Annotated in this window: 105 protein-coding genes, 4 tRNA genes, 1 other RNA gene and 1 riboswitch (1 of these 111 running past the window's edge); of the genes, 52 read left to right on the top strand and 58 right to left on the bottom strand. The window is 54.9% G+C overall.

The genetic code is table 11. The features are described 5' to 3' along the window. Together csgA and csgB are read right to left on the bottom strand one after the other, a co-directional pair. On the bottom strand, positions 1-207 hold the start of the coding sequence (gene csgA, locus DD597_RS02535) for a curli major subunit CsgA (protein WP_003858043.1). The gene continues 249 nt to the left of window position 1, outside the view; only the first 207 of its 456 coding nucleotides appear in the window; its start codon is at positions 205-207; its stop codon lies off the left edge, out of view. A gap of 39 nt (positions 208-246) precedes the next feature. Continuing rightward, the gene (gene csgB / locus DD597_RS02530; protein WP_003858046.1) at positions 247-702 is read right to left on the bottom strand and encodes a curli minor subunit CsgB; all 456 of its coding nucleotides are present in this window, start codon (positions 700-702) and stop codon (positions 247-249) included. A 743-nt stretch (positions 703-1,445) separates the two neighbouring features. Between csgB and csgD the strand changes: the two genes are divergently transcribed. Genes csgD through csgG form a run of 4 tightly spaced genes read left to right on the top strand, consistent with a single transcriptional unit; the run spans position 1,446 to position 3,793 of the window. Further along, a complete protein-coding gene (gene csgD, locus DD597_RS02525; protein ID WP_003858049.1) occupies positions 1,446-2,096 on the top strand; it encodes a biofilm master transcriptional regulator CsgD in 651 nt (216 codons plus the stop codon). Between the two features lie 4 nt (positions 2,097-2,100). Further along, positions 2,101-2,490, top strand: a complete 390-nt coding sequence (gene csgE / locus DD597_RS02520; protein ID WP_003858052.1) for a curli production assembly/transport protein CsgE — start codon at positions 2,101-2,103, stop codon at positions 2,488-2,490. 26 nt (positions 2,491-2,516) lie between these two features. Continuing rightward, on the top strand, positions 2,517-2,933 hold the full coding sequence (gene csgF, locus DD597_RS02515) for a curli production assembly/transport protein CsgF (RefSeq protein WP_032608989.1): 417 nt from the start codon (positions 2,517-2,519) through the stop codon (positions 2,931-2,933). Positions 2,934-2,959: 26 nt separating this feature from the next. Further along, a complete protein-coding gene (csgG, locus tag DD597_RS02510; protein WP_003858055.1) occupies positions 2,960-3,793 on the top strand; it encodes a curli production assembly/transport protein CsgG in 834 nt (277 codons plus the stop codon). Positions 3,794-3,835: 42 nt separating this feature from the next. Here the strand turns inward: csgG and DD597_RS02505 are convergent, their stop codons facing one another. The 4 genes from DD597_RS02505 to ghrA form a co-directional block, all read right to left on the bottom strand. Beyond that, positions 3,836-4,318 carry a DUF1097 domain-containing protein gene (locus DD597_RS02505; protein WP_057979956.1) on the bottom strand — a complete coding sequence of 161 codons (483 nt, stop codon included), beginning with the start codon at positions 4,316-4,318 and terminating at the stop codon, positions 3,836-3,838. Between the two features lie 96 nt (positions 4,319-4,414). Further along, positions 4,415-4,969 carry a molecular chaperone gene (locus DD597_RS02500; protein WP_003858059.1) on the bottom strand — a complete coding sequence of 185 codons (555 nt, stop codon included), beginning with the start codon at positions 4,967-4,969 and terminating at the stop codon, positions 4,415-4,417. 19 nt (positions 4,970-4,988) lie between these two features. Then, positions 4,989-5,726: a phosphatase gene (locus DD597_RS02495; protein ID WP_003858061.1), complete on the bottom strand. Its 738-nt coding sequence runs from the start codon at positions 5,724-5,726 to the stop codon at positions 4,989-4,991. An 84-nt stretch (positions 5,727-5,810) separates the two neighbouring features. Beyond that, positions 5,811-6,749, bottom strand: coding sequence for a glyoxylate/hydroxypyruvate reductase GhrA (ghrA, locus tag DD597_RS02490; protein WP_032658002.1), 939 nt, complete (start codon positions 6,747-6,749; stop codon positions 5,811-5,813). 229 nt (positions 6,750-6,978) lie between these two features. Between ghrA and DD597_RS02485 the strand changes: the two genes are divergently transcribed. Further along, positions 6,979-7,066 (top strand) — tRNA-Ser (locus DD597_RS02485). A 42-nt stretch (positions 7,067-7,108) separates the two neighbouring features. Next, positions 7,109-7,246: non-coding RNA, RtT sRNA (locus tag DD597_RS02480), on the top strand. Positions 7,247-7,377: 131 nt separating this feature from the next. Here DD597_RS02480 and DD597_RS02475 read toward each other — a convergent pair. Continuing rightward, positions 7,378-8,283: a LysR family transcriptional regulator gene (locus DD597_RS02475; protein ID WP_017384759.1), complete on the bottom strand. Its 906-nt coding sequence runs from the start codon at positions 8,281-8,283 to the stop codon at positions 7,378-7,380. 109 nt (positions 8,284-8,392) lie between these two features. Between DD597_RS02475 and DD597_RS02470 the strand changes: the two genes are divergently transcribed. The 3 genes from DD597_RS02470 (at position 8,393) to DD597_RS02460 (ending at position 10,176) form a co-directional block, all read left to right on the top strand. Further along, the gene (locus DD597_RS02470) at positions 8,393-9,253 is read left to right on the top strand and encodes a pirin family protein (protein ID WP_129255923.1); all 861 of its coding nucleotides are present in this window, start codon (positions 8,393-8,395) and stop codon (positions 9,251-9,253) included. Positions 9,254-9,273: 20 nt separating this feature from the next. Continuing rightward, entirely contained in the window at positions 9,274-9,951 is a 678-nt protein-coding gene (locus tag DD597_RS02465) for an isochorismatase family protein (protein ID WP_003858068.1), read from the top strand. A gap of 137 nt (positions 9,952-10,088) precedes the next feature. After that, positions 10,089-10,176 (top strand) — tRNA-Ser (locus DD597_RS02460). Between the two features lie 294 nt (positions 10,177-10,470). Here the strand turns inward: DD597_RS02460 and phoH are convergent. The 4 genes from phoH to efeU form a co-directional block, all read right to left on the bottom strand. After that, on the bottom strand, positions 10,471-11,259 hold the full coding sequence (phoH, locus tag DD597_RS02455; RefSeq protein WP_003858070.1) for a phosphate starvation-inducible protein PhoH: 789 nt from the start codon (positions 11,257-11,259) through the stop codon (positions 10,471-10,473). 500 nt (positions 11,260-11,759) lie between these two features. Beyond that, the gene (gene efeB, locus DD597_RS02450; protein ID WP_100397177.1) at positions 11,760-13,043 is read right to left on the bottom strand and encodes an iron uptake transporter deferrochelatase/peroxidase subunit; all 1,284 of its coding nucleotides are present in this window, start codon (positions 13,041-13,043) and stop codon (positions 11,760-11,762) included. A 3-nt stretch (positions 13,044-13,046) separates the two neighbouring features. Continuing rightward, positions 13,047-14,174, bottom strand: a complete 1,128-nt coding sequence (efeO, locus tag DD597_RS02445; protein ID WP_129255922.1) for an iron uptake system protein EfeO — start codon at positions 14,172-14,174, stop codon at positions 13,047-13,049. Between the two features lie 40 nt (positions 14,175-14,214). Beyond that, on the bottom strand, positions 14,215-15,048 hold the full coding sequence (efeU, locus tag DD597_RS02440) for an iron uptake transporter permease EfeU (RefSeq protein ID WP_003858080.1): 834 nt from the start codon (positions 15,046-15,048) through the stop codon (positions 14,215-14,217). Between the two features lie 251 nt (positions 15,049-15,299). On the opposite strand from efeU, the gene DD597_RS02430 reads away from it, so the two are divergent. Beyond that, on the top strand, positions 15,300-16,484 hold the full coding sequence (locus tag DD597_RS02430; protein WP_023315790.1) for a NupC/NupG family nucleoside CNT transporter: 1,185 nt from the start codon (positions 15,300-15,302) through the stop codon (positions 16,482-16,484). 82 nt (positions 16,485-16,566) lie between these two features. Here the strand turns inward: DD597_RS02430 and DD597_RS02425 are convergent, their stop codons facing one another. Then, complete coding sequence (locus DD597_RS02425; RefSeq protein WP_023315789.1) at positions 16,567-16,986, bottom strand: DUF3574 domain-containing protein; 420 nt, start codon at positions 16,984-16,986, stop codon at positions 16,567-16,569. Positions 16,987-17,057: 71 nt separating this feature from the next. Next, positions 17,058-18,566: a sodium/proline symporter PutP gene (gene putP, locus DD597_RS02420; protein ID WP_003858085.1), complete on the bottom strand. Its 1,509-nt coding sequence runs from the start codon at positions 18,564-18,566 to the stop codon at positions 17,058-17,060. 422 nt (positions 18,567-18,988) lie between these two features. Between putP and putA the strand changes: the two genes are divergently transcribed. Both putA and DD597_RS02410 read left to right on the top strand, forming a co-directional pair. Further along, positions 18,989-22,951 (top strand): trifunctional transcriptional regulator/proline dehydrogenase/L-glutamate gamma-semialdehyde dehydrogenase, encoded by a 3,963-nt coding sequence (putA, locus tag DD597_RS02415; protein WP_129255921.1) that lies wholly within the window; start codon positions 18,989-18,991, stop codon positions 22,949-22,951. A gap of 51 nt (positions 22,952-23,002) precedes the next feature. Continuing rightward, positions 23,003-23,398: a lysozyme inhibitor LprI family protein gene (locus tag DD597_RS02410; RefSeq protein ID WP_015570864.1), complete on the top strand. Its 396-nt coding sequence runs from the start codon at positions 23,003-23,005 to the stop codon at positions 23,396-23,398. On the opposite strand, the gene rutR is transcribed toward DD597_RS02410, so the two are convergent. Then, positions 23,395-24,033 (bottom strand): HTH-type transcriptional regulator RutR, encoded by a 639-nt coding sequence (rutR, locus tag DD597_RS02405; RefSeq protein ID WP_032647941.1) that lies wholly within the window; start codon positions 24,031-24,033, stop codon positions 23,395-23,397. The genes DD597_RS02410 and rutR overlap by 4 nt on opposite strands. 352 nt (positions 24,034-24,385) lie before the next feature. Here rutR and DD597_RS25085 point away from each other — a divergent pair, with 352 nt between their 5' ends. Continuing rightward, positions 24,386-24,721, top strand: a complete 336-nt coding sequence (locus DD597_RS25085) for a GNAT family N-acetyltransferase (RefSeq protein ID WP_308464224.1) — start codon at positions 24,386-24,388, stop codon at positions 24,719-24,721. 429 nt (positions 24,722-25,150) lie between these two features. After that, complete coding sequence (locus DD597_RS25285; protein ID WP_214595493.1) at positions 25,151-25,324, top strand: VOC family protein; 174 nt, start codon at positions 25,151-25,153, stop codon at positions 25,322-25,324. 951 nt (positions 25,325-26,275) lie between these two features. Here DD597_RS25285 and DD597_RS02390 read toward each other — a convergent pair. Continuing rightward, positions 26,276-27,016, bottom strand: a complete 741-nt coding sequence (locus DD597_RS02390) for a hypothetical protein (protein ID WP_126524713.1) — start codon at positions 27,014-27,016, stop codon at positions 26,276-26,278. A 620-nt stretch (positions 27,017-27,636) separates the two neighbouring features. Between DD597_RS02390 and DD597_RS02385 the strand changes: the two genes are divergently transcribed. From DD597_RS02385 to rutG, 8 genes are all read left to right on the top strand, one after another. Further along, entirely contained in the window at positions 27,637-28,020 is a 384-nt protein-coding gene (locus tag DD597_RS02385; protein WP_232969549.1) for a hypothetical protein, read from the top strand. A 439-nt stretch (positions 28,021-28,459) separates the two neighbouring features. Continuing rightward, positions 28,460-29,551 carry a pyrimidine utilization protein A gene (gene rutA / locus DD597_RS02380; RefSeq protein WP_022650759.1) on the top strand — a complete coding sequence of 364 codons (1,092 nt, stop codon included), beginning with the start codon at positions 28,460-28,462 and terminating at the stop codon, positions 29,549-29,551. Further along, positions 29,551-30,240, top strand: coding sequence for a pyrimidine utilization protein B (gene rutB / locus DD597_RS02375; RefSeq protein WP_003858095.1), 690 nt, complete (start codon positions 29,551-29,553; stop codon positions 30,238-30,240). The genes rutA and rutB overlap by 1 nt, the downstream gene beginning before the upstream one ends. Positions 30,241-30,251: 11 nt before the next feature. After that, a complete protein-coding gene (rutC, locus tag DD597_RS02370; RefSeq protein ID WP_022650758.1) occupies positions 30,252-30,638 on the top strand; it encodes a pyrimidine utilization protein C in 387 nt (128 codons plus the stop codon). Positions 30,639-30,645: 7 nt separating this feature from the next. After that, entirely contained in the window at positions 30,646-31,446 is an 801-nt protein-coding gene (rutD, locus tag DD597_RS02365) for a pyrimidine utilization protein D (protein ID WP_023296287.1), read from the top strand. Positions 31,447-31,455: 9 nt separating this feature from the next. After that, complete coding sequence (locus DD597_RS02360; protein WP_129255920.1) at positions 31,456-32,046, top strand: malonic semialdehyde reductase; 591 nt, start codon at positions 31,456-31,458, stop codon at positions 32,044-32,046. Positions 32,047-32,059: 13 nt separating this feature from the next. After that, positions 32,060-32,554: an NADH-dependent FMN reductase RutF gene (gene rutF / locus DD597_RS02355; RefSeq protein ID WP_129255919.1), complete on the top strand. Its 495-nt coding sequence runs from the start codon at positions 32,060-32,062 to the stop codon at positions 32,552-32,554. Positions 32,555-32,575: 21 nt separating this feature from the next. Next, positions 32,576-33,898, top strand: coding sequence for a pyrimidine utilization transport protein G (gene rutG / locus DD597_RS02350; RefSeq protein ID WP_129255918.1), 1,323 nt, complete (start codon positions 32,576-32,578; stop codon positions 33,896-33,898). A 58-nt stretch (positions 33,899-33,956) separates the two neighbouring features. Here rutG and DD597_RS02345 read toward each other — a convergent pair whose 3' ends face one another. From DD597_RS02345 to DD597_RS02330, 4 genes are all read right to left on the bottom strand, one after another. After that, on the bottom strand, positions 33,957-34,478 hold the full coding sequence (locus tag DD597_RS02345; protein ID WP_032670168.1) for a GNAT family N-acetyltransferase: 522 nt from the start codon (positions 34,476-34,478) through the stop codon (positions 33,957-33,959). Positions 34,479-34,484: 6 nt separating this feature from the next. Beyond that, the gene (locus tag DD597_RS02340) at positions 34,485-34,754 is read right to left on the bottom strand and encodes a DUF1778 domain-containing protein (RefSeq protein WP_001303459.1); all 270 of its coding nucleotides are present in this window, start codon (positions 34,752-34,754) and stop codon (positions 34,485-34,487) included. Between the two features lie 73 nt (positions 34,755-34,827). Next, positions 34,828-35,733, bottom strand: a complete 906-nt coding sequence (locus tag DD597_RS02335; RefSeq protein WP_129255917.1) for a DMT family transporter — start codon at positions 35,731-35,733, stop codon at positions 34,828-34,830. A 116-nt stretch (positions 35,734-35,849) separates the two neighbouring features. Continuing rightward, complete coding sequence (locus DD597_RS02330; protein WP_001273664.1) at positions 35,850-36,020, bottom strand: general stress protein; 171 nt, start codon at positions 36,018-36,020, stop codon at positions 35,850-35,852. A 391-nt stretch (positions 36,021-36,411) separates the two neighbouring features. Between DD597_RS02330 and wrbA the strand changes: the two genes are divergently transcribed. Together wrbA and DD597_RS02320 are read left to right on the top strand one after the other, a co-directional pair. Then, positions 36,412-37,008, top strand: coding sequence for an NAD(P)H:quinone oxidoreductase (wrbA, locus tag DD597_RS02325; protein ID WP_006809323.1), 597 nt, complete (start codon positions 36,412-36,414; stop codon positions 37,006-37,008). Between the two features lie 18 nt (positions 37,009-37,026). Then, positions 37,027-37,254 (top strand): YccJ family protein, encoded by a 228-nt coding sequence (locus tag DD597_RS02320; protein WP_003858110.1) that lies wholly within the window; start codon positions 37,027-37,029, stop codon positions 37,252-37,254. Positions 37,255-37,286: 32 nt separating this feature from the next. On the opposite strand, the gene agp is transcribed toward DD597_RS02320, so the two are convergent. Both agp and DD597_RS02310 read right to left on the bottom strand, forming a co-directional pair. Next, positions 37,287-38,528, bottom strand: a complete 1,242-nt coding sequence (agp, locus tag DD597_RS02315) for a bifunctional glucose-1-phosphatase/inositol phosphatase (RefSeq protein WP_129255916.1) — start codon at positions 38,526-38,528, stop codon at positions 37,287-37,289. Positions 38,529-38,620: 92 nt separating this feature from the next. Further along, the gene (locus tag DD597_RS02310) at positions 38,621-39,121 is read right to left on the bottom strand and encodes a DedA family protein (RefSeq protein ID WP_003858113.1); all 501 of its coding nucleotides are present in this window, start codon (positions 39,119-39,121) and stop codon (positions 38,621-38,623) included. 158 nt (positions 39,122-39,279) lie between these two features. Then, positions 39,280-39,449, top strand: a riboswitch (M-box (ykoK) riboswitch). 60 nt (positions 39,450-39,509) lie between these two features. On the opposite strand from DD597_RS02310, the gene DD597_RS02305 reads away from it, so the two are divergent. Beyond that, positions 39,510-40,511 (top strand): magnesium transporter, encoded by a 1,002-nt coding sequence (locus DD597_RS02305; protein WP_015570882.1) that lies wholly within the window; start codon positions 39,510-39,512, stop codon positions 40,509-40,511. Between the two features lie 42 nt (positions 40,512-40,553). Here DD597_RS02305 and DD597_RS02300 read toward each other — a convergent pair. Continuing rightward, a tRNA-Ser gene (locus DD597_RS02300) sits at positions 40,554-40,641 on the bottom strand. Positions 40,642-40,894: 253 nt separating this feature from the next. Here DD597_RS02300 and DD597_RS02295 point away from each other — a divergent pair. Then, entirely contained in the window at positions 40,895-41,413 is a 519-nt protein-coding gene (locus DD597_RS02295; protein WP_003858117.1) for a LuxR C-terminal-related transcriptional regulator, read from the top strand. Positions 41,414-41,453: 40 nt separating this feature from the next. Here the strand turns inward: DD597_RS02295 and DD597_RS02290 are convergent, their stop codons facing one another. Continuing rightward, positions 41,454-43,067, bottom strand: coding sequence for a mechanosensitive ion channel family protein (locus DD597_RS02290; RefSeq protein ID WP_032608975.1), 1,614 nt, complete (start codon positions 43,065-43,067; stop codon positions 41,454-41,456). A 173-nt stretch (positions 43,068-43,240) separates the two neighbouring features. Between DD597_RS02290 and DD597_RS02285 the strand changes: the two genes are divergently transcribed. From DD597_RS02285 to DD597_RS02275, 3 genes are read left to right on the top strand one after another with little or no spacing between them, the layout of a single operon-like run. Beyond that, on the top strand, positions 43,241-44,248 hold the full coding sequence (locus DD597_RS02285; protein ID WP_022650752.1) for an ABC transporter substrate-binding protein: 1,008 nt from the start codon (positions 43,241-43,243) through the stop codon (positions 44,246-44,248). Beyond that, entirely contained in the window at positions 44,245-45,276 is a 1,032-nt protein-coding gene (locus tag DD597_RS02280; RefSeq protein WP_022650751.1) for an iron ABC transporter permease, read from the top strand. The genes DD597_RS02285 and DD597_RS02280 overlap by 4 nt, the downstream gene beginning before the upstream one ends. Next, positions 45,273-46,034 (top strand): ABC transporter ATP-binding protein, encoded by a 762-nt coding sequence (locus DD597_RS02275; RefSeq protein ID WP_048208978.1) that lies wholly within the window; start codon positions 45,273-45,275, stop codon positions 46,032-46,034. Before DD597_RS02280 ends, DD597_RS02275 begins: the two co-directional genes overlap by 4 nt. Positions 46,035-46,094: 60 nt before the next feature. On the opposite strand, the gene DD597_RS02270 is transcribed toward DD597_RS02275, so the two are convergent. Then, positions 46,095-46,182: transfer RNA gene (locus DD597_RS02270), tRNA-Ser, on the bottom strand. Positions 46,183-46,326: 144 nt separating this feature from the next. Beyond that, complete coding sequence (locus tag DD597_RS02265; protein WP_047054450.1) at positions 46,327-47,955, bottom strand: ABC transporter substrate-binding protein; 1,629 nt, start codon at positions 47,953-47,955, stop codon at positions 46,327-46,329. Between the two features lie 270 nt (positions 47,956-48,225). Here DD597_RS02265 and yccA point away from each other — a divergent pair, with 270 nt between their 5' ends. After that, on the top strand, positions 48,226-48,885 hold the full coding sequence (gene yccA, locus DD597_RS02255) for an FtsH protease modulator YccA (protein ID WP_003858127.1): 660 nt from the start codon (positions 48,226-48,228) through the stop codon (positions 48,883-48,885). 89 nt (positions 48,886-48,974) lie between these two features. Next, a complete protein-coding gene (gene tusE, locus DD597_RS02250) occupies positions 48,975-49,304 on the top strand; it encodes a sulfurtransferase TusE (RefSeq protein ID WP_032610197.1) in 330 nt (109 codons plus the stop codon). On the opposite strand, the gene yccX is transcribed toward tusE, so the two are convergent. Continuing rightward, positions 49,301-49,582 (bottom strand): acylphosphatase, encoded by a 282-nt coding sequence (gene yccX, locus DD597_RS02245; protein WP_003858131.1) that lies wholly within the window; start codon positions 49,580-49,582, stop codon positions 49,301-49,303. The genes tusE and yccX overlap by 4 nt on opposite strands. A 93-nt stretch (positions 49,583-49,675) precedes the next feature. Here yccX and rlmI point away from each other — a divergent pair, with 93 nt between their 5' ends. Beyond that, positions 49,676-50,866, top strand: a complete 1,191-nt coding sequence (gene rlmI, locus DD597_RS02240; RefSeq protein ID WP_022650747.1) for a 23S rRNA (cytosine(1962)-C(5))-methyltransferase RlmI — start codon at positions 49,676-49,678, stop codon at positions 50,864-50,866. A gap of 60 nt (positions 50,867-50,926) precedes the next feature. After that, positions 50,927-51,244 (top strand): heat shock protein HspQ, encoded by a 318-nt coding sequence (hspQ, locus tag DD597_RS02235; protein ID WP_003858136.1) that lies wholly within the window; start codon positions 50,927-50,929, stop codon positions 51,242-51,244. Positions 51,245-51,276: 32 nt separating this feature from the next. Here the strand turns inward: hspQ and DD597_RS02230 are convergent, their stop codons facing one another. Next, positions 51,277-51,690 (bottom strand): CoA-binding protein, encoded by a 414-nt coding sequence (locus DD597_RS02230; RefSeq protein WP_003858138.1) that lies wholly within the window; start codon positions 51,688-51,690, stop codon positions 51,277-51,279. A gap of 171 nt (positions 51,691-51,861) precedes the next feature. Here DD597_RS02230 and DD597_RS02225 point away from each other — a divergent pair, with 171 nt between their 5' ends. Both DD597_RS02225 and mgsA read left to right on the top strand, forming a co-directional pair. Continuing rightward, positions 51,862-52,524 (top strand): DUF2057 family protein, encoded by a 663-nt coding sequence (locus tag DD597_RS02225; RefSeq protein ID WP_022650746.1) that lies wholly within the window; start codon positions 51,862-51,864, stop codon positions 52,522-52,524. 80 nt (positions 52,525-52,604) lie between these two features. Further along, entirely contained in the window at positions 52,605-53,063 is a 459-nt protein-coding gene (gene mgsA / locus DD597_RS02220; protein ID WP_003858146.1) for a methylglyoxal synthase, read from the top strand. A 53-nt stretch (positions 53,064-53,116) separates the two neighbouring features. Here mgsA and helD read toward each other — a convergent pair whose 3' ends face one another. Beyond that, positions 53,117-55,171 carry a DNA helicase IV gene (helD, locus tag DD597_RS02215; RefSeq protein WP_022650745.1) on the bottom strand — a complete coding sequence of 685 codons (2,055 nt, stop codon included), beginning with the start codon at positions 55,169-55,171 and terminating at the stop codon, positions 53,117-53,119. A gap of 122 nt (positions 55,172-55,293) precedes the next feature. On the opposite strand from helD, the gene DD597_RS02210 reads away from it, so the two are divergent. Together DD597_RS02210 and yccS are read left to right on the top strand one after the other, a co-directional pair. Next, complete coding sequence (locus DD597_RS02210) at positions 55,294-55,740, top strand: YccF domain-containing protein (RefSeq protein WP_003858149.1); 447 nt, start codon at positions 55,294-55,296, stop codon at positions 55,738-55,740. Positions 55,741-55,758: 18 nt separating this feature from the next. Continuing rightward, positions 55,759-57,921 (top strand): YccS family putative transporter, encoded by a 2,163-nt coding sequence (gene yccS / locus DD597_RS02205; protein WP_129255915.1) that lies wholly within the window; start codon positions 55,759-55,761, stop codon positions 57,919-57,921. Here yccS and DD597_RS02200 read toward each other — a convergent pair. Continuing rightward, on the bottom strand, positions 57,878-58,504 hold the full coding sequence (locus DD597_RS02200; protein ID WP_023315767.1) for a TfoX/Sxy family DNA transformation protein: 627 nt from the start codon (positions 58,502-58,504) through the stop codon (positions 57,878-57,880). The genes yccS and DD597_RS02200 overlap by 44 nt on opposite strands. A 217-nt stretch (positions 58,505-58,721) precedes the next feature. On the opposite strand from DD597_RS02200, the gene sulA reads away from it, so the two are divergent. Together sulA and ompA are read left to right on the top strand one after the other, a co-directional pair. Next, entirely contained in the window at positions 58,722-59,231 is a 510-nt protein-coding gene (gene sulA / locus DD597_RS02195; RefSeq protein ID WP_032610196.1) for an SOS-induced cell division inhibitor SulA, read from the top strand. A gap of 356 nt (positions 59,232-59,587) precedes the next feature. Further along, entirely contained in the window at positions 59,588-60,640 is a 1,053-nt protein-coding gene (gene ompA / locus DD597_RS02190) for a porin OmpA (protein ID WP_120783682.1), read from the top strand. A gap of 65 nt (positions 60,641-60,705) precedes the next feature. Here ompA and matP read toward each other — a convergent pair whose 3' ends face one another. After that, positions 60,706-61,158 (bottom strand): macrodomain Ter protein MatP, encoded by a 453-nt coding sequence (gene matP / locus DD597_RS02185; RefSeq protein ID WP_003858158.1) that lies wholly within the window; start codon positions 61,156-61,158, stop codon positions 60,706-60,708. Between the two features lie 186 nt (positions 61,159-61,344). Between matP and DD597_RS02180 the strand changes: the two genes are divergently transcribed. Further along, positions 61,345-63,105, top strand: coding sequence for a Lon protease family protein (locus DD597_RS02180; RefSeq protein ID WP_032608967.1), 1,761 nt, complete (start codon positions 61,345-61,347; stop codon positions 63,103-63,105). Between the two features lie 68 nt (positions 63,106-63,173). Beyond that, positions 63,174-63,692 carry a bifunctional 3-hydroxydecanoyl-ACP dehydratase/trans-2-decenoyl-ACP isomerase gene (gene fabA, locus DD597_RS02175; RefSeq protein WP_000227926.1) on the top strand — a complete coding sequence of 173 codons (519 nt, stop codon included), beginning with the start codon at positions 63,174-63,176 and terminating at the stop codon, positions 63,690-63,692. A 71-nt stretch (positions 63,693-63,763) separates the two neighbouring features. Here the strand turns inward: fabA and rmf are convergent, their stop codons facing one another. The 6 genes from rmf to rlmKL form a co-directional block, all read right to left on the bottom strand. Beyond that, positions 63,764-63,931, bottom strand: coding sequence for a ribosome modulation factor (rmf, locus tag DD597_RS02170; RefSeq protein WP_003858162.1), 168 nt, complete (start codon positions 63,929-63,931; stop codon positions 63,764-63,766). Positions 63,932-64,185: 254 nt separating this feature from the next. Then, positions 64,186-64,752, bottom strand: a complete 567-nt coding sequence (pqiC, locus tag DD597_RS02160) for a membrane integrity-associated transporter subunit PqiC (RefSeq protein ID WP_129255914.1) — start codon at positions 64,750-64,752, stop codon at positions 64,186-64,188. Then, a complete protein-coding gene (gene pqiB, locus DD597_RS02155; protein ID WP_045331471.1) occupies positions 64,749-66,389 on the bottom strand; it encodes an intermembrane transport protein PqiB in 1,641 nt (546 codons plus the stop codon). The genes pqiC and pqiB overlap by 4 nt, the downstream gene beginning before the upstream one ends. A gap of 4 nt (positions 66,390-66,393) precedes the next feature. Further along, positions 66,394-67,647, bottom strand: a complete 1,254-nt coding sequence (gene pqiA, locus DD597_RS02150; protein ID WP_045336731.1) for a membrane integrity-associated transporter subunit PqiA — start codon at positions 67,645-67,647, stop codon at positions 66,394-66,396. Positions 67,648-67,660: 13 nt separating this feature from the next. Next, positions 67,661-69,568, bottom strand: coding sequence for an ABC transporter ATP-binding protein (locus DD597_RS02145; protein ID WP_006809352.1), 1,908 nt, complete (start codon positions 69,566-69,568; stop codon positions 67,661-67,663). A gap of 12 nt (positions 69,569-69,580) precedes the next feature. Next, positions 69,581-71,689: a bifunctional 23S rRNA (guanine(2069)-N(7))-methyltransferase RlmK/23S rRNA (guanine(2445)-N(2))-methyltransferase RlmL gene (gene rlmKL, locus DD597_RS02140; protein ID WP_129255913.1), complete on the bottom strand. Its 2,109-nt coding sequence runs from the start codon at positions 71,687-71,689 to the stop codon at positions 69,581-69,583. A gap of 98 nt (positions 71,690-71,787) precedes the next feature. Here rlmKL and DD597_RS02135 point away from each other — a divergent pair, with 98 nt between their 5' ends. Further along, positions 71,788-72,897, top strand: coding sequence for a YcbX family protein (locus tag DD597_RS02135; protein ID WP_003858174.1), 1,110 nt, complete (start codon positions 71,788-71,790; stop codon positions 72,895-72,897). On the opposite strand, the gene zapC is transcribed toward DD597_RS02135, so the two are convergent. Together zapC and pyrD are read right to left on the bottom strand one after the other, a co-directional pair. Continuing rightward, the gene (zapC, locus tag DD597_RS02130) at positions 72,894-73,436 is read right to left on the bottom strand and encodes a cell division protein ZapC (protein ID WP_022650736.1); all 543 of its coding nucleotides are present in this window, start codon (positions 73,434-73,436) and stop codon (positions 72,894-72,896) included. The genes DD597_RS02135 and zapC overlap by 4 nt on opposite strands. Before the next feature lie 166 nt (positions 73,437-73,602). Beyond that, positions 73,603-74,613: a quinone-dependent dihydroorotate dehydrogenase gene (gene pyrD / locus DD597_RS02125; protein WP_129255912.1), complete on the bottom strand. Its 1,011-nt coding sequence runs from the start codon at positions 74,611-74,613 to the stop codon at positions 73,603-73,605. A 249-nt stretch (positions 74,614-74,862) separates the two neighbouring features. Here pyrD and ssuE point away from each other — a divergent pair, with 249 nt between their 5' ends. The 5 genes from ssuE to ssuB are packed head-to-tail and all read left to right on the top strand — an operon-like array spanning position 74,863 to position 79,103. Continuing rightward, the gene (gene ssuE / locus DD597_RS02120; protein WP_003858180.1) at positions 74,863-75,438 is read left to right on the top strand and encodes an NADPH-dependent FMN reductase; all 576 of its coding nucleotides are present in this window, start codon (positions 74,863-74,865) and stop codon (positions 75,436-75,438) included. Beyond that, complete coding sequence (locus DD597_RS02115) at positions 75,431-76,393, top strand: sulfonate ABC transporter substrate-binding protein (protein ID WP_058663371.1); 963 nt, start codon at positions 75,431-75,433, stop codon at positions 76,391-76,393. The genes ssuE and DD597_RS02115 overlap by 8 nt, the downstream gene beginning before the upstream one ends. After that, on the top strand, positions 76,390-77,535 hold the full coding sequence (gene ssuD / locus DD597_RS02110) for an FMNH2-dependent alkanesulfonate monooxygenase (RefSeq protein WP_017384817.1): 1,146 nt from the start codon (positions 76,390-76,392) through the stop codon (positions 77,533-77,535). Before DD597_RS02115 ends, ssuD begins: the two co-directional genes overlap by 4 nt. Positions 77,536-77,544: 9 nt before the next feature. Next, complete coding sequence (gene ssuC, locus DD597_RS02105; RefSeq protein WP_003858185.1) at positions 77,545-78,336, top strand: aliphatic sulfonate ABC transporter permease SsuC; 792 nt, start codon at positions 77,545-77,547, stop codon at positions 78,334-78,336. Beyond that, positions 78,333-79,103: an aliphatic sulfonates ABC transporter ATP-binding protein gene (gene ssuB, locus DD597_RS02100; RefSeq protein ID WP_003858186.1), complete on the top strand. Its 771-nt coding sequence runs from the start codon at positions 78,333-78,335 to the stop codon at positions 79,101-79,103. Before ssuC ends, ssuB begins: the two co-directional genes overlap by 4 nt. 102 nt (positions 79,104-79,205) lie before the next feature. On the opposite strand, the gene pepN is transcribed toward ssuB, so the two are convergent. Further along, positions 79,206-81,818 carry an aminopeptidase N gene (gene pepN / locus DD597_RS02095; RefSeq protein WP_022650731.1) on the bottom strand — a complete coding sequence of 871 codons (2,613 nt, stop codon included), beginning with the start codon at positions 81,816-81,818 and terminating at the stop codon, positions 79,206-79,208. 254 nt (positions 81,819-82,072) lie between these two features. Between pepN and pncB the strand changes: the two genes are divergently transcribed. The 4 genes from pncB (at position 82,073) to DD597_RS02075 (ending at position 87,884) form a co-directional block, all read left to right on the top strand. Then, the gene (pncB, locus tag DD597_RS02090; protein ID WP_003858188.1) at positions 82,073-83,275 is read left to right on the top strand and encodes a nicotinate phosphoribosyltransferase; all 1,203 of its coding nucleotides are present in this window, start codon (positions 82,073-82,075) and stop codon (positions 83,273-83,275) included. Positions 83,276-83,443: 168 nt separating this feature from the next. Continuing rightward, positions 83,444-84,844 carry an asparagine--tRNA ligase gene (gene asnS / locus DD597_RS02085; protein WP_003858191.1) on the top strand — a complete coding sequence of 467 codons (1,401 nt, stop codon included), beginning with the start codon at positions 83,444-83,446 and terminating at the stop codon, positions 84,842-84,844. A gap of 606 nt (positions 84,845-85,450) precedes the next feature. Beyond that, the gene (ompF, locus tag DD597_RS02080; protein WP_023324410.1) at positions 85,451-86,509 is read left to right on the top strand and encodes a porin OmpF; all 1,059 of its coding nucleotides are present in this window, start codon (positions 85,451-85,453) and stop codon (positions 86,507-86,509) included. Positions 86,510-86,693: 184 nt separating this feature from the next. Next, a complete protein-coding gene (locus tag DD597_RS02075; RefSeq protein ID WP_003858198.1) occupies positions 86,694-87,884 on the top strand; it encodes an amino acid aminotransferase in 1,191 nt (396 codons plus the stop codon). 54 nt (positions 87,885-87,938) lie between these two features. Here DD597_RS02075 and DD597_RS02070 read toward each other — a convergent pair whose 3' ends face one another. The 7 genes from DD597_RS02070 to cmoM form a co-directional block, all read right to left on the bottom strand. After that, a complete protein-coding gene (locus DD597_RS02070; protein ID WP_022650729.1) occupies positions 87,939-88,586 on the bottom strand; it encodes an MBL fold metallo-hydrolase in 648 nt (215 codons plus the stop codon). Between the two features lie 20 nt (positions 88,587-88,606). Next, positions 88,607-89,158: a YcbK family protein gene (locus tag DD597_RS02065; RefSeq protein WP_003858202.1), complete on the bottom strand. Its 552-nt coding sequence runs from the start codon at positions 89,156-89,158 to the stop codon at positions 88,607-88,609. Positions 89,159-89,333: 175 nt separating this feature from the next. Continuing rightward, on the bottom strand, positions 89,334-91,157 hold the full coding sequence (ldtD, locus tag DD597_RS02060) for a L,D-transpeptidase (RefSeq protein WP_003858203.1): 1,824 nt from the start codon (positions 91,155-91,157) through the stop codon (positions 89,334-89,336). A gap of 179 nt (positions 91,158-91,336) precedes the next feature. Next, positions 91,337-95,785, bottom strand: a complete 4,449-nt coding sequence (gene mukB / locus DD597_RS02055; RefSeq protein WP_129255911.1) for a chromosome partition protein MukB — start codon at positions 95,783-95,785, stop codon at positions 91,337-91,339. Then, a complete protein-coding gene (gene mukE / locus DD597_RS02050; RefSeq protein ID WP_003858208.1) occupies positions 95,785-96,489 on the bottom strand; it encodes a chromosome partition protein MukE in 705 nt (234 codons plus the stop codon). The genes mukB and mukE overlap by 1 nt, the downstream gene beginning before the upstream one ends. Next, the gene (gene mukF / locus DD597_RS02045) at positions 96,470-97,792 is read right to left on the bottom strand and encodes a chromosome partition protein MukF (RefSeq protein WP_129255910.1); all 1,323 of its coding nucleotides are present in this window, start codon (positions 97,790-97,792) and stop codon (positions 96,470-96,472) included. Before mukF ends, mukE begins: the two co-directional genes overlap by 20 nt. A gap of 3 nt (positions 97,793-97,795) precedes the next feature. After that, positions 97,796-98,575, bottom strand: a complete 780-nt coding sequence (gene cmoM / locus DD597_RS02040; protein WP_003858212.1) for a tRNA uridine 5-oxyacetic acid(34) methyltransferase CmoM — start codon at positions 98,573-98,575, stop codon at positions 97,796-97,798. A 120-nt stretch (positions 98,576-98,695) separates the two neighbouring features. Here cmoM and elyC point away from each other — a divergent pair, with 120 nt between their 5' ends. After that, a complete protein-coding gene (gene elyC / locus DD597_RS02035; RefSeq protein WP_003858214.1) occupies positions 98,696-99,475 on the top strand; it encodes an envelope biogenesis factor ElyC in 780 nt (259 codons plus the stop codon). Here the strand turns inward: elyC and DD597_RS02030 are convergent. The 12 genes from DD597_RS02030 to serC all read right to left on the bottom strand — a co-directional run bounded on the left by DD597_RS02030 (position 99,452) and on the right by serC (position 113,520). Then, on the bottom strand, positions 99,452-100,345 hold the full coding sequence (locus DD597_RS02030; RefSeq protein ID WP_003858216.1) for a YcbJ family phosphotransferase: 894 nt from the start codon (positions 100,343-100,345) through the stop codon (positions 99,452-99,454). The two genes, elyC and DD597_RS02030, sit on opposite strands and share 24 nt — an antisense overlap. Before the next feature lie 142 nt (positions 100,346-100,487). Then, positions 100,488-101,234, bottom strand: a complete 747-nt coding sequence (kdsB, locus tag DD597_RS02025; protein WP_003858218.1) for a 3-deoxy-manno-octulosonate cytidylyltransferase — start codon at positions 101,232-101,234, stop codon at positions 100,488-100,490. Continuing rightward, complete coding sequence (ycaR, locus tag DD597_RS02020) at positions 101,231-101,413, bottom strand: protein YcaR (RefSeq protein WP_003858220.1); 183 nt, start codon at positions 101,411-101,413, stop codon at positions 101,231-101,233. Before ycaR ends, kdsB begins: the two co-directional genes overlap by 4 nt. Positions 101,414-101,458: 45 nt before the next feature. Next, positions 101,459-102,688, bottom strand: coding sequence for a winged helix-turn-helix domain-containing protein (locus DD597_RS02015; RefSeq protein ID WP_063401718.1), 1,230 nt, complete (start codon positions 102,686-102,688; stop codon positions 101,459-101,461). A 43-nt stretch (positions 102,689-102,731) separates the two neighbouring features. Continuing rightward, positions 102,732-103,709, bottom strand: coding sequence for a tetraacyldisaccharide 4'-kinase (lpxK, locus tag DD597_RS02010; RefSeq protein WP_129255909.1), 978 nt, complete (start codon positions 103,707-103,709; stop codon positions 102,732-102,734). After that, complete coding sequence (gene msbA / locus DD597_RS02005) at positions 103,706-105,454, bottom strand: lipid A ABC transporter ATP-binding protein/permease MsbA (RefSeq protein ID WP_129255908.1); 1,749 nt, start codon at positions 105,452-105,454, stop codon at positions 103,706-103,708. The genes lpxK and msbA overlap by 4 nt, the downstream gene beginning before the upstream one ends. Before the next feature lie 36 nt (positions 105,455-105,490). Then, a complete protein-coding gene (locus tag DD597_RS02000; protein WP_129255907.1) occupies positions 105,491-107,755 on the bottom strand; it encodes a ComEC family protein in 2,265 nt (754 codons plus the stop codon). Positions 107,756-107,967: 212 nt separating this feature from the next. Beyond that, positions 107,968-108,255, bottom strand: a complete 288-nt coding sequence (gene ihfB, locus DD597_RS01995) for an integration host factor subunit beta (RefSeq protein ID WP_003858233.1) — start codon at positions 108,253-108,255, stop codon at positions 107,968-107,970. Between the two features lie 170 nt (positions 108,256-108,425). Next, positions 108,426-110,099 (bottom strand): 30S ribosomal protein S1, encoded by a 1,674-nt coding sequence (rpsA, locus tag DD597_RS01990; RefSeq protein WP_003858235.1) that lies wholly within the window; start codon positions 110,097-110,099, stop codon positions 108,426-108,428. A gap of 111 nt (positions 110,100-110,210) precedes the next feature. Beyond that, positions 110,211-110,894 carry a (d)CMP kinase gene (gene cmk, locus DD597_RS01985; RefSeq protein ID WP_003858236.1) on the bottom strand — a complete coding sequence of 228 codons (684 nt, stop codon included), beginning with the start codon at positions 110,892-110,894 and terminating at the stop codon, positions 110,211-110,213. A 185-nt stretch (positions 110,895-111,079) separates the two neighbouring features. Then, positions 111,080-112,363 (bottom strand): 3-phosphoshikimate 1-carboxyvinyltransferase, encoded by a 1,284-nt coding sequence (gene aroA / locus DD597_RS01980; RefSeq protein WP_003858238.1) that lies wholly within the window; start codon positions 112,361-112,363, stop codon positions 111,080-111,082. Positions 112,364-112,431: 68 nt separating this feature from the next. Beyond that, on the bottom strand, positions 112,432-113,520 hold the full coding sequence (serC, locus tag DD597_RS01975; RefSeq protein WP_023324406.1) for a 3-phosphoserine/phosphohydroxythreonine transaminase: 1,089 nt from the start codon (positions 113,518-113,520) through the stop codon (positions 112,432-112,434). Between the last annotated feature and the right edge of the window lie 77 nt (positions 113,521-113,597).

The following is a 113,597-nucleotide window of genomic DNA, read 5'->3' as shown; positions in this document are numbered from 1 at the left end:
GGTCAATTCAGAATCTCGGGCGTCCGTCTGCAAAGCAAGCGCGGAGTTACCGCCGCCGTACTGGTAAATGCTCAGGGTTGAGTCAGGGCCGTTATTGCCGCCACCCCAGCCACCACCGTGGCCGCCGCCAAATTGTGGTACCGCACCTGCGAAAGCACTGCCAGAAACTACGATTGCTGCAATAACTGCCACTTTGAAAAGTTTCATGGTAAACCCCCATCGGATTGATTAAGGCGTCACACATCGCTAACGTTGAATAACGCGAATAGCCATTTGCGACTGTCTCTGTACTACAACTGCTGTTTTCTGCGTACCATACTGCGTTATATTCGCCCTGTTACCCGAGCCTTTCTGGATAATCATGGCGGTGTTGCCAAAAGCGCCCTGCTTAATACTCGCATCGTTGCCGTTGCCGGTCTGATCGATATAAGCAAGGTTATACGTCCCTGACTGATCAACATTCGCGCGGTTATTCCCGCCCTCCTGAGAAATAACGGACAGCAATTTAGAACCGTCCTGGCGTACATCAGAATTATTTCCTGAACCCTGTTGACCAATAATGGCTGCCTGATTGTATGAAGCTTTACTTAATTCATTTATCGCAAAATTATATTCAGAACTGGCTAAATCTGAATCACCTGCGATTACAAACCCAGGCGCACCCAGTAATGTAAACATCATAAACAACGTTTTGTTTTTCATGCTGTCACCCTGGACCTGGCTATAAAAAAGTATCTCTTGCTCCGTTAACGCGATTCGTTTTGTTAACGCCGCGTTACGGAAAAGAGTATGTCTGCCGAAACATGTTTAATATCTCACCCGTGCGCCTTATTTTTATATTCTCCTTCACCTCAAAGTCGTAAATCTCGCCTGAAACGACGGGATACACGCCTAAAGCAGAAACCAAAAATGTCTTCCTGCGCTTGTACAACAGCGAGACAGACTGTCCAACCTGCACCGGCTTCTTCAGACAAAAAAGACAATGCCCTTTGCCACGCGCGTGACACGAAGCAAGTTTTCTTAAGAAAAAATTCTGGCTTAGGGAAGTCTTATGTTTTTAGCAGAGATCATACTTTATACCGGCTGGCTTAGAATAATACAAAGCCAAATAATTCAACCCATTATAATATACTTTATGGTTTTTAAAATCTGTGCACGTTTATACACATGTACAACTTTCCCCTTATCTTAAAATCTATTAGCCCTGCAATATACACAAATTAATATCTAATTTTACATTCTGTTACACGATTAACACTTGCTTTAAAGTTTGCAATAGCTAGATTGAAAACAGCAGTACGTTATTTGTTTTTAATTTTACCGCCTCCTTTGGAGGAAGGTTTTTTAACTACACACAGCAGTGCCACACCTGTCAGTACCTCTGGTGCCCTTTTCAATAATACGAGGGCAACTGCCGGGTGTCATAAATAACGTGGGGTTTCATCATGTTTAATGAAGTCCATAGCTTACCCGGTCATACATTATTGTTGATCACAAAACCTTCCTTACAAGCGACAGCGTTATTGCAGCATTTAAAGCAATGCCTGTCTCTTAACGGGAAACTGCATAATATTCAACGTTCTTTTGATGATATCGCTTCTGGCAGCATCATTCTTCTCGATATGATGGAAGCGGATAAAAAACTCATTCATTACTGGCAAGATAATTTAAGCAGGAAAAACAATAATATCCGCGTATTGTTATTAAATACGCCTGATGAGTATCCTTTCCGCGAAATTGAGAGCTGGCCGCATATTAACGGCGTGTTTTACGTCACTGAAGAAGAAAACCGTGTCGTGGAGGGTTTGCAGGGCATATTGCGGGGGGAGTGTTATTTCTCGCAGAAACTGGCCAGCTACCTCATTACCCACTCCGGAAATTATCGCTATAACAGTTCGGAATCGGCCCTTCTGACGCACCGTGAGAAAGAGATCCTGAACAAACTGCGTATTGGTGCTTCAAATATTGAAATCGCCCGTTCGTTATTTATCAGCGAAAATACGGTTAAGACGCATCTTTATAATCTTTTCAAAAAGATAGCTGTTAAAAATCGCACGCAGGCGGTGTCGTGGGCAAACGATAACCTCAGGCGTTAATAGCATGAAACGCACCTTAAGTTGGATTGCCGCCGCAGGCATTATGCTTGCTGCCGGAAACCTTCAGGCTGTTGAGGTAGAAGTTCCCGGACTGTTAACCGACCACACCGTCACCTCTGTCGGACACGATTTTTATCGTGCCTTCAGCGATAAGTGGGAAAGCGATTATCCGGGTAACTTAACCATCAACGAACGGCCCAGTGCGCGGTGGGGAAGCTGGATCACAATAACCGCTAATCAGGACGTTATTTACCAGACTTTTTTATTCCCAACGAAAAGAGACTTCGATCAGAACGTCGCTTTCGCGCTGGCACAAACAGAAGAAGCTATTAACCGCCTACAGTTAGACAAAGCCCTTTTGAGCACAGGCGATTTAGCAAAAGATGAGTTCTAACAACGATACCAATTTCGGAGGCTGTAATGCGTCTCGCACACACAGTGATTTCGTTAATGCTCATTGCGCCGTTGAGCTGGGCCGGAAATATGACATTCCAGTTCCGCAACCCTAATTTTGGCGGCAACCCGAATAACGGAGCCTTTATGCTTAACCAGGCTCAGGCTCAAAACTCCTATAAAGACCCCAGCTATGACGATGATTTCGGTATCGAGACCCCGTCAGCCCTGGATAATTTTACTCAGGCCATCCAGTCGCAAATATTAGGTGGCTTATTAACTAACATTAATACCGGAAAACCCGGCCGGATGGTCACCAACGACTTTATCGTCGATATTGCCAATAAAGACGGGCAGCTTCAGTTAAATGTGACAGACCGAAAAACCGGTAAAACGTCGACAATCCAGGTTTCCGGTTTGCAGACCAATTCAACTGATTTCTAAACAACCCCGAAATAAGGACAATTATTATGCAGCGCTTTTTTATTTTAGTTGCAGTGTGCTTATTAAGCGGTTGTTTAACTGCCCCGCCAAAAGAAGCCGCTAAACCCACCCTGATGCCTCGTGCCCAGAGCTATCGGGATCTGACGCATCTGCCGGTCCCAACCGGAAAGATATTCGTCTCGGTGTATAACATTCAGGATGAGACGGGTCAGTTCAAACCGTATCCGGCCAGTAACTTCTCGACAGCCGTACCGCAGAGCGCCACCGCGATGCTGGTTACCGCCCTGAAAGATTCTCGCTGGTTTATCCCGCTGGAACGTCAGGGGCTGCAAAACCTGCTTAACGAACGAAAAATCATTCGTGCCGCGCAGGAGAATGGTACCGTTGGCGTCAATAACCGCATGCCACTACAGTCTCTCACCGCAGCCAATATCATGGTGGAAGGCTCGATTATCGGCTACGAAAGTAACGTGAAATCGGGTGGCGCGGGTGCGCGTTACTTTGGCATCGGGGCCGACACGCAGTATCAGCTGGACCAGATTGCCGTCAACCTGCGCGTGGTTAACGTGAGCACGGGTGAGATATTATCCTCGGTGACCACCAGCAAAACGATTCTCTCTTATGAAGTGCAGGCCGGGGTATTCCGCTTTATCGATTACCAGCGTCTGCTGGAGGGTGAAATTGGCTATACCTCTAACGAGCCGGTCATGCTGTGTCTGATGTCGGCCATCGAAACCGGCGTGATTTTCCTGATTAATGACGGTATCGATCGCGGCTTGTGGGATCTTCAGAATAAAAGTGACGTGAGTAATGCGGTGCTGGTGAAATATCGTGAGATGTCGGTGCCGCCAGAGTCATAATCAGCGGCGCAAAAAAAGGCGAGAATTCCGTCTCGCCTTTTTTTATTTACTTACCGCAGGAACGCTCTGGCTCTTCTCGCGTCGGGCCGCAAGCCAAAGGCCGCTGTTCTTCATGGCGTAGCCAAACAGTAACCCCAGCATGAGCGAAGGGACCACCAGCTTCCAGTCCCCCTGCCCTGCAAAGGTCGCGCAGGCACCCATGAATGTGCCGGGCACAAAGGACAACAGCAGATGTTTTGCCTGAACGCACATCAGGAAGGCCACAATGCCGGTCATGGCGTACCCCAGGATTTCAAGATGCGGCGCCAGCGCGCTGCCTTTCATAATGACCAGCGCCCAGACCACGCCACTCAGTAACGTGCAGCCTGAAATAAAGAGCCCCTTGAGACCACCCTGCGGGCAGGCGAAATAGGCCGTGCAGCCAAGGAAACCAGCCCAGCTCAACAAGCCGAGAGAAACAGCCACCCAACTCCAGAGGCCGGAGAGGATGCCAGTCGTGATTGCAATACAAAGTAATATGTTCATGGTGCGCATCTTAGCAGATGCGCACCATAGAAATGAGATCAGAAGCACATTACGTGCAAGTTGAAATGTATCGTTGCAGGATTTTTGTGATTCAAGTCACTCTTCGTTCTCTTCTTCCAGCTCGTCCCACATAGCAGCGATAGCGTCACGCGTCAGCGGAGCCAGCGTTCTCCAGAATGGCGAAGTGGCGTGGGCTTCCACTTTACCCAGGAAGGTGCCAACCCACGGCAGCAGATACGTTTCGAACAGGGTCTCAATCGCCTCGTTCTCATCATCACCTGCATTATCTTCAATCCAGGAGGCCGCCAGCAGCAGGGTACCGATATGATCGGCAGGCATATCCGTCAGCGGCATGCCGCGTTCTGAAAGAAACGCCCGAACTTCCGCTTCGGTCGCACCTTCCTGCCAGGCAGAACGATACGGCGACACGCGACACTCTTCCCCCACAAACAGCGCGTTGTAATCCGTTGAAATCTGCTGCATATCGCAGCTTTTTTGCAAGCGTTCCAGCAATTCATCCTGTTCCAGCGGCCAGCTCTGCGCCAGTTTACCTTCACGAATCAGGGTAAACAGCGGAACCAGCAGCGGATCCTGCGGCTGGCGGTAATATAAGGTGCCCAGCACGCGGCAAAGGATGGAAAACTCATTCATGTTTTTATTCCGTTATTAATTAAAGATCGGCAAATTCATCAATCGGCGCCATGCCGCGCGACTCAAGGAAGTCGAGCATACGACGCGGCGTGACGTTCAGGATCTGTTCTTCCGGGAAATTCACGTCCCGCAATATTTTCAGGCACTCGCTGAAATCCCCCAGCGTGAAGGCCGTGTGTGAATCAGAGCCCAGCGCCACCATGCCGCCCGCGTCACGCACGGCCGCCGCCACTTCGCGGCAGTTGGCTTCACTGCCCTTACGCGAGTGAACAAAGGAGGAGTTGTTAATCTCCAGCGCCACGCGGTGCTTCGCTGCCGCCTGCGCCACGGCCTGAATATCAATCGGGTATTTCGGATTTCCCGGGTGGCTGATAATGTGCACGTTGCCGCTGGCAATAGTGGCAATCATCGCTGCGGTGTTGGTCTCTTTATCCTGGGGCGCAAAGACCGGCTCATGGAAGCCAGCGAGGATCAGATCTAAAGAGGTCAGCATCGGGCCGGTGCAGTCAATTTCACCGTCGGTATTTTTGATGTTCGCTTCGATGCCGCGCAGTATCCCAATACCGTCCACCAGGCGTGGCCAGATACGCATATTCACAAAATGCCAGTAGTGCGGCGCATCCGCCATATCCGGACCGTGATCGGTTATCGCAAACAGTTTGATGCCTTTCAGCTTCGCCTGAGCGATATAATCATGGAGGTTACTGTAAGCGTGGGTACTGGCGACGGTGTGCATATGCAGGTCAACGGGATACATCTTTCTCTCCTCTGCGGTTTTTCCAAAGGATAGCAGTTATCAGCGGCGAATATTAGCAAAAACCCGGCGAACGCCGGGTTTCTCTCAGTAGCCTCGCTGTCTGTCGACCTGTCCGGTCACCGCGTTGCCCTTCTCTATTTCGCTGATGGTATGCGAGATGTACGCCACGGCCTCCGCCGGTCGCGTCACGGCCGCAATATGGGGCGTCATCGCCACGCGCGGATGTGCCCAGAGCGGGCTATCTTTTGGCAGCGGTTCGCGGCTATACACATCCAGCATTGCGCCTTTCAGTTTACCGCTATCCAGCGCTTTTAGCAGATCGTCTTCCACAACGTGTACCCCGCGCGCCAGGTTCATTAAGTAGCTGTCTTCTGCCAACTGGTTGAGGAGCGTGCCATTGATAATGCCGACCGTTTCCGCCGTATTCGGCAGCAGGTTAATGAGGACGCGAGTCCCTTTCAGGAACGCCGGGAGTTCGTCCGTTCCGGCAAAGCTCTCGACGCCCGGATACTCCTTACGGCTCCGGCTCCAGCAGCGCAGTGGGAAGCCCCACGGTGCGAGCGCTTCGGCGACTTTCGAACCCAGTACACCCGCGCCGAGGATGCCGATGGTGAAATCTTCACGCTGATAATCCGGAAGCGGTTCCCAGTGGGATTGCTGTTTAAACGCCTGATAATCGTCGAAACGGCGGAACCAGTGCAGCACCTGGCTCACGGCATATTCCTGCATCTGCTGCCCCATACCGGTATCTTCCAGACGAAACAGGGGAATATCTTCCGGCAGCATTTCAGGGTGTGCCTTCAGCTTACTGAGAATGGAATCCACCCCCGCACCAAGAGCAAATACCGCCTTCAAACGGCGTCCCTGAAGCATTTCGACCGGGGGATGCCAGACCAGGGCGTAGTCGGCATGTTCATTATCGCCCTGTTTCCATTCGCGAACGCGTGCGCCAGGCAGTGCCGCCGTAAGCGCGTTAATCCAGTAAGCCGTATCAAAAGTGGGGTGATAGAAGATAATATCCATAGTCATTGCCTTTTATTGCACTGTTTTATTTTCATTTTCAACTGGCTTGCCAGCATAACAAATTTATTGCTAAACCGCGTTGCTGATAAAAGAGGCGCATTTCGCACATTTCGGAATCAGGTTGCCTGAAGTTTGTCTAAACACGCTAAATTACTGAAAAAGTGGGTTGACGGCAGTACGGCTTTTCCTTACATTAGCGCCCGTCCCGACAACAACGGGATGACAATATGGTGAGGTGTCCGAGTGGCTGAAGGAGCACGCCTGGAAAGTGTGTATACGGCAACGTATCGGGGGTTCGAATCCCCCCCTCACCGCCATATTCATGATGAGAGCTCGTACGAAAGTACGGGCTTTTTTCTTTTATATTCTCGTAAGGGGGGATGAGAACCCCCGACCGGGGTTCGGCAACTGGCGACAGCCAGTTGGACAGACTGAGAGCGTAGCGAACAGGCTGCCCGAAGGGCGAGCGAAGCGAGTCAATCCCCCCCTCACCGCCATCTTTGAAAAAGAGCTCGCATGAAAATGCGGGCTTTTTTTTCACATGTTGCACGCCTGTGGGGGATTCGAACTTTGCAGCCCCTGCGGTAATTGTGTCGGGTGGCGCTACGCTTACCCGACCTACAAAAAGCTAGTCTTCAACCATCTTTGCATACTCTTCGGTGAGAAAATCCACCAGCGTCCTGACCGATGGCAGCAGGCCGCGCCGGGATGGATACACCGCGTGGATCACTTCCCGTCTGGGTTCCCAGGCATTCAGCACCCGAACAAGTTCACCTGAAGCCAGCTGATCCTTCACCATCAAAATGGGCAGCTGTACCACGCCCACGCCCGCCATCGCCGCCTCCCGCAGCGCCAGCATGTCGGTAGTCACCAGGCGCGGCGTGAAGTGAATTTCTGCCTTTGCGCCCTCCGGCCCGCTCAATTCCCACTTATGCAGGTGCTTGCCCGCCCCCATACTTAACCCCGGCCACTCGCTGAGTTCAGAGGGCATCGCCGGGTTGCCCATCCGTTCAATCAGTGCCGGCCCGGCAACCAGACAGTGTCCCCTGTCCGCCAGCACCCTTAATACCAGATCGCTGTCATCAAACGGGCGCGGACGAACGCGGATCGCCACATCCACCCCCTCCGCCACCAGATCGACCCGGCGGTTGGTGGCTTCGAGCTGAAGGTTGATCCCCGGATAGCGCGCCATAAACCGCGCCAGCATGGGCCCCACGTGAACGTGCAGCAAGGTGACAGGACAGGTGATCCGGACCATACCACGCGGCTCAGCCTGTAAAGCAGCCACCGCCTCCTCCGCAGCTTCAGCCTCCACCAGCATAGCTTTACAGTGCTGATAGAATGTCTGCCCCACCTCCGTCACCGCAAACTGCCGCGTGGTACGTTGTATCAACCGAACACCCAGGCGTTCCTCCAGCTGTGCAATCCGACGACTCAGTTTCGACTTAGGCTGATCGAGCGCCCGACCCGCCGCTGCAAAGCCGCCATGCTCCACCACCTTCACAAACCATACGAAATCATTGAGGTCCTGCATACGCCTCCATTGTTCCATTTAAGGAACAGTGAATGTCATTTTTGCTATCCACCGGGATATTAACCCTGAATATAAGCTAATTCCATCAACAGGACATCAGGAGTTAATCATGAAAAACGTAACAGGCGTGTATACCGCACCTCGTCCGCACTGGGTCGGTGACGGTTTTCCGGTTCGTTCGATGTTTTCTTACCAGACGCATGGCGAGCCCCTGAGCCCGTTCCTGCTGCTGGACTACGCCGGACCGCATACCTTCCCGGCGGATGGCGCGAAACGCGGCGTGGGCGAGCATCCTCATCGCGGTTTTGAAACGGTAACCATCGTCTACTCAGGCGAAGTGGAGCACCGTGATTCAACCGGCAGAGGCGGCGTTATTGGTCCAGGTGACGTGCAGTGGATGACGGCGGGCGCAGGCATTTTGCATGAGGAGTTCCACTCCAGCGCGTTTTCGCAGAAAGGCGGTGAACTGAAAATGATGCAGCTGCGGGTCAACCTGCCCGCCAAAGACAAAATGGCGACGCCTGGCTACCAGAGCATCACTCAGGCGGATATCCCGGTGGTCACCCTGCCGGATAACAGCGGAACATTGCGCGTGATTGCTGGCCGCTTTGGAGAGGTAACCGGCCCGGCGCATACCTTCTCACCGCTGAACGTGTGGGATCTCGCGCTGCATCAGGGTAGCCACCTGACGCTTAATCAGCCCGAAGGCTGGAGCACGGCGCTGGTTGTCGTTGAAGGCAGCGTGACGGTGAACGGCACCACGCCTGCCGGTGAGGCGCAACTGGTCGTGCTGAGCCAGAGCGGTGACAAACTGCATCTCGAAGCCAGCAGCGATGCCAAAGTGCTGCTGATGGCCGGGGAGCCGCTGAATGAACCCATCGTGGGCTATGGCCCGTTTGTGATGAACAGTAAAACCGAAATCGCCGAGGCTATTCGCGATTTTAACTCCGGCCGCTTTGGCCAAATCTAAACGTAATAAAGGAGCGCATTATGTCTACCCCTGCAAACTTCAACGGTGCACGTCCCGTTATTGACGTAAACGATGCCGTTATGCTGCTTATCGATCACCAGAGCGGGCTGTTCCAGACCGTTGGAGACATGCCAATGCCTGAGCTGCGCGCCCGTGCAGCAGCGCTGGCAAAAATCGCCTCGCTGGCGAAGATCCCGGTGATCACCACGGCGTCGGTTCCACAGGGACCGAACGGCCCGCTTATCCCGGAGATCCACGCCAACGCGCCGCACGCACAGTATGTCGCACGCAAGGGTGAGATCAACGCCTGGGATAACCCGGAGTTCGTGGCGGCGGTGAAAGCCACCGGGCGCAAAACGCTGATTATCGCGGGGACGATCACCAGCGTCTGCATGGCCTTCCCGTCCATCAGCGCGGTGGCGGACGGATATAAAGTGTTTGCGGTGATTGATGCCTCCGGCACCTACAGCAAAATGGCGCAGGAGATCACCCTGGCGCGCGTGGTGCAGGCAGGCGTGGTGCCGATGGACACGGCTGCTGTTGCTTCCGAAATTCAGCGCACGTGGAACCGTGAAGATGCGGGTGAATGGGCAGAGGTGTACACACACATCTTCCCTGCCTACCAGCTGCTGATCGAAAGCTACAGCAAAGCGCAGGACGTGGTGAAAAATAGCGAAGTGCTCGATTCGCAGCGTTAACCCTGCGCGCTACGACATAAGCTGATTAAGGCTTAACCGAACAAGCACGAATGCTGAAAATCTGCTTGACCGTTTTAGCGCAACTCCCTATAGTAGCGCCCCGTTGCCCCCCAAGCGGTCAGGCAGCAAAACAATATGGTGAGGTGTCCGAGTGGCTGAAGGAGCACGCCTGGAAAGTGTGTATACGGCAACGTATCGGGGGTTCGAATCCCCCCCTCACCGCCATATTTGAAGAAGAGCTCGCATGAAAATGCGGGCTTTTTTTTCGCATGTTGTACGCCTTTGGGGGGAATGAGAACCCCCGACCGGGGTTCGACAACTGGCGCAGCCAGTTGGACAGACTGAGAACGTAGCGAACAGGCTGCCCGCAGGGCGAGCGCAGCGAGTCAATCCCCCCCGGTGCTATATGCAGCTCGGTGCGGCCTGAGCCCCTCACCCTAACCCTCTCCCCAGGGAAGAGGGGATAAAATGCACAAAAAACAAAGCCCGGTTTCCCGGGCCTTGAACACAACAGCATATTCAATAATACGCTTGTAGCGTGCGCTGGCAGAGCGCCGAGCGGACGCAGTCCTCTTTTGTGAAGCGGACCACCCCTATCATCTCATCTTCCTCAAAACGTGACATGGCATCGCTCAGGCCGGACTTCACGCCCGACGGCAGGTCACACTGGGTAATATCGCCGTTGACGATCACCGTCACGTTCTCCCCGAGGCGCGTTAAAAACATCTTCATTTGCGCAGCGGTCACGTTCTGAGCCTCGTCAAGAATAACGACCGCATTTTCAAATGTACGTCCGCGCATATAGGCGAACGGCGCGATTTCCACCTTGCCAATCTCTGGTCGCAGGCAGTACTGCATAAAGGAAGCGCCCAACCGCTTCACCAGCACGTCATAGACGGGCCTGAAGTACGGGGCAAACTTCTCGGAAATATCGCCGGGCAGGAAGCCCAGATCTTCATCCGCTTGCAGTACCGGACGGGTAACGATGATCCTTTCCACGTCCTTATGAATCAGCGCCTCCGCCGCTTTGGCGGCGCTGATCCAGGTTTTCCCGCATCCGGCTTCCCCGGTTGCAAAGATGAGCTGTTTACTCTCGATAGCATTCAGGTAGTGCGCCTGAGCTTCATTTCGCGCCACAATTGGCGATGCATCGCGGCTGTCCCGCGCCATGCCAATGGATTCTACGCCGCTCATCTGCACAAGCGAGGTGACCGATTCTTCTTCACGCTGTTTATGACTACGTGAATCCCGTCTCAGCACACGTTTTGCTTCGCGACGAGCTTTGATCACTGCTTTCTGTCTTCCCATGGATAGCACCTTGAGTTGTTGGTATTCATCACACGCGCCAGCATCGGCACGATTATGCGCACGAACATCAGAGGGTTGGCTTCCTTGTAAGCCATTGCTTGCATTACCGGATGACGATATACAACGGCTACGCGCACCGTTATGCACGTCGGTAGAAAAAGGTTGTTGAGGTGAAGGAGAGAATTTGGTGGTGAAGAAATCGCTGCCGGAGTCTGAGCCTCCGCGCCGGGTACTGCGGTTGATGTGTTTACCTTGTCCAGTACAGGACGCAACCATTCGCGATCTCCATAGTGAGTTAACATCACTGCCGGGAACTACCGCTGTCTTCTCTTAAGTACATCAGGAATTATCATAAATGCAACATTTATTTTACCTGAATGCAACTTTTCGGACTGCCCCTACATGGAAAATCAGTCTTATATAGAAATATTACAGAAATATAACAATAAGATAGTCTGGGAAAAAAATAATGTCCCCGCGAACTGTCGCGGGGACGATTATCAGGCTTCTATGAGACCCTGAGCGAGCCAGGCGTTCGCGTCACGCGTGCCGGGCAGGGCAAAGAAATAGCCGCCGCCGATGGGCTTAATGTACTCTTCCAGCGCTTCGCCGTTGAGCCGCTTCTGCACGGTGAGGAATCCCTTCTCCAGATCGTGCTGATAGCAGACAAAAAGCAGTCCCATATCAAGCTGCCCGGAGTTGGTCACCCCCAGCGAGTAGCTGTAACCCCTGCGCATCATCAGGCTGGATTGCGTCTCTTTGGTGCGAGGATTGGCGAGGCGAATATGGCTGTCCAGCGCGATGACATCCCCGTTCGGATCGCGGGCGTAGTCGGGTTCATCGTGCTCGAGCTTCATGCCGAGCGGTGCGCCGGTTTGCTTATCGCGGCCGAAGATAGTCTGCTGCTCTTTCAGCGGCGTGCGGTCCCAGAACTCCACGTGAAACTGAATGATACGCACCGCCTGATAGCTGCCGCCCACCGCCCAGGCCGGTTCGCCCTGATCCGCCGTCACCCAGACCACCTTGTTCATCAACGCGGTATTGCTGCTGTCCGGGTTGGCGGTACCGTCTTTGAAGCCCAGCAGGTTGACCGGCGTCTCTTTCCCTTTACTGCGCGCGGCGTGGTCAGAGATAAAACCTTCCCGCTTCCAGCGCACGCTCAGCAGATCCGGGGTGTGCTTGATAATATCGCGCAGGGCGTGGATCACCGTATCCTGGGTATTAGCGCAGATCTGCAACAGCAGATCGCCGTGGCACAGCGCCGCGTCGAGAGAATCATTCGGGAATCGCGTCATTTTTTGCAGCGCTTTCGGCTTCTGCTTCGCCAGACCGTAGCGATCATCAAATAGTGATTCCCCCACCGACACGGTGATGGTCAGATTATCGGGAGCGATAAACGCCCCGAGGATCCCGGAATCCATCGGCGGCAGGCGCGGATTCGGTGTTTCCGGTGCCGGACCGCCGGCGGTGAGGAAGGCAATGCGCGTGGTTAATAGCCTGAACAGACGCTCAAGGTCGGCCTTATCACTCGCCAGCGAATCGAAAGCCACCAGCATCATCGAGGCCTGCTGCGGCGTCAGGATCCCCGCCTGGTGCTCACCATAAAACGGCTGCGTTTCCATACGCGCGTCCGGGGAGAGCGTGCCGGGGGCGCTTTGCGGTTTTGCCGCATGCGCCACCGGACAGCCGCCCGCCAGGGCAAACGCGCCGCCCAGCGCCCCTACCCCTTTTAACAACCGACGTCGGGAAGGTTCCGCCACGTCGTACTCGTCATGCTCGTTCATCGCTTAATCCAGACCCAGTACGCCACGCAGCAGGGAGAGATCTTCCGCCAGCGTCGTAATCGGGCCTTTCAGCGCGTTACGATCAGCATCGGTCAGCTTGTCGTAGGTTTCGAACCCGTCTTTGGTGCGGTATTTCGCCAGGATAGCGTCAACTTTCTTAAAATTGGCATCCACTTTCGCCAGCAGTTCGCCGTTCTCTTTTTGCAACTGTGGCCGCAGCAGATCGACAATTTTCTGTGCGCCGTCGACGTTTGCCTGGAAGTCCCACAGGTCGGTGTGGCTGTAACGATCTTCTTCACCGCTGATTTTGCTGGCGGCTACTTCTTCAATCAGACCCGCTGCGCCACCCACCACTTTCGACGGTGGGAATGCCAGCTCGCTGATGCGTTTTTGCAGCTCCAGCACGTCGCTGTTGAGCTGCTCGGCGTATTTCTCCATCCCCCTGGTGGAGTTATCGCCAAACAGGGCTTTTTCCAGACGGTGGAAGCCGGTGAATTTCGAATCGGCGGCCTTCTGCTCGTAGTCGTCTTCACGGGCGTCAATGCTGCCATCGAGGTCAGAGAACAGCTCGGCAATCGGCTCGATGCGCTCGTAGTGCTGACGTGTAGGCGCATACAGGGATTTCGCTTTTTCGATATCGCCCGCTTTCACCGCGTCGGTAAAGGCTTTGGTGCCTGCCACCAGGTCCGCCGTCTCTTTGGTGACGTAGGCTTTATAGGCGGTAATAGCGTCGCCGAGACTCAGCAGCGCCGTGCCTTTGGCCGCGTCCGCCGTCGCTGCGCCTTTGACGATCAGCTTACCTTTCGGGTTAGTCAGCAGGCCGCAGGTCATGTCATATTCCCCGGGCTGAAGATTTGCGGTCATCTTCTGGCTGAAGCCCGGCGCGATATTCTCGCGCTCTTCCACCACCATCACGCCTTTCAGGATTTCCCACTCCAGCGCCTTCTGGCTGTGGTTCTGAATAATAAACTGGGTTTTACCGCTGTTAACCGTGATGGTCATCGGCTCACACTGTTTATCGTTGACGGTGACTTTGACCTGCGGAATATCTGCTGCCTGAGCGGCGAAGGCAGACACGAACAGCGCGGCGATGCCTGCGCATAACGCACTACGACGGAACTGAATGGCCATGACTCTTCCCTTTAAAAGTATGTTGTAACTAAAACAGCACTTACGGCGCAACGCGCGACGTCTGCGAGCCGGTACGTGGCGGCATAGCGAACAGGATCAGCGCCGGAACCAGATAGATAAAGTACATCGCCACTTCGCTGACGCTCGGCGTTTCCTGGTAGCCGAAGATCCCTTCGAGCAGGGTACCGGTCAGTGAATGGGTCGACAGGACGTTGCTGAGATCGAACGCCACGTCCTGGAAGTGGTTCCACAGGCCCGCTTCGTGGAAGGCGCGGATCGCCCCTGCCGCCAGTCCCGCGGCCACCAGCAGAATAAACAGGCTGGTCCACTTGAAGAACGCGCCCAGGTTAAGACGAATGCCGCCCCAGTAGAGCAGGAAGCCAAGCACAACCGCCGTGGCCAGCCCGAGCATCGCGCCCAGCGGCGGCCAGATGCCCACGTCCTGCTGAAAAGCCGCGAGCAGGAAGAACACGGACTCCAGGCCTTCACGCGCCACGGCGAAAAAGACCATCATGATCAGCGCCCAGCCGTGGTGGTTGCCTTTTTGCAGAGCGTTATCCACCGCCTGCTCAAGCTGTACCTTCACGTTACGGGAAACTTTGCGCATCCAGAACACCATCCAGGTGAGGATCACCACCGCTATTACGGCAACAATGCCTTCAAACAGCTCCTGCTCTTTCTGCGGAAATTCACCGGTGGTTTCGTTGATAAGAATACCCAGCCCCAGGCAGAGCGCCGCGGCAAGGAAAACGCCAACCCACATCACGCCAATCCAGCGTCCGCGCTGGGTACGCTTCAGATAACTGGCGATAAGGCTAACAATCAGGGCCGCTTCAAGGCCTTCACGTAACATAATGAGAAAAGGAACAAACATGCCGACACCTTAAATGTTTATCGCGGTCAACTGATGCAAAGAAAGGTAAATTCTTGTGATAGTGATTATCATTACGGCAACAAGAAAAACAAGCGAAATGTGTTGCGTTTTGATGACCAGATGTAAACGCATTGCGGAGTAATAATTGCCTGAGTAACCGTTGCGTTTATAAGGTATAACGAAAATACCCATTTACGGTTAACCGGGGCTGTGGCTAAATGTCCACCTCGAAAACCAACTGAAAATAAACCATGTTTAAAATTGTCCATTTCCTGCTGGCGCTGGTGATTATTCTTGCGCTTGCCTGGCTGGTGAGTTTCGACCGCCGAAAAGTTCGTATTCGTTTCGTTTTACAGCTGATCGTGATTGAAATTGCGCTGGCGTTCTTTTTCCTGCATGCAGAAAGCGGTCTGTTTATTATTAAATACGTCTCCGGTTTCTTTGAGTCGCTGCTTAAATTCGCTGCCGAAGGGACGAATTTTGTCTTTGGCGGGATGGGTGAAAAAGGGCTGGCGTTTATTTTCCTTGGCGTGCTCTGCCCCATTATTTTTATCTCAGCGTTGATCGGTATTCTTCAGCACTGGCGCATTCTGCCGATCTTTATTCGGGTGATCGGGACGCTGCTGTCAAAACTGAACGGCATGGGCAAGCTGGAATCCTTCAACGCGGTGAGCTCGCTGATCCTCGGTCAGTCGGAAAACTTTATTGCCTACAAGGGCGTACTCGGGGATCTCTCCTCACGTCGTCTGTTTACGATGGCTGCCACGGCTATGTCGACGGTGTCGCTGTCGATTGTCGGGGCCTATATGACCATGCTCGACGCCAAATTTGTCGTCGCGGCGCTGATCCTGAACATGTTCAGCACCTTTATTATTCTTTCGGTCATTAACCCGACCCGCCCGGAAGCGGAGCCGGATATCAAGCTGGAAAAACTGCACGAATCCCAGAGCTTCTTTGAAATGCTGGGCGAGTATATTCTGGCCGGTTTTAAGGTGGCAATGATTATTCTGGCGATGCTGATTGGTTTTATCGCCCTTATTAGCGCCGTTAACGCCCTCTTCTCCAGCATATTTGGCATGAGCTTCCAGCAGATTCTGGGTTATGTGTTTTATCCGCTGGCGTGGCTTATTGGTATTCCGTTGAGCGATGCCTTAAACGCGGGGAGCATTATGGCAACTAAACTGGTGGCGAATGAATTTGTGGCGATGATCGAGCTGCAAAAAATTGCCCATCAAATGTCACCTCGCGGGCTGGGTATTTTGTCCGTGTTCCTGGTGTCGTTCGCTAACTTTGCTTCCATTGGCATTGTGGCGGGGGCAATAAAAGGTCTGAACGAGCAGCAGGGCAACGTGGTGTCGCGGTTTGGTTTGCGTCTGGTGTACGGCGCGACGCTGGTGAGCCTGCTTTCGGCGAGCTTTGCGGGGTTGGTGTTGTAAGTTTTGTGCGGTTAATGCCCGGCGGCGCTTCGCTTGCACGGGCCTACGATACTACAACGGCGGGATTTCCCGCCGTTTTTCATTAAAACTGCACGCACACCGGCTGGTCAACCCGCATCACCGACTCCTGCGCGAAGCGTGACTTATAGATCCCGCGCAACGCTTCAATATTCTTCTCACTCTGCGCATCTTTCCCGTGGATCAGCATCAGCGCCTTGCTCGGCTCGCGCGCCACCTTGCCGTCGTTACCCAGCCACTGACCACGGGCATCAAACACCGTTAAGCCATCGCGAAAACGCGGCGTCACGTCCTGGTCAACAAACTGCTGCCACTCGCTGCCGGTAATCTGCGCCCCTGCCGGGCGATTCAAGCCAAAATAGAGCGTGGTCTGCTGCATCTGGTTATCCGCTTTGCAGGTTTCCACCGGCACGTGCTGCGCGGGTGCGTTACAGCCCGCCAGCATCACGAATGCTGCCACCATTAACCCTGTTTTAATTCTCATTGATGAAGACTCACATAGGTGAAAGGACTATCCCCTCTCCCCACCGGGGAGAGGGTTAGGGTGAGGGGAGATTACTCAGCCTGAAGCTTAGTCGGCGGCGCAGTGTGGTAGTGCGCGTCGGCTTCCGCAAAGCGTTTCTGCATGGAGGCAGACGGTGCTTTACCCAGCAGGCTGAAGACCACGATACCGATGCTGCCGAAGATGAAGCCAGGAATGATTTCGTACAGGCCCAGCCAGGCGAACTGTTTCCAGACGATAACGGTAACCGCACCAATAATCATCCCCGCCAGCGCGCCGTTGCGGGTCATGCGTGACCACATGACGGAGAACAGGACTACCGGCCCAAACGCGGCACCGAAGCCCGCCCACGCGTAGCTCACCAGCCCCAGCACGCGGTTTTCCGGGTTTGCTGCCAGCGCAATCGCCACCAGCGCAACCAGCAGCACCATAAAACGCCCTACCCACACCAGCTCTTTCTGGCTCGCGCCCTTACGCAGGAACGCTTTGTAGAGGTCTTCGGTGATGGCGCTGGAGCACACCAGCAGCTGACAGCTCAGGGTGGACATCACCGCAGCCAGGATCGCGGAGAGCAGAATACCGGCAATCCAAGGGTTAAACAGAATCTGCGCCAGTTCGATGAACACGCGCTCGGCGTTCTGGTTCACCGCGCCCGCCTGCGCCGGGTTGTTGTTAAAGTACGCAATGCCGAAGAAGCCAACCGCGCACGCGCCCGCCAGACACAGAATCATCCACGTCATGCTGATGCGACGCGCGTGAACGATGGTATGGTGAGAATCCGCCGCCATGAAACGCGCCAGAATGTGCGGCTGGCCGAAGTAGCCCAGGCCCCAGCCCATCAGGGAGACGATGGCGACAAAGTTCAGCCCTTTCAGCATATCGACGTTTTCGATGCTCTTCTGCTTGATCACTTCCAGCGATTCGCCAAAGCCGCCGACGGTGAAAATGACAATCACCGGAGTCAGGATCAGGGCGAAGATCATCAGGCTCGCCTGCACGGTGTCGGTCCAGCTTACCGCCAGGAATCCGCCCACGAAGGTATAGAGGATGGTCGCGGCCGCACCGGCCCACAGGGCGGTTTCATAGCTCATGCCGAAAGTACTTTCGAACAGACGCGCGCCCGCCACGATGCCGGAAGCACAGTAGATGGTGAAGAACAGCAGGATCACCACCGCAGAGATAATGCGCAGGATACGGCTGTTATCTTCAAAGCGTCCGGTGAAGTAGTCCGGCAGCGTCAGGGCGTTGTTGTTGGCTTCGGTATGCACACGCAGACGGCCTGCTACCAGCTTCCAGTTGATCCATGCGCCAACGGTCAGGCCGATGGCGATCCAGCTTTCGGAGATACCGGAGATGAAAATCGCGCCCGGCAGCCCCATCAGCAGCCAGCCGCTCATGTCGGAAGCGCCCGCAGAGAGTGCGGTGACCATCGGGCCTAAGCTGCGCCCGCCGAGGATGTAGTCGTCAAAGTTTTTAGTGGAACGCCATGCCAAAAACCCTATCAGGATCATGCCAAAAATATAAACGAGAAATGTCACCAGCATCGGTGTGCTAATAGCCATTCAAATTCTCCAAAATGTCGAGCGACAACCGTCCGGGTTGCCTTGTTATGTCATCACCGGAACGTAGTGATGTGTGTATGTGTTTCCGTTGGGCGCGCTATCCTGCCGTATACGCATCCCACTGACAAACGATTTAACACTGCATTTACATGAATTTCATCACTGGTTTTATACGTCTTTCCTATAGGTTGCACTCGCTCACGCTTTTACGGGTTGCACCTTTAAAAAGTGTTAAGGACCGCATAAAAACTGGGCTCAGAAACGGCCGCACGTTCTTTTTCACAGCTAACTAATCGTTAACAATCCATTCATTTTCCAGCTTGCAGACCAGGTCACATTTAACACGGTTGCACAAAGTTGCAACATGGTGGATATTTCACGCTATCAACAGAACGCTATTACAGAACAACAGGAGTTTTGGCATGGGGATGACCACCATGGGGGTTAAGCTGGATGACGCTACCCGCGAACGGATTAAAACCGCTGCGACCCGCATCGACCGCACACCGCACTGGTTAATCAAGCAGGCGATTTTTAACTATCTGGAAAGACTGGAGAGTGAAGAAGGTCTGCCGGAGCTGCCTGCCCTGCTGGCGGGCGCAGCGAACGAAAGCGAAGAAGCCGCGACGGCCGTTGAGGAGAACCACCAGCCGTTCCTCGAATTTGCCGAGCAGATCCTGCCGCAGTCCGTCAGCCGCGCCGCCATTACCAGCGCCTACCGCCGTGCCGAAACCGACGCCGTGCCGATGCTGCTGGAGCAGGCGCGCCTGCCGGAAGCCGTTGCCGCTCAGGCGCACAGCCTGGCGTATCAGCTCGCCGACAAGCTGCGTAATCAGAAAACCGCCAGCGGACGCGCCGGTATGGTGCAGGGTCTGCTGCAGGAGTTTTCCCTCTCCTCGCAGGAAGGCGTGGCGCTGATGTGTCTGGCGGAAGCGCTGCTGCGTATTCCGGATAAAGCCACCCGCGATGCCCTGATCCGCGACAAAATCAGCAACGGCAACTGGCACTCCCACATTGGCCGCAGTCCGTCCCTGTTCGTTAACGCCGCCACCTGGGGCCTGCTGTTTACCGGCAAGCTGGTCTCCACCCATAACGAAGCCAACCTGTCGCGCTCTCTGAACCGCATCATCGGCAAGAGCGGCGAGCCGCTGATCCGCAAGGGCGTGGACATGGCGATGCGCCTGATGGGCGAGCAGTTCGTCACCGGGGAAACCATTGCCGAAGCGCTGGCGAACGCCCGCAAGCTGGAAGACAAAGGCTTCCGCTACTCCTACGACATGCTGGGCGAAGCGGCGCTGACCGCCGCCGACGCGCAGGCCTACATGGTCTCTTACCAGCAGGCGATCCACGCCATCGGTAAAGCGTCCAACGGTCGCGGTATTTATGAAGGTCCGGGCATCTCTATCAAGCTTTCCGCCCTGCACCCGCGCTACAGCCGTGCGCAGTACGATCGGGTAATGGAAGAGCTCTACCCGCGCCTGAAGTCCCTGACCCTGCTGGCGCGCCAGTATGACATCGGCATTAACATCGACGCCGAAGAGGCGGACCGTCTGGAGATCTCCCTCGACCTGCTGGAAAAACTGTGCTTCGAGCCGGAGCTGGCGGGCTGGAACGGGATTGGTTTCGTTATCCAGGCCTACCAGAAACGCTGTCCGTTCGTCATTGACTACCTGATTGACCTGGCCAGCCGCAGCCGTCGCCGCCTGATGATCCGTCTGGTGAAGGGCGCCTACTGGGACAGCGAAATCAAACGCGCCCAGATGGAAGGTCTGGAAGGCTATCCGGTCTATACCCGCAAGGTCTATACCGACGTCTCTTACCTCGCCTGCGCGAAAAAACTGCTCGGCGTGCCGAACCTGATTTATCCGCAGTTCGCCACCCACAACGCCCACACCCTGGCGGCGATCTACAGCCTGGCGGGTCAGAACTACTATCCGGGCCAGTACGAGTTCCAGTGCCTGCACGGCATGGGTGAACCGCTGTACGAGCAGGTGACCGGTAAAGTGGCCGACGGCAAGCTGAACCGTCCGTGCCGAATCTATGCCCCGGTAGGTACCCACGAAACCCTGCTGGCCTACCTGGTGCGCCGTCTGCTGGAGAACGGGGCGAACACCTCCTTCGTTAACCGCATCGCCGACACCACCCTGCCGCTGGACGAACTGGTGGCCGATCCGGTGCAGGCCGTTGAGAAGCTGGCGGCGCAGGAAGGCCAGATTGGTCTGCCGCATCCGAAGATTGCCCTGCCGCGCGAGCTGTATGGTGCAGGTCGCGTCAACTCGGCGGGTCTGGATCTCGCCAACGAACACCGTCTGGCGTCGCTCTCTTCCGCCCTGCTTAACAGCGCATTGCAGAAGTGGCAGGCTAAACCGATCCTTGAGCAGTCCGTTGAGGACGGTGAAATGCAGCCGGTGATCAACCCGGCAGAGCCGAAGGATATTGTCGGCTACGTGCGCGAAGCCACGGAAGCGGAAGTGGAGCAGGCCCTGGAGAGCGCGGTGAACAATGCGCCAATCTGGTTTGCCACCCCGCCGCAGGAGCGTGCCGCCATTCTGGAACGCGCGGCGGTGCTGATAGAAGATCAGATGCAGCAGCTTATCGGCATTCTGGTGCGTGAAGCGGGTAAAACCTTCAGCAACGCCATCGCCGAAGTGCGCGAGGCGGTCGACTTCCTGCACTACTACGCGGGTCAGGTGCGCGATGATTTCGACAACGAAACCCACCGTCCGCTCGGCCCGGTGGTGTGTATCAGCCCGTGGAACTTCCCGCTGGCGATCTTCACCGGCCAGATTGCCGCAGCGCTGGCCGCAGGCAACAGCGTGCTGGCAAAACCGGCAGAGCAGACCCCGCTGATTGCCGCCCAGGGCATTAACATTCTGCTGGAAGCGGGCGTACCGGCGGGCGTGGTGCAGCTGCTGCCAGGGCGCGGTGAAACGGTCGGGGCCAAACTGACCTCCGATAACCGCGTACGCGGCGTGATGTTTACCGGTTCTACCGAAGTGGCCTCCCTGCTACAACGCAACATCGCCACCCGTCTGGATGCGCAGGGCCGTCCTACCCCGCTGATCGCTGAAACCGGCGGCATGAACGCCATGATCGTGGACTCCTCCGCACTCACCGAGCAGGTCGTCGTTGACGTGCTGGCTTCTGCCTTCGACAGCGCGGGCCAACGCTGTTCCGCCCTGCGCGTACTGTGCTTACAGGATGACGTGGCTGACCACACGCTGAAGATGCTGCGCGGTGCGATGGCGGAATGCCGCATGGGCAACCCGGGCCGTCTCACTACCGACATCGGGCCGGTGATCGACGCGGAAGCCAAAGCCAACATTGAAAACCACATTCAGACCATGCGTGCAAAAGGCCGTCCGGTGTTCCAGGCGGTGCGCGAGAACAGCGAAGATGCCCGCGAGTGGCAGACCGGCACCTTCGTGCCGCCAACGCTGATTGAGCTGGCAAGCTTCGACGAGCTGAAAAAAGAGGTCTTCGGCCCGGTACTGCACGTGGTGCGCTACAACCGTAACAACCTCAACGAGCTGATCGATCAGATCAACGCCTCGGGTTACGGCCTGACGCTTGGCGTGCATACCCGTATCGACGAAACCATTGCCCAGGTGACCGGCAATGCTAAAGTTGGCAACCTGTACGTCAACCGCAACATGGTTGGCGCGGTCGTGGGCGTGCAGCCATTCGGCGGTGAAGGTCTCTCCGGCACCGGCCCGAAAGCGGGCGGTCCGCTCTATCTGTACCGTCTGCTGGCAAACCGTCCGGAAAATGCGCTGGGCGTGACGCTGGCGCGTCAGGACGCGGAATATCCGGTGGATGCGCAGGTGAAAGCCGTGCTGACCCAGCCGCTGGACGCGCTGATTAAGTGGGCTGAAAATCGTCCCGAGCTGCATGCGATTGCACAGCAGTACGGCGAGCTGGCGCAGGCGGGAACACAGCGTCTGCTGCCGGGTCCAACCGGTGAGCGCAACACCTGGACGCTGATGCCGCGCGAGCGTGTGCTGTGCGTGGCGGATAACGAGCAGGATGCGCTGGTGCAGCTGGCAGCCGCAACGGCAACGGGCTGTGAGGTGCTGTGGCCGGAAGATGCCCTGCATCGCGACCTCGCCAAACAGTTGCCAAAAGCGGTCTCGGCCCGCATTCGCTTTGCGAAGGCCGATGCCCTGCTGACCCAGCCGTTTGACGCGGTGATCTACCACGGTGATTCCGACCAGCTGCGCGAACTGTGCGAGCAGGTTGCGGCCCGCAGCGGTGCCATCGTTTCCGTGCAGGGCTTTGCGCGCGGGGAAACCAACCTGCTGCTGGAGCGTCTGTACGTTGAGCGCTCGCTCAGCGTCAACACCGCGGCGGCGGGGGGTAACGCCAGCCTGATGACAATCGGCTAACGCTGTGCTAATAAGGCTCCGGAGACGGAGCCTTATTTTATTGGGGAGTGTATGAAACGATATCTTATCGCAGGCGCAGCACTGCTGCTCAGCGCCAGCGCGCTGGCCGACGAGTGCGACAAAGCGACCACCCAGACAGAACTCAGTGCCTGTGCGGCAGAGCAGTACCAGGCTGCGGATAAAAAGCTCAACCAGACGTACCAGGCCGCCATCAAACGCGCGGCAGCCCCTCAGCGCGACCTGCTAAAAAAGGCGCAGCAGGCGTGGATCGCCCTGCGTGACGCAGACTGTAAATTGATGGGTTCAGGAACCGAAGGTGGCACTATTCAGCCGATGATTATCAACCAGTGCCTGACGGAGAAAACAGCGGAGCGCGAAGCCTTTCTGGCCTCGTTGATGCAGTGTGAAGAGGGCAATTTAAGCTGCCCTTTCCAACCGGCTGATTAACGCACACGGATCCCTTCAATAATCATCCGCTGCACGTTATCCAGCGTACTCTGGAAAAACGCCTCGTCCTGGAGCGTTTTACCGGTCACCGCTTCAACCTGGGCCGCAAAGTCAGCGTAATGCTGGGTGGAGGCCCAAATCATAAAGATCAGATGATGCGGATCGACCGGGGCCAGCTTTCCGCTGGCGACCCATCCGGCAATAATGGCCGATTTATCGTCCACCAGCTGCTTTAGATCTCCCGTCAGCTCCGCCTGCAACAGCGGCGCGCCCTGCAACATCTCCAGGCAGAACAGCCTTGATGCCTGCGGGTAATCACGCGATACCTCCAGCTTCAGGCGTATGTACTCCTCTATCGCCACCAGCGGGGCCAGCTCTTCGCGAAACGCCTTGAGAGGTGCCAGCCAGATATCGAGGATCTGCTGCATCACCGCGATATAGAGCGCCTCTTTTGACGGGTAGTAGTAGAGCAGATTGGTTTTGGACACCCCGGCCTGCTCCGCCACCTGCTCAAGGCGCGTACCGTGAATACCAAACTGCGAAAATGTCTCCAGCGCAGCGCTGAGGATCGCCTGTTTCTTGGCGCTCACCGCCTGCGAACGTTTACCGGGTGTTTTCACTGCGCCTTGTGTCATTTTCGCTCTCCTTATTGGTTTGCCATAGCATAGCAAATGCCCTGCTTTCTCTCGACATTTTGGGGAGCGGGGCTGCACCAAATCAAAAAGGAAAATGTACGGACAGGTAGACTTAACAGCCCACTTATATTACAAATTTGATATCACTTTTTTCTCGTTAAGTAAGGGCTTTTCCCATGCCTTTAGTCATACGACAAGCAACATTAGCCGATTCAGTATTACTAAAAGAGCTTGGCTATCGCATCTATCCAGCGCACTTTAAGCATATGTGGCAGTCAGAATCAGGATTGTATAATTATTTGGAATGTGAATATTCTCTTCCTGTTATTGAGCAGAATATTAATGACAAAACATAAGCTGGTATATAGCGGAAATAGATCAGCCGATTAGTTTTGCGAAGCTGACATGGCAAGCGACTATCCCTAATACAGATATTAGTGGTGTTCTTCTTGACAAACTCTACCTTGCCCCAACTAAAACGAATCAGCATTACGGTCAATTAATGTTTAAAAAATTCATAGATCTTGCCCGAAGTGATGGAAAAAAATTTTTATGGTTGGAGGTTCTCGAGCAAAACGAACATGCTCATAGATTCTATAAAAAGCAGGGAATGCAATACATCAGCGACATCGTTTTCGAAACAGAGTCACAGCGGAGCATACTCAAGATAATGGGGATGTGTATATAACGTCCGATTTTCGCTCACAGCGGACCTTCGGTGCTGGCTGCATCGTGTCAGGAGTGGACCTTACAAATATCAGCGCGAGAATCAATAGAGAACAAACATACCAGCTCTGGGAGAGATCGTTTCACACAGGTAAAGAACAGACGCAATCACCAATTCTTATACCAAATCCAACCTCACCCGATGGTTTAATGTTTTACTGTTATTCTTCTTTGCTGACGAGAGTAAAAAATGATTGACTACACCGGATTCAACGTCATAAATCTTGAAGACAGTAAGTAATATTACACAAATGTTCTTGCCAGTCTTGGTCATGTTATCCGGCTTGAATTTCCGGGCAAGGCGGTAGGTTTTGGTCCCGCCCAACTCGATGAAGGGCAAGATCCTGGCGGTGCGTTCTGGTTAACACAGGGAACTCCCTCCACACCCCGAATGCATCTTGCCTTCAATGCAAAAAACAAAGAGGATGTTGAGGCATTCCACCATGTCGCCCTCCAGGCAGGTGGAAAAGATAATGGTGCGCCGGGTTACAGGCCCCATTATCACCCTGGATATTACGCCGCGTTCATCCTTGATCCTGATGGGTACAATATAGAGGCGGTTTAACACGAGACGCGATAGTCGCTAATATACTTCCCCAATGCTGATAGACGATCCTGCGCAAATATTCAGGCAGGATCGTCTGACGGGTGGTATCAGTTCAGTAAAAGCGTTGGTCAATTAATGCGTTTGGCATAATTACTTTCTCTGTATCATGAAAAGCGCTTACATCATTTCCTGTATTTCCGTTCCTCTGCTCATAGCAGCCGGTCAACTACCGTGATTTCTGAAGGTGTATCGGCTGTTATTTTACATAAATGGACGGAACTTCCTGTTTGTCAGGGTGACACGGAAAAGGACACAGGCGATACTTATCCTGGAAGATCGAGTGCTGACTGCTTTAGATTATAACAAAACTGGTCTGAAATATTGCTGAAATGGCGCGTTCCGGGTCTGAATCCCAGAAAATTGGCCCACGAAGCACCACGGTAGAAAACCCAGTTTTGCAGTATGGGGGATTATTATGGCTGAAGTCGCAGCTCATTTTTTGTCCTCGCTAACGCTGCGGGAGTTTCGTCGTTAAATGCCTCCCATGCCCTGGCGGATATAGACAGAACAGTCTGAGCATCCCGAGAAAGCAGATATTACAATGAAAGGATCAGTGATGTATAATCAATGATGCCAAAATTAACGGTGTTTTTTGTGGTATGGAGACTGCCTGCTCTGGCTTTTCTTCTTTTGGTTTTTATGGTTTTTATGGTTTTTATGGTTTTAAAATACGAGTCCGGTCTTGGAAAAATCTCACTAGCAGCATTTATTTGTTTAGTTGCAGTTGTTTTATATAGGATATTTTTGAACTGATATGTTATCAGTCCCAGTGGATATAAAATGCTGTATGTCCAAGTGATTGCGGAGAATTAAAAGAGTGAAGAAAAGACGGCTGGTGCGGCTCGATGGCTGCATCCAGCTCTTATTGGGAGTGCATCTAGTGGGATCGCATGATAGATGATTTTTTAATCAACATTGCGAGTAGTGGTTATAAATATCCCGTCCTCCCTTCTGCGATAGTTTGAAAACATTACCCGGTTCATTACACATGCGACTTTCATAAAAGTTATCCGTTGTTATATTATGTAAACAGATAAGTCGTGTTCCATAGGTAATATCTTCGCGATCACTAGGAATTACTTCGTGTTCCGGTCCATACCAATATAGTTTGGCTTTATCGCCCTTTGCAATAAATGGAGCTGGATCACCTGAAGCCTCCTTATACTCAAATGTGAATTTTTCTCCATCACAAACCATATTCACCATGCATTTTGTGTAACTTGTACTATAAGACAAATCTGAACCAGTATTGGGCTCGTATACAGTTACTTTTCTTCTCTCCCGGTATACAGTGTCTATTGTAACTATTCTTCGGTTGAGTTCCTTAGGTAATCTTAGGTTTAGCTCATAATCTTGTTTATGCTGGCAACTTTTTGATAAGTTTGTAACAGAGGTAAATAAATCTTTTTCTTGCATAAGGTTTTTTCGCATCAAATCTCGAAATTGAATGAATTCATCTGAGTATGTATGACAAAAATTAAGGAGTGTCAGGATAAAACCAAACAAACTTAGTAATAAAAATGGGACATAACATACAAATATATCAGTGCTAGATGAGTAATACGCACCTATAGAAAGTGTACATAAAATCAGACCAAGCAATACAGCTAAAGATGCAGATTTACCACGATTTCTTTCAGTGTCCATCATTCTGAACTCGATGCAATCGCAATCTCCTAGCCAGCATATCCTATAGCTATTAGGTGATATTTTATATACAATGATATAAAGATCGCTGTTTTTGGGAATGCATTCAATGGAATTAAAATTTGGTGTAACTGGTCTCAGATCGTAGTAACTTAAATAATAGTAGAACTCATTGTAGGTGATTCTTACGTATGAGGCATTGTTACCTTTCTCATCACACATTCTGTCGATTTTTACTTTGTCAAAAGGCAACCTGAGGCATTTATACATATCTTTGCGACCTAAATTATGTTTGATGTTTATGTCCTGGCACAAATTATAGAAGAAACAGGTCATGAAAACAATTCATACACATGATACATGGATTTGTGAAATATATTTACATGGTGAATCTCCCATTACCTGAAATTGGACAGAACAACCTGAACGTCCAAGCTGGTGATTGCTCCGAACCGTTGAATTCACAGCCAGCAGCGGGCTTTTAGTTGTTGTCAATGGGAGGGTATTTCAGCAAAATGAGATTACCTTTAAACACGGCAATTTTTTATGCAGCCTCCAACTATTAAATCTAGCTCCGGCAGGAGTTACTAACTCATAGAATAAAGGATGCACAGGATCGGATTATGCGTACTCATAAACAGAATAAGCCTCGTAAACTGTATTGCAGCCTCAACACGACTACGCGGCACCATTCTAATAATCCAGGTTCTGAATATTGCTGGGAACGTAATCGTAAAAGAGTCGGGGATGAACTACTGGCCAAGCGCGAGTCAATACATGGCGGACAGAAGCATGGCCGAGACTACACACCATTGTTTTATTTTCTGATCAAAAAGATTGGCAAATCGTGGAATGAAATATTCAGCGAAGTATGTGGACGTCTTGATACCACCGAGCCTGTATTCTGGTTGGTCGCGCTACATGAGCATCAGCGAAGGGATTTATTCTGCATTGGCGAAAGCAGTTTTTATCCGGGTCTGTTTGTTGATGAGAATGGAATTCTGTAAGAGGTAAATACTTTAATCACGATAAAGGATGTTAAGGTGACTTGCCGCTGCTGCACACACACACTTATGTTGGAGAATCTGTACCCTGGATAGATTGAATAACAACACCTTTTATCCTGCCACGGGTGCGGCCCTCATCAGCAACGAGAGCGATTACTAATTTTTGCTTTTTGCTCAATGCGGACGACCCGCTCCCCAATCCCTTACCGCCCCTGCACCGCCATCGCGCACCGTTGCCTGTTTGCGTGCATCTATTTTGACCATTTAGTCCACTTTATTTGCACTCTATTCACCAACCTTGCGTTAACACATTAACAATAAAGCCCTTTTAAAAACTGGCATCCCCTTTGCAAAACCCTTTTCACGAGGCTGAACAGGATATGCAGGATGCAGCGCCACGTCTGACTTTCACCCACACAGAGATGAAGAGAGGTTCGTGATGAAAATTGGCGTATTTGTACCGATCGGCAACAACGGCTGGCTTATCTCGACCACTGCCCCGCAATACATGCCGACCTTTGAGCTGAATAAAGCCATCGTGCAGAAAGCGGAGCATTACCATTTCGACTTTGCGCTCTCGATGATCAAGCTGCGCGGTTTCGGCGGTAAGACCGAATTCTGGGACCACAACCTGGAGTCCTTTACCCTGATGGCGGGCCTGGCGGCGGTCACCTCGCGGATCCAGATCTACGCCACCGCCGCCACCCTTACCCTGCCCCCGGCGATCGTGGCGCGGATGGCTTCCACCATCGACTCCATCTCCGGCGGGCGCTTTGGCGTTAACCTGGTCACCGGCTGGCAAAAGCCGGAGTACGAGCAGATGGGGATCTGGCCGGGGGACGATTACTTCTCCCGTCGCTACGACTACCTGACTGAATATGTGCAGGTGCTGCGCGATCTGTGGGGCACCGGCAAAAGCGATTTCAAAGGCGATTTCTTCACCATGAACGACTGCCGCGTCAGCCCGCAGCCGTCGGTGCCGATGAAGGTTATCTGCGCCGGGCAGAGCGACGCGGGAATGGAATTTTCCTCGAAATACGCCGACTTCAACTTCTGCTTCGGTAAAGGCGTTAACACCCCTGCCGCCTTCGCGCCCACTGCGGCACGCATGAAAGCGGCCGCCGACAAAACCGGGCGCGACGTGGGCTCCTACGTGCTGTTTATGGTGATTGCCGACGAAACCGATGACGCCGCGCGCGCCAAATGGGAACGATACAAGGACGGCGCGGATGACGAAGCGCTGAGCTGGCTGACCGAGCAGAGCCAGAAGGATACCCGCTCCGGCGCGGACACCAACGTTCGCCAGATGGCCGACCCGACGTCTGCCGTCAATATCAACATGGGCACCCTGGTTGGCTCGTATGCCAGCGTCGCCAGAATGCTCGACGAAGTGGCTGCCGTGCCCGGCGCCGAAGGCGTACTGCTGACCTTCGATGATTTTCTCACCGGCGTGGAAACCTTCGGCGAGCGCATTCAGCCGCTGATGCAGTGTCGCGCCCACATCCCTGCCGTGACGAAGGAGGTGGCGTAATGACGACCCTCAACGCTCGCCCGGAAGCCATTACCTTTGACGCGCAGCGCAGCGCGCTGATCGTGGTGGATATGCAAAACGCCTATGCCAGTAAAGGCGGGTATCTGGATCTGGCCGGGTTTGACGTCTCCACCACGCAGCCGGTGATCGAGAACATTAAAACCGCCGTGCACGCTGCGCGCGCTGCGGGCATGCTCATCGTCTGGTTCCAGAACGGCTGGGACGACCAGTACGTCGAGGCTGGCGGTCCCGGCTCACCCAACTTTCACAAATCCAACGCCCTGAAAACCATGCGCCAACGGCCCGAACTCCAGGGCACGCTGCTGGCGAAAGGCGGCTGGGATTATCAGCTGGTGGATGAGCTGGTACCGGAAGCCAGCGATATCGTACTGCCGAAACCGCGCTACAGCGGCTTTTTCAATACCCCGCTCGACAGCCTGCTGCGCAGCCGGGGCATTCGTCATCTGGTCTTTACGGGCATTGCCACCAACGTCTGCGTGGAGTCGACCCTGCGCGACGGCTTTTTCCTCGAGTATTTTGGCGTGGTGCTGGAAGACGCTACCCATCAGGCCGGGCCGGATTTTGCCCAGAAAGCCGCCCTGTTCAATATCGAAACCTTTTTTGGCTGGGTCAGTAACGTCAATGATTTCTGCGACGCGCTGGATCCCCCGCTCGCCCGTATCGCATGAGGAGAACCGCTATGCCGAAATCCGTGATTTTTCCGCCGGGCACCAGCACTCCGATTGCCCCCTTCGTTCCCGGCACCCTCGCCGACGGCGTGGTGTATGTCTCGGGCACGCTGCCATTTGATAAAGACAACAACGTGGTGTTTATCAACGACCCAAAGGGGCAAACCCGCCACGTGCTGGAGACGATCAAAACCGTGATCGAAACGGCGGGTGGTACGATGGAGGACGTGACCTTCAACAGCATCTTTATCACCGACTGGAAAAACTACGCCGCGATTAACGAAATCTACGCGGAGTTTTTCCCGGGCGATAAACCGGCGCGGTTTTGCATCCAGTGCGGGCTGGTAAAGCCGGACGCGCTGGTTGAAATTGCCACCGTTGCGCACATCGCGAAGTGAGGCCGCCATGAAACTGTCCATTTCCCCGCCCCCCTTTGCGGGCGCGCCCGTGGTGGTACTGATTGCCGGGCTCGGCGGCAGCGGGAGCTACTGGCTGCCTCAGCTCGCCGTGCTGGGGCAGGAGTATCAGGTGGTGTGCTACGACCAGCGGGGCACGGGGAATAACCCGGATACCCTGCCGGAAGACTACACCCTCGCACACATGGCCGACGAGCTTGCGCTGGCTTTAGCCGAGGCCGGGATCGCCCGTTACTGCGTGGTCGGCCACGCGCTGGGGGCGCTGGTCGGCCTGCGGCTGGCCATCGATAAGCCCGACGCCCTCACCGCGCTGGTCTGCGTCAACGGCTGGCTGACCCTCAATGCCCATACCCGCCGCTGTTTTGACGTTCGCGAACGTCTGCTGCATGCGGGCGGCGCGCAGGCGTGGGTAGAGGCACAGCCGTTGTTCCTCTACCCGGCAGACTGGATGGCCGCCCGCGCCCCGCGGCTGGAGGCCGAGCACGCGCTGGCGCTGGCCCATTTTCAGGGCAAAGCCAATCTGCTGCGCAGGCTGCATGCCCTGAAACAGGCCGATTTCAGCCGCCACGCTGCACGCGTTCGCTGCCCCGTACAGATTATCTGTTCCACCGACGATCTGCTGGTGCCGTCCGTCTGCTCCGCTGAACTGCACGCCGCTCTCCCGCACGCCCGCAAAACGGTCATGCGCCAGGGCGGGCATGCCTGCAACGTGACCGCGCCGGACATCTTCAACACTCTGCTGCTGAACGGGCTTGCCAGCCTGCTGCACAGCCCTGAACCCGCTTTGTAAGGAGCCTGAATGAGCGAAGCCATCACGCCCGCCGCGCTGGAAACGCTGTTTACCGGCGCACGTACCCATAACGGCTGGCTGGATATACCGGTCAGTGACGAGACGCTGCGCGAGATTTATGACCTGATGAAATGGGGGCCGACGTCCGCCAACTGTTCCCCGGCGCGCATAGTGTTTGTGCGAAGCCCGGAAGGAAAAGAGAAGCTGCGCCCGGCGCTCTCCAGCGGCAACCTTGAGAAAACGCTCACCGCCCCGGTCACGGCAATTGTCGCCTGGGACAGCGAGTTTTATGAGCGCCTGCCTGAACTGTTCCCGCACGGCGATGCCAGAAGCTGGTTTACCGCAAGCCCCGCGCTGGCGGAAGAGACCGCCTTTCGCAACAGCTCGATGCAGGCCGCGTACCTGATCTTCGCCTGCCGCGCGCTCGGGCTGGACACCGGGCCGATGTCGGGTTTTGACCGGGAAAAAGTGGACGCGGCCTTTTTCACGGGCACGCTGCTTAAAAGCAATCTGCTGATTAACATCGGCTATGGCGATATGCGCAAAGTTTATGGGCGCTTACCGCGTCTGACCTTCGAAGACGCCTGCGGGCTGGCGTAAATAAGGAGCCATCATGACGACCCTTGATCAACAAACGTTCCGTGATGCCATGGCCTGCGTCGGCGCAGCGGTCAATATCATTACCACCGACGGCCCGGCAGGCCTGGCGGGCTTCACCGCCAGCGCGGTATGCAGCGTCACGGATTCCCCGCCTACCCTGCTGGTGTGCCTGAACCGCGGCGCGTCGGTCTGGCCGATTTTCAGCGAGAACCGCACCCTGTGCGTTAACACGCTGAGTGCCGGACAGGAGCCTTTATCCAACCTGTTTGGCGGGAAAACGCCGATGGCGGACCGCTTTGCCGCTGCCCGCTGGCAGACAGGCGACACGGGCTGCCCGCGTCTGGAAAATGCGCTGGCCTCGTTCGACTGCCGCATCAGCCAGGTGGTGAGCGTTGGCACTCACGACATTCTGTTTTGCGACATCGTATCCATCGTACGCCACCCGGCGCCGCAAGGGCTGGTGTGGTTCGACCGCGGCTATCACGCACTTATGCGACCCGCCTGTTAATCCGCATTCAGGAGACAGATCATGTTCGGACTTCCCCACTGGCAGTTGAAATCGACCTCCACAGAAGAAGGCGTGGTCGCGCCGGATGAAAGGCTCCCGCTCGGGCAGACAATGGTGATGGGCGTGCAGCATGCGGTCGCGATGTTTGGTGCGACGGTGCTGATGCCCATGCTGATGGGGCTGGATCCTAACCTCGCCATTTTGATGTCGGGTATGGGTACCCTGCTGTTCTTTTTTGTCACCGGCGGGCGTGTGCCCAGCTATCTGGGCTCCAGCGCCGCCTTCGTTGGAGTGGTCATTGCAGCGACCGGGTTTAACGGTCAGGGTATTAATCCCAACCTGAGCGTGGCCCTCGGCGGCATTATCGCCTGTGGGCTGGTCTATACCCTGACCGGTCTGGTGGTGATGAAAGTCGGCACACGCTGGATCGAGCGGATGATGCCCCCCGTCGTCACCGGGGCGGTGGTGATGGCGATAGGCCTGAACCTCGCGCCGATTGCGGTGAAGAGCGTTTCCGGCTCACCGTTTGAAAGCTGGATGGCGGTGATTACGGTGCTGTGCATCGGCGTGGTGGCGGTCTTTACGCGCGGCATGATCCAGCGGCTGCTGATCCTGGTCGGGCTGATTGCGGCCTGTCTGGTCTACGCGCTGCTGGCGAACGTGTTCGGCCTCGGCAAACCGGTTGATTTCACACTGATTCATCAGGCCGCCTGGTTCGGCATGCCGCACATAACCTCGCCCACCTTTAACGCTCAGGCGATGATGCTCATCGCGCCTGTCGCGGTGATTCTGGTGGCTGAAAACCTGGGCCATTTGAAAGCCGTAGCGGGAATGACCGGCCGCAATATGGACCCGTATATGGGACGGGCGTTTGTGGGAGACGGTCTGGCGACCATGCTCTCCGGCTCGGTCGGCGGCAGCGGCGTGACGACCTACGCGGAAAACATCGGCGTGATGGCAGTGACCAAAGTCTACTCGACGCTGGTCTTCGTGGCGGCGGCGGTGATGGCGATGCTGCTCGGCTTTTCCCCAAAATTCGGCGCATTGATCCACACCATCCCGGCACCCGTGATTGGCGGCGCCTCGATTGTGGTATTTGGTCTTATTGCCGTCGCGGGGGCACGTATCTGGGTGCAGAATCATGTTGATCTGAGCCAGAACGGTAACCTGATCATGGTGGCGGTGACACTGGTGCTGGGGGCGGGTGATTTCGCCCTGACGCTGGGCGGGTTTACGGTGGGCGGGATTGGCACGGCGACCTTCGGCGCGATCCTGCTCAACGCCCTGCTGAGCCGCCGGGTGGCTGCCGCGCCGCAGGGCGCCGTGGCGACTCAGGATCCATGAAATCTACACGTCGGGTGACGGCGACGCCTTACCCGACGTGCATGTTCCTTAAGAGCGATCACGCCTGCTCAAACAGTCGTTCGATAGATTGCGTGGGGAAGAACAGCGAACTGCTGTTTTCACCTGCCAACGGGATAAACCCCAGCTTCAGATAAAATCGTTTGGCCCGTTCGTTAAGCGCATCCACAAAAATTCCGTGGACGCCAACAGCCTGCGACGCCAGATAAACAACGCGCATAGCGTGTGTGACAAGCGTTGTTCCCCACTCGTTTCCCTGTAGTTCTTTATGGACAGCCAGACGCCCCAGCGTCACGCTGGGGACGTTGCTGTATGGGATGCGGCGCTGCTGAGTCTTTGAAGGAAGCATCGCTTTTTCAAAGCAACTTCCCGAGAGTGTGTAATAGCCCAGGACACGCGGATGGTCGCGTTCTTTAAGCAAGTAGCCGCGTAAAATACGCCCGCCGTGCTGACGTACCAGGTGCTCGGTAAGGAAGGCATTTAGCGAGGGTTCACCACAATCGAAATCGCCGAAATCGTAATCGGTTCCCTCTGATAACATTTCGATCGTGAGATTTGCCACGACGCTTCACTCCATGTTTCGAAGACGTTTCGCCGCTCGCTTCAGGCGTTCATTTGGCTCTGGCGGATTGTCGATGGCATCCATAACGGCATTCCATGAGGCTTCGTTTAATACGAGACGCCGATGCTGTTCGATGACTTCGGCAGCACGCTCTGACGCACTGTTCACCATAAACTGGGTGATCGTTTGGTTGGTCATCGCTGCCGCTTCTTCAATCATTGTTTTGTCTTCGTCCGACAGGCGAAGATCGATACGCTGTTTTTTGAGTGCTGGCATGGTTTCATTTATCGTGTACGGTTTTCATCCGTACACATCGTAGTTAAACCTGCCCTTTATTTCAATCAAAAGCTTATTCGGCCGTTAAATCGTTCACCGCATTCCGACGCTTTCTGAGCTTTAACTCACTCACCAGCACGCCGAGAACAATTAACGCCGCGCCTACCAGCGCCAGCAGCGGCAGACGCTCCCCGGCGAGTCGCCCGAAAATACCCGCCCACACCGGTTCACCGGTGTAAATGACCGTCGCCCGTGTCGGGGATACGCTGCGCTGCGCCCAGTTCATGGTAACCTGGATAATGGCGCTGAAAATGCCCAGCCCCAGCGCCACGACGATAAGCCCGGTAGACATCGGCGGGACGGACTCCCCTGCCGGCACCATCGTCGCGAACGCCACCAGCGACGCGGTGGCAAGCTGCACCACCGTCACCCGCTTGACGTCCACTTTTCCTGCCCAGGCGCTAATCAGAATAATTTCTGCCGCAATGGCGACGGCCCCCACCAGAGTGATGATCTCCACCGGCCCCAGCGCCAGCAGATTATTTTCCGGCCCGGCTAATAAAATAAGGCCGATGAACGCCAGCACGATGCCAATGCACGACATCAGGCCCGGCATTCTGCCGAGGCACAGCCACTGCAACAGCGGCACCAGCGGTACGTACATGGCGGTGATGAAGGCGGATTTACTGCTGGAGATAGACTGGAGCCCCCACGTTTGCAGGCTGTAACCCATGGCAATCGCCACGCCAATGGCGACACCCGCTTTAAGCTCTCTCAGGGTCAATCCGCGCAGGGTTTTCAGTGAAATAAGCGCCACGGCAACCGCAGCGGTTGCAAAACGCAGCCCTACAAAGAAAAACGGATCGCTCATCGTGACCGCGTACTGAACGGCAAGAAAGGTTCCGCCCCAGAACATGGTGATCAAAATCAGGATGGCTTCCTGAGGCTTAATGGAGAAGGTAAAACGGGAAACGGACATGGGACACCAGCACGAAGAATCAATCCTGTAGTGTGCGATGCCTTTGATGACAGTTCAATGTAGCAGACATAAAAAAACCGCCGGGAAACCCGGCGGCAGAGAGTTAACCCGGCGTACTACTTGTTGCTGCCGTGGCTATTTTTACCCCCTTTTTTACCAGCCTCTGATGCGCGCTGAGGGTCGTTTTTAAAGTTGCCCCCGCTAGACTGGCCACCTTTACGACCTGCTTCTGATGCTCTTTCACGGTCTTCAGCGAAATTACCTGAACCACCACGATGGTTTGCCATCTCTAACCTCCAGAGTGTGAAACATTAGACATCATATTGCATTCAGTAAAAGAGGATTCTTTCACCTCGCGGCTCAAGGACAGTGCCTTTATCTGTGCCGCGTGAAACTAAGCTTAGTGTAATGCGGCTATCCGGCAAGCGAGAGGTAATATTCTGCAACATGATCTCAGCCTTTCGTATGAAATATTGAGGAAGTCATTCATAAGCCATTCTTATATTTTGAAAAATCCGCGCCGCGAAAGTTGTTTCATTTTGCTACAAAGCACGTAACGAAAAGATATTGTTATATATCAAAGAAATGCCGTTCATTTTTGCAGTCTGGCTGTGATGTCATATCTTTAAAGGAACGCAGCGATCCGCTGTAAGAAAAACCAACGAGGAGTGATGCAAAATGGCAAAAGTTCTGGTGCTCTATTATTCCATGTATGGACACATTGAAACCATGGCTCACGCAGTAGCAGAAGGCGCAAACAGAGTAGACGGCGTTGAGGTCGTGGTTAAACGCGTACCGGAAACCATGCAGGCGGAAGCCTTCGCCAAAGCCGGGGGGAAAACACAAAACGCCCCGGTCGCCACCCCGCAGGAGCTCGCGGACTATGATGCCATTATCTTCGGCACCCCGACCCGCTTCGGCAATATGTCCGGCCAGATGCGCACCTTCCTCGACCAGACGGGCGGGCTCTGGGCCTCCGGCGCGTTATACGGCAAGCTGGCCAGCGTGTTCAGCTCTACCGGCACGGGCGGCGGCCAGGAGCAGACGATCACTTCCACCTGGACAACGCTTGCGCATCATGGGATGGTCATTGTGCCGATTGGCTACGGCGCGCAGGAACTGTTTGATGTCTCCCAGGTCCGTGGTGGTACGCCCTATGGCGCAACAACGATTGCCGGTGGGGATGGTTCACGTCAGCCAAGCAATGAAGAACTTTCAATCGCCCGCTATCAGGGTGAATACGTCGCGGGTCTTGCCAAAAAACTGAACGGCTAACCTAACAGGAGGACAAGTATGCCAACTCAAGAATCCAAAGCTCACCACGTGGGCGAATGGGCAAGTTTACGCAATACCTCTCCGGAGATTGCCGAAGCCATCTTTGAAGTCGCCAATTATGACGAAAAGCTGGCTGAACAGATTTGGGAAGAAGGCAACGATGAAGTGCTGGTTCGCGCCTTCAAAAAAACCGACAAAGACTCGCTGTTCTGGGGCGAGCAAACCATCGAACGTAAAAACGTCTGAACGTTCCCCCCGCCCACGCGGGGGGTTATTTTCTATTTCGCCGCGTTATCCATCACCGCATTGAATTTATCGACAGGACAGAAGCCGTTGCCATCCACCGGACAGCCCTTCAGCTCCAGCGTCACGCGCTGCGCAGGGGATTGCAGCGACAGTACGCTGGCGTTACGCAGCTGATCTGAACTCTGGTAAACATACTCAATTTTCATCAGCTCCTGGTTAGTGTTTTTATCATGCCAGCGCTGGAAGACAATTTTACCGCCAATCGGGGTTCTTTCCTGCTGGTCGTGCAGCTGATAAGGCCTGAAGTCCAGCGCGGTCAGCAGCGAGGCGATGTTAGAGTCGTGCCCTACCAGCAGGGTGATTTTTGGCGCTTTTGCCTGGTCGGTCACCAGCGCTTTATCAATGTACTTCACCAGCGGTTTAGCCACGTTCTGCGCCACCTCCGTCGACGTAAACAGCGAGTCCTGATAGCCGTTTTTCAGCTTCGACAGCACGCGCCACTGCTGATCGGTTTTGATTTCCCCCCAGGCAACCTGGTCTGTCGGGAAGCCTTCGTAATACTGTAGCGTGAAAGCATCTACCAGCGAGTTACCCACCTTCAGCGGCCCGGAGACGCCCGGCTCTTTTTCATAATCGGCGCTGAACGTATCTTTCGCCTCCGTCAGGGAGCAGACTTTTTTCTCCTTGCAGGACGGCGAGTCGCTGTAGTTTGTCAGCTGTTCCAGCAGTTTGTAGCTTTCATCCAGCTGCATTTTCTGCCGTTCCGTCTCCATCGCTTTCAGCGCTTTCTCGCGAAACTCAGGGGAGTTATTGGTAATGACCGGATTGAAGGTGGGGTCCATGGTGCCCATTTTTTCCTGGTGATGCACAGGAACATCGCACCCGGGGAACGCGCCGGTGATAAAGAACTGCGCGGTCGCCACGGTGCGCTGGAGGCTGTTGGCGTAGGCATAGACGGTATCCGCTGGCGGGCATTCACCCGTCTTCACCATTCCCTGCTCTGCCAGCCACTCGCGCATATAGTGACCCATATACACTTCCAGTACGCCGCCTTTGGTGGTGAGCTGTCCACCCGGGACGTCCCACTCCGGCCACTGCTTGGGCGTGGACTGCTCCAGCACGCTGCCGTTATTGGCAAGCGGCGCGCGCAGGTTGTGGCGGCTCATGATGAGCACCTGTTCCAGCTGATAGCCATCCGGCGTGTCCTGTGCCTGCGCCCCAAACGTCACTGAAAGCGTTCCTGCCACGGCGACAGCGAGTAGTGCTTTTCTCATCCCTTTTTCCTCATGCGTTTTTATCGTTACGCTGAGTGTGACAGACTGGTGACCGTTTTTTCGGGAAGCATTTCTCAAACTGATGAATACGTTCAGATGCTGATGCCGGTGACGATGCCGACATACAGCGCCGCCCATGCGCAGGCTGACAGCAGGCTAACGACGTAAACCTTCATCGCGCTCATCCTGAGCATGCCGGCCGCCAGCGGCACGATATAACGCAGCACCGCCAGGAAACGCGACGTGAACAGCGCGACTACGCCGTTCTTTTGCAGCTGATGCTGTACCCGCAGAATCTTATCGGCATGTTTTGCGGTGAGGCGTGACACCAGCCGGGTATGCCCCATCAGCTGGCCGATATGGTAATTCAGCACCGAACCTGCCGTAGCGCCCATCACCACCGCCAGCCACGTCATTCCGGGATGCAGACTCGACTGGCTGACGGCGATCCCCGCCATCAGCATGACCGATGCGGGCGGCAGCACCGAGGAGACCAGCACCGTCGATTTACTCAACGCCATAACAACGAGCAGCGCGAACAGATGCGTCGGATAATGCGCAAAATGATCCAGCAGCGTGTCCAGCCATGCCATTTTACTCTCTCCGGTAACAAATGAATTCTCCATTTAAAAAGAAAACAGTTAAATAAAACCTCAACATGCGTTTAATACTATTCATTTAAACCGTTCTTCAACATTATTAAAATTCCTCAGCAGCAGTTTTAAATAAGCGTATTATCCCTCTCGTTTTACAACGATCTCGTTATGGCGAGGCTCCTGTACAAATAAACGTTATCGCTCTGGTGGGTTCGAGAGAACCGGCACAGGGTAAAACAGGCACTGTCGAATCAAGGCTTTGTCAGTATAACTTCCCTTGCGGGATACGGTGTACAGTGCTGAACCCAGGACGTGGGGATCTCCTTTCCGACATGCCCTGTCTTGCTCGCCCCTGAGAGATTTTATTATTCAAAGGGAATTTACTATGTCTTACGCTATTCACAACCAAAACCTGGCTTTCAATGACAGCGCCATCGCGCAATATATGAATACCGATTTTATCGTTATTGATATTTCATTATGCGTGGCTCTGGCACGCGAGCAGTTCTTTGAAAAATTAAAAGATGATGATATTCCGTCGCATATTTTTATCGAAGATAACGGTCGCCTCGCGGGTTTGATCGCCGTACGCAAATTGTTGCAGGCCACCGACACCGTGCAGCCCGTTAAGGGGTTGATGATATCGGATTTTATTCAGCTCAAACCGGAAGATGAGCGGGCGGATGTCGCCGGGCTGCTGGCGCATGCGGGTGCGGATGTAGTGCCGGTGGTGACCCACGGCAAGCTGGTGGGCTGCCTTACCGAGCGTGAAATCGCCCATCTGCTGGAAGATGACGTTACTGAAGATGCCCAGCTTCAGGGGGCGACGCTGCCGCTGGAGAAGCCCTATCTGGAAACCAGCGCCTTCAGCCTGTGGAAGAAACGCTCCGTCTGGCTGCTGCTGCTGTTTGTCGCGGAAGCGTATACCAGCTCGGTGATCCAGCATTTTGAAGAGGCGCTGGAATCCGCCATTGCGCTGGCGTTCTTTATTCCGCTGCTGATTGGCACCGGCGGAAACAGCGGGACGCAGATCACCTCGACGCTGGTGCGCGCCATGGCGCTGGGTGAAGTCCACCTTCGCGATGTTGGTCGCGTGCTGCGCAAAGAGATCAGCACCTCGTTAATGATTGCCGCCACGCTGGGTCTGGCGGGCTGCGTTCGCGCCTGGATGATGGGTATTGGGATGGAAATCACGCTCATCGTCAGCCTGACGCTGGTCTGCATTACGCTGTGGAGCGCCATCGTCTCGTCGGTGATCCCGATGGTACTGAAACGCTGCAAAATCGATCCGGCGGTGGTCTCCGCACCGTTTATCGCCACGCTAATCGACGGGACCGGGCTGATTATCTACTTCAAAATCGCGCAGTATACGCTGGGGCTGGAATAACGAAAAAACCCTGCGATATTGCTATCGCAGGGTTTTCGAATTTGGCGGAAGCGTAGAGATTCGAACTCTAGAACCCTTTCGGGTCGCCGGTTTTCAAGACCGGTGCCTTCAACCGCTCGGCCACGCTTCCAAAGTGAGGCGCACTATAAACATCTCTGAGCATGATGTAAAGCACGAATTTGCATAACATTACACGTCTTCCGTCCTCCCCTTCCGTCCCGCTGATTTCTTCGCCATCGACTGGCTAAAATGTAAACATTTATTTTTACATTCATAACGTTTATTAGATTCGCGGGTGGTCATTTAGACTCTTTTTCGCACAACACTCATTAACCGTAGATCACTGCGTTAAGAGATAGCCATGACTTTATTTAACGACGATTATGAATTTTTTATTTATCAGTGATAACTATTACCTTTGCCATGGTGTATCAAGCTCCCTGACATCAACCCATTTGATTCGCGATGACGCGGATATTCACGATCTTGATGGGGTCGATCAGGCGATGGATTTTATCATTGCGATTGAACAGGATAAGTTACGCAATAAAACCATTCGGCAGGTCAAAAAAGTTAAGCGTGATTACATTGTCCTGATGCATGAGATAGAAGCCAACCGCGCAGTGAGAATCGATAATATTATCTATTCGTCGATGCATTTTACTGCTCACCCTTTTCAGCAGCTGATGCGCTTTTACCGGGCGCTCAGAACACACTCCTTTACGCGACGAGAATATGACGTGCTGAAGCTGTTTCATTTGGAAAACCATGAGATCGCGAAAAAGCTGCAATTGTCACAAAAAACGACCAGCACCTACCGCGTGAGGATCCTCGAGAAATTAAATATGCGCTCAAAAAACATTCTGGCGATGACCCGTGTAAAATCGGCGATCGTCGATTAAAAGCTGTAACATTTTGCCTTGCCACGGAAAAACCGGGCCGTCACGTTTCGCCCTGAGGGGGTTTGGCTGGCGCGGTATACCAGTTCTCTTTGGCAACCATCACGCTGCCCTCTGGCTGCATAACAAAATTCGGGGACATGATCTGCACGTTAAATTCGTTAAACACATCCTGTATCTGGCTATGCAGTTCATTGCGGGCAACCGCGAGGGACTGATCGGGCAGCAGGCGGACCTGCAATTCGTAAGCGATATACCAGTCCATTAACCCTAACTGGCGCACCAGCGGCGGCTCGGAAAGGTCAATCCCTTTTGCCCGTTTCGCGGCCAGCTCCAGCATGGCATGCACCTGACGCCATGGGGTGTCATAACCGATAGTGACGCTGACCGTCAGATTGAGGCTGCCATCGGGCTGTAGCGCGCTCAGGTTGGTGATCTTACCGCTCACCACCACCGCGTTGGGCACGGTAACGACATAATTTTCCCGGGTAATAATTTTGGTCGCCAGCATGCCAATTTCACTGACCTTACCTTCGTTATCCGCCACCCGAATGACATCGCCTTTACGCAGTGCGCGGGAGTAAATCAGGACCAGACCGCTCATGGCATGGTTCATCACCCCTGCCGAACCCAGCGTTAACATCAGTCCAAAGAAGACGCTAATACCTTTAAACGCCAGCGAGTTTGCACCGGGAAGAAACGGCCAGGCGGCGGAGAGAGCAAATAGCCAGACGGCAACGGAAATGAGCTTACGGGTAGCCCCCACGGTTTCCGGATGTACGCCGGGAAGTTGCAGACGACCAGCCTCCACCTGATTCAGCACCATCTTAAGAAGCTTCAGAATAAAAGCGGTAATGAGGAAAATGATCAGAACAATCGTCAGCCCCGGCAAGGCCGAGACAATCGCCAGGGCGATTTGCTGCACCACGCGAAGCGTCCAGTCTCCCAGCGACGTGCCCCACACCCGCGTCCACGGAAACAGACTGAATGCCCAGCTCAGCCAGACGTAAAAGCCGATCAACCCCAGCAGGAACATCAGCAAGGCGTAAAGCCGAATCTCAATGGCGCCAATGTACCGCCGCCAGCTTTGCGGCACCCGGCTGCGATTCTCCACAATACGCCGACGGTAGACGCGCCGGAACCAGCGCCAGGATCGCCACGCGCCGTAGCAGAGCAGCAACAGCGCCAGCAGGCCAGCGGCAGCTTTTACCGTCGACAGCGCCAGCCAGCCGGAATCGTATTGATCGCGCAGCGCCATTCTCTGTGCTTCCATGCGCGCCAGCACGCGCTGTGCGGCCTGATCGAGGGTAAGATCGTCCCCTTCGTCCAAATCCCCTTCCGTCAGCAGCATCACAGGTTTACCGTTCATCACTATCAGCCGTCCCTGCTGGTTATAGCGGGTCACGGGGACGATGCTGAGCGGCTCACGCACATCCGCCTCGGTAAAATTGCGCAGGGTGTTGCGGATGCGTAAAACGCGCTCTTCCGGCGTGGTCAGGCCAAATTTCGCCTGTAGCATGACGATGGGCTGATGGAAGATATAGACCGTTCGGGCGCGCTCCTGCTCCGTAGGCGCCTGGCGGGGCTCTGCGGCATACGATGAGAAGGCGCTCAGGGCGGCAAAACAGAACGCAAACGCGAGCAGGATCTTTTTCATCCTCACTCCCCCAGGTCAGAAATCTTGTTATTTTTCAGGCAACCCGCGAATGCCAGGTGGGTATGTTGAGAATAGTCCAGCCTTTCGTTTCTGCAACAAGCGACGGTGAGCGTGTTGCTCTCAATCGCAATATATGTATTATGTTATAACATAACAATTTCGGATAGCGTTCTATGTTACTTAAAAAAGGGTTATTTCTGGCTTCACTGCTCTCCATGGCACCTGCCGCTTTCGCCGCAACCACCTGGCCTCTCACGATTGAAAATTGCGGCGTAAAGCAGACCTTTACGCAGGCTCCTCAGCGCGTCGTGACCGTGGGTCAGCATGAAACAGAATTACTGCTCGCACTGGGGCTGGAGAAAACCATCGCCGCGACGTCAGTCTGGTTCGGCACGCTGCCACCCACGCTGGAGGATGCCGGGAAAAACCTCCCCCGGCTTGCGGATAATTCCCCCTCCTTTGAGGCCGTGGTAGGGCAGAAACCTGAACTCGTTCTCGCGCAGTATCACTGGCACATTGGTCCGCAGGGAGAAGTGGGAACCCGTGAACAGTTTGCGTCGCTGGGGATTAATACGTGGATCTCCCCTGCCGACTGCACGGATAAAACGGTAACGGAAACCTCAAACGCAGACGGAGCACGTAGCGCGCCGTTTTCACTGGCGGAAATTACGCGGGAAGTGACAGATCTGGCGACGATTTTTGATGTTTCCGCGCGAGGTGAGCAGCTCAATCGTGCGCTGGCGGAGCGTATTAAAAAGGCCCAGGCGCGCGCCTCCGCGAAACAACTTAGCGTCGTATTCTGGTTCTCCAGCAGCCGTCTGAATGGCGATCCCTGGGTGGCGGGGAATTACGGCGCGCCTGGCTGGATTAGCCGCACGCTGGGGTTGAAGAACATTATTGACTCTCACGACGAATGGCCCGCTGTAACGTGGGAACATATTGCCCGATCGCAGCCGGACGTGATTGTTATCGCCGGGATGTCCCGCAGGCTCTATCCTGCCGATGAGGTTGAGGTAAAAAAAGCGTTCTTGCGCAGTGACCCGGTGACAAAGAACATGCCTGCGGTCAGGAACAACCACATCATCGTGGTGCCAGCGATGTCGTTAAACCCTTCATTGCGTAACGTCGATGCGGTTGAGCTTATCAGCGATCGGCTGGCTTCTTTCCAGGATGAACAATGAGTCATTTCGCTTTTGACCGCCGCCAGCAGGGTTTACTGGCAGCAGGTGCCATGGCGCTGCCGCTGATGCTGGTCTTTGCCGCCAGTATCGGGGATATGCCGGTGTCGTATGCCAGTACCGGGAAAGCGATCCTCAACGGACTGGGTTTGACCTCTTATGCGTTGCCGCAAACGGAGGAAGGTATCGTCTGGCAATATCGCATGAGCCGGGCAGTAATGGCCGCGTGCAACGGCGGCGGCCTGGCGATGTGCGGGCTGGTGTTACAGTCGATCCTGCGTAACCCTCTGGCTGAGCCTTATCTGCTGGGGATTTCCGCGGGCGCCTCGCTGGGGGCCGTCTGCGTGATGCTTCTCGGCATGGGGGGAAGCGTGATTGGCGTGAGCAGCGGTGCGTTTGTCGGCTCATGCGCCGCCTTTGCGCTCATCATGGTGATAACAAACGGGATGAGTGAAAGCCCGTCGCGCATTTTGCTGGCTGGCATTGCGGGCACCCAGCTCTTCAACGCCATGACCGCGTACGTCGTCAGCACGTCCGCCAATGCCGAGCAGTCCCGTAGCGTCATGTTCTGGCTGCTGGGAAGTCTGAGCGGCGTGCGCTGGCCTGACGCGCTGCTGGCGCTGGCCGTTACGCTGGCGGGTTTACTGGTGGTATTGCTCTTTTCACGGGCGCTGGACACCTTCACCTTCGGGGATGAGGTCTCCACCACGCTGGGGATCCCGGTTACCGCCGTGCGTATTGTCTTATTGCTGACCTGTGCCATTGTTACCGCAACGCTGGTGAGCGCCACCGGCGCAGTGGGGTTTGTCGGGCTGGTCATTCCCCATGTGACGCGCATGCTATGCGGGCCGGGCCATCGTCGCTCGATCCCGCTGACGTTTCTTATCGGCGCCCACTTTATGATCCTCGCCGATATCGTCTCACGCACGCTGATTGTGCACCAGGTTCTGCCCATCGGGGTAGTGACTGCGCTGGTGGGCGCCCCCGTCTTTGTGGCGTTGCTTTATCAAAACCGAAAGGAGCATCCATGAATATTACTGTGGCCGGGTTAACCGTAACCCGACAAGCGCAGACGGTGCTTAAGAATATCGATCTCGACCTGCCATCCGGGCAGATTATCGGCCTGTTAGGGCCAAACGGCTCGGGCAAGTCGACGCTGCTGCGCTGTCTCGCCGGGCTGTTTCCACGACTCGGCGAACGCGTGGCGCTTAATGGCACAACGCTCGGCATGATGCCGCTGAAAAAACGCGCGCAGCACATGGCGTTTGTCCCGCAACATGCTGAGGTCGACGGAGAACTGACCGTTGAGGACATTGTCAGACTGGGGCGTACGCCCTACCGGAAAACATTCCAGAGAACCTCGCGCGACGATGAGGCTGCGGTTGAGCAGGCGATTGGCCTGATGCAGTTATGCCGCTTACGCCAGCGGCGATGGCACTCTTTGTCTGGCGGAGAGCGCCAGCGAAGCCAGATAGCCCGCGCGCTGGCCCAGCAGCCGCAGGTGCTGTTGCTCGATGAACCGACAAACCACCTGGACATTCAGCACCAGCTGGAGCTGATGCGGCTCGTTTCACAGCTGCCGCTTACGGTGGTGGTTGCACTGCACGATCTCAATCTTGCAGCCAATTATTGCCAGCGTCTGATCCTCCTGAAGGCCGGGCAGATCGCCGCCACGGGCGCGCCCGAAGCGGTTCTGACGCCGGCAAACATTGAGGACACCTGGTGCGTAAAAGCTCAGGTCTGCAAGGCCGACGCCGGGATCACGATAAGCTACAACATGGTGGCATGACGGAAGACTGGCGCAAAAGCAAAAACCCCTGCGATATTGCTATCGCAGGGGTTTCGAATTTGGCGGAAGCGTAGAGATTCGAACTCTAGAACCCTTTCGGGTCGCCGGTTTTCAAGACCGGTGCCTTCAACCGCTCGGCCACGCTTCCTAAGTGAGGCGAACTATAAACACCTCACCGCGCGCTGTAAAGAGTGCGCGCATTCGTTCGCTTTAAAAATAGCCAAAATGCGTTTAATCGGTTGAATAGACGACAGATTGGCCGTTTTGACAGCATAATATCCACCGCGGATCGTTAGTGCTTTTTGATGTACATATCTTTGGTGTAGTAGTACCCGAGCTTGTCTGGCGTGAAGCCCCCTACCCACGGTTTCACCAGGTGCGTGCGCACGTAATGATAAACAGGGATCGCCGGGACATCGCGTCCCAGCAGATCTTCTGCCTGCTGGTAGAATTTACCGCGCTCCTCCGCCGTTTTCGATTTCGCCGCGTTCACCAGTGCCCGATCGTAGTCCGGATTGCTGTACTGAGTGGTGTTTTGGCTGTCCCCGGTACGGAAGTTGTTCAGGAAGGTTGCCGCATCGTCGTAATCGGCAATCCAGGCGTAGCGTACCGCGTCAAAATTATGGGTGTGCATGGTATCAAGCATGGTTTTCCACTCCTGATTTTGCAGCTTCGCCTCCACGCCGAGGTTCTTCTTCCACATTGAGCTGGCGGCAATGGCAATACGCTGGTGCGATTCCGAGGTGTTATAGAGGAGATTAAAGCTGAGCGGATGGCTGTCGTTAAATCCGGCTTCGGCCAGCAGCTTTTTCGCCTCGGCAATGCGTTTATCCATCGGCCAGCTGGCGTAATCCGGGTTCTGGAGCTTGACGCCGCCAATATCCGGCTGGCTGATGAGCCATGCCGGGCGCTGACCCTGCCCTAATACTTTATCGGCGATAATGTCTTTATCCAGCGCCAGGTTCAGCGCCTTGCGCACGCGGGCGTCGTTGAACGGCGGCCGGGTGGTGTTGAATTCGTAATAATAGGTGGCAAGCTGCGGCGATACATCCAGCTCGCTCCCCAGCGTTTTCTTCAGCTGAGCAAACTGGTTGATCGGCACCGTGTAGACAATGTCGATTTCGCCCGCTTTGTAGCGGTTAACGTCAGCAGCTTCAGAGGAAATGGGCAGATAGGTCACCTTGTTAATGACGGTATGTTCGTTATCCCAATATTTCGGGTTACGCACCGCCACAATGCGTTCGTTAACCACCCACTGTGACAGTTTATAGGCCCCGCTGCTGACGAAGTGCTCCGGTTTGGTCCACTTATCACCGAAACGGCCTACCAGGACTTTATCAATTGGCACCAGAGACGGGTGAGCCAGCATCGCCAGGAAAGCGGCGTTAGGTTGCGTGAGCGTCACTTCCAGCGTGGTGTCATTGATGGCTTTCACCCCCAGCGACTCGGGCGCTTTTTTGCCTTCTGCGATATCAGTGCCGTTGACGATACGCATACTACCGGGATAGCTGGCATACGGAGAGGCGGTTTTCGGGTCGACCAGCCGCTGCCAGCTCCAGACAATATCTTCCGCGGTGATGGGGGTTCCATCGCTCCAGGTAATGCCCGGGCGCAGATGGAACGTCCAGACGGTGTTGTCTTTATTTTCCCATTTCTCCGCCAGGCGCGGCTGGATTTCACCTGCCGGAGAGACGCTGACCAGCCCGTCGAATAAATCGCTGATAATATTGAATTCGACATCGCTTTCGACTTTATGCGGGTCGAGCGAGGCGGGTTCACTGCCGTTGTTCCTGACCAGTTCCTGCTTATCTGCCAGCTGGGTTCCTGCCGGCACGTTAGCCGCCCAGGTTGCCGTGCTGGCGCACAGGATCCCTGCGGTTAACAAAGAGAGTGTAAAGTGCGTGCGTGTTTGTGGTTTCATTTCCTTCGCCTTATTGTCTGTTTTTATGACGATCCGGAAATAACTCTTAGCGGCCTTAGGGAAATAACGCAATATTTTTCAGTGACCTATAAGAGGTTGATCTGAATACGCCCTACAAACCGCACTTCATTCTGAGTACAAAGGCTTTGCCAGAATAAAAAACCAGCATAATCCCTAAGGGGCTGAGTAAAGATGGGTAAAACCACTTTGCGTCTGCCGCGCCGTTTCCTATTCTTTGCGCTAATTACATCTGTCATAAGAGAGTGACTCATGGATCGTATAATTACTTCTTCACGCGACCGCACATCGCTACTCAGCACCCATAAGGTGCTGCGCAATACCTATTTCATGCTCAGCCTGACGCTGGCGTTTTCGGCGATCACCGCAACGGCCAGCACCGTACTGATGCTGCCTTCTCCAGGCCTGATCCTGACGCTGGTGGGTATGTACGGTCTGATGTTCCTGACCTACAAAACCGCGGATAAACCGGTGGGGATTCTCTCCGCGTTCGCCTTTACCGGCTTCCTGGGCTACATTCTGGGGCCAATCCTGAATGCCTATCTGTCTGCCGGAATGGGCGACGTGATTGGTATGGCGCTGGGCGGTACCGCGCTGGTGTTCTTTTGCTGCTCGGCCTACGTGCTGACCACCCGTAAGGACATGTCCTTCCTTGGCGGTATGCTGATGGCGGGTATCGTGATTGTACTGGTCGGTATGCTGGCGAACATCTTCCTGCAATTGCCTGCGCTGCATCTGGCAATCAGCGCGGTGTTTATCCTGATTTCATCCGGCGCAATCCTGTATGAAACCAGCAACATCATTCACGGCGGTGAGACGAACTATATCCGCGCCACCGTGAGCCTGTATGTGTCGCTGTACAACATTTTTGTCAGCCTGCTGAGCATCCTGGGCTTCGCCAGCCGCGATTAACACACCGTGCTGTGAACAGGGCCCCGCTTATGCGGGGCTTTGTTTTTTTTGGTAAACTTAGGCGGTTTTTGACTAACGCGTGAATGAATATGTTGAGTTTTGAAGGCAAAGAGATCGAAACCGATAACGACGGTTATCTGAAAGAGAGCAGCCAGTGGAGCGAAGCGCTGGCGGAGAAAATTGCGGATAACGAAGGAATTACCCTCTCCCCGGAACACTGGGAAGTGGTGCGCTTCGTGCGAGAATTTTACCTTGAATTCAACACGTCGCCAGCTATCCGCATGCTGGTCAAAGCCATGGCGAATAAATTTGGCGAAGAGAAAGGCAACAGCCGTTATCTGTATCGCCTGTTTCCGAAAGGCCCGGCTAAACAGGCGACAAAAATCGCCGGCCTGCCAAAGCCGGTAAAATGCATTTAATAGCGAATACTGAAGTCAGCGTATTCCCGGCCGGGTTGATGCGGTTCCGTTAGCACCTTATCAACCCGCGCGCTGCGCGGCCCGCCCGCTTTCAGCCACGCCACCAGCTTCTCAACCCGATCCGCCTCACCGCAGGCCACAACCTCCACGCTGCCATCATCCATGTTACGCGCATACCCCGTCAGCCCGAGCTGAAGGGCTTCGCGCTGGGTGCTGTAGCGGAATCCGACGCCCTGTACAAGGCCATGGACCCAGGCAATGGTGCAAACATTTGACATCATCCTTCTCCTTATCCGACTGGCGCGTTGCATTTCCTCACTGAAGTCGGGAAAATGGCGGCCATTTCATTGGAATCGACAGAATAGCAAATTATGAGTGTACGTTTAGTGTTAGCCAAAGGGCGCGAGAAGTCATTACTGCGCCGTCATCCCTGGGTCTTTTCCGGCGCGGTTGCCCGCATGGAAGGTAAAGCCAGCCTCGGTGAAACCATCGATATTGTTGACCATCAGGGGAAATGGTTAGCACGCGGCGCATACTCGCCTGCATCTCAGATCCGCGCGCGCGTCTGGACGTTCAATAAAGAAGAAGCCATCGATATCGACTTCTTTGTCCGTCGTCTGCAACAGGCGCAGCAGTGGCGTGAGTGGCTGGCAAAGCGTGACGGGCTGGACAGCTATCGTCTGATTGCCGGAGAGTCCGACGGGCTGCCGGGCGTGACCATCGACCGCTTCGGCAATTTCCTGGTGTTGCAGCTGCTGAGCGCCGGGGCGGAATACCAGCGTGCCGCGCTGATTAGCGCCCTGCAAACCCTGTTCCCGGAATGTGCCATTTACGACCGCAGCGACGTGGCGGTACGTAAAAAAGAGGGCATGGAGCTGACGCAGGGCCCGGTCACCGGCGAACTGCCGCCTGCCCTGCTGCCTATCGAGGAGCACGGCATGAAGCTGCTGGTGGACATCCAGGGCGGCCATAAGACCGGTTATTATCTCGACCAGCGTGACAGCCGTCTGGCAACGCGCCAGTACGTTGCCGATAAGCGCGTGCTGAACTGCTTCTCTTATACCGGCGGCTTTGCGGTCTCTGCCCTGATGGGCGGCTGTGCCCAGGTTGTGAGCGTCGACACCTCACAGGAAGCGCTGGATGTGGCGAAACAGAACGTTGAGCTGAACAAGCTGGATCTGAGCAAAGCGGAGTTTGTGCGCGACGACGTGTTCAAACTACTGCGTAAATACCGCGACCAGGGCGAGAAATTTGACGTCATCGTGATGGACCCGCCGAAGTTTGTGGAAAATAAAAGCCAGCTGATGGGCGCCTGCCGTGGCTATAAAGACATTAACATGCTGGCGATCCAGCTGCTGAACCCGGGCGGCGTACTGCTGACGTTCTCCTGCTCTGGCCTGATGACGACAGATTTATTCCAAAAAATCATCGCCGATGCCGCAATAGATGCGGGTCGTGATGTACAATTTATAGAGCAGTTCCGTCAGGCCGCCGATCACCCGGTGATCGCTACCTACCCGGAAGGGCTGTATCTGAAAGGGTTTGCCTGTCGCGTCATGTAACTTGAAAAGAGAAATATTGCCCGCACATAGTGTGTATGTAATGTTTCCCGGGAGGTGACTATGATTGCCAGCAAATTCGGTATCGGCCAGCAGGTCCGCCACACCTTGCTTGGATATTTGGGTGTGGTCGTGGATATCGACCCGGAGTATTCCCTTGATGAACCGTCAGCAGACGATCTGGCCGTTGACGCAGAGCTTCGCGCCGCGCCCTGGTATCATGTGGTTATGGAGGGCGACGATGGTCAGCCTGTCCATACCTATCTTGCCGAAGCGCAGCTGAGTGGTGAACTACAGGATGAGCATCCGGAACAACCCACTATGGACGAGCTTGCTCAGACCATCCGCAAACAGTTACAGGCACCAAGACTGCGTAACTAAAGGTGTAAAAAAGCCCGTCAAACGGGCTTTTTTTATTTTGCCAGCCCCAGACGGGGAATATCGATTGCCGGACAGCGATCCATCACCACTTTCAGCCCGGCATCGCGTGCCAGCACGGCCGCCTGCTCATTAATCACGCCCAGTTGCATCCACAGCGTTTTCGCGCCAATGGCGATCGCTTCCTGCGCCACGCCCCAGGCCGCTTCTGAATTACGAAAAACGTCCACCATATCCACCTTTTCCGGCACGTCCGCGAGCGTCGCATAACCCTGCTGACCCAGCAGCGTTTTCCCCGCCACCTTCGGCGAGACCGGGATCACGTGATATCCCTGGTCCAGAAGGTATTTCATGACCCGATAGCTTGGGCGATCCGGTTTATCGCTCGCGCCGACCAGCGCGATAGTGCGCGTGGTCGTCAGAATCTCGACAATGTCGTTCTCTTTCATGCTGTTCCTCCTGGTTTTTTTCAAAGTGTACGTCAAAGCGAACATCTCAACCACGCATCCCATACAGAAGTATGAGGGCAAAACGGCAGAATATGTCTATATGTTAGTAAACGTGTTTATCGAAAAATTTTGATACATTCTTACCGGGTAGTTTGTCTACAGGAGTCTGCTATGAAAACCGGCATTGCCTGGGCTGTGGTTGCGTTAATCATGCCGGTTTGTGTTTTCGCAACTACTCTCAGACTCACAACCGACATTGACCTGCTGGTGCTGGACGGGAAAAAAGTCTCCAGCTCCCTGCTACGGGGCGCAGACAGCATCGAGCTGGATAACGGCCCGCATCAGCTGGTTTTTCGGGTGGAAAAGACCATTCGCCTCGCCGACGACGAACAGCAGGTGTACATTTCGCCTCCGCTGGTGGTCAGCTTTAATACCCAGCGTATCAGCCAGGTCAATTTTCGTCTCCCGCGCCTTGAGACAGAAAAGGAGTCACTGGCATTTGATGCCTCGCCGCGCATTGAACTGGTGGACGGGGATTCCATGCCCATCCCGGTAAAGCTGGATATTCTGGCGCTGACAAAAAGGCCAAAGGGAACTGACTATGAAGCGGACACCGAGACCTACAACAGGGCCAGCAGGCGCGCCTCGCTGCCCCAGTTCGCCACCATGATGGCGGATGACAGTACCCTGCTTTCGGGCGTATCGGAGCTGGATGTACTCCCCCCTCAGTCGCAGACCCTTACTGAGCAACGTCTCAAGTTCTGGTTCCAGAATGCCGATCCGGACACGCGCGCCCGTTTTCTGCAATGGGCAAAACAACAACCTTCGTCGTAAGCCACATTTTTTTGTCCTTTCTCTTGCAGCATCAGTCAGTTCCCGTCATCGTGTAGCGAGGTAACCTCACGGATAAGATTATGGAACTGACAACACGCACACTTCCGGCGCGCAAGCACATTGCTCTGGTTGCGCACGATCACTGTAAACAAATGCTGCTTAACTGGGTTCGTCGCCATCAGCCTCTTTTACAGCATCATGCCCTTTCTGCTACGGGAACAACCGGCAACCTGATCCACCGCGAAACCGGTCTGGAAGTGAATGCCATGCTGAGCGGCCCGATGGGGGGTGACCAGCAGGTAGGCGCTCAGATTTCAGAAGGTAAAATTGACGTTCTTATTTTCTTCTGGGATCCGCTGAACGCGGTTCCGCATGATCCGGACGTTAAAGCGCTGCTGCGTCTGGCGACGGTGTGGAACATTCCGGTAGCCACCAATCTTTCAACGGCAGATTTCATCATTGAATCGCCGCAGTTTAACGATCCGGTGGAGATTTTGATCCCGGATTATCAGCGTTATCTTGCGGAGAGACTGAAGTAGTTTTTTGCCCGGTGGCGCTGCGCTTACCGGGCCTACAGAATTTGCCCGGCGCGTTACGGCTTTCTCGCCACCGGCACGTCAATACTCTTCAAAATATCGACAAACACCGACGGCTCCTCTTTGTTGAACAAGAGCCACACGCGATGGCGCGCGCGGGTTATCGCCACGTACAGTAAGCGCCGCTCCTCTGCATCCGGGAAATCTTCCGGAACAGGTAATAACGCCTCTTCCATCACGGATTCCCGCGCCGGCGCCGGGAAACCGTCGCTCCCCTCTTTTAGCCCCACCACAATCACGTAGTCGGCCTGCTGCCCTTTACTGGCATGAATGGTCATGAAATCGAGCTGTAGTTTTGGCCAGCGCGTCGCCGCTTTTTCCAGCGCCGTCGGCTTGAGGTGGTGGTAACGCGCCAGCACCAGAATTCGTTCATCCGGTTTCGCATAGCCGCTCAGTTTATCCAGCAGCGGTTCCAGCTGATCGTCCGCCAGCAGCGTGACGGCCTTTTTATCCCCAGACCTCAGGCTGTTAAGCGGTTTCGACAGCTGATGCGGGTTCTGCTGAATAAAACGGTTGGCTATTTCGCCAATCCGCGAGTTGAAGCGGTAGGTGGTGTCCAGATCGCTGCGATCGCCTTCCCCAAAATAGTGGTGGAAGGCCGTCGTGAGAGAAAGTTGCGCCCCGCTGAAACGGTAGATAGCCTGCCAGTCATCGCCCACGGCAAACAGCGACGTGTGTTTATTCTGCGCCCGCAGCGCCGAAAGCAGCGCAGCGCGCTGCGGCGAGATGTCCTGAAACTCATCCACCAGAATGTGTTTCCACGGGCTGACGAAGCGCCCTTTCTCCAGAATGATAATGGCCTGATGGATCAGCCCCGAAAAATCGACCGCGTTTTCGTCTTTCAGCGCGGTTTTCCACGCTTTCAGCATCGGCGCCATCAGCTTAACCCGCTTAGAAAACACGGCGCGGATCGACTCCGGTGCGCTTTCTATCATCTCCGCCTGAGAGCCGCCGTGCATGCGCATCAGGCTTACCCACCGGTCAAGACGAGAGCCCAGCCGGCGCGCCAGCTTTTCATCCTGCCAGAAGCTGCCCTCCGGCACCTCCCAGTTGAGTTCCTCTTCAAGCCACTGACGCCAGCCTTTCGCCTGCGCCTTTTTTTCACTGCACTGCTGACGCCATGCCTTGATAAACAGCGTCTGGCGAGCCTGAGCGTCGTTCTCCAGCTTGCTGACAACAGGGACTTTTTTGCTGCCCTGTTGAATGATGTGTAAAGCGAGGGAGTGGAACGTGCGCGCCGAGATATCCTGGGTATGCAAACGCGCCTGAATGCGCTCATCCATCTCCTGCGCCGCCTTGCGACCAAAGGCCAGCAGCAAAATCTGGTCGGCAACCGCCTCGCCCGTTGTCAGAAGCCAGCCCGCGCGTGCCACCAGCACCGACGTTTTGCCGCTCCCGGCGCCTGCCAGCACTAAAAGAGACTGCTCGCCATTCACCACGGCGCGCGCCTGGGCAGGATTGAGGGGCGATGATTCCACCGTACTGAAAAAATCGGCATATTGCGTAAGCATCGCCTCAGTCCAGGCCTGGTTATGCGCCAGACGGCTTTTCTCGATATCGTTCAGCCAGGCCTGACACTTCCGCCACGCGTCGCGGCAGTTATCAAATTCCTCAAGCCGCGCCACCGGTAAAGGCAATGCCGTCAGCGCCTGGGCAATTTTATGCTGAAGCCCGGCGGTTTGCTGGCGCGTCAGCCACTTCTGCTGCGTATTGCTTAGCGCGATATCGTCCAGCACCTGTTGCAGCACCTGTGCGGCTATCACGCTCATCTCCTGGCTCCACTGTTGCCAGCGCGTGTTCAGATGGTAGTGGAAGCGTTGGGTTTCCGCCCACTCGGTCCCGTGGAGTCGCACCACTTTGTCTGCCGGCAAGACGAACTCCAGCTCCCCCCATACCAGCCCTCGTTTACAATGAATGGCCAGTAGCTGATTAAACGGAATAAGATATTCGTGGCGTTCCCCGGAGACTTTCACTCCCGCATTGAGAAGGACAACCTTGTCGTAAGGGTGCTGCGCCAGGCGTTTGCCCATTGAAGTTGCTTTCAGTTCCATATCCTGCCGGATCCACGAGGTCATAATTTGTCAGACAGTTTAACTGCCAGTTTTAAGGTGCTCCAGCCCAAAAAAACGTTACAATCACCGGGCGTTAATCATATCGAAGGAAATGAGGGTTTATGCGTACCGTTCTGAATGTGTTGAATTTTGTCCTTGGCGGTTTTGCCACCACCCTTTCCTGGCTTTTTGCCACCCTGGTGAGCATTGTGCTCATCTTCACCCTTCCGCTGACGCGCTCCTGCTGGGAAATCACCAAACTGTCCCTCGTTCCTTATGGAAATGAAGCCGTGCACGTGGATGAGCTGGAGCCGGAAAGAAAAAATGCCCTGATGAATACCGGCGGCACGCTGCTGAATATTTTATGGCTGATCTTCTTTGGCTGGTGGCTGTGTCTGATGCATATTTTCGCCGGCATCGCCCAGTGCATTACGATTATTGGCATTCCGGTTGGCATCGCTAATTTCAAAATTGCCACCATCGCCCTGTGGCCGGTAGGACGCCGAGTTGTCCCGGTCGAAGTCGCGCAAGCCGCGCGTGAAGCCAATGCCCGTCGTCGTTTTCAGTAATAAGGACTGGCCGCTCTCATGCTAAGCCCCCTGCTTCGTCGCTATACATGGAACAGTAACTGGCTGTATAACGTCAGGATTTTTATCGCCCTCTGCGGCACCGTCGCTCTGCCGTGGTGGCTGAATGATGTGAAGCTCACCATCCCCCTCACGCTTGGGGTGGTGGCCGGTGCGCTGGCGGATCTCGACGACCGCCTGGCCGGTCGTTTGCGTAATCTGGTCATCACGCTGGTCTGCTTCTTTATTGCTTCCGCCTCCGTTGAGCTGCTTTTCCCGTGGCCCTGGCTGTTTGCCTTAGGGCTGACGGTGTCCACCAGCGGCTTCATTTTGCTCGGCGGCCTCGGGCAACGCTACGCCACTATCGCGTTTGGCGCCCTGCTGATTGCCATTTACACCATGCTGGGCGTCTCTCTTTACGAGCAGTGGTATCAGCAACCGGTCCTGCTGCTGTTGGGTGCTATCTGGTATAACCTGCTGACCTTAACCGGGCATCTTATTTTTCCGGTTCGTGCCTTACAGGACAACATTGCCCGCAGTTACGAACAGCTGGCCCACTATCTGGAGCTGAAATCCCGGCTGTTTGATCCGGATATTGAAGAGGACAGTCAGGCGCCCCTGTACGATCTGGCGCTGGCAAATGGCCAGCTGGTCGCCACGCTGAATCAGACCAAAGCGTCTCTGCTCACCCGTCTGCGCGGCGATCGCGGTCAGCGCGGTACACGGCGCACACTGCACTACTATTTTGTCGCCCAGGATATTCACGAGCGCGCCAGCTCCTCGCATGTGCAGTACGCTGACCTGCGCGAGAAATTCCGCTATAGCGACGTGATGTTCCGTTTCCAGCGCCTGCTGTCGATGCAGTCTCAGGCCTGCCAGCAACTTGCGCGCTCAATACTGCTGCGCACGCCCTATCAGCACGACCCGCGCTTTGAACGCGCATTCAGCCACCTGGATGCGGCGCTCGATCGCGTTCAGGCCAGTGGGACATCACCGGAACAGTTCAAAGCCCTGGGATTCCTGCTCAACAACCTGAGAGCCATTGATGCTCAGCTCGCCACCATTGAGTCTGAACAGGCGATGGCGATGCCGGGCAATGACGCTGACAACCAGCTTGCCGACGACAGTCTCAACGGTTTCAGCGATATGTGGCTGCGCCTGAGCCGTCATTTTACGCCGGAATCCGCCCTCTTTCGCCATGCGGTAAGGATGTCGCTGGTACTGTGCGTCGGCTACGCGTTTATCCAGATAACAGGATTGCACCACGGCTACTGGATCCTGTTGACCAGCCTGTTTGTCTGCCAGCCGAACTATAACGCTACCCGCCATCGGCTCGCGCTGCGTATTGTCGGGACATTAGTCGGGGTCGCCATCGGGCTGCCGGTGCTCTACTTTGTGCCATCCGTAGAAGGGCAACTGCTCCTGATTGTGATTACCGGTGTACTGTTCTTCGCTTTCCGCAATGTGCAGTATGCCCACGCCACGATGTTCATCACGCTGCTGGTGCTGCTCTGCTTCAATCTGCTGGGTGAAGGCTTTGAGGTGGCCCTCCCCCGTGTGATTGACACGCTAATCGGCTGCGCCATCGCCTGGGCGGCGGTGAGTTTTATCTGGCCTGACTGGCGTTTCCGAAATTTACCGCGCGTGTCCGACAGAGCAATGAACGCCAACTGCCGCTACTTGGATGCTATTCTTGAGCAATACCATCAGGGTCGCGATAACCGTCTGGCCTATCGGATTGCCCGTCGCGATGCGCATAACACTGACGCAGAGCTGGCTTCCGTTGTCTCGAATATGTCAACTGAGCCGCGCGCTACGGCAGAAATCCGTGAGACAGCCTTCCGCCTGCTGTGTCTGAACCACACGTTCACCAGCTATATCTCTACCCTTGGCGCCCACCGAGAGAAACTGACGAATCCGGACATCCTGGCGCTGCTGGACGACGCCGTTTGCTACGTTGATGATGCGCTTCATCATCAACCTGCGGATGAGCCACGGGTTCACCAGGCACTGGATGAACTGGTGCAACGTATCGCACACCTTGATCCAGGCACCGACAACAAAGCTCCACTGGTCCTTCAGCAAATTGGCCTGCTTATCGCTTTGCTGCCGGAAATTTGTCGGCTGCGACAGCAGATCGCTACCTGGCGGAATGATGGCCCTGCGACTCAGGCAGCGCATTAAACCACTCCGTAAGCTCCCGGCGAATATCCGCCGGGAGTGCCGCTTCATGTAACCCTTCAATCGCGCCTTCAAGCGCGAACAATACCCGGATACTCAGCGCTTTATTCTTCGAGCGCATTTTCAGCCAGCTCGTCTTCGCCCCCAACTGTCGTAGCGTCTCTTCATTGGTAATGCCCGCCTCCATAAGCAGGACCTCAATCTGAAAGGTCAGGTTCGGCAGATCTTTAAGCCGGTTACGCTGATGGCGCTGGTAGCGCTCTTTCCTGGCGGCATCGAGCGCAAACGAGGAGAGCTGAAGCAGTTTTTCCCTGTTTTGCCACAGACCTTCGTCCACACGGTAGTAATTAAGCAGCACTGGGCGTCCTCGTTTCATCAGGGTCAGAAAAGAGGAAGCGTTTTTTACACAGTATTTTGCACTTTGCTCACAGGCGCGAAGGTACAGCTCGCCGTCAGACACCATCGCGAACACCGCTTCATCCACGGCCAGGGTATAACCGCCAAACAGGGCGCGATGATGAATTTCGCCCAGCGGAGAGAGGTATTCTTGAGATTGATAAATCCGCTCATAAGATATCTTTTTCATGATAATTCCATTAAAAATCATACAGTAACCACGATATTTCTTACTAACGGATCCGTTAGCAGGAAAATAGGCAACTTATTGCCGTTGGGCAAGATGATTTTTTCATGTTCACCAGGAATGGATGAAATTTGCGAGTCGCTTTCCGAAAATGAGGTTGATCTTTATGCATACAGGGGTTACTGTATATCCATACAGTAACTACAGGGCTGGAATGATTATGTACACTTCAGGCTATGCAAATCACTTAACACCTTCTACTTCTGCCGCAGGCAATGCTGCGCAGAATTCTATCGGGCGTGAATCGACAGGGCTTATCAGTGAAGTGGTTTACCGTGAAGACCAGCCGCTGTTGACACAACTCTTACTCCTGCCGCTTTTGCAGCAGCTCGGGCAACAGTCTCGCTGGCAGCTCTGGCTGACGCCACAGCAAAAATTAAGTCGCGAATGGGTTCAGTCGGCTGGGCTGCCGTTAGCGAAGGTGATGCAGATTAATCAACTCTCCCCTTGCGATACGGTCGAGTCGATGGTCCGGGCATTACGTACCGGGAACTATAGCGTCGTGATTGGGTGGTTGCCTGAGGATCTGTCGCAAGAAGAACATTTGCGTCTGACTGAAGCGGCTGAAGAAGGTAACGCGATGGGTTTCATCATGCGGCCAGTTCGTGGAGATTCCTATCGCAGAGGACAACATCCCGGGCTAAAAATTCACTCAAATGTGTACCATTGAGTGATTTTAAGAGTTTTCCTGGAATTTTTTTCGACCGCAGTATGCAAAAAAAGTTCAACGCGCCAAAACTGCGGCAAGGCTTGTCTGACGCGGTTCTCGTTAATTTTACTGCACAAAATTCGTTCAAAAATTGTTAAATATTAGGTATACGGAACTTTTTTTTTCATATGCCTGACGGACTTCACACTTGTAAGTTTTCAGCTACGTTGTAGACTTTACATCGCCAGGGGTGCTCGGCCTAAGCCGAAGATATCGGTAGGTTTATATTTGACCACGCCCCCCGGTGAAGGATTTAACCGTGATTCCTCCGATGGAGATATTCATGGCAAATTTTGGATGATAACGAGGCGCAAAAAATGAAAAAGACAGCTATCGCGATTGCAGTGGCACTGGCTGGCTTCGCTACCGTAGCGCAGGCCGCTCCGAAAGATAATACCTGGTATGCAGGTGGTAAACTGGGCTGGTCTCAGTTCCATGACACCGGTTGGTACAACAGCAGCCTGAACAACGATGGCCCTACTCACGAGAGCCAGCTGGGTGCAGGTGCGTTCGGTGGCTATCAGGTTAACCCGTATGTTGGCTTTGAAATGGGTTACGACTGGTTAGGTCGTATGCCTTACAAAGGCGACAACGTAAATGGCGCTTTCAAAGCTCAAGGCGTACAGCTGACCGCTAAACTGGGTTACCCAGTAACTGACGATCTGGACGTGTACACCCGTCTGGGCGGCATGGTATGGCGTGCAGACTCCAGCAACAGCCGTGCTGGTGACGACCACGACACGGGTGTTTCCCCAGTATTCGCTGGTGGCGTTGAGTGGGCAATGACCCGTGACATCGCTACCCGTCTGGAATACCAGTGGGTTAACAACATCGGTGACGGTGCTACCGTTGGCGTTCGTCCAGACAACGGCATGCTGAGCGTTGGTGTTTCTTACCGTTTCGGTCAGCAGGAAGATGCGCCAGTCGTAGCTCCAGCTCCGGCTCCAGCGCCAGAAGTACAGACCAAGCACTTCACTCTGAAGTCTGACGTTCTGTTCAACTTCAACAAAGCTACCCTGAAACCAGAAGGTCAGCAGGCACTGGATCAGCTGTACACCCAGCTGAGCAACCTGGATCCTAAAGACGGTTCTGTAGTGGTTCTGGGCTTCACCGACCGTATCGGTTCTGACGCTTACAACCAGGGTCTGTCTGAGAAACGTGCTCAGTCTGTAGTTGATTACCTGGTATCTAAAGGTATCCCAGCTAACAAGATCTCCCCACGTGGTATGGGCGAATCTAACCCAGTTACCGGTTCTACCTGTGACAACGTGAAACCACGCGCTGCACTGATCGACTGCCTGGCACCAGATCGTCGCGTAGAGATCGAAGTTAAAGGTATCAAAGACGTTGTAACTCAGCCTGCGGCATAAGTTATCGTCTTATAAAAAAACCCCGCCATGCGGGGTTTTTTATTATCTGAAGAAAAGCAAAATGCTTATTTTTTACCTAACAGTGCCTGTAGATCGTTCTTCAGCGTCGACATCTGGCTGGCATACTTCTCTTTGTGCTCGGCATCTTCAATCAGCTGCACCACCGTTTCCGACAGGGTTTTCCCGCGCCGTTGCGCAAGCCCGGCCAGACGCTGCCAGACCATAAACTCCAGGTCGATGGATTTCTTACGGGTGTGCTGATGCTCGGCATTGAAATGCCGTTTACGACGAGCACGGATAGTTTGCTTCATCCGGTTTAACAGGGCCGGATTAATGTGTTTCTCAATCCAGCCGTTGACCAGTACCGGTTCGTTTTCGAGGGTCAGCAACATATCCACAGCTTCTTGCGCCGCGCTGGCTTCGATGTAGCAGGTGATCAGCTCCCCTTCACGGTGCTTTTTGACCAGGTACTTCCATTTCCAGCCGCTTTCGAGGTTTTCCAGTTGTTGATATTTCATTGCGATCTCAGTGTTACCGTGTAACTCTGTTCAGAATATCAGTTTTTTGGCAATCTGCTGAAAAGAAATCATATCCTGTGAAACGCCGCAGGCGATCCGCATGACGAAAACCCGAATCCTGATTGGGCAGAGTGCGCCGCTTACGGTATACTCCACGGTTTTACTTCTGACTAAAAAACATCAACTTTGACCATTACGAAACTTGCATGGCGTGACCTGGTTCCGGATACCGAGAGCTATCAGGAGCTGTTTGCACAGCCAGACCTCACAAAAGAACACGAATTCATACTTAGCGATACACAACCGCGTTTGCATTACGCGCTGGAGCAGATGTCATCCCCATGGGCTACATCTCCTTTCATGCTGCTCAAAGCCCCGGAAGAAGCCGAGTATCTGACGCTTCTCGGTGATGCCATGCGCCAGTTGCAGCCAAAAACGAATGCCGTTTTTGGTGGCCAGTATCATATTGCCGGACGTGACGTGACGTACGAACCTGCCACGCAGGCAGACGGACAGTTCGCTGCAAAAGGCGAGGTGATCACCGCCAACTGGGTGGAAGCAGAACAGCTGTTCGGCTGCCTTCGTCAGTTCAATGGCGATGTGTCACTGCAACCGGGGCTGGTACACCGCGCGAATGGCGGCGTGTTGCTCATTTCCCTTCGCACCCTGCTTGCTCAGCCTCTGCTGTGGATGCGCCTGAAAACGGTGGTGACGCAGCAACGTTTTGACTGGGTAGGCTACGACGATTCGCGTCCGCTGCCTGTATCCATTCCGTCTATGCCGCTGTCGCTGACCGTCGTGCTGACGGGCGACCGTGAATCTCTGGCTGATTTCCAGGAAATGGAGCCAGAACTCGCGGAGCAGGCTGTCTATAGCGAATTTGAAGATAATATTCAGATCGCCGATGCCGATGACATGGCGCAGTGGTGTCAGTGGGTTATGGCCGTGGCGGAACGTTTCGCACTGCCCTCGCCTGCCGAGGATGCGTGGCCGGGCTTAATCCGCGAGGCCGTACGCTACACTGGCGATCAGGAAACCCTGCCGCTCTGCCCGCTCTGGATCGGTAAACAGCTGCGTGAAGTGGGGGTTATCAGCGGTAACGGTCCGTTTACCGGTGAGCAGCTTAGCCAGATGCTGGCCCAGCGTGAATGGCGTGAAGGTTATCTTGCTGACCGTATGCAGGATGAAATTCTGCTGGAACAGATTCTGGTGGAGACCGAAGGCGAACGTATCGGGCAAATCAACGCCTTGTCCGTCATCGAGTTCCCCGGACACCCGCGCGCCTTTGGTGAGCCTTCCCGTATCAGCTGTGTCGTACACATTGGTGACGGCGAATTTACCGATATCGAACGCAAGGCCGAACTGGGCGGAAACATTCATGCCAAAGGCATGATGATCATGCAGGCGTTCCTGATGTCTGAACTTCAGCTCGAGCAGCAGATCCCCTTCTCTGCCTCGTTGACCTTTGAGCAGTCCTACAGTGAAGTCGACGGCGACAGCGCCTCAATGGCGGAGCTGTGTGCCGTGATCAGCGCGCTTGCAGACGTGCCGATTAACCAGAATATTGCGATTACCGGGTCCGTGGATCAGTTTGGCCGTGCCCAACCGGTGGGCGGACTGAATGAGAAAATCGAAGGCTTCTTCGCAATCTGCCAGCAGCGCGGTTTAAACGGCAAACAGGGCGTGATTATTCCGGCACCTAACGCTCGCCATTTGAGCCTGAGCCAGGCGATTCTGGATGCGGTAGAGCAGGAACAATTCACCGTCTGGGCCATCGAAGGGGTTGAGGATGCACTACCCTTACTGACAAACCTGGTCTGGGACGGCGAAGGCCAGACAACCCTTATGCAGACCATTCAGGAACGTATAGCTCAGGCGACACAGCAGGATGCTCGTCATCGTTATCCGTGGCCGTTACGCTGGTTAAGTTGGTTTAGTGCGAACTGATCGGACTTGTTCAGCGTACACGTGTTAGCTATCCTGCGTCCTTCACTAAAATAAGGCTTACTGAGAACATGGTAGATAAACGCGAATCCTATACTAAAGAAGACCTTCTTGCCTCTGGTCGCGGTGAACTGTTTGGCGCGAAAGGCCCGCAGTTACCAGCCCCAAATATGCTGATGATGGACCGTGTCGTGAAAATGACCGAAACCGGCGGCAACTTTGATAAGGGTTACGTAGAAGCAGAACTCGATATCAACCCGGACCTGTGGTTCTTCGGTTGCCACTTTATTGGCGATCCGGTAATGCCTGGCTGCCTGGGCCTCGATGCCATGTGGCAGCTGGTTGGCTTCTATCTGGGCTGGCTTGGCGGTGAAGGCAAAGGCCGTGCGCTGGGCGTAGGCGAAGTGAAATTCACCGGTCAGGTTCTGCCTACCGCGAAGAAAGTCACCTACCGTATCCATTTCAAACGCATCGTTAACCGCCGCCTGATTATGGGCCTGGCGGACGGTGAAGTGCTGGTAGATGGTCGCCTGATCTATACCGCGAACGACCTGAAAGTGGGTCTGTTCCAGGATACCTCCGCTTTCTGATAACGGCTTATAGCCCCATCCAGAAAGGCGAAACCTCCGCATTGCGGAGGTTTCTTTTTAAAGAGACGGTATCAAGCAAGTACTGCCCTGTCTCCGATGGCTTCTCGCCAGCCCCCTAGCCATTGGGACCTTTGATTCAGGGCCTGATAGGGACACATTTCTTTTGAACGTCCGGCGATGCCAGCCTGATAACCACGTTGATGAGCCCTTTCCAGGCGATCTCGTTTCTGTCTCTTCATGCCTCGTTTCCCTCATTCTTTTGTCTGGTGGAAAGAAAACAGTGGTTGCAATATGTGCAAGCACAGTTAACGAATACCCCGAATCGACGTCAGCGTCAACGTTCAAAATTCATACGGGTGTCATATTTGTGAGCTACATGGAAGATCGTTTGTACAAAAAATGTGACGCGGGACAAGTAACAACCTGAACGCAAAACGAAAAAAAAGCCGCAATCAGCAAGAAGCTGAGTGCGGCTTTCGTCGATGAATTTTACTTATGGCAGGCGGGAAATCTCTCTTGCGATAGCAGCCGACTCCTGTGCCCATCCCTGCGCAAGTACTTTCACCATTTCGTCATAGCCATCTTTCTGCTGCTTGAGTTCAAGATGAAAAGGACGCTTAATCAGCTGACCCTGGTGATTCAGCAGCCACTCCCCGCTGATAACAACGGCACCATCATAGCGGCCATGGAATCCCGTCACGTTAACATTCAGAGTGTCCTGATCGCTTCCCAGAGGCTGCGAGGCAACGACCCAACCGGGGAGCTGGCTGCTCAGATTCGCCACCAGCGTATTGCGTAGCTGCTGATCCAGCGGGCTGGCCCACAGGTTATTGTTGGCGATTACGTACTGCACATCGCTGGTCTGGTAGACCACCCCGTTGCCCGCCAGGTAATCTGGCAAGGCAACCTGTTCAACCCACAGCAGACGGCTGCCCTGCGAGGTGCTGCTCTGCGCACCGGACTGGGCGCTTAACGGCAGCTGGTAGTAGCTTTTGTTATCGCTTCCAGAGCTACAGGCCGTTAATACCAGTGCGCCTGCGATGATTAGCCATTTTTTCATTGTTTCGCCCTCTTAGGCTCAGGATCCTTTTTGTCTTTCGCTTCAAACACCAGTGCGTTGCTCTTTTCATTGAGCGTTTTCAGAACGGGCTGTAGCTCGCGTAAAACCTGATCAAGACGTTGCATATCCGCCACCATCTTGTTGTAGGCCGCTGAGCCCGGCTGGAAGCCCTGCATACTACGATTCAGTTCGCGCAACGTTTTCTGCATATCCTGCGGCAGCTGCTGCATGGACTGGTTAGCGGTGATCTTGTTGATATTATCCAGCGTGGTTTGCAGACGTAGCATCGTTGCCTGGCTCTGATGCAGTGATCCCGTCGCAGCTTCAAGCATTGGATTCAGCGGCAGATTGTTGATCTTATCCAGCGTTTCCATCAGGCGCTGTTGGATCTGCGCCAGGCCACTGCTGACCGTAGGAATGATTTTGTAGCCACCAAATTCACGGATACCCGTCATTGGTGGCGCTTTTGGATAGAAGTCCATATCGACATACAACGCCCCTGTGACCAGGTTGCCGGTTTTCAGCGAGCCGCGCAGCCCGCGATTCAGCAGGTCGCTGATATGCTCCCCAATATCCTGGTCCTCGCCTATCTGATTAATCAAACGCTCAGGCTCAATGCGGATCAGCACCGGAATACGATAATCATCATCAAGCATCTGCTTCAGTCCCGGAACAAAGTAAGGCACTTGTCCCACTGTTCCCAGACGAATACCGCGGAACTCAACTGGCGCTCCTGGCTGCAAGCCGCGTACAGAGTCCTTAAAGAACATAAGATAGTCGATGTGATCGGTATAGAGCGCATCCTGAATGCTTTTTTGATCGTCAAACAGTCTGAAGGCGGTTTTTTCCGCCACCGGTTGTCCCAGATCTATACCTTCCGGCACGTCAAAACTGACGCCCCCACCAAACAGCGTGGTGAGTGAACCCATCTCAACGCGCATCCCCGCAGAGGTGAGATCTACCGCGATCCCGCTGTCTTTCCAGAAGCGAACGTTGCTGGTCACCAGGCGGTCATTAGGCGCGTTGATAAATAGCTGATAGCTGATGGTCCGTTTTTGCGGATCGAAGGTGCTTGTTTCAACCGAACCGACGCGATACCCACGGAACAGCACCGGATCGCCCGGCGAGAGCTGGCCCGCTTTTTTACTGTCCAGAATAACGCGGATCCCTTTTGCATCCGGTGGCGCAAGCGGCGGTGAATCCAGCAGCTGATAGTTTGCTGGCTGGGCGCCTTTGTTGCCGGGCTGGAGTTCAATATAAGCCCCGGACAATAGCGTCCCTAAGCCGCTGATCCCTTCTCTCCCAACCTGCGGTTTCACTACCCAAAAAACAGAATCTTCATGGAGCAGTTTTTCCATGCCAGCATTCAGGCGGGCCTTGATTTCAACATGGGTTAAATCATCCGTCAGGGTCGCGCTTTCCACGACACCCACATCCACGCTGCGGCTCTTGATGGTGGTTTTTCCGCCCTCAATCCCCTCTGCATTGGTGGTAATTAGCGTGACTTCCGGTCCCTGATGGCTGTAATGATAAAACAGGATCCATGCACCGATCAGCGCGGTCACGATGGGGAAAATCCACACCGGCGACCAGTTTCTGACCTTCTGCACTTTAGCCTCTCCACTCTTATTTTCCATGCTCTTACTCTTCCTCATGGCTTGAATCGGGCTCACGATCCCACGATAAACGAGGGTCGAAGGTCATGGCCGCAAACATGGTCATAATGACGACCAACGCAAACATCAGCGCTCCCATAGCGGGATAAATACTCATCAGCCCACCCATACGCACCAGCGCTGAGAGAACCGCAATCACAAACACGTCAATCATCGACCAGCGGCCAACAAATTCCACGACCTCATAAATCAGATGCATGCGCTCGCTGTCTCGCTTACCGTGCCCTTTTGCATCCCAGCAAAGCCAGGCAATGGCAATCATCTTTAAGGTCGGAACCATAATACTGGCGAGGAATATGACGCCTGCTACAGGGTAAGATCCCTCGCTCCACAGCAAAATCACCCCGGCCAGTATGGTCGAGGGCATTCTGTCGCCGAGCAAATCGGTGATCATGATCGGCAAGATATTGGCGGGCAGATAGAGCATGACAGAGGTCACCAGCAGCGCCATGGTCCATTGCAGGCTATTTTTGCGCCGGACGTGACCTTTTGTTTCACAACGCGGACACACCTCGACATCCGCGGGCAGCACGGCGGTGCAGCACGAGCAGGAGCGAAGCCCCTGACGGATACCCGGTACGCCCACCTTTACCGTCTGCGAGAGCGTCGGCGCAGGGGCAATATCGTCCCAGGCCCAGCGTCGGTCCACGCACTGGAACGCGCGCAGTTGCAGCACGCAATACAGACACCACGGAATAAAGCTGCTGCCAATCCCCACATCGCCGTAGGCCATCAGCTTCACGAAGCTGACCAGGATACCCGCGAGAAAAATTTCCGCCATCCCCCAGCTTTTCAGCTGGAAAAGGATCCGCGCGAGTTTGATTTTAAGGACAGTGGGCATCCTGACGCGGTTGACCAGCAGCAGAATGACGACCAGGCAAAAAGCCGGGACGATCTGCACGAACAGAAGAAAGAAGGTGCCAAGGCTGGCGTAATCTTCCGAGAACATCACGCCAGGAATTTCCAGTAAATCTACCTGGCTTACCATCCCACCCACTTTCATAGAGATAAAAGGGAAGAGATTGGAGAGCAGTAACATGAACAGGGCTGCCAGCGCGTAAGCCGTGGGACGCTGCCTTGGCGCGTCCCACTCGGTCGTCAGCGTAGCGCCGCAGCGCGGGCAGGCAGCTTTATGTCCGTGACCAAGCTCTGGCAACGCCACGAGCATATCGCATTGCGAGCATAATATATGCCGATCGGCATGGTGCTGGTCACACATAGATTATCCCTGTTTATGCGCCGTTTTTCAGAGACTCAAGGTACTCCCAGCGCTCAAATGCCTCTTCCAGCGCCTGTTCAGCCTGGGAGAGTTCAGCCAATACTTTCTGAGTATAGTCGTGAGGCTGCGTAAAGAATGACGCATCAGCGACCTGGATTTGCAGTGCTTCCAGTGCAGCTTCCAGCTCTTCCAGACGCTGCGGCAGCCCCTCCAGCTCGCGCTGCAAGTTATAACTCATTTTAGCAGGAGACTTTTTGACAGTTTCTGCTTTTGCAACAACAGGTTCAGCGACATTTTTGGTCTTCGCCTGTTTTTGCGCCAGCGACTGTGATTGCTGTCCACGCGCGTCATGATAGCCGCCTACATATTGCCCGATGCGTCCTTCGCCTTCGAAGATCCAGCACTCGGTCACGGTGTTATCGACAAACTGACGATCGTGGCTGACCAGCATCACGGTTCCCTGATAACCATCAATCAACTCTTCCAGCAGTTCCAGCGTTTCGACATCCAGATCGTTAGTCGGTTCATCGAGAATCAATAAGTTACTGGGTTTCAGGAACAAACGCGCCAGCAAAAGACGGTTACGCTCACCGCCGGACAGCGCGCGCACCGGCGTCATGGCGCGTTTCGGGTGGAACAGGAAGTCCTGAAGGTAGCCCAGCACGTGACGCGGCTTGCCGTTAACCATGACCTCCTGTTTGCCCTCAGCGAGGTTATCCATCACCGTACGGTCTGGATCCAGCTCTGCGCGGTGCTGGTCGAAGTACGCCACTTCCAGTTTGGTACCGCAGTGGATACGACCGCTGTCGGCCTGGAGCTGACCGAGCATCAGTTTCAGCAGCGTGGTTTTACCGCACCCGTTCGGGCCGATCAGCGCAATTTTGTCGCCGCGCTGAACCTGAGCGGAGAAATCGTTCACCAGCACTTTGCCGTCAACCGAATAATTCACGTTCTCCATTTCGAAGACAATCTTGCCCGAGCGGGACGCCTCTTCAACCTGCATTTTGGCGCTCCCCATGACTTCACGGCGTTCGCTACGTTCGCGGCGCATCGCCTTGAGGGCGCGAACGCGGCCTTCGTTACGGGTACGACGGGCTTTGATGCCCTGACGGATCCAGACCTCTTCCTGTGCCAGCTTGCGGTCGAACTCGGCGTTTTGCAGCTCTTCGACGCGCAGGTTCTCTTCTTTCTCCAGTAGATAGGTATCGTAATCGCCCGGGTAAGTCACCAGCTTGCCGCGGTCGAGGTCGACAATGCGCGTGGCCATATTGCGGATGAACGAACGGTCGTGGGAGATGAAGATAATGGTGCCGTTAAAGGTTTTCAGGAACCCTTCCAGCCAGTCAATCGCTTCGATATCCAGGTGGTTCGTCGGTTCGTCCAGCAGCAGCACCTTAGGCCCGCTCACCAGGGCACGGCCCAGCGCCGCTTTACGCAGCCAGCCGCCGGAGAGCGCCGACAGCTCCATATCCGCTTCCAGGCCAAGCTGGGCCAGCACTTCATTAATGCGGTTTTCCAGCTGCCACAGACCGTGGTGATCGAGCATCTCCTGCACTTTTGCCAGCTCGTTGAGATTCTTGTCGCTCGGGTCCGTCATGACCAGATGCGAAATCTCGTGGTAACGCTTGAGGTATTCCGCCTGCTCTGAAATCCCTTCGGCCACAAAATCGTAAACGCTGCCGGTGACGTTACGCGGCGGATCCTGTTGCAGACGAGAGACGATCAGATCCTGCTCGTAAACAATACGGCCATCATCCAGCCCCTGCTCACGGTTGAGGATTTTCATCAGCGTCGATTTACCTGCGCCGTTACGGCCCACCAGACAGACGCGCTCGTTATCTTCGATATGCAGCTCTGCATTATCGAGAAGCGGTGAGTCGCTGAAAGAGAGCCACGCGCCGTGCATACTAATTAAAGACATTTATTTTTCCTTTCAGACCGCGGAAATCAGCCAGCAGTTGTGGATTTGACGGTTACGGGCAAAGTCCTGAGACAGCGTTTTTTGGCTGATTTCTTGTGCTTTCAGTCCCAGTTCGGCCAGGCCGTCGTGATCCATGCGGAATCCGCGCTTGTTGTTCGAGAACATAATGGTGCCGCCTTTACGCAGCAGGCGCTTCAGGTCGGTCATCAGGCGCAGGTGATCGCGTTGAACGTCAAAGCTATCCTCCATACGCTTGGAGTTAGAGAAGGTCGGCGGATCGATAAAGATCAGGTCAAACTGCTCGTCGGTATCGCGCAGCCAGCCCAGCACGTCGGCCTGTAACAGGCGATGCTGACGACCGGTTAAGCCGTTAAGACGCAGGTTGCGCTCTGCCCACTCCAGATAAGTACGGGACATATCGACCGTGGTGGTGCTACGCGCGCCGCCAAGCCCCGCATGAACGCTGGCGCTGCCGGTATAGGAGAACAGGTTCAGGAAGTCTTTGCCCTTGCTCATCTGGCCCAGCATGCGGCGGGCGATACGGTGGTCGAGGAACAGACCGGTATCAAGGTAGTCAGTCAGGTTAACCCACAGGCGCGCGTTATATTCGCCCACTTCGATGAAGTCACCCTTCTCGCCCATCTTCTGATACTGGTTTTTGCCTTTCTGACGCTCACGGGTTTTCAGCACCAGCTTGTTTGGCGAAATGCCGAGTACGGCGATGGTGGCCGCAATCACATCCAGCATACGCTGACGCGCTTTTTGCGCATCGATAGTTTTCGGCGGGGCGTATTCCTGAATCACTACCCAGTCCGCATAGCGGTCAACCGCCACGTTGTATTCCGGCAGGTCAGCGTCGTACAGGCGATAACATTCGATGCCTTCCTGCTTTGCCCACTTCTCAAATTTCTTCAGGTTTTTGCGCAGGCGGTTGGCGTAATCTTCCGCCACGCCTGACGGTTTGCTATCCGCCGCTATCTCTGCCAGATGGTAGTTTTTCTGCACGCAGTCCAGCGGGCCGTTTTTCGCCTTGAACTGGCGATCGGCACGCAATTGCAGGCAGCTCAGCAGCTCCGGCGAGGCGCTAAACAGGGAGAGGTTCCAGCCGCCGAAATGCGCTTTCATGTTGCGGCCCAGCAGGCTGTGCAGTGCAATCAGCGCCGGCTCGCTGTCCAGACGCTCACCATACGGCGGGTTGCTGATCACCGTACCGTACGGGCCTTTTGGCAACGGGTTGGTCAGGTTCGCCACGTCTTTCACCTCGAAGGTGACCAGCTCGCCGATACCGGCACGACGGGCGTTGCTGCGCGCACGTTCAATCACCCGTGCATCGCTGTCCGAACCGTAAAAGTGAGAGGTGTATTCCGCCAGCCCTTTACGGGCGCGGGTCTGCGCATCGTCTTTGACCTCTTTCCAGATGGCCTCATCGTGCTGCGCCCAGCCTTTGAAGCCCCAGTGGCCGCGGTGCAGCCCCGGCGCACGGTCGGTGGCCAGCATCGCGGCTTCAATCAGCAGCGTACCGGAACCGCACATCGGATCGAGCAGCGGCGTACCTGGCTGCCATCCGGAGCGCATCACGATAGCGGCAGCCAGCGTTTCTTTGATCGGCGCCATCCCGGTGCGATCGCGATAACCGCGCAGATGCAGGCCTGCGCCGCTCAGATCAAGGGAAATACTGGCCGTATCGCCGTTCAGCCAGACGTTGATACGCAGATCCGGGTTTTCACGGTCAACGTTCGGACGTTCTTTATTACGACGCGTGAAGCAGTCCACAATGGCATCCTTAACGCGCAGGGCACCGTACTGGCTGTTGCGGATCTCATCGTTGACGCCGTTGAAATGCACCGCAAAGGTGGCGTCCGGGGTGAAGATCTCTGTCCAGTCGATCATCTGTACGCCGGTGTAGAGATCAAGATCGCTGTAGACCTTGCACTCTTTCATCGGCAGCATGATGCGCGACGCCAGACGGCTCCACATCAGGCTCTGGTAAATAAGCCGCGTGTCGCCCTCAAAATGGACACCACCCTGAACCACCCGGCACTCTTTCGCGCCCAGGGCTTCCAGTTCAGTTTTTAACAGCTCTTCCAGCCCACGGGCCGTACTGGCAAACAGAGAATTCATATCGTCACTTTTACTCATAGAAAATTGTCGCGCATTATAGCTAATATGGCGTGTATGTCATAAAGTTGAAGGCTTATTTTCTTTAGCGGGAGTGTGTAGTGGCGACGTTATCCAGGCTTTTTATTCATCCGGTGAAATCGATGCGCGGTATCGGCGTGACTCACGCGCTGGCCGATATGAGCGGATTCGCCTTCGATCGTATTTTTATGGTCACCGAGCCTGACGGTACGTTTATCACCGCACGTCAGTTCCCGCAGATGGTTCGCTTTACGCCTTCCCCGCTTCATGACGGGCTGCATTTGACCGCGCCAGACGGTTCAAGCGTCGTGATCCGCTTTGCTGATTTTGCGCCGCTTGATGCGCCAACGGAAGTGTGGGGCAATCATTTTACCGCGCGTATCGCGCCGGATAACATTAACCAGTGGCTCAGCGGCTTTTTCTCCCGTGACGTTCAGCTGCGCTGGGTTGGGCCTGCGCTGACCCGTCGCGTGAAGCGCCACGATGCGGTTCCCCTCTCCTTCGCGGATGGTTTTCCCTTTCTGCTGACCAGCGAGGCCTCGCTGCGAGATTTACAAAAACGTTGCAAAGCCAGCGTGCAGATGGAGCAGTTTCGCCCGAATCTGGTGGTGACCGGAGCGGAGGCCTGGGATGAAGATACCTGGAAAGTCATCCGCATCGGCAGCGTTATTTTTGACGTGGTGAAACCGTGCAGCCGCTGTATTCTCACCACCATTAGCCCGGAGAAAGGCCAGAAGCATCCTTCCGGTGAACCGCTAAAAACATTGCAGTCATTTCGCACCGCGCAGGATAAAGGTGATGTCGACTTCGGCCAGAACCTGATCCCCCGCTCCAGCGGTGTGATCCGCGTGGGCGACGAGATCGAGATCCTTACCCGCGGGCCTGCCAGGGTGTACGGCGCAGGTCAGGAAGAAGAGATGGTTGACGTGGTAACCAACGTCGCTTCCGCGGTGGATATTCACTGGGAAGGCAAAGTTATCCGTGGTAACAATCAGCAGGTGCTACTGGAACAACTGGAACAGGCGGGTATCCGCGTACCGTATTCCTGTCGCGCGGGGATTTGCGGATGCTGTCGCATTAAACTGGTCGATGGTGAAGTGAGTGCCCTGAAGAAATCTGCGATTGGCGGTGACGGCACGATCCTGTGCTGTAGCTGTGTCCCGAAAACATCCGTACAGCTGGAAGCTTAAACCGCCTGTTCGAGGCTGAAGGAATCAACGCGCAGCTGTGGCTTCAGCCTGTCGTTCATCACTTTGATGGCATCACCTAACTGCATAACTCGCCCGGCAATGGTCACGCCGGGTTGGGCCAGCAAACAGAGCGCAGCGTTTTCACCGGGTTCAACCACCAGCAAATTCACCTCCTCTTCGGTATCGCTCAGATTGACGCTCGCCGCATCGCCGATAGCCGGGGTCCAGCTCATGCCGTGCGCAAGGAAATGCCAGCTTTTCGGCATTTGCGGTTTCAGGAAACGGATCGCCACCAGTGCATTTAATACCAGTTCAGCGCGCTGTTCTTTGGAGAGATCGAACTCGCGGCATTTTTCTTCGAAAGAGAAATAGAGTGCAGCATCGTCAACGCAAAAGCCTGAGGGAGCAAACGCGTCTGGGGTTAACATTCGGCGCGCAAAACGAGAGCGAAACAACATGCCATTGGCTAAGTCGAGCATCATACGGTCATGCTCTTCACAAAAATACCAGCGCCAGTTATCGTCAGGTTTAATTCGCATGTTTCTCTCCCGTCCCCTAAACGTCCTGTACTAAAAATGTCCTGTTTGCCGCTTCGCTTATAACACTAGTAATAAAAGACTATAATGTCTAAATAAGCAACAATGACGGAATATAAAACAACCAGGGCTGGAAATAAAGCCCTGGTTGTCTGATTAAGAGAAAAGATTAGATATGCGTGACGATTTCTTTAATCAGCTGCGGCCCTTTAAAAATAAAGCCGGAATAAATTTGCACCAGCGATGCGCCTGCCGCCATCTTCTCACGTGCAGCGATGACGGAGTCAATGCCACCCACGCCAATAATCGGCAGCAGGCCTTTTAATTCCGCGGAGAGTGCGCGAATAATTTCGGTGCTTTTTAATTGTACCGGACGGCCACTTAATCCACCCGCTTCGTCACAGTTTTTCATTCCCTGAACGAGAGAGCGATCGAGTGTCGTATTGGTCGCAATCACACCATCAATATTATGGCGAACTAAACTGTCGGCAACCTGGATCAATTCTTCTGCCGAAAGATCCGGGGCGATCTTAACCGCGACCGGAACATATTTATGGTGGATCGCCTGTAGCGCCGTTTGTTTATTTTTAATGGCGCTAAGAAGATCGTCGAGCGCTTCGCCATATTGTAATGAACGCAGCCCTGGGGTGTTAGGCGAGGAAATATTCACCGCAATATAACCGGCATAGGCATAGACTTTTTCCATACAAATCAGATAGTCATCTTTACCCTGCTCGACCGGCGTGTCTTTATTTTTGCCAATATTTATACCCAGCACGCCATCAAAATGGGCTTTCTTAACGTTCTCAACCAGATGATCGACGCCAAGGTTATTAAAGCCCATGCGGTTGATCAGCCCTTCGGCTTCAACCAGGCGAAACAGACGTGGCTTGTCATTTCCCGGCTGCGGACGCGGCGTTACCGTCCCGATTTCGATCGAGCCAAAGCCCATCGCACCGAGTGCATCAATGCATTCGCCATTTTTGTCCAGACCGGCCGCCAGGCCCAGTGGATTTTTGAAAGTCAGGCCCATGCACTGAACTGGTTTTTCCGGCACGTTTTGACGCACCAGCGCGGCCAGAGGCGTTCCTGTAATACGGCGTAACTGCTGAAATGTAAATTCATGAGCGCGCTCAGGATCGAGCTGGAAAAGGGCTTTACGAACGAAGGGGTAGTACATGAACTCTCCTGGATTCCCGGTGTGCAAACCGGGAGGGGATTATGTGCGATCCCGCCCGGAAAGGGAATTGACCTGTGGCAAAAAAAGCCACGTAAAACGCAATCGTTTACTTATCGGTTCGCTTCTTATGCATTTTTCTGCATTCATCCTGAGGATAAATCATTTAGTGGAATAACCACGCAATGTCACACTCCTGAAAATTGTTATGAATGTTAGATAAAAGCAAACAATTAGTTATAAGGAGCAACCATGCGCGTCATTACCCTGGCCGGAAGCCCCCGCTTCCCCTCTCGCTCCAGCGCACTGCTGGAATACGCTCGCGAAAAGCTTAATGCTCTGGATGTCGAAGTGTGTCACTGGAATTTGCACAATTTCGCGCCTGAAGATCTGCTCTACGCCCGTTTCGACAGCCCGGCGCTGAAAACCCTGATCGAACAGCTTAAGAGTGCTGACGGGCTGGTCGTCGCGACACCGATTTATAAAGCTTCTTTTTCCGGCGCACTGAAAACGCTCCTCGATCTGCTGCCCGAACGTGCGCTGGACGGTAAGGTCGTCCTGCCGCTGGCCACAGGCGGTACGGTAGCCCATTTACTGGCGGTGGATTATGCCCTCAAGCCGGTTCTGAACGCGCTGAAAGCACAGGAGATCCTGCATGGCGTCTTCGCTGACGACTCACAGGTAATCGACTACCAGCATAAACCGCATTTCACGCCGAATCTGCAAACCCGCCTCGACAGCGCGCTTGAAACCTTCTGGCACGCCCTGAACCGTCGGGATCGCCACGCGGCGGCATTTCATCAATCACAAGGAGTGGCGCATGTTTAAAACAGTTACCCGTATCGGGCTGGCAGGTCTGCTGGCAGTGGCGTCGCTGGCTCAGGCGACGGTGAAAGCGCCGGAGAGCCTGCGTATCGGTTATCAAAAAGGCAGCGTCAGCATGGTGCTGGCGAAAAGCCATGCGTTGCTGGAGAAGCGTTTCCCGGAGACCAAATTCTCATGGGCCGAGTTCCCTGCCGGACCACAGATGCTGGAGGCGCTGAACGTCGGGAGTATTGATTTAGGCAGCACCGGCGATATCCCGCCGATCTTTGCGCAGGCTGCCGGGGCGGATCTGGTTTACGTTGGCGTTGAGCCCGCCAAGCCGAAGGCAGAGGTTATTTTGGTGCCCGAAAACAGCGAGATCAAAAGCGTCGCCGACCTCAAAGGCCATAAGGTTGCTTTCCAGAAAGGTTCAAGCTCGCACAACCTGCTGCTGCGCGCGTTGCAGGAGGCCGGCCTAAAATTCACCGATATCCAGCCCGTTTACCTGACGCCTGCCGATGCGCGCGCGGCGTTTCAGCAAAAAAATGTTGATGCCTGGGCTATCTGGGATCCGTACTACTCCGCCGCACTGTTGCAGGGCGGTGTGCGGGTGCTGAAAGACGGCACCACCCTGAAGCAGACCGGTTCGTTCTACCTGGCGGCACGTCCTTACGCTGAGAAAAATGGCGCATTTATTCAGCAGGTGCTGGATACCTTCTCTCAGGCCGATGCGCTGACCCAAAGCCAGCGTCAGCAGAGCATCACGCTGCTGGCAAAAACCATGGGCCTGCCTGAACCGGTGATCGCCACCTATCTTGACCACCGTCCTCCCACCACCATAGCACCGGTTGACGCCCACGTTGCCGCTCTCCAGCAGCAAACGGCAGACCTCTTTTATCAAAACCGCCTGGTTCCAAAGCAGGTGAATATTCGCGAACGCATCTGGCAACCCGCTGGCATTGAAGGAAAAAAATCATGAGTCTGAATCTTTTCTGGTTTTTACCCACCCACGGTGATGGACACTATCTTGGCACAGAAGAAGGCGCCCGCCCGGTCGATCACGGCTACCTACAGCAGATCGCCCAGGCGGCAGACCGCATCGGTTTTACCGGGGTGCTGATCCCGACGGGCCGTTCATGTGAGGATGCGTGGCTGGTTGCCGCGTCAATGATCCCCGTCACCCAGCGCCTGAAATTCCTGGTAGCCTTGCGCCCGAGCGTGGTGTCGCCCACCGTCGCGGCGCGTCAGGCGGCAACGCTGGACAGGCTTTCCAACGGCCGTGCGCTGTTCAACCTTGTGACGGGCAGCGATCCGCAGGAGCTGGCGGGGGATGGCGTTTTCCTCGATCATACCGAACGCTATGAAGCCTCCGCAGAGTTCACCCGCGTCTGGCGACGTCTGCTGGAAGGGGAAACCGTCACCTTCGAAGGGAAACATATCCACGTTCGCGATGCGCAGCTCTACTTCCCGCCGGTACAGCAGCCGCGCCCTCCCCTCTATTTTGGCGGATCGTCGGACGTGGCGCAGGAGCTGGCGGCCGAGCAGGTCGATCTCTATCTGACCTGGGGCGAACCACCGGAGCTGGTGAAAGAGAAAATTGCTCAGGTACGCGCTAAAGCCGCAGAACATGGCCGTACGGTACGCTTTGGTATTCGCCTGCACGTGATCGTCCGCGAAACCAACGACGAGGCCTGGCAAGCCGCCGACCGTCTGATCGCTCATCTGGACGACGACACTATCGCCAAAGCACAGGCGGCGTTTGCCAAAACCGACTCCGTGGGCCAGCACCGGATGGCCTCCCTGCACAACGGCAAGCGTGAAAATCTTGAGATCAGCCCGAACCTGTGGGCCGGGGTGGGTCTGGTGCGCGGCGGCGCCGGCACGGCGCTGGTCGGCGACGGTCCAACCGTAGCGGCACGCATTAATGAATACGCGGCGCTGGGGATCGACAGCTTTATCCTGTCTGGCTACCCGCATCTGGAGGAGGCGTACAAGGTGGGTGAACTGCTGTTTCCGCACCTGGATGTCGCTATCCCGGAAATTCCGCAGCCACGCCAGCTTCAGTTACAGGGCGAAGCCGTGGCGAACGCGTTTATCCCGAGAAAAGTCGCGCAAAGCTAAGGAGCCACCATGTCTGCAACCGCACAAAAATGGCTACTGCGCGCCGCGCCGTGGTTTCTGCCCGTCGGCATTGTCCTCGTCTGGCAACTGGCGTCTTCAACTGGCTGGCTGTCGAGCCGCATTTTGCCCTCTCCGGAGGGCGTTGTGGAAGCGTTCTGGTCGCTCAGCGCCAGCGGTGAGCTGTGGCAACATCTTGCCATCAGCTCCTGGCGCGCGGTAATCGGCTTTTCGATTGGCGGAAGCATCGGCCTGACGCTGGGGCTGATCAGCGGCCTGTCCCGCTGGGGTGAGCGGCTGCTGGATACCTCCGTTCAGATGCTGCGTAACGTGCCGCATCTGGCGCTTATCCCACTGGTTATTTTGTGGTTTGGCATTGATGAGAGCGCCAAAATTTTCCTCGTGGCGCTGGGAACGTTATTCCCGATTTATATCAATACCTGGCATGGGATCCGCAATATCGATCGCGGTCTGGTTGAGATGGCCCGCAGCTATGGCCTGTCAGGTTTTGCCCTGTTTACCCATGTGATCCTGCCGGGCGCCCTGCCCTCCATTATGGTTGGGGTGCGTTTTGCGCTCGGCCTGATGTGGCTAACCCTGATCGTGGCGGAAACCATTTCGGCTAACTCCGGCATTGGTTATCTGGCGATGAACGCCCGCGAGTTCCTGCAAACGGACGTGGTGGTGGTTGCCATTATCCTTTATGCCCTGCTCGGCAAACTTGCGGACGTCAGCGCCCAGTGGCTGGAACGTAGCTGGCTGCGCTGGAACCCGGCCTACACCGCTCAGGAGGCGAAAGCATGAATACTGCACGACTGAACCAGGGAACACCGTTACTGCTGAACGGCGTGACCAAACGCTACGGCGACAACACCATTCTGAATGCACTGGATCTGCATATTCCTGCCGGACAGTTTGTTGCCGTTGTCGGCCGCAGCGGTGGCGGCAAGAGTACCCTGCTGCGTCTTTTAGCCGGGCTGGAAGCGCCAAACAGCGGTGACATTCTGGCAGGCACTACGCCGCTGGCCACGATTCAGGATGATACGCGCATGATGTTTCAGGATGCGCGTCTGCTGCCGTGGAAAACGGTGATGGATAACGTCGGGCTGGGCCTGAAGGGCATCTGGCGGGAGGACGCCCGGCAGGCACTCGCTGCGGTAGGGCTGGAGAATCGCGCGGGAGAGTGGCCTGCGGCCCTGTCGGGTGGACAAAAGCAGCGCGTAGCGCTGGCACGCGCGCTGATTCATCGTCCCGGCCTGCTGCTGCTTGATGAACCGCTCGGCGCGCTTGATGCCCTGACGCGGATCGAAATGCAGGATCTGATTGAAACCCTATGGCAGACGCACGGCTTTACGGTGCTGCTGGTGACGCATGATGTCAGTGAAGCCGTGGCAATGGCAGACAGGGTACTGTTAATAGAAGAAGGTAAAATTGGTCTGGATCTGACGGTAGATATTCCGCGTCCTCGCCGCGTGGGATCGGCCCGACTGGGGGAGCTGGAAGCCGAAGTGCTGGATCGGGTGATGAAGCGTGGGGTAAGTGAACGGGTGTTGATTAAAGCTAATGCCTGATGCCCGCACCCCGGCCCTCTCCCACAGGGAGAGGGAGAAAAAACTAAAAACGGCAACCGAGGTTGCCGTTTTGCTTTTATCTGCCCACCGGGCAATTTTTTATTACGCTAAGGCCTTAGCAATCTTCTCGTACAGATCGCCAGACAGATTTTCCAGCCCTTTCAGCTGCTCAAGCGCGGCGCGCATTTTCGCCTGACGCTGCGCATCGTAACGTTTCAGGCGGATCAGCGGCTCAATCAGACGAGACGCCACCTGCGGGTTACGGCTGTTCAGCTCGGTCAGCATTTCAACCATGAACTGATAACCGCTGCCGTCTTCGGCATGGAACGCGGCCGGGTTGCTGCTGGCGAAGGCACCAATCAGAGAGCGGACGCGGTTCGGGTTGCTCATGGTGAACGAACGGTGCTTCAGCAGGCTACGTACTTTGCTGAGTACATCGGCTGCCGGACTGGTGGCCTGAAGGATGAACCACTTGTCCATCACCAGACCATCCTGATACCACTTGTCGTCGTACTCCTGCATCAGCGCATCGCGGCACGGCAGCTCGGCGGCAACGCTTGCAGCCAGCGCGGCCAGGGCATCCGTCATGTTATCGGCTTCGTGGTACTGCTTGCTGACCAGCGTGTTCGCCAGCTCTGCCTCACCAAACGCCAGATAGCGCAGGCAGGTATTGCGCAGGGAACGTTTACCGATATCCGCATGTTCCACCCGATACGCGTCCAGCTTGTTGGCGTTGTAAATGGCGAGGAACTCATCTGCCAGTTCGGTCGCCAGCGTGCGGGTCAGCGCTTCACGCACGGCGACGATGGCAATCGGATCAATGATGTCAAACAGCTCGGCGATTTCAGTCGCAGACGGCAGCGTTAAAATTTCAGCCGCCAGCGCCGGGTCAATGTTCTCATCCAGCAGGATGGCACGGAACGCGTCTGCCACATGAACCGGCAGCGTCAACGGCTGGCCCTGCTGGTAACGGTTGACGTTCAGCTTGATGTAGGTCGCCAGCAGGCTTTGTGCCGCATCCCAGCGCGAGAAATCGTTGCGCGCGTGACGCATCAGGAACGTCAGCTGCTGATCGCTCCACTTGTATTCGAGTTTCACCGGCGCGGAGAATTCGCACAGCAGGGCGGGAACGGGCTGGAAATAGACGTTATCGAAGATAAAGGTCTGCTCTGCCTGGGTCACGTTCAGCACGTTATGCACCGGGTGACCGCCCTTCTGTAACGGGATCACGTTGCCTTCGTTGTCGTACAGCTCAACGCTGAACGGAATGTGCAGCGGATGTTTCTCTTCCTGCTCGGCCGTTGGCGGCGTGCGCTGGCTGATGGTCAGCGTGTACTGCTCGGTTTCCGGGTTGTAGTCGTCTTTGACCGTCACGATCGGCGTACCGGCCTGGCTGTACCAGCGGCGGAAATGAGACAGATCCACGTTAGAGGCGTCCTCCATCGCCTGGACGAAATCGTCGCAGGTGGCCGCACTGCCGTCGTGACGCTCGAAGTAAAGCTGCATCCCTTTCTGGAAATTCTCTTCGCCCAGCAGGGTGTGGATCATGCGGATAATTTCAGCGCCTTTTTCATACACCGTCAGGGTGTAGAAGTTATTCATCTCAATGACTTTATCCGGGCGGATCGGGTGGGCCATTGGGCTGGCATCTTCTGCAAATTGCAGACCACGCATAGTGCGCACGTTGTTGATGCGGTTCACCGCCCGCGATCCCAGATCGGAGCTGAACTCCTGATCGCGGAAGACGGTTAAGCCCTCTTTCAGGCTCAGCTGGAACCAGTCGCGACAGGTGACGCGGTTCCCGGTCCAGTTGTGAAAATATTCGTGGCCGATAACGCGTTCGATATCGAGGTAATCTTTATCCGTGGCGGTATCGGTACGCGCCAGCACGTATTTGGAGTTAAAGATGTTAAGACCTTTATTCTCCATCGCGCCCATGTTGAAGAAATCGACAGCAACAATCATATAGATGTCGAGGTCATATTCGAGACCAAAGCGCGTTTCATCCCACTTCATGGAGTTGATGAGAGAGGTCATTGCCCACGGTGCGCGGTCAAGGTTGCCACGATCCACGAACAGCTCCAGCGCGACTTCACGGCCAGAGCGCGTTTTAAAGGTGTCGCGGAGAACATCGAAATCTCCCGCTACCAGCGCAAACAGATAGCAGGGTTTCGGGAACGGATCCTGCCACTGTACCCAGTGACGGCCATTCTCCATTTCCCCCTCGCCAATCCGGTTGCCGTTGGAGAGCAGGTACGGGTACAGCGTTTTGTCGGCAATAATTTTGGTGGTAAAGCGCGCCAGGACGTCCGGGCGATCAAGATACCAGGTAATGTGGCGGAAACCTTCGGCTTCACACTGGGTACACAGGGCTACGCCTGACTGGTAAAGCCCTTCCAGCGCGGTATTGGCGGCAGGGCTAATTTCATTCACGATGCGCAGGGTAAAGCGTTCCGGCAGGTTGTCGATGACCAGCTGGTTGCCTTCTTCTTTATAGTCTGACCAGGCTTCATCGTTAATATGCAGGGAAACCAGCGTCAGGTCTTCACCATCCAGACGCAGCGGCACGGCTGTCGCGCTCTGGCGCGTCACCTGGCTTACCGCCGTCACGACGGTTTTTGTGGCATCCAGGTCGAAAGTCAGATCGATATCGCTTATCAGGTATTCCGGCGCACGGTAGTCGTGGCGGTATTTAGCTTGTGGCTGTTGTGTCATAGAAAACCTTATGCATCGTTTGTCGAGTAACGATTCAATATATTCCTGTTGTGTAAAACGCGCTATGCAGAATGTTCATCTTTTCAGGCACAACGCCCTTTTTAGCTACATTTTTATAACACGGGGCACGAAATGCTCTCGACCATAAAGTGTGCTTATGTTGTGATCGGGGTTCAATAAATCACTAAACAGGGTATACTCCGGAGTTGTTTATTGTACTAAACGCTCCCGTGAGAGGATGCTACAGCGCACCTATGACTCAATTCGCTTCTCCGGTTCTGCATACGTTGCTGGATACCGACGCGTACAAGCTGCATATGCAGCAAGCCGTGTTTCACCACTATCATGATGTCCATGTTGCGGCGGAATTTCGCTGCCGGGGTGACGACTTGCTGGGTATCTACGCAGATTCCATTCGTGAACAGGTCGAGGCCATGCAGCATCTGGCGCTCACCGATGACGAATATCAGTGGCTTTCAGGCCTGCCTTTCTTCAAAGCGGACTATCTGAACTGGCTGCGTGAGTTCCGCTATAAGCCGGAACAGGTCACCGTCACCAATGATAACGGCAAGCTGGACATTCGTCTGACCGGCCCGTGGCGCGAGGTGATCATGTGGGAAGTGCCGCTTCTGGCCGTGATCAGCGAGCTGGCCCACCGCTATCGCTCCCCTGAAACCGGTGTGACGCAGGCGGTCGCCGCTCTGGAGAATAAACTCGTTGAGTTTTCCAGACTGACCGAAGGGCTGGATATGTCCCGCTTCCGTCTGATGGACTTTGGCACGCGCCGCCGCTTCTCTCGCGAGGTTCAGGAAGCCATTGTCAGACGTCTGCAACAGGAGCCGTGGTTCGTTGGCACCAGTAACTACGATCTGGCACGTCGCCTTGATTTAACGCCGATGGGCACCCAGGCGCACGAATGGTTCCAGGCGCACCAGCAGATCAGCCCTGACCTTGCCAACAGCCAGCGCGCCGCCCTCGCCGCGTGGCTAGAGGAATACCCGGATCGGCTGGGTATTGCCCTTACCGACTGCATTACCATGGACGCGTTCCTGCGCGACTTTGGCCCTGAGTTTGCCGAACGCTACCAGGGGTTACGCCATGATTCCGGGGACCCGGTTGAATGGGGTGAGAAAGCCATCGCCCATTACGAAAAGCTGGGTATCGACCCAATGAGTAAGGTGCTGGTCTTCTCCGATAACCTTGATCTGGCAAAAGCCGTCGACCTTTATCGCCATTTCTCATCGCGGGTGAACCTGAGTTTCGGGATTGGTACGCGGTTAACCTGTGATATCCCTCAGGTGAAACCGCTGAACATCGTCATAAAACTGGTGGAATGTAACGGTAAGCCGGTCGCGAAGCTCTCCGACAGCCCTGGCAAAACCATCTGCCATGACAAAGCGTTTGTCCGCGCATTACGTAAAGCCTTCGATCTGCCTCAGGTTAAAAAAGCCAGTTAACGGCTTCGGGGGGGCCTTCATGGCTCCCCTTCTCTTATTTATTTCTTATTTCTTCTCTCAAGACGGTGAAATTTACTTGTCTGATAGCGGATGGCAGGTAACATAGATATCCCCCCTATAAGGGCGGACAAGTGTTTATTTTTTCCGACTATTAACAGAGAGAATATTATGAGCGTTGTGCCTGTAGCCGACGTACTCCAGGGCCGTGTCGCCGTTGACCAGGAGGTCACCGTGCGCGGATGGGTGCGTACTCGCCGAGATTCTAAAGCTGGCATCTCCTTCCTCGCCGTCTATGACGGTTCCTGCTTTGATCCTGTACAGGCCGTCATTAATAATTCTCTGCCCAATTACAATGATGACGTTCTGCACCTGACAACCGGCTGTTCCGTGATCGTCACCGGTGTTGTGGTGGCCTCTCCGGGCCAGGGTCAGAGCTACGAAATTCAGGCGACCTCGGTGGAAGTGACCGGCTGGGTTGAAGATCCGGACACCTATCCGATGGCTGCAAAGCGTCACAGCATCGAATATCTGCGTGAAGTTGCGCACCTGCGTCCGCGCACCAACCTGATTGGTGCGGTTGCCCGCGTGCGTCATACGCTGGCGCAGGCGCTGCATCGCTTCTTTGACGAGCAGGGTTACTTCTGGGTTTCTACTCCGCTGATCACGGCATCCGATACCGAAGGCGCAGGTGAAATGTTCCGCGTTTCAACGCTGGATATGGAAAACCTGCCGCGTACGCCGGAAGGTAAAGTGGATTACGACAAAGACTTCTTTGGTAAAGAAGCCTTCCTGACGGTTTCTGGCCAGCTGAACGGCGAAACCTACGCCTGTGCGCTGTCTAAGATTTACACCTTCGGCCCAACCTTCCGTGCGGAAAACTCCAACACCAGCCGTCACCTGGCGGAATTCTGGATGCTGGAGCCGGAAGTGGCCTTTGCCGATCTGAATGACGTGGCAGGCCTGGCAGAAGCGATGCTGAAATACGTGTTCAAAGCGGTTCTCGAAGAGCGCGCAGACGACATGAAATTCTTCGCTGAGCGTGTCGATAACGACGCCATCGCCCGTCTTGAGCGCTTCGTCTCCGCAGACTTCGCGCAGGTGGATTACACCGACGCGGTCGCTATCCTGGAAAAATGCGGTGAGAAATTCGAAAACCCGGTTTACTGGGGCGTGGATCTCTCCTCCGAGCACGAACGTTATCTGGCAGAGAAGCACTTCAAAGCACCGGTTGTGGTGAAAAATTATCCGAAAGACATTAAGGCGTTCTATATGCGCCTTAACGAAGACGGTAAAACCGTTGCCGCGATGGACGTGCTGGCGCCGGGCATCGGTGAGATTATCGGTGGCTCCCAGCGTGAAGAGCGACTGGATGTGCTGGACGCGCGTATGCAGGAGATGGGTCTGAACCCGGCGGACTACAGCTGGTATCGCGATCTCCGTCGCTACGGCACCGTCCCACACTCCGGCTTTGGCCTTGGCTTTGAACGTCTGATTGCTTACGTAACAGGTGTTCAGAACGTACGTGATGTGATTCCGTTCCCACGCACACCGCGTAACGCAAGTTTCTAACCGACCAAATCCTTAATGGCCAGCAAATGCTGGCCATTATTTTATCCTGCAATGTCAGTTTTCGTCAGTCAAAAGTAAGCGTATTTAAACCACAACCCCGCGATTACCCCTACCTGTTACGTTTTGTTTCCACGAAATATCCTGAGACAAAAAAATAACCCCATTTTTATGGCGCTTAATACATTCCTTACGCAATAGCACAAAAAACAACCACTCTCACAGCCATCTGGATGGCTTTTGCCGATTATAAGAAAAAATGAGCCGTTTAACTTCTGTTTATACGAAAGGCCTTTAGCTAAATTAAACATAAGGAAATCATATATATAAGAATAAAGCGGAGGTTTAATTCACCAGATAGCGCTGAAGTTTGAGGTGCTTCACAAAGTTCCCAAAAATACATATTTAGTTACATATATTTTCTTTTGGTAACTGAATCTTGAAGATTGTAGCACTTTCAGTGTAGCGAAACGGTTCTATGAATGGAAAGATGCCTGTCAGACACATAAAGACACCTAACTCTCATCAATAGTTCCGGAAATATTTATTGACAGAATTTATTGACGGCAGTGGCGAGTGTCATAAAAAAACCAATGAGGGTAATAAATAATGATGAAGCGCAATATCCTGGCAGTGGTAGTCCCTGCCCTGCTGGTAGCCGGTGCAGCAAACGCTGCTGAAATCTATAACAAAGACGGCAACAAATTAGATCTTTACGGGAAAGCAGTCGGCCTGCATTACTTCTCCGATAATGACAGCAACGATGGCGACAACACTTACGCACGTCTGGGCTTCAAAGGCGAAACTCAGATCAACGATCAGCTGACTGGCTACGGTCAGTGGGAATATAACTTCCAGGGTAACAACTCTGAAGGTGGCGATGCACAGAACGGCAACAAAACCCGTCTGGCATTCGCAGGTCTGAAATTCGGTGACGCAGGCTCCTTCGACTACGGTCGTAACTACGGTCTGGTCTATGATGCAATCGGCATCACCGATATGCTCCCTGAGTTCGGTGGCGACACCGGCGCGAGCGATAACTTCTTCGCAGGCCGTACCGGTGGCCTGGCGACGTACCGTAACAGCAACTTCTTCGGCCTGGTTGACGGTCTGAACTTTGGTGTTCAGTACCTGGGCAAAAACGAGCGTACTGATGCAGTACGTTCCAACGGCGACGGCTGGGCAACCTCACTGAGCTATGATTTCGAAGGCTTCGGCATTGTGGGTGCTTATGGCGCTGCTGACCGTACCAACAACCAGCAGACGCTGGAATGGGGTAAAGGCGACAAAGCTGAACAGTGGGCAACCGGCCTGAAATATGACGCGAACAACATCTACCTGGCAGCTATTTATGGCGAAATGCGTAACGCAGCGCGTCTGGGCAGCCGTGGTTTCGCTAACAAGTCTCAGGACTTCTCTGTCGTCGCTCAGTACCAGTTCGATTTCGGTCTGCGTCCATCCATCGCTTATTACAAATCTAAAGCGAAAGACGTAGAAGGTATCGGTGATGAAGACTACATCAACTACATCGACGTTGGTGCGACATACTACTTCAACAAAAACATGTCTACCTATGTTGACTATCAGATCAACCAGCTGAAAGACGACAACAAGCTGGGCATCAACAACGACGACATCGTGGCTCTGGGTCTGGTTTACCAGTTCTAATCAACACACCTCGTTGTTATATGCTTAATGAACAGGGCTTCGGCCCTGTGTTTTTATTCCTGAGAGAAAATAATAGCGACTTTTGAAAAGCCGCACGCTTTTCGTCGCAAACGGTTGGCATTTTGTAAATCTACCGTTAACCTGATAGCGGATTTCACTTCTGTAATCACAATGGAACTTCGTCATGTTTGAGAACATTACTGCCGCTCCTGCCGACCCAATTCTGGGCCTGGCCGATCTGTTTCGCGCCGACGACCGCCCTGGAAAAATCAACCTGGGTATTGGTGTATATAAAGATGAAACCGGCAAAACTCCGGTACTGACCAGCGTCAAAAAAGCTGAGCAGTATCTGCTGGAAAACGAAACCACCAAAAACTACCTCGGTATTGATGGTATCCCTGAATTTGGTCGCTGCACCCAGGAGCTGCTGTTCGGCAAAGGCAGCACCATTGTGAGCGAAAAACGCGCCCGCACGGCGCAGACCCCAGGCGGTACCGGCGCACTGCGCGTGGCGGCAGATTTCCTGGCGAAAAACACTTCTGTGAAGCGTGTGTGGGTAAGCAATCCAAGCTGGCCGAACCATAAGAGCGTGTTTAATTCTGCGGGTCTGGAAGTGCGTGAATACGCCTACTACGACGCAGCCAGCCACGCGCTGGATTTCGACGGCCTGCTGGCCAGCCTGAGCGAAGCCCAGGCGGGCGATGTGGTGCTGTTCCACGGCTGCTGCCATAACCCAACCGGTATCGATCCTACGCTTGAGCAGTGGGAACAGCTGGCTAAGCTGTCCGTTGAAAAAGGCTGGCTGCCGCTGTTTGACTTCGCTTACCAGGGCTTTGCCCGTGGTCTGGAAGAAGATGCAGAAGGTCTGCGTGCATTCGCCGCCGTGCATCAGGAGTTGATAGTCGCAAGCTCCTATTCCAAGAACTTTGGTCTGTATAACGAGCGTGTCGGCGCCTGTACGCTGGTGGCTGCTGACGAAGCAACCGTCGATCGCGCATTCAGCCAGATGAAGTCCGTGATCCGCGCTAACTACTCCAACCCACCGGCACACGGTGCGTCTGTGGTCGCGACGATCCTGAGCAACGATGCGCTGCGCGCCATCTGGGAGCAAGAGCTGAACGATATGCGTCAGCGCATTCAGCGCATGCGTCTGCTGTTTGTGAACACGCTGGCTGAGAAAGGCGCTGACCGTGACTTCAGCTTCATCATCAAGCAGAACGGCATGTTCTCCTTCAGCGGCTTGACCAAAGAGCAGGTGCTGCGCCTGCGTGAAGAGTTTGGCGTGTATGCCGTTGCATCTGGCCGCGTGAACGTTGCGGGTATGACGCCTGACAACATGGCGCCGCTGTGCGAAGCCATTGTCGCGGTGCTGTAACCTGCATCCCTAAAAAAAAGCCTGCATCGTGCAGGCTTTTTTATTTTACCGGGTTTACCAGACAGGCATTTCATCCTGAAGGAACGGGTTATGCAACCGCTCATCCCCCAGCGTTGACATTGGTCCGTGTCCAGGGATAAACGTCACATCATCACCTAACGGTAATAACTTCTGCTTAATCGACTGAATCAGCTGACCGTGATCGCCGCGTGGGAAATCACTGCGTCCTACGCCCCCTTTGAAAATCACGTCACCGGAAATCAGCAGACGCGACACGTCATCAAAGAAGACAATATGGCCGGGCGTATGTCCGGGGCAATGCAACACCTGTAAAGTTACATTCCCTACGTTAACGCGATCGTCTTCGTTCAGCCAGCGGTCCGGTGTCAGTGGCTGACAGTCTTCCAGGCCAAACATACGGCTTTGAGCAGGTAATCCCTGTAGCCAGAACTCATCTTCTTTTTCCGGGCCGATAATCGGCACACCGTAGTATTCAGCCAGTTCAGCCGCTGCACCCACATGGTCGAGATGGCCATGGGTGAGTAAAATCTGCATCAGCGTTACACCGCTGGCAGCGACTTCCTGCTTGATTGTCTCAGCGTCGCCACCGGGATCAACAAGCGCGGCCAGTTTAGTTTGTTCACACCAGATCAATGAACAGTTCTGTGAGAACGCGGTAACCGGAATAATACGATAGTTCATACTGCTCCTGTGTTTCGTTATTACCAGTGCCGAACCGGCCCGGTATCAATATGCACAAAGTTGCTACGTGGGTAGTATCCTACACCACCTGCGCGCATAGATAACGCCGCTTTGCGAATATTGGCTAACGAAACGCCCTCAATATGGAAATCCATCGCCTGCCCTTTGGTGTGATAGCTTTTTTTCGCTACCCCACGGCTGTGGGCACGCAGTTCATTGTTGGTATCCAGAGAGCGATAGCCAGAGATGAGCTGCACCGGCCTTTTGGTCCCTAGCAGTCCCTGCAAGCGGTAAAGCTGATCGAATAATCCAGGGTCGATGGCTTTGATTTTATTCGCGCGGAAATCACGGAAAAAATGGTTGAGTCTTGCTAATTCATCCTGAATATAGCCTCTGCCATCGAAAAATTCCGCTTTAAGCGTCTCACCAGTATGCAGATTGTTGAGCGTTAAAATACGCGGACGAGGTGTCGAGAGGGTGGCAAATGCTGGCGTCGGAAGGATGGCTGCTGCGCCCAGCGCAACGCCACCTAACGCCAGCAATTTGCGGCGATTAGCGTCAAATTTGTCCATGATAATCAGGTCTACAGGTAAAAGAAATTGTCAATATGCTTAGCGCACGAAGGGCACCATAACTGGCAAAACCTGTTACGTCAAGGCGCCCAACCCCAGTAAATACGCGGCTTGCAGCCAGATCGCCTCATATTCACCATAACTTACGACAATCATTTTTACCGAACTACTTCATTTACCTGATTAATTGTTCCGCTTTTGGCAAAATTTGTGCGCCGGATCGCGCTGTCAGATCATAATTGTAAATATCTGTACGATACTGGGTACGTCCGTCTGCCCCTACAAACGCCGTCAGATAGTAAAGATTGACCGGAATATTGTGGCGGATATTGACGTAACGCGTATCTCCCTGCTTCAGCGCATCTGATATCCGCGTATCGTTCCAGCCTGCATCCTGCAACAGCATATTTGCCAGCTCAGAGGCCTTGTTCACGCGGACACAGCCCGAGCTGAGCGCGCGTGCGTCTTTCTGGAACAAATTATGGTTCGGGGTATCATGCAGATAGATTGCGTCCGAACTTGGCATATTGAATTTGTAACGTCCCAGCGAGTTATGTGCGCCCGGTGCCTGCTGGAAACGGAACGGCAGGTTCGAAGGCGTAATCGTTGACCAGTCCACCATCCAGGGGTCAATCGCTTCTTTGCTGTTCCAGCCACGCATCACCGTATAGTTATGTCGCTCCAGATAACCCGGGTCATTCCAGACCTTAGGCAGAATATCTTTGCGCGCCAGCGTCGGCGGCACGTTCCACGGCGGGTTAACCACCACGTTATTCAGCGCGCTGCTCATCATTGGCGTTTTACGGTCAGGTCGGCCGACAATCACGCGGGACGCCAGCACTTCACTACCGTCCTGATAGTAGACCAGGGAGTACGCCGGAATGTTGACCATAATGCCGGTGGATAACGTGCCCGGCAGCAAGCGCAAGCGCTGGATATTCAACGCCAGCACTCCAGCCCGCTGGGCTGGAGAGACGTTCAGCCAGTCGCGAGTAGATGGACCAATCACGCCGTCAGCGCCCAGCCCCTGCGCGGCCTGGAACTGCTTCACTGCGGCGACCAGCTCGCGATCGTAAGCGGCGGGCTTATTGCTCAACGCAACGGCGGTTTTCTCTTTTACCGGCGCCGACGGGCTGACGACCGCATTTTGCGTCTCGTCACCGGGCAGCGCAATTTTAGGGCCGCTGTCGAGAATGCCGGAGCGTTTCATAATTTCGCGGATCGCAGGCACATCGCTGCTCCACTGCCCCGGACGCAGCGTTGTGGTGCCGCGCAGCTGAGGCCACGGGCGGGAATCCGCAACCAGCTCAAGAAGCGACTGATGCATCGTGGCATACTGCGGATGGGCAGGCGCAAGGCTTGCGATAAAGCGCGGCAGTTCGCCGTTATCCAGCGACAGCTGCCACTGGTTAATGACGGACAGCGCAGGCGTCGCCAGCTTGTACGGCTTACTGCTGTATAACCAGCGGTTGCCGTTCACCGAAATCCCCGCAACAAATTGTAAGTAGCCCATCATGGCATCAGACAGCACCACGTCACGCGCTTGTCCGGTCACGGCAGGATCGGTCAGGAGTTCAACCCAGGTCGTGAACTGCGGCTGAAAACCTGCAATCGCCACTTCAGCCAGCTGCTGCTGGAAGGCACGTACCGCCTCGCGATTTTCCCACATCGGTTTCATATCGCGCGCAGCGTAAAGCAGCGTGAGCTGGTTAATATAAGCGGGAGTATAGCCCGAGGGCAGCCCGGTCATAAGCTGCTGACGTAATGATCCAGTATCGATGCCTTCCGGCAGCGGTTTAATGCCGGCCATGATGGCCGTCGCCGGAGACTGATCCAGCGGTTGTGACAGTGACGTCGGCTGCGCGCCCATCGTCGCGGAGCTGTCAGTCGGTACAATTTCAGGCTCATCGGCCTGAGCGGTAAACAGTGGAGCAAACATCACTGTCAGGCACAAACTCAGCGCAGACAGCTGACGACCACGATTCTTCTTAAGCAACATCCCTTGCCCCCTGTTTTTCACGACATGCCCAGTATTCTGGAGCTTTCCTTCAGTATAGAAAGGCATACACGCTGCTGCCTTGCCTTATGTAAAGAAGTTTAAAGATAACGCAGCCCTGAACACAAGTTAAGTGAATAAAAAAAGCGGCGCATGAGCGCCGCTATTTGTCGCACCCCAGGTTAAGAGGCGTCAGCCGTGCCCGGTAATGACTCCGGTGGCTGCGGGGCGAAACCACGCAGGCCCACGACGTGCACGTGTTCACTGTTCTGGAACACCTTACGCACCAGCTTATAGGTTGTCCCTTTTTCCGGACTGATGTTTTCCGGCGCCGCGATGATGAGCTGCATATCGAGTCGCTCGCAAAGCTCAAACAGCGTGGCGATGGAGCGGGCGTCGAGACGCGCGGCTTCATCGAGGAACAGCAGACGACATGGAGAGATGTCTTTGCCGCGCAGACGACGCGCTTCATCTTCCCAGCTCTGCACCACCATCACCAGAATCGACATACCGGTACCGATGGCTTCACCGGTAGAGAGCGCACCGGATTCCGCGCGCAGCCAGCCGTCTGAGCCACGGTTAACCTCAACTTCCATTTCCAGATAGTTGCGGTAGTCCAGCAGCTCCTCGCCGATGGTTTGCGGCGTACGCTGGCCCATGTCAATCTGCGGATTCAGACGCTGATACAGCTTCGCCAGCGCTTCGGAGAAGGTCAGGCGGTTACTGTTGAACAGATCCTGGTGCTGCTCATGCTGTTCAGACAACACGTCCAGCAGCGTGGAGTGCGCCTCACGCACGTTCACGTTCAGCCTCACGCTGTTGACCTGGCCAAACGACACGCTTTGCAGGCCCTGGTTCAGCTGACGGATACGGTTCTGCTCGCGCTGAATGGTTTTACGAATAATATTCGCCACGCTGCGGGAGCTGATTGCCAGCTTTTGCTCGCGGGAGGTCAGCTCTTCCGTCAGACGGCCCAGCTCGATCTCCATCTGTTCGATCGCTTCAACCGGATCGTCGGTACGGATGATGTCCTGACGGATACGCTCGCGCAAGTGCTGATACACCGCCACGAAGAACTGGATTTTGCGCTCAGGACGCTTCGGATCTTCGGACATGCGCAGCACGTCGCGCAGGTGTTCGTTATCCGCCACCGCCAGACGCAGCGCGCCCAGCGCCTTATCCGACATAGAACGCAGTTCATCGGCCGACAGATACGCCAGCTCGCGGCGGTGCAGACGACGCTCCACGTTGTTGTCTTTCACCATGCGCATCACCGCGCACCAGCCCGCCTTCGCGGTCACAACCTGCTCGCGCATCTCGTGATAGTCACGTTCCAGCTTGCGCAGGCGACGCGTCAGGTTGTCCATCTCCGCTTCACAGAAGGTCAGCGCTTTTTCCAGCTGATTACGACGCGCACGGTTGTTGCTGAGCTGAGCATGCAGCTCATCGCGGCGAATACGTGCCCGCTCTTCTGCACCGCTGTCGGCGCGCACGCCAATGTCCTGCAACTCTTTATGCAGGTCGTTTAACAGCTCTTTCTTGGTGTCGAAGGAGCTTTTCAACGACGCCATCACCTGACTGTACTGGCTCAGCTGTGCGGCGTGAGTACGCATCGCTTCGCGCGCGCGCGTACGTTCCGCTTCCGCCTGCTCAAGGCGCTGGCGCAGCTTTTCATTAAGATCGCTGTTCCCGCTCAGCATTTCTGCTGAATCGGAGTAGCCGAAGTGCGCGCGACGTTGCACCACTTCCGTCAGGGCAAACGCCTGCTGACGCGCTTCGCGCTGCACCTGCTGTGACCAGGCGTAATCCTCTTTTAACTGTTCAAACTGTTCCGGGTCGCTCTGGAGAACGGAAACCATCGGCTCCAGCTTCGCCAGCTGATTGCCGTGCTGCTGCACAAAGCGCGCGGCTTCCTGCGCCTCGTCCAGTCGTTCCTGAATTTCATCCACGCGGTCGGCGAGCGTATCGTCCGCCAGCAGGTTCAGGCGTGGCAGAATGCGGTTAAGCGCCGCAACGCCCTCTTTCGCCTGCTCGAACTGGACGCGGCTCTGCTGGTTGTCATTTTCATGGCTAGCCAGCGCACGCTCCAGCTCACCGCGGCGGGTGTTGAGCTTGCGAATTTCGGCTTCCGGATCGGGCTCAAAGGCCACGCCCAGATGGCTGCCGATAAAGCGGCTGAACGCCTGATGCAGACGCTGCGTTTTTTGTACATCAAACGAGAGGGTCGCAAAACGTTCAGAAAGCGTTTCGCGCTCGGCATGCAGGCTTTCAATGCGGCTTTCACGCGCGGCGCGGCCAAACAGCGGCAGTTCCGGGAAGCGCGAATAGCGCCACTGGCGATCGGCGATTTTCACCACCACCGCTTTTTCCAGCTCGTCAACGCTGAATACGCTGTCATCAAACGACTGCGGATCTCCTTCGATGAGGTAGAGATCTTCCGGGCAGTCTTCCAGCCCTGCAAGCTGGTCAGAAATCAGCGACAGATCCGGCACCACAATCGCGTTACGGGATGGACCGTACAGCGCGGAGAAGTACGGCGCATCGTCCAGACCAACATCGTCGTAAATTTCAGACAACAGCACGCCGCCGAAACGCTCGGCTAAGGCATTCAGACGCGGATCTTCTGAGCCGCCAGGCTGGCTTAAACGCTCGATTTCTTCATCGACGTCACGCTTGCGCGCGCCCACTTCGTCACGCTCAACAATCGCTTCACGCTCACGCTCCAGCAGCTGTTGCATGTATTCGGTGACGTCCTGGCTGGAGGTAAACTCCTGGCCACACTGTTCGCTGAGCTGGTTCAGGCTGCTTTGTGCAGCCAGCCAGATCGGCGCACGCTGTAAGAGCGTCTTCGAACGGGACTGAAGCTGTTCCAGCTCCTGACGCAGCGTCATGCGCTGTTCGCTGGCATTCGATACGGTATCGGACAGGGCCGCAATACGCGCTTCCAGTTCCTGATGCAGGGCCTCAAGCTCGTCGAAATCGTAATTTTTACCCTGACGCTTGCAGAATTCCGCCAGCAGACGCTCGGCTTCCTGCTGTTCACGCAGACGCTGTTCCAGCTCGTTCAGGCGCATGCGCAGCGGCTGCACCTGTTCGGCCAGATGGCGTTGATTGACGCCGTCGCGCAGCAGCTCACGGGCAACGTCCCACGCTTCGTTACGCGCCAGCGGACCGTTAATCGCCACCACCAGCTGGTACGCCTGCTCAAACTGGCTATGCGCCGTTTGCGCCACGCTCATTTTCTGATCGAGAGAAAGCAGTTTCTCAGTGGCTTCCTGCTCTTTGGCCTGGAAGGTATCCAGCCATTCGTCAGCGCTTTCCGGGGTCAGGTCCGGCAGATGGCACAGCTCTTTGGCACGCTGCAACGCCTGCAACGCCTGGTTGTACTGAATCGCACGCGTCTGCTGCACGTCCAGCGCCTGTTGGTAGTCAGCGAGCTGGCTTTTCAGCTCATCCACTTCCAGCTCGGCGGCTTCCGCGCGGGCTTCGTTCTCTTCCTGCAATTCGGCAGCTTCGGCCACCACTTCATTTTGCTCTTCAAGACGAATTTGCAGCTCATCAAGATCGGCTTCGTAGCGCTCGATTTTTTCCTGCTGACGCAGCGCGGTCTGCACCAGATTCAGATGATCGCTGGCCGCCTGGTAATCGGCTTCCAGATCCCCTTCCGCACCATTGTGCTCGCCCAGTTCGCGCGCCATTTCGACATGCTTATACTGCTCGGCCACCAGCTGTTTGCGGGAGGTAAACAGCTCGCGGCGATACTCCAGCGCCTGATCGAGATGAATACGGCGCTCGTTGGCGTGGCGCATATAGTCCGCCGCCACGTAGTTGGTGGCTTCGCTGATCAGGTGCTTAAACAGGTCCCGGTCAGACTGCGTAACGCGAATCGCTTCCAGCGTCATGCGGTTTTCACGCAGCGCGGCTTCCATATCCTGGAAGGCCTTACGCACGCCGCTGTTTTCCGGCAACAGGTAGTCGCGCAGGGAGCGGGTAATGGCGCTGGAGATACCGCCGTACAGGGAGGCTTCAATCAGACGGTAGTATTTACTACGATCTGACGCGCTGCGCAGACGACGGGCTACCACGCCGAGATCGAACATCAGAGAGTGGTAGTCGGTAATGGAATTAAACTGCTTAAACTGTACGCCTTCGATGGCTTCCAGCTTGTCTTTCAGCTCCTGGAGCGTCAGGACGCGTGCCTGACGTTCATTCAGGGTTTCCGTCAGCAGCGCGGTTGGCTGTACGGAGGTAGGCAGCCCCTGGATCGCAAACGGTTTGATATCTACTTTACGATCGCGGCCGGCAACCTGTTGCAGACGCACGCCTACAACCACGCGCTGATAGCGGGAGTTGATCACGTCCAGCACTGAATAACAAACGCCCGCTTTCAGCTTACCGTGCAGACCTTTATCACGAGAGCCGCTCGTGGCGCCCGCTTCAGTGGTGTTACGGAAGTGCAGCAGGGTCAGGTCAGGTATCAGCGCCGTCACGAAGGCCGCCATGGTGGTGGATTTACCCGCCCCGTTACCGCCGGAGAGCGTTGTCACCAGCTCATCCAGATCGAAGGTTCGGGCAAAGAAGCCGTTCCAGTTAATCAGCGTCAGTGAGCGAAATTTACCGCGTTCAATCATTACTCTTCCTCCCCGCTATCCGGCTGATTCTCTTCGTGCTCGTCATTGAGCTGCAAATGGTTTTCCACCGGCATCGCTTCACCGTCACGGATCATGCGCAGCTGCGCTTCACGCGCATCATCACCCGCACGCACGTCGGCGCCAAAACGGAAGACCGATTCGGTGATGCGGAACTTGCTGCTGTCGTGACCCATGAACCAGACCATTCCCAGACGGCGCAGACGGTTAAGGGATGAGCGAACTTTTTCCTGTAATTTCTGACGGTCCAGATCGGACCCCGTTGAGCGGTTATTCACCAGCTTGAGCAGCTTGCTTTCATCCGCCAGCGACAGCAGCTCATCGTAAAGCTCCTGTTGGGTGAAGATCCCTTCATTCGCCAGACGTTCCGGGCTGAGATAGAGGTAGCAGAGAATTTTGCCGACCATCATATCCAGTTCGGAAAGCACCGAGCGCGGAATAAGCGTGGTAGAGCGCGGACGCAGGTAGAAAAACCCTTCCGGCGCGCGGATCAGCTCAACGTTATAGCGAGCGTAAAACTCTTCCAGGTACTCCTGAAAGTCCATCAAAAAGGCGTGATTATCCAGCTCGTCAAGGCCAATGTGACGACCGGCACGCAGCTGGCTGTCCAGCGCCGGAAACAACGGATTCGCCAGCGCCTGTGCCAGCTTAACTGGCATCACTTGTTCAATATTTGTCAATGACATGCGCCTGTACCTTGGCTCCGTAATCGTTAATCGGCTGCCACTTCGGCGGCAGTCCGGTGAAATCGGCTTGTGCGATGCCCAGGCGCACCGCCTGGTCTACAACAATGCGGGCAACATCGAAGTGGCGCGCGCGCGGATACTGCGCCAGATAGTCGCGTACCACGAGGCCAAGATCCAGCGGTACTTGTCTGGTTTTGTAGACAGCGAGCTGTTCTTCGATCATCGCCGCAAGCTGCTCGCGAATTTCGTTAAATTCTTCGTATTCCAGATCCGGCGGCAGTTCACCGGTGACCTCTTCATCGCGCAGCGCCATCTCTTCGTCGCGCATATCCAGCAGACGATCGGCGTTGGCGTGGGTCAGCGCCCACGGCGCATCGAAATAGGTCTGTACCGACTGGCGCAGACGTTGAGCAAAGACGCGATTCTTATCCATATCGATGGCGGTACGGATAAATTTATGCACGTGGCGGTCGTAACCGATCCACAGGTCGATTGACTGCTGGCCCCAGCTGATAATGCGGTCAAGCTTGCTCTGCAAATCAAACACCAGACGGTCGATAAAATGCAGATCGTCGTGCGCCATTGTCGCGTCCTGGATGCGCAGCAGATTGGCCTGTAGCTTATCCCCCGCCGCCTCCAGCGTATCCTGCAACTCACGCAGCGTACCGGACGTTTCTGACAGCAAGAGTTCACAGCTGGAGATAGCCGCACGCCAGTCTTTATTAAGCAGTTGAGCGATATCGTCTTTCACCTGCTGCTGCTGTTCGTCCATCAGACGTTGAGTCAGATCGATACTGTCGAAAATCTCGGCGACCGAGTATTTCAGCGGCGCGTAAACGTTGCGATGCCAGTGGAATTCGTCACCGTTTTCATCAGCCGCGTCGGCGGCACGCTTCAGCTCACCTGCAACAATAGAGAGCTGCATGGAGAGACGCAGCGTGGAAAATTCGCGCTGGCGGATGTAATAGTCGGTAATGCCAATGCCCAGTGGCGTAAGACGATAGATGGCGTTTCCTTCCGCCTGCTCGCTGGTAAAGCGGTTCAGCAGACGTTGACGCACCATATCATTGATTGCGTTGTTGGCACGCACGCTAATGGTTTCGCTGGTTTGCTCAAACGCATCACTGACGTGGCGGAACGCATCCACCAGTTCGCCTTCACTCATTTCGCCATCCAGGCGTTCGCCGTTTAGCGTCGCAACCGCCAGCAGGAATGAGAGTCTGTCTACCGGCAGCGAGATGGAGAAATCGTTTTTCCTGGCCCAGGCAACCAGTTCGGGGACTGTCTGGGAAAATTCACTCATAGATTATCCTTGCATCTGCGGCTTGCGCGCGGTGACGTGTATATAGCGGCCAAGGCTCAGATAAGGCTCCTGGCGGCAGTACCGCGTCTCTATTTCTGTTAAGGCGTCTAAACAGTCATCCTGTTTTTGTTTATCACGCAGATAATCATGAAACACCCTCACGCCGGTTTTGCCGGTAATTTCCCAACCGATCTCCTCCAGCCAGCCATAGACCTGCTGCGGTTCACGGGGGAAATCCGGTGAAAGCGTGCGTCGTTTCTTTTTATACATGCCCTGCTGTACGTAGCCAAAATTGCCGACCAGCACGTTTCGCATTAGCAGGCCGTTGGCATTGTAAAACATCAGCGATAACGCACCGCCCGGGCGCAACATCGACCACAGCGTTTTTAACATCGCCTGGGGTTCGGCGATCCATTCGAGCACAGCATGAAACAATATCAGATCAACCTGTGTTTCCAAATGCTGCGGAATGTCCTGAGCGGCGCAATGTATAAAATGCATGTTGTCGCTCACACCTTTCTCTTCTGCCGCTCGCCCGGCGCGCGCAACCATCTCGGCAGAAAGATCGCAAAGCGTGACGTGATGTCCCCGCTGCGCCATCAGAATTGCAGTCTGACCTTCCCCACCGCCGGCATCCAGCACGCGCAACGGTCGGTCACCGAATTCAGCCAGCAGCTTGTCCAGATCCTGCCAGAGGATCGTCTGACGAAGCTGACCTTTGGTGGTGCCATAAATGTTGCGCGAAAACTTTTCCGCGATGTCATCAAAATTGCGATCCCGCATTGGGAGGGTTCCACTCACTGCAAAACCGCTATTTTGTCACACCCGCGCGGAGAATGAACCACTCTGGTGTAATATCACCGACAATCGCCTGCTGTATGGTTAAAAAAGGAACCAAAAAGGATGCTTTTTACCCTAAAAAAATATATCGGAGGCATGATGCTTCCCCTTCCCCTGCTGTTGCTTCTCATCGCGCTGGGGCTGGCAATGATATGGTTTAGCCGCTTTCAGAAAAGCGGTAAATCCCTCGTTACCGTGGGCTGGCTGGCGCTGCTGTTACTCAGCCTGCAACCGGTCGCTGACGGTTTATTACGTCCGATTGAAAACACCTACCCGACGTGGCAGGGAAATCAGAAGGTGGGCTATATCGTGGTGCTGGGCGGCGGGTATACCTGGGATCCGAACTGGGCGCCCAGCTCGAACCTGATCAACAACAGCCTGCCGCGCCTGAACGAGGGGATCCGCCTGTGGCTGGCCAATCCTGGATCGAAGATGATCTTCACGGGCGCTGCGGCAAAAACCAACCCGGTCAGTACCGCTGAAGCAGGAGCAAGAGTGGCTGAATCGCTTGGCGTACCTCGTTCCGCCATCATCACGCTGGATAGCCCAAAAGATACCGAAGAAGAGGCGGCGGCGGTGAAACAGGCCATCGGTGATGTACCGTTCCTGCTGGTGACCTCTGCTTCACACCTGCCGCGCGCAATGATTTTCTTTGAGAAGCAGGGCCTGCATCCGCTTCCTGCTCCGGCAAACCAGATGGCTATTGACGCCCCGCTCAATCCGTGGGAACGGATAATCCCATCCCCGGTATGGCTGATGCACAGCGACCGCGTCGGCTACGAGACGCTTGGCCGCTTGTGGCAGTGGCTTAAGGGTTCGTCAGGCAAGCCAGGGCAGGAGTGATTTTGCGGCCAGATCGAAACTGGCGCGATTAAAGCGCCCGGTGTTGACCAGTTGCGCCACCTCATCCCAGAGAAGATAGAGCCAGCGTCGCCAGAGAAAGGCCTCCGCAACGGGGGCGCGCTGAAGATAGTGCCAGAGCAAATCTTCCGCCGCCCCGCCCTCGCTCAGCCTGAACAGTTCGTACTCGCGCGGCGCCCAGAGCATGATCCCCGGCCCGACCATCGCCAGCAGTTGGTCGCTGCGCGAGTCTTTAAGCATACTGCGTAGCGTGAAGTTGCCGTGAACCAGCACGCAGTTGTCGTTAAAACCCTCAAACAGCGTCGGCAGACATTCCCGGGTGCGGAACAGAATACGTTTGTCCTGCATCGTTAAGCCGGTGTTGTTGAACTGGTTCAGCGTGCCCCACAGCACTTCGACACGCTGGCGATACCACAGCGGCCACAGGTTTTCCTGGGTGCTGTCTACCGCGCCAACAAGACCCCGGCTGTCCTGCCGATGCCAGGCAAGCAGAGCCTCGACAATCTGATCTTTCAGCTGTTCCCAGCGCTCCGGTGTACGCGTCGGGGCTTCAACAGAAACCCCGCGTAAACGCTCGATAAGCAGAACATCCGGGCCGGGATGCTCCTCATGGGTCATCACGCCGTAGACCGTCGGCATACGGACAGTCCCTTCCCGCGCCAGCATCGACATTTTCCAGGCCAGCTGTCTGGCGACGCCCGGCGAGGTAAAACTTCTGGCCATCAGCGGCATGGGGTTTCCCTGACTGTCATACAACGACCAGAGTGCGGTATCGGCCTTTTCATTCACGCATTCCACCCGGCTTAGCTTTTCGCCAAGGAGATGGCTGAGTTCAGCACGCAGCTGTTCCATATGAGATTACCCCCATTAAGACTACTGCTTTTATAATGAGCGCGCGAAACCCGGATGTCACCCGGTAGAGATCAATAATGAAAAAGAAAAGGAAAATCGCCTGGCGGGAGAGCATCCCCCCAGACGAGGGGATGCCAGCGAATTAACGCATTTCGACGCGTACGCGCTCGAGATCTTCAGGGGTATCCACGCCGGTGCCTGGGATTTCCTGGGCAACCGCAACGTGAATTTTCTCGCCGTACCACAGCACGCGAAGCTGTTCGAGCATTTCAATATGCTCCAGCGGGCTTGGTGCCCAGGCGACGTAGCGACGAATAAAGCCGGCGCGGTAGCCGTAAATACCGATGTGGCGCAGGAAGGTTTCGCCGATTGTCTCTTTCGATTGCGCGAAACGATCGCGATCCCACGGAATGGTGGCGCGGGAGAAATAGAGCGCGTAGCCCTCTGCGTCCATGACCACTTTCACCGCATTCGGATTGAACGCCTCTTCAGCGTGGTGAATCGGCACCGCGAGGGTTGCCATCCCGACCTGACGCCGAGCCAGGTTGTCGGCCACCTGACGGATAATCGCCGCCGGGATCATCGGCTCATCGCCCTGCACGTTCACAATCACCGTCTCGTCGCTGAAACCGCATTTTTCGACGACTTCCGCCAGGCGCTCGGTGCCTGACTGATGATCGGCACGGGTCATGCACACTTCCCCACCCGCGGCCTCAACCGCTCGCGCGACATCCGGGTGATCGGTGGCGACGATGACACGTCCGGCGCCCGATTCGCGTGCCCGTTCAAGGACATGCACAATCATCGGTTTGCCATTGATATCCACCAGCGGTTTACCTGGCAGGCGCGTTGAAGCATAACGCGCAGGGATAATGACAACAAAACTCATGGTTTGATCTCTTCTGCCACCAGTGAACGGGCTTCATTTTCCAGCAGGACCGGAATACCGTCACGCAGCGGGAACGCCAGGCTGTCCAGTTTGCAAATCAGCTCTTGTTTATCCTGGCTGTAATACAGTTTGCCGTTGCACACCGGGCAGGCAATAATTTCTAGTAAACGGTGATCCATAGTTCCTCCGTATGGGTAATCCCTAAAGCTTATCATATTCCCTTTTCAGGGAGTGTCTGTTTCCCAGCCATCTCGACAGGTCGCAAACAGCTCCACAGGCACGCGACCGAGTACAATTTCATGCGCCCCCTGCCAGCGCGCAAATTCACTGAGCGCAGTCGTTAACCCTTTTTCCAGGCCAGCCGTCACCTTTATGCCCTCTTCCAGCCAGAGCGCGATAATTTCAAGCATGCCGGTTTTACGGTGCATTTTAGCGTCCATGCGCCCGACAAGCTGTCCTTTGTGCAGCAGCGGCAAAACAAAATAACCATACTGACGCCTGGGCGCCGGGGTGTAGCATTCCAGACGGTAGCTGAAATCGAACAGCTGTTCGGCCCGCTTTCTGTCCCAGACAACGGGGTCGAACGGCGACAGCACGGCACTGTGGGTCGCCTGGAGTTTGCCCTCCTGCGCCTGCGCCAGCAGAGGGAACAAATCCGCATGCAGCCACATTTCACCTAACGACTCTACCGAGACCGGCATGACGCGCTGTTCGCGCTGCCACGTTTCGAGCAGTGGTTTTAGCTGCGGCTGACGCAGACGATAATAATCCGCCAGCCACTGCGGGCGGAAGATGCCAAGGCTGCGGGCGCTGTTCCCGAGCATGATGGCTTCGGCTACGTCCTGAGACAGCAGGTCACGCGTATCGTCCCAGTGAGGCATAACGCGGTGCGTGAGGTCATAGACGCGCTGAAAGTTGCGGCGCTCGACCACCATCACTTTGCCCGACGTAAACAGCCCTTCAAGATGGCGTTTGTGCGGTTTCCACTCCCACCATCCGCTGGCGCCTTTTCGCGGGTGTTCAAAATCCGCGGAGCGTACCGGACCGTTTTCCTGAATATGGGCAATCAGTTGCTCTATTTCATCCGCGTGTTCCACCATCCACTCCTGGCGGTATTTCCAGCCCATTTTGTCCGGGGCGAGCATGCGGTGACGCACCAGTGCAAAATCGCTGCGCGGGAGAAAACAGGCTTCATGCGCCCAGTATTCCATCAGTTCGCCCTGACTCAGCGCATTATCCAGCCACTGCGGAGGATAGTTTCCCAGGCGGCTAAACAGGACCAGATACGGGCTACGCGCCACGATGTTAATGGTGTCGATTTGCAGCAACGACATGCGTTGCACGGTAGAGAGGATATCAGCTGGCTGCGCGCGGCGGCGGGGCTTTTTCAGAAGCCCCTGGGCGGCAAGATGCAGGTTTCGTGCGGCTGCAAGTGAGAGTTGCGGTAGAGACATGCGTTTTCCTGTCAGTCAAAGCGCCACCGGAACCACGTAGAAGTTACTGCACTAACGCGAGCAGTTCCTTGAGCAAATGTTCCGGCTGTTCGTCGCTGAGTTCAGCGTCAACCGGCAGATACCACCAGTTTTCTTTCGCAAAGGCCCGGCATTTTACCGCGTCTTTTTCCGTCATGATCAGCGTCTGGCCCGGCGCTGCCAGCCTTTCAACCTCTTCGGCAACTAACGCCTGGTGATCGGCCAGCGGCACCCGTTTTTCCAGCCGCGCGCCGCACTGCTCCAGCGTTGCGAAGAAACGCGGCGGATGACCTATACCGGCCATCGCAACCAGATGTTCCAGTTGCGCGACGTCTTTACGCTCGCCGGTCAGCATATTCACGGCCTGTCCGGGACGAAGATGCATCGGGATTTCGCCCGCTCTGGCTTCACCACCGTTCACAATCACGGCATCGACGCTCTTCAGGCGCGACGCACGCTCGCGCATTGGACCGGCTGGTAGCCACCAGCCGTTGCCAAAACGCCGAACGCCGTCAATGACCACGATCTCTTTGTCTCGCGCCAGCGCGTAATGCTGCAAACCATCATCGGTAATAACGATTTGTACGTCATGCTCCGCAAGCAGTGCCTTTACGGCATCACTGCGCACCGGCGATACCGCAACCGGCGCGCCTGTACGCTGGTAAATCAGTACCGGCTCATCGCCGGCTTCAGCGGTTGTCGTAGCTGGGCTCAGCACCAGTGGATACTGCGCCGCTTTACCACCGTAACCGCGTGAGACAACTCCCGGGCGGATACCGCGCCTCTGGAGCTGTTCTACCAGCCAGATCACCACCGGGGTTTTGCCGTTTCCACCCGCCGTCAGGTTGCCGACCACCACTACCGGTACCGGTGCGCGCCAGGCGCGCTTGATCCCAAGGCGGTAAAGCAGACGAATAGCACCGCTCACCAGGCCATACAGCCAGGAGAGCGGGAGAAGCAGCACCCACAGAGGGGATTCACCCGACCAGATGCGTGCAATCATTGACCGAACTGCATTTTATGAAGCTGCGCGTAAACACCACGCTGTTCCAGCAGGTCCGCATGGCTGCCGCGTTCAACGATCACGCCATCTTCCACCACCGCGATTTCGTCAGCCTGTTCGATGGTCGACAGACGGTGCGCGATAACCAGCGAGGTACGGTTTTTCTGTAATTCATCCAGAGCAGACTGGATAGCGCGTTCAGATTCCGTATCCAGTGCGGACGTTGCTTCATCGAGGATCAGAATCGGACTGTTGCGCAGCAGCGCACGGGCAATCGCGATACGCTGACGCTGACCACCGGAGAGCAGCACCCCGTTTTCGCCAATGATCGTATCCAGACCGTTATCCATTTTGTTAATGAAGTCCATCGCATAGGCCATACGCGCCGCATTCTCGATCTCTTCACGGCTGTACTCTTCGGTACGGGCATACGCAATGTTGTTCGCCACCGTATCGTTGAACAGATGCACGTTCTGCGAGACCAGCGCGACCTGGTTACGCAGCGACTGGAGGGTATATTCCCGCAGGTCGTGACCATCAAGCAGGATCTCGCCCTGGTCGATATCGTAGAAACGGGTAATCAGGCTGGCAATGGTCGACTTGCCCGAACCGGAACGACCGACCAGCGCGACGGTTTTACCCGCCGGGATGGACAGGCTGATATCACGCAGCGCCGGCACTTCACGGCCTGGATAGGTAAAGGTCACGTTACGGAATTCCAGGTCGCCTTTAGCGCGCTCGATCACGCGTGTACCTTCATCTTTTTCCTGTTCGGAATCGAGGATGCTGAACAGCGTCTGACAGGCTGCCATCCCGCGCTGGAACTGGGCGTTGACGTTAGTCAGCGATTTCAGCGGACGCATCAGCGCAATCATGGATGAGAACACCACGGTAATGGTACCCGCAGTCAGGGTTTCCATGACGCTCGGGAAGCTTGCGGCATACAGGACGAAGGCCAGGGCCAGAGAGGCAATCAGCTGAATGATCGGATCGGAAATCGACGAGGCCGATACCATTTTCATCCCTTGCAGACGCATTCTGTTGCTGACCTTGTCAAAGCGTTTGGTTTCGACTTCCTGACCGCCGAAGATCAACACTTCCTTATGGCCTTTCAGCATCTGCTCGGCGCTGGTAGTCACCTGCCCCATCGTATTCTGCATATTTTTACTGATGTTGCGAAAACGCTTTGATACCACGCGGATCGCGATGGAGACAATCGGCGCCAGCACAATAAGGATCAGCGACAGTTGCCAGCTGTAATAGAACATCATCGCGAACAGGCCGATGATGGATGCGCCTTCACGCACAACGGTAATCAGTGCGCTGGAAGAGGACGACGCAACCTGCTCTGAATCGTAGGTAATACGCGACAGCAGGGTACCGGTTGACTGCTTGTCAAAGAATGAGACCGGCATCCCCATCATATGGCTGAATAACCGACGGCGCATGGTCATCACCACTTTACCGGATACCCAGGAGATGCAGTAGCTGGATACATAGCTGGAGATTCCGCGTAAGATCATCAGCCCAATAACCACCAGCGGCATCCATAGCAGCACTGAACGATCCGTTTTACCGAAACCGTCATCCAGTAACGGTTTGAGAAGCGATAACATAAACGTATCGCTGGCTGCGTTGAGGATTAACGCTACGCCCGCCACGATCAAGCCTGCTTTGAAAGGAGCAATCATCGGCCAGAGCCGGCGGAACGTTTGCCACGTGGAGAGATCTTTGTCGTTATGCATTCAAAAAACCAGCATTTGTTGAAATAGCCGCATATTCTACCCGTTATCTACGGGCGCGCCAAACCACTGATGATACCAACGCGGTAAATAGTGTTCACGTAAGCGGCGAATTTGCCGACTTTGGTGCGAAAACGTCACAGATATCTGTCCGGACTGCGGAGTATCAAGCCAGAGATATCCCTCAGTTCGATAGCGCCTGACTACTTTGATGGAAGGGAAACGCCACGCGTTATAGCGGGCCATCGAGGCCAGCGAAACCTGTCCCTCCACGCGCTGTAGCAGCGGTGTTGAAGATGACGTGTTACTTCCATGATGCGGCACCTGAATCAGTGTAGACGCTAGTTGACGCCAGCGGTGGCTCAGCATTGCCAGTTCTGCCTGCCCTTCAATATCTCCGGTCAGTAAAACGCTTTGTTCGCCGTCATCGATTTTTACCACGCAGGAGCGGTTGTTACCTTTTGCCGAGGTATTTTCGGGTGGCCAGTGCACGGAGAACGTTAAACCCTGCCACTGCCATCGCTCTCCACGAAAGCAAGGAAGATGCCCGGCCCAGGATAAGGGGCTTCTGATCCACATTGCGGGCCAGGCAGCTTTTAGCGATGCCAGTCCCCCCGCGTGGTCGAGATGTTCATGGCTCAGGATCACCCCTTCCGGCCTCAGATGATGCCAGCGTAGCCAGGGGATAATCAGCTGCTGCCCGCTGTCCCCACCGGGCCATGCCAACCCAGTGTCATACAGAATGGCCTTCCCGTGACGCTCAATGACCATCGCCAGCCCCTGCCCTACATCCAGCATATGCAGGGACCAGCTGTCTGTTTTGGCCCTGTGCCAGAGGGGAAATGCCAGCACCACGCTGCCTGCCAGACAGACTGCGGGTACTGCGCTGAAGGCCCTGAATCGCCAGCCAATGATCAGCAGCCATGGCAGTAACGTCAGGTATTGCCAGCGTTCATCAACGTCCTGCCAGCCATTCGGTAAACGCATCAATAGCCAGAAAAGCCCTGCCAGAGATTTATCGGCAGCCAGCCAGACGATACTTTCCAGCGTCGCCACCGGAAACAGATGCAGAAACATGCCGAGCAGGATCAGCGGAACTGAGATAAACGTGACCAGAGGAACGGCAAACAGATTCGCCGCCAGCGAGGAGAGACTGAAACCATGGAAAATCAGCACCTGAAGCGGCAACAGAAGCAGCAGCATACCGACCTGCAAATACAACAGCGTAACCAGCGGCCGCAGGCACCGGCCACGTTGCCAGAGCGGGAGAGGCAACCACTGATACAAAAAAATAAGCGCGGCGACCGCAAACGCTGATAGCGCCAGGCTTTGTGACAGGACCGCCAGTGGATCGAAAACCAAGATCGCCGCCACGCAGGTAAGCCATACCTGCCAGGGCGACCACTGGCGACCGCTCATTTTTAACACCGCCAGTACCACAAGCGCGATAACCGTGCGCAGCGCAGGCGGCTGTAAGCCTGTTAGCCATGCGTAAAACGCGGCAAAAATCAGCCCTGCCAGCAAGGGGATTTGCCAGATAATCCAGCGGCCCGGCAGGAAGAACTGGATGCCTCGCGCCAGAAACCAGATGACAGAAGCGGCCAGCGCAATATGCAATCCCGAGATTGCCATCAGATGCATCGTTCCGGTCTCACGCATCAGGTTTTTTATCTCCCGCGAGACCGACAGCCGCTCCCCCATTCCCAGCCCCAGTATCACAGGTCCCCACTGATATGCTGAAAGCGTACTCTGTAGTGATGTCAGGTACTGCGCACGCAGGCTACAGCCTTCGTCAACGAGCGCCGCATGGGTAAACCCTCCACTCAGCGTCTGATGTCGGGCAAAGGCATTTTTCTGTGAATCATAGCCGCCATCGTTGAGTTCTCCGTGTACCGCCCTGAGCCGCAGGGTCATTGCCCAGCGTTGACCCACGCAGACGTTTTGCGGCAGATAGTTGCCATACAGCGCCAAGCCCATGGCAGCCCACACACGTTCTCCATTGAGGCTGATAATCCTTCCCTGATGCATCGTTGCGCCGTCCGTTGCGGTAATGACCACCTCGGCCTGCTGCGGAACTTTCGTTAAATGGTTCATCGGCCACACGCTTTCCTGAGCGGCCAGGATCCCCCAGCACATAAAAAGCAATGCGAGGCCTGAAAACCTGAGCCATTTTCTCTGCTGTACTGATAACGCAATTCCTGCGGCAATCAGCAACCAGACAATATGCAAATCTGGCAAAACGGGTAACCAATAGAGCGGGATTATGGCCAGAATGGCGCACATACTGATAACGTGGATCCCCATCTTCACCTCCATGTTTCAGGCGATTATGCGGCGGGACTGATGCGTCGTCAGACAGAAAAGGCGTGATTTACAGCGGACGCTGCAACGTTTTTTAGCGTTTACAGTAAAGAGAAAATTTAAATGCGGCGCGTATTCAGAAATGCAGGGGCGGGATACAAAAAAAGCACCCTAAGGTGCTTTCTTTAAACTCAGTTTAACCCTGATGATTAAACTCAGTTACCGTAAATATTGGCGCGATCGCGCAGTTCTTTACCCGGCTTAAAGTGCGGAACATACTTTCCTTCCAGCTCCACTTTATCGCCAGTCTTCGGGTTACGCCCGGTACGTGGTGCACGATAGTGCAGGGAAAAACTACCGAAACCGCGGATTTCAATGCGCTCGCCCTGGGCAAGAGTGGTAGCCATATGCTCCAGCATCTCTTTAACGGCATCTTCCACAGCCTTGGCAGGGATATGCGGTTGCTGACTGGCAAGTCTTTCAATCAATTCTGACTTGGTCATGATTCCTCCGGTTCCTTTCAAACCCATTAGCTGAACAGCTTATTAAACAAGGGCGGCCGTAGCCGCCCTTTGTTATTGATTACAGGACGAATCCTGCAATCTGTCAAGTCTGCTCTCCATCCTTCGCGCTGTAAATGCGTTACAGCTCAAATGATGGTGCGAACCTGAACTTACTCGCCTTTAGCTGCTTTGAAAGCTTCAGCCATTGCGTTGTTAGAGAAGTTTGCATCTTCCTGTTTGTTCACAGTTGCGATTGCATCTTTCTCATCAGCTTCGTCTTTAGCACGAACAGACAGGCTGATTGCACGGTTCTTACGGTCAACACCGGTGAACTTAGCTTCAACGTCGTCACCAACGCTCAGAACCAGAGTTGCATCTTCAACGCGGTCACGTGAAGCTTCGGAAGCGCGCAGGTAACCTTCAACGCCGTCAGCCAGTTCTACGGTTGCGCCTTTAGCGTCAACAGCAGTCACTTTACCGTTTACGATTGCGCCTTTCTTGTTCAGTGCAACCCAGTTGTTGAACGGATCTTCTGCAAGCTGTTTAACGCCCAGGGAGATACGCTCACGCTCTGCGTCAACTTGCAGAACAACTGCTGCGATTTCGTCGCCTTTTTTGTATTCACGAACTGCTTCTTCGCCTGCAACGTTCCAGGAGATGTCAGACAGGTGAACCAGGCCATCGATGCCGCCGTCCAGGCCGATGAAGATACCGAAGTCAGTGATAGACTTGATTTTACCTTCAACACGGTCACCCTTGTTGTGGGTTTCCGCGAACTGCTGCCATGGGTTGTTTTTGCACTGCTTCAGGCCCAGGGAGATACGACGACGTTCTTCGTCGATATCCAGAACCATCACTTCCACTACATCACCAACGTTAACAACTTTGGATGGGTGGATGTTTTTGTTGGTCCAGTCCATTTCGGAAACGTGCACCAGACCTTCAACGCCTTCTTCGATTTCAACGAAGCAGCCGTAGTCAGTCAGGTTGGTTACGCGACCAGTCAGTTTAGTACCTTCTGGGTAACGCTTAGCGATAGCTACCCATGGATCTTCGCCCAGCTGTTTCAGGCCGAGGGATACACGAGTACGCTCGCGGTCGAACTTCAGCACTTTAACAGTGATTTCGTCGCCCACGTTCACGATTTCGCTTGGGTGCTTAACGCGTTTCCACGCCATGTCGGTGATGTGCAGCAGGCCATCAACGCCGCCCAGGTCAACGAATGCGCCGTAGTCAGTGAGGTTCTTAACGATACCTTTGACTTCCATGCCTTCCTGCAGGTTTTCCAGCAGCTGATCGCGTTCTGCGCTGTTTTCGGATTCGATAACGGCACGACGGGAAACAACAACGTTGTTACGCTTCTGGTCCAGCTTGATTACTTTGAACTCAAGCTCTTTGCCTTCGAGGTGCAGGGTGTCACGGACTGGACGAACGTCTACCAGAGAACCTGGCAGGAACGCACGAATACCATTCAGCTCAACAGTGAAGCCACCTTTAACTTTGCCGTTGATAACACCGACCACAGTTTCAGCTTCTTCGTAAGCTTTTTCCAGCGTGATCCATGCTTCGTGACGTTTAGCTTTCTCACGAGACAGCAGGGTTTCGCCGAAGCCGTCTTCTACTGCGTCCAGAGCAACGTCAACTTCGTCACCTACCTGGATTTCCAGCTCGCCCTGGGCGTTTTTGAACTGCTCAGCCGGGATGGCAGACTCAGATTTCAGACCGGCGTCAACCAGTACAACGTCTTTGTCGATAGCAACAACAACGCCACGAACGATGGAACCCGGACGGGTTTCGATTTCTTTTAAGGATTCTTCAAACAGTTGAGCAAAAGATTCAGTCATGTTTAATCTTCAGGTTAATATTAACGTCCACCTGGCTCCGTGCCGGATGGGGTTGTTTCACATACCCGCCGTCAATCCCTTGCAGCGGGGGTACTGCTAAATCGGTCGCGATTACGCGAGTGCCAGTTTTTGGCGCGCATATTGTAGCGCTTTTTCAATCACTTGCTCAATAGTTAAACTGGTTGAATCCAGCACTAATGCGTCTTGCGCGGGAACAAGTGGTGCGACGGCGCGGTTACGATCGCGGTCATCGCGCTCTTTTATCTCGGATAAAAGGCGATCAAAGTTAACACTAAACCCCTTTTCCTGCAACTGAAGCATGCGGCGATGGGCACGTTCTTCTGAAGAGGCGTCAAGGAAAATTTTCACTGGCGCATCAGGGAATACCACGGTTCCCATGTCGCGGCCGTCGGCGATCAGCCCCGGCGCTTCACGGAAACCGCGCTGGCGACGTAACAGCGCTTCACGAACGCGTGGGAAAGCCGCCACCTGAGAGGCCGCATTGGCCACTTCCTGGGTACGGATTTCACCGCTGACATCTTCCCCTTCCAGGATCACTTCAAGGTTGCCATCGGTCGAGACAAAGCGCACATCCAGATGCGCAGCCAGCGGTACCAGCGCTTCTTCAGACGCAACATCCACATGATGATGCAGCGCAGCCAGCGCCAGCACGCGATAGATTGCTCCCGAATCTAAAAGATGCCATTGCAATGCTTCCGCCATCGCTTTGCACAGAGTACCTTTCCCTGCGCCACTTGGCCCATCAATGGTGATTACCGGGGCAATTGCCGTCATCTTTTTCTCCTTAATTAAGGCATACCGTTTACATGAACGCCGCGCATTATACGCGCCAACGTGCGCAACTGTTACCTTTGCGTGCAAATTACGGAATGATTGAAGCAGAGTGTAGAAGAAATGAAAGAGGATGAGTGTCAGAAAGCGTAAGGAAATGCCGCATCAGGTGATGCGGCATACGATCATCAGGCCAGGGTGCTAATGCGCGTCAGCTGTTCGAAGTAGTCCGGGAACGTTTTTGCCGTACACTTCGGATCAAGGATAGTGACTGGCGTATCTGACAACGCCACCAGCGAGAAACACATCGCCATGCGGTGATCGTTGTAGGTGCCAATTTCTGCAAATTGCAGTTTTGCCGGCGGCGTGACGCGAATGTAGTCTTCGCCCTCTTCTACCTCGGCCCCCACTTTACGCAGCTCGGTTGCCATCGCGAACAGGCGGTCCGTCTCTTTCACACGCCAGTTGTAAATGTTTCGCAGCGTGGTGGTGCCTTTCGCAAACAGCGCAGCGGTAGCAATGGTCATCGCCGCATCCGGAATATGGTTCATATCCATATCAATGGCGTTCAGCTCACCGTGGGTACAGGAGATGAAGTCATCGCCCCAGGTCACCACCGCGCCCATTTTTTCCAGCACGTCAGCAAAACGGATATCGCCCTGCACGCTGTTGCGGCCAATGCCCGTCACTTTTACCGTACCGCCTTTAATCGCACCTGCGGCAAGGAAATAGGAGGCGGAGGAAGCATCGCCTTCAACCAGGTAGTGGCCCGGGGACTGATACTGCTGCGCTCCGCGCACCACGAAGCGCTGATAAGACTGGTTTTCCACCTCAACACCAAAGGTGTTCATCAGGTGCAGGGTGATATCAATGTACGGCTTAGAAACCAGGTCGCCTTTAATGCTGATAACGGTGTCCTGTGGTGCCAGCGGTGCGGTCATCAGCAGCGCAGTCAGGAACTGACTGGAAACGCTACCGTCAACCTCAACATTGCCGCCAGTGAATCCCCCGCGCAGACGCAGGGGCGGGTAATTTTCCTGCTCAAGATAATCAATCTGCGCGCCGCCCTGGCGCAGGGCATCCACCAGATGGCCGATCGGACGCTCTTTCATTCGCGGCTCACCGGTCAGCACAATATCGTTACTCCCCAGACACAGCGCAGCGGCCAGAGGACGCATCGCGGTACCGGCGTTACCCAGGAAAAGCTCCAGCGCTTCAGCAGAATGTAACGCGCCGCCGTTACCAGTGACTTCACAACGGGTACGATCGTCAGACAGCGCGTACTGAACGCCCAACGCTTTCAGTGCATTGAGCATATGGCGCACGTCATCGCTGTCCAGCAGATTAGTGAGGACGGTGGTGCCGTTTGCCAGAGCTGCCAGCAGCAGAGCGCGGTTCGAGACACTTTTTGAACCAGGCAGATTAATGGTGCCATCTACCCGCGCGATAGGTTGTAACGTCAGGGATTCCATGAAACTCAACTCTCAACTCAACATAATAAAAACCCCGCAGGAACGCTGCGGGGGTGAAAAACAGCCAATTAACCGTGACGACGTTCGAAGTCGATCATGAAATCAGTCAGGGCTTTAACGCCTTCCAGCGGCATGGCGTTATAGATAGAGGCGCGCATCCCGCCTACCACACGGTGGCCTTTCAGCGCATGCAGACCCGCCGCGAAGGACTCTTCCAGGAACACGTTATCCAGGTTGCTGTCCGCCAGCTGGAACGGTACGTTCATGCGCGAACGGTTAGTTTTGGCGACATCGTTACGGTAGAAATCGCTCTTGTCGATCACGCCGTACAGCAGTTCAGCCTTTTGCTGATTGATCTTATCCATCTGCGCCACACCGCCTTTTTGCTTCAGCCATTTGAAGACCAGGCCGGAGAGATACCAGGCAAACGTTGGTGGGGTGTTGAACATGGAATCGTTGTCGTTCAGGACGGTGTAATCCAGAATTGACGGGCAAGACTTATGGGCTTTCCCCAGCAGGTCTTCACGCACGATAACGATTGTCAGGCCCGCAGGACCGATGTTTTTCTGGGCACCCGCGTAGATGACGCCGTAGCGGCTGACATCCAGCGGGGTGGACAGAATGGTTGAAGAGAGGTCCGCCGTCACAATGACATTTTCGCCAAAGTCTGGCTCTTCGTGAATGGCAATACCGTCGATGGTTTCGTTCGGGCAGTAGTGAAGATACGCGGCGTTGTCAGAAAGCTGCCACTCACTCATCGGCTTCACGGCGCGCAGACCGTCAACGGTCACTTTGGCATCGATGACATTCGGCGTGCAATATTTATGCGCTTCTTTTACCGCACTGGCCGCCCAGTAGCCCGCATCAACGTAATCAGCGGTGGTTTTGTCGCCCAGCAGATTGAGCGGGATACCCGCAAACTGGCCGCGTCCACCGCCGTGACAGAACAATACTTTGTAGTTCGAGGGAATGTTCAGCAGATCGCGAAAATCCTTTTCTGCCTCTTCCGCCACCTTAATAAACGCTTTACCCCGGTGGCTGACTTCCATCACCGACGTACCCAGACCGTTCCAGTCACACAGCTCCTGTTGAGCCTGTTTGAGCACATCTGTCGGTAACATTGCCGGACCTGAACTGAAATTAAAGACTTGAGCCATTTCCCCTCACCACGCTAAAAGCCATAAGTTATAACTGTGGATATCGGTTTTATCATTCAGTGACACGCGCCGCAATG

It is taken from the genome of Enterobacter cloacae complex sp. 677-3DZ2D5B (assembly GCF_004136695.1).
Classification (GTDB): Bacteria; Pseudomonadota; Gammaproteobacteria; order Enterobacterales; family Enterobacteriaceae; genus Enterobacter; species Enterobacter hormaechei_C.
Note: the sequence above shows the minus strand (reverse complement) of the source record. Positions and strands in the feature narration are given on the sequence as shown.

Excerpts from the sequence above, each read along its gene's own strand:
- ghrA (WP_032658002.1), bottom strand. The coding sequence starts at position 6,749 with ATGGATATTATCTTCTATCACCCCACTTTTGATACGGCTTACTGGATT.
- fabA (WP_000227926.1), top strand. The coding sequence starts at position 63,174 with ATGGTAGATAAACGCGAATCCTATACTAAAGAAGACCTTCTTGCCTCT.
- aroA (WP_003858238.1), bottom strand. The coding sequence starts at position 112,363 with ATGGAATCCCTGACGTTACAACCTATCGCGCGGGTAGATGGCACCATT.
- rutR (WP_032647941.1), bottom strand. The coding sequence starts at position 24,033 with ATGACACAAGGCGCAGTGAAAACACCCGGTAAACGTTCGCAGGCGGTG.
- DD597_RS02015 (WP_063401718.1), bottom strand. The coding sequence starts at position 102,688 with ATGTCTCTACCGCAACTCTCACTTGCAGCCGCACGAAACCTGCATCTT.
- yccA (WP_003858127.1), top strand. The coding sequence starts at position 48,226 with ATGGATCGTATAATTACTTCTTCACGCGACCGCACATCGCTACTCAGC.
- rutD (WP_023296287.1), top strand. The coding sequence starts at position 30,646 with ATGAAACTGTCCATTTCCCCGCCCCCCTTTGCGGGCGCGCCCGTGGTG.
- ssuE (WP_003858180.1), top strand. The coding sequence starts at position 74,863 with ATGCGCGTCATTACCCTGGCCGGAAGCCCCCGCTTCCCCTCTCGCTCC.
- DD597_RS02320 (WP_003858110.1), top strand. The coding sequence starts at position 37,027 with ATGCCAACTCAAGAATCCAAAGCTCACCACGTGGGCGAATGGGCAAGT.
- tusE (WP_032610197.1), top strand. The coding sequence starts at position 48,975 with ATGTTGAGTTTTGAAGGCAAAGAGATCGAAACCGATAACGACGGTTAT.
- DD597_RS02290 (WP_032608975.1), bottom strand. The coding sequence starts at position 43,067 with ATGAAAAAGATCCTGCTCGCGTTTGCGTTCTGTTTTGCCGCCCTGAGC.
- DD597_RS02335 (WP_129255917.1), bottom strand. The coding sequence starts at position 35,733 with ATGTCCGTTTCCCGTTTTACCTTCTCCATTAAGCCTCAGGAAGCCATC.
- putA (WP_129255921.1), top strand. The coding sequence starts at position 18,989 with ATGGGGATGACCACCATGGGGGTTAAGCTGGATGACGCTACCCGCGAA.
- ssuB (WP_003858186.1), top strand. The coding sequence starts at position 78,333 with ATGAATACTGCACGACTGAACCAGGGAACACCGTTACTGCTGAACGGC.
- DD597_RS02065 (WP_003858202.1), bottom strand. The coding sequence starts at position 89,158 with ATGGACAAATTTGACGCTAATCGCCGCAAATTGCTGGCGTTAGGTGGC.
- efeU (WP_003858080.1), bottom strand. The coding sequence starts at position 15,048 with ATGTTTGTTCCTTTTCTCATTATGTTACGTGAAGGCCTTGAAGCGGCC.
- rutF (WP_129255919.1), top strand. The coding sequence starts at position 32,060 with ATGACGACCCTTGATCAACAAACGTTCCGTGATGCCATGGCCTGCGTC.
- DD597_RS02330 (WP_001273664.1), bottom strand. The coding sequence starts at position 36,020 with ATGGCAAACCATCGTGGTGGTTCAGGTAATTTCGCTGAAGACCGTGAA.
- mukF (WP_129255910.1), bottom strand. The coding sequence starts at position 97,792 with ATGAGTGAATTTTCCCAGACAGTCCCCGAACTGGTTGCCTGGGCCAGG.
- rpsA (WP_003858235.1), bottom strand. The coding sequence starts at position 110,099 with ATGACTGAATCTTTTGCTCAACTGTTTGAAGAATCCTTAAAAGAAATC.
- rlmI (WP_022650747.1), top strand. The coding sequence starts at position 49,676 with ATGAGTGTACGTTTAGTGTTAGCCAAAGGGCGCGAGAAGTCATTACTG.
- DD597_RS02200 (WP_023315767.1), bottom strand. The coding sequence starts at position 58,504 with ATGAAAAAGATATCTTATGAGCGGATTTATCAATCTCAAGAATACCTC.
- DD597_RS02385 (WP_232969549.1), top strand. The coding sequence starts at position 27,637 with ATGCGTACTCATAAACAGAATAAGCCTCGTAAACTGTATTGCAGCCTC.
- csgG (WP_003858055.1), top strand. The coding sequence starts at position 2,960 with ATGCAGCGCTTTTTTATTTTAGTTGCAGTGTGCTTATTAAGCGGTTGT.
- DD597_RS02265 (WP_047054450.1), bottom strand. The coding sequence starts at position 47,955 with ATGAAACCACAAACACGCACGCACTTTACACTCTCTTTGTTAACCGCA.
- DD597_RS25285 (WP_214595493.1), top strand. The coding sequence starts at position 25,151 with ATGCATCTTGCCTTCAATGCAAAAAACAAAGAGGATGTTGAGGCATTC.
- DD597_RS02505 (WP_057979956.1), bottom strand. The coding sequence starts at position 4,318 with ATGAACATATTACTTTGTATTGCAATCACGACTGGCATCCTCTCCGGC.
- zapC (WP_022650736.1), bottom strand. The coding sequence starts at position 73,436 with ATGCGAATTAAACCTGACGATAACTGGCGCTGGTATTTTTGTGAAGAG.
- csgE (WP_003858052.1), top strand. The coding sequence starts at position 2,101 with ATGAAACGCACCTTAAGTTGGATTGCCGCCGCAGGCATTATGCTTGCT.
- DD597_RS02360 (WP_129255920.1), top strand. The coding sequence starts at position 31,456 with ATGAGCGAAGCCATCACGCCCGCCGCGCTGGAAACGCTGTTTACCGGC.
- ompF (WP_023324410.1), top strand. The coding sequence starts at position 85,451 with ATGATGAAGCGCAATATCCTGGCAGTGGTAGTCCCTGCCCTGCTGGTA.
- rutA (WP_022650759.1), top strand. The coding sequence starts at position 28,460 with ATGAAAATTGGCGTATTTGTACCGATCGGCAACAACGGCTGGCTTATC.
- mukB (WP_129255911.1), bottom strand. The coding sequence starts at position 95,785 with ATGATTGAACGCGGTAAATTTCGCTCACTGACGCTGATTAACTGGAAC.
- matP (WP_003858158.1), bottom strand. The coding sequence starts at position 61,158 with ATGAAATATCAACAACTGGAAAACCTCGAAAGCGGCTGGAAATGGAAG.
- hspQ (WP_003858136.1), top strand. The coding sequence starts at position 50,927 with ATGATTGCCAGCAAATTCGGTATCGGCCAGCAGGTCCGCCACACCTTG.
- pepN (WP_022650731.1), bottom strand. The coding sequence starts at position 81,818 with ATGACACAACAGCCACAAGCTAAATACCGCCACGACTACCGTGCGCCG.
- DD597_RS02075 (WP_003858198.1), top strand. The coding sequence starts at position 86,694 with ATGTTTGAGAACATTACTGCCGCTCCTGCCGACCCAATTCTGGGCCTG.
- agp (WP_129255916.1), bottom strand. The coding sequence starts at position 38,528 with ATGAGAAAAGCACTACTCGCTGTCGCCGTGGCAGGAACGCTTTCAGTG.
- DD597_RS02210 (WP_003858149.1), top strand. The coding sequence starts at position 55,294 with ATGCGTACCGTTCTGAATGTGTTGAATTTTGTCCTTGGCGGTTTTGCC.
- DD597_RS02225 (WP_022650746.1), top strand. The coding sequence starts at position 51,862 with ATGAAAACCGGCATTGCCTGGGCTGTGGTTGCGTTAATCATGCCGGTT.
- mgsA (WP_003858146.1), top strand. The coding sequence starts at position 52,605 with ATGGAACTGACAACACGCACACTTCCGGCGCGCAAGCACATTGCTCTG.
- DD597_RS02115 (WP_058663371.1), top strand. The coding sequence starts at position 75,431 with ATGTTTAAAACAGTTACCCGTATCGGGCTGGCAGGTCTGCTGGCAGTG.
- pqiB (WP_045331471.1), bottom strand. The coding sequence starts at position 66,389 with ATGGAAAATAAGAGTGGAGAGGCTAAAGTGCAGAAGGTCAGAAACTGG.
- wrbA (WP_006809323.1), top strand. The coding sequence starts at position 36,412 with ATGGCAAAAGTTCTGGTGCTCTATTATTCCATGTATGGACACATTGAA.
- pqiC (WP_129255914.1), bottom strand. The coding sequence starts at position 64,752 with ATGAAAAAATGGCTAATCATCGCAGGCGCACTGGTATTAACGGCCTGT.
- yccS (WP_129255915.1), top strand. The coding sequence starts at position 55,759 with ATGCTAAGCCCCCTGCTTCGTCGCTATACATGGAACAGTAACTGGCTG.
- DD597_RS02425 (WP_023315789.1), bottom strand. The coding sequence starts at position 16,986 with ATGAGAATTAAAACAGGGTTAATGGTGGCAGCATTCGTGATGCTGGCG.
- ihfB (WP_003858233.1), bottom strand. The coding sequence starts at position 108,255 with ATGACCAAGTCAGAATTGATTGAAAGACTTGCCAGTCAGCAACCGCAT.
- sulA (WP_032610196.1), top strand. The coding sequence starts at position 58,722 with ATGTACACTTCAGGCTATGCAAATCACTTAACACCTTCTACTTCTGCC.
- csgD (WP_003858049.1), top strand. The coding sequence starts at position 1,446 with ATGTTTAATGAAGTCCATAGCTTACCCGGTCATACATTATTGTTGATC.
- rmf (WP_003858162.1), bottom strand. The coding sequence starts at position 63,931 with ATGAAGAGACAGAAACGAGATCGCCTGGAAAGGGCTCATCAACGTGGT.
- yccX (WP_003858131.1), bottom strand. The coding sequence starts at position 49,582 with ATGTCAAATGTTTGCACCATTGCCTGGGTCCATGGCCTTGTACAGGGC.
- DD597_RS02145 (WP_006809352.1), bottom strand. The coding sequence starts at position 69,568 with ATGTCTTTAATTAGTATGCACGGCGCGTGGCTCTCTTTCAGCGACTCA.
- DD597_RS02285 (WP_022650752.1), top strand. The coding sequence starts at position 43,241 with ATGTTACTTAAAAAAGGGTTATTTCTGGCTTCACTGCTCTCCATGGCA.
- DD597_RS02295 (WP_003858117.1), top strand. The coding sequence starts at position 40,895 with ATGAATTTTTTATTTATCAGTGATAACTATTACCTTTGCCATGGTGTA.
- mukE (WP_003858208.1), bottom strand. The coding sequence starts at position 96,489 with ATGTCATTGACAAATATTGAACAAGTGATGCCAGTTAAGCTGGCACAG.
- ycaR (WP_003858220.1), bottom strand. The coding sequence starts at position 101,413 with ATGGATCACCGTTTACTAGAAATTATTGCCTGCCCGGTGTGCAACGGC.
- phoH (WP_003858070.1), bottom strand. The coding sequence starts at position 11,259 with ATGGGAAGACAGAAAGCAGTGATCAAAGCTCGTCGCGAAGCAAAACGT.
- DD597_RS02430 (WP_023315790.1), top strand. The coding sequence starts at position 15,300 with ATGTTTAAAATTGTCCATTTCCTGCTGGCGCTGGTGATTATTCTTGCG.
- cmoM (WP_003858212.1), bottom strand. The coding sequence starts at position 98,575 with ATGCGGGATCGCAATTTTGATGACATCGCGGAAAAGTTTTCGCGCAAC.
- DD597_RS02070 (WP_022650729.1), bottom strand. The coding sequence starts at position 88,586 with ATGAACTATCGTATTATTCCGGTTACCGCGTTCTCACAGAACTGTTCA.
- efeB (WP_100397177.1), bottom strand. The coding sequence starts at position 13,043 with ATGAACGAGCATGACGAGTACGACGTGGCGGAACCTTCCCGACGTCGG.
- msbA (WP_129255908.1), bottom strand. The coding sequence starts at position 105,454 with ATGCATAACGACAAAGATCTCTCCACGTGGCAAACGTTCCGCCGGCTC.
- ompA (WP_120783682.1), top strand. The coding sequence starts at position 59,588 with ATGAAAAAGACAGCTATCGCGATTGCAGTGGCACTGGCTGGCTTCGCT.
- lpxK (WP_129255909.1), bottom strand. The coding sequence starts at position 103,709 with ATGATTGCACGCATCTGGTCGGGTGAATCCCCTCTGTGGGTGCTGCTT.
- DD597_RS02280 (WP_022650751.1), top strand. The coding sequence starts at position 44,245 with ATGAGTCATTTCGCTTTTGACCGCCGCCAGCAGGGTTTACTGGCAGCA.
- rutG (WP_129255918.1), top strand. The coding sequence starts at position 32,576 with ATGTTCGGACTTCCCCACTGGCAGTTGAAATCGACCTCCACAGAAGAA.
- DD597_RS02340 (WP_001303459.1), bottom strand. The coding sequence starts at position 34,754 with ATGCCAGCACTCAAAAAACAGCGTATCGATCTTCGCCTGTCGGACGAA.
- DD597_RS02500 (WP_003858059.1), bottom strand. The coding sequence starts at position 4,969 with ATGAATGAGTTTTCCATCCTTTGCCGCGTGCTGGGCACCTTATATTAC.
- pncB (WP_003858188.1), top strand. The coding sequence starts at position 82,073 with ATGACTCAATTCGCTTCTCCGGTTCTGCATACGTTGCTGGATACCGAC.
- DD597_RS02030 (WP_003858216.1), bottom strand. The coding sequence starts at position 100,345 with ATGGAACAGCTGCGTGCTGAACTCAGCCATCTCCTTGGCGAAAAGCTA.
- DD597_RS02305 (WP_015570882.1), top strand. The coding sequence starts at position 39,510 with ATGTCTTACGCTATTCACAACCAAAACCTGGCTTTCAATGACAGCGCC.
- DD597_RS02470 (WP_129255923.1), top strand. The coding sequence starts at position 8,393 with ATGAAAAACGTAACAGGCGTGTATACCGCACCTCGTCCGCACTGGGTC.
- csgF (WP_032608989.1), top strand. The coding sequence starts at position 2,517 with ATGCGTCTCGCACACACAGTGATTTCGTTAATGCTCATTGCGCCGTTG.
- DD597_RS02390 (WP_126524713.1), bottom strand. The coding sequence starts at position 27,016 with ATGATGGACACTGAAAGAAATCGTGGTAAATCTGCATCTTTAGCTGTA.
- helD (WP_022650745.1), bottom strand. The coding sequence starts at position 55,171 with ATGGAACTGAAAGCAACTTCAATGGGCAAACGCCTGGCGCAGCACCCT.
- ssuD (WP_017384817.1), top strand. The coding sequence starts at position 76,390 with ATGAGTCTGAATCTTTTCTGGTTTTTACCCACCCACGGTGATGGACAC.
- cmk (WP_003858236.1), bottom strand. The coding sequence starts at position 110,894 with ATGACGGCAATTGCCCCGGTAATCACCATTGATGGGCCAAGTGGCGCA.
- serC (WP_023324406.1), bottom strand. The coding sequence starts at position 113,520 with ATGGCTCAAGTCTTTAATTTCAGTTCAGGTCCGGCAATGTTACCGACA.
- pqiA (WP_045336731.1), bottom strand. The coding sequence starts at position 67,647 with ATGTGTGACCAGCACCATGCCGATCGGCATATATTATGCTCGCAATGC.
- pyrD (WP_129255912.1), bottom strand. The coding sequence starts at position 74,613 with ATGTACTACCCCTTCGTTCGTAAAGCCCTTTTCCAGCTCGATCCTGAG.
- DD597_RS02465 (WP_003858068.1), top strand. The coding sequence starts at position 9,274 with ATGTCTACCCCTGCAAACTTCAACGGTGCACGTCCCGTTATTGACGTA.
- ldtD (WP_003858203.1), bottom strand. The coding sequence starts at position 91,157 with ATGTTGCTTAAGAAGAATCGTGGTCGTCAGCTGTCTGCGCTGAGTTTG.
- kdsB (WP_003858218.1), bottom strand. The coding sequence starts at position 101,234 with ATGAGTTTTGTTGTCATTATCCCTGCGCGTTATGCTTCAACGCGCCTG.
- DD597_RS02275 (WP_048208978.1), top strand. The coding sequence starts at position 45,273 with ATGAATATTACTGTGGCCGGGTTAACCGTAACCCGACAAGCGCAGACG.
- efeO (WP_129255922.1), bottom strand. The coding sequence starts at position 14,174 with ATGGCCATTCAGTTCCGTCGTAGTGCGTTATGCGCAGGCATCGCCGCG.
- DD597_RS02230 (WP_003858138.1), bottom strand. The coding sequence starts at position 51,690 with ATGAAAGAGAACGACATTGTCGAGATTCTGACGACCACGCGCACTATC.
- csgB (WP_003858046.1), bottom strand. The coding sequence starts at position 702 with ATGAAAAACAAAACGTTGTTTATGATGTTTACATTACTGGGTGCGCCT.
- DD597_RS02310 (WP_003858113.1), bottom strand. The coding sequence starts at position 39,121 with ATGGCATGGCTGGACACGCTGCTGGATCATTTTGCGCATTATCCGACG.
- DD597_RS02495 (WP_003858061.1), bottom strand. The coding sequence starts at position 5,726 with ATGTATCCCGTTGACCTGCATATGCACACCGTCGCCAGTACCCACGCT.
- rlmKL (WP_129255913.1), bottom strand. The coding sequence starts at position 71,689 with ATGAATTCTCTGTTTGCCAGTACGGCCCGTGGGCTGGAAGAGCTGTTA.
- asnS (WP_003858191.1), top strand. The coding sequence starts at position 83,444 with ATGAGCGTTGTGCCTGTAGCCGACGTACTCCAGGGCCGTGTCGCCGTT.
- rutC (WP_022650758.1), top strand. The coding sequence starts at position 30,252 with ATGCCGAAATCCGTGATTTTTCCGCCGGGCACCAGCACTCCGATTGCC.
- DD597_RS02475 (WP_017384759.1), bottom strand. The coding sequence starts at position 8,283 with ATGCAGGACCTCAATGATTTCGTATGGTTTGTGAAGGTGGTGGAGCAT.
- DD597_RS02000 (WP_129255907.1), bottom strand. The coding sequence starts at position 107,755 with ATGGGGATCCACGTTATCAGTATGTGCGCCATTCTGGCCATAATCCCG.
- DD597_RS02410 (WP_015570864.1), top strand. The coding sequence starts at position 23,003 with ATGAAACGATATCTTATCGCAGGCGCAGCACTGCTGCTCAGCGCCAGC.
- putP (WP_003858085.1), bottom strand. The coding sequence starts at position 18,566 with ATGGCTATTAGCACACCGATGCTGGTGACATTTCTCGTTTATATTTTT.
- rutB (WP_003858095.1), top strand. The coding sequence starts at position 29,551 with ATGACGACCCTCAACGCTCGCCCGGAAGCCATTACCTTTGACGCGCAG.
- elyC (WP_003858214.1), top strand. The coding sequence starts at position 98,696 with ATGCTTTTTACCCTAAAAAAATATATCGGAGGCATGATGCTTCCCCTT.
- ssuC (WP_003858185.1), top strand. The coding sequence starts at position 77,545 with ATGTCTGCAACCGCACAAAAATGGCTACTGCGCGCCGCGCCGTGGTTT.